The organism is Kribbella koreensis, from assembly GCF_039525325.1.
Lineage (GTDB): Bacteria > Actinomycetota > Actinomycetes > Propionibacteriales > Kribbellaceae > Kribbella > Kribbella koreensis.
Map to the genome: position 1 here is coordinate 371134 of NZ_BAAAHK010000007.1, position 111571 is coordinate 482704.

General features: G+C 67.9%; 113 protein-coding genes (2 of these 113 running past the window's edge). 55 read left to right on the forward strand and 58 right to left on the reverse strand.

The genetic code is table 11. The features are described from left to right. From ABD116_RS15675 to ABD116_RS15690, 4 genes are all read right to left on the reverse strand, one after another. Nucleotides 1–461: the beginning of an ABC transporter permease subunit gene (locus tag ABD116_RS15675; protein ID WP_343969617.1), read on the reverse strand. It extends 526 nt beyond the left edge of the window; the window shows 461 of its 987 coding nt (coding positions 1–461); the start codon lies at nucleotides 459–461; its stop codon lies beyond the left edge, outside the window. Then, nucleotides 458–1390: an ABC transporter ATP-binding protein gene (locus tag ABD116_RS15680; RefSeq protein WP_343969620.1), complete on the reverse strand. Its 933-nt coding sequence runs from the start codon at nucleotides 1388–1390 to the stop codon at nucleotides 458–460. Before ABD116_RS15680 ends, ABD116_RS15675 begins: the two co-directional genes overlap by 4 nt. Before the next feature lie 94 nt (nucleotides 1391–1484). Further along, complete coding sequence (locus ABD116_RS15685) at nucleotides 1485–2525, reverse strand: CU044_5270 family protein (RefSeq protein WP_343969623.1); 1041 nt, start codon at nucleotides 2523–2525, stop codon at nucleotides 1485–1487. Beyond that, nucleotides 2518–3111 (reverse strand): RNA polymerase sigma factor, encoded by a 594-nt coding sequence (locus tag ABD116_RS15690; RefSeq protein WP_343969626.1) that lies wholly within the window; start codon nucleotides 3109–3111, stop codon nucleotides 2518–2520. The genes ABD116_RS15685 and ABD116_RS15690 overlap by 8 nt, the downstream gene beginning before the upstream one ends. 81 nt (nucleotides 3112–3192) lie before the next feature. Here ABD116_RS15690 and ABD116_RS15695 point away from each other — a divergent pair, with 81 nt between their 5' ends. The 5 genes from ABD116_RS15695 (at nucleotide 3193) to ABD116_RS15715 (ending at nucleotide 7582) form a co-directional block, all read left to right on the forward strand. Further along, entirely contained in the window at nucleotides 3193–3663 is a 471-nt protein-coding gene (locus ABD116_RS15695; protein WP_343969629.1) for a nuclear transport factor 2 family protein, read from the forward strand. Between the two features lie 116 nt (nucleotides 3664–3779). Then, nucleotides 3780–4088: a metal-sensitive transcriptional regulator gene (locus tag ABD116_RS15700; protein WP_396372771.1), complete on the forward strand. Its 309-nt coding sequence runs from the start codon at nucleotides 3780–3782 to the stop codon at nucleotides 4086–4088. Nucleotides 4089–4122: 34 nt separating this feature from the next. Further along, complete coding sequence (locus ABD116_RS15705) at nucleotides 4123–4347, forward strand: heavy-metal-associated domain-containing protein (RefSeq protein ID WP_343969633.1); 225 nt, start codon at nucleotides 4123–4125, stop codon at nucleotides 4345–4347. Then, complete coding sequence (locus ABD116_RS15710; RefSeq protein ID WP_343969636.1) at nucleotides 4344–5333, forward strand: hypothetical protein; 990 nt, start codon at nucleotides 4344–4346, stop codon at nucleotides 5331–5333. Before ABD116_RS15705 ends, ABD116_RS15710 begins: the two co-directional genes overlap by 4 nt. A gap of 14 nt (nucleotides 5334–5347) precedes the next feature. Next, on the forward strand, nucleotides 5348–7582 hold the full coding sequence (locus ABD116_RS15715; protein ID WP_343969639.1) for a heavy metal translocating P-type ATPase: 2235 nt from the start codon (nucleotides 5348–5350) through the stop codon (nucleotides 7580–7582). Between the two features lie 66 nt (nucleotides 7583–7648). On the opposite strand, the gene ABD116_RS15720 is transcribed toward ABD116_RS15715, so the two are convergent. The 5 genes from ABD116_RS15720 to ABD116_RS15740 all read right to left on the reverse strand — a co-directional run bounded on the left by ABD116_RS15720 (nucleotide 7649) and on the right by ABD116_RS15740 (nucleotide 13701). Next, nucleotides 7649–9193, reverse strand: a complete 1545-nt coding sequence (locus ABD116_RS15720) for a glycoside hydrolase family 13 protein (RefSeq protein WP_343969642.1) — start codon at nucleotides 9191–9193, stop codon at nucleotides 7649–7651. 28 nt (nucleotides 9194–9221) lie between these two features. Next, complete coding sequence (locus ABD116_RS15725) at nucleotides 9222–10193, reverse strand: carbohydrate ABC transporter permease (RefSeq protein ID WP_343969645.1); 972 nt, start codon at nucleotides 10191–10193, stop codon at nucleotides 9222–9224. Beyond that, nucleotides 10190–11119: a carbohydrate ABC transporter permease gene (locus tag ABD116_RS15730; RefSeq protein ID WP_343969648.1), complete on the reverse strand. Its 930-nt coding sequence runs from the start codon at nucleotides 11117–11119 to the stop codon at nucleotides 10190–10192. Before ABD116_RS15730 ends, ABD116_RS15725 begins: the two co-directional genes overlap by 4 nt. Further along, the gene (locus tag ABD116_RS15735) at nucleotides 11119–12501 is read right to left on the reverse strand and encodes an ABC transporter substrate-binding protein (protein WP_343969651.1); all 1383 of its coding nucleotides are present in this window, start codon (nucleotides 12499–12501) and stop codon (nucleotides 11119–11121) included. Before ABD116_RS15735 ends, ABD116_RS15730 begins: the two co-directional genes overlap by 1 nt. Nucleotides 12502–12696: 195 nt before the next feature. Further along, complete coding sequence (locus ABD116_RS15740) at nucleotides 12697–13701, reverse strand: LacI family DNA-binding transcriptional regulator (protein WP_343969654.1); 1005 nt, start codon at nucleotides 13699–13701, stop codon at nucleotides 12697–12699. Between the two features lie 87 nt (nucleotides 13702–13788). Here ABD116_RS15740 and ABD116_RS15745 point away from each other — a divergent pair, with 87 nt between their 5' ends. From ABD116_RS15745 to ABD116_RS15755, 3 genes are read left to right on the forward strand one after another with little or no spacing between them, the layout of a single operon-like run. After that, the gene (locus ABD116_RS15745) at nucleotides 13789–15033 is read left to right on the forward strand and encodes a DUF4032 domain-containing protein (RefSeq protein WP_343969657.1); all 1245 of its coding nucleotides are present in this window, start codon (nucleotides 13789–13791) and stop codon (nucleotides 15031–15033) included. Nucleotides 15034–15093: 60 nt separating this feature from the next. Further along, nucleotides 15094–15597 (forward strand): SigE family RNA polymerase sigma factor, encoded by a 504-nt coding sequence (locus tag ABD116_RS15750; RefSeq protein WP_343969660.1) that lies wholly within the window; start codon nucleotides 15094–15096, stop codon nucleotides 15595–15597. Continuing rightward, the gene (locus ABD116_RS15755; protein WP_343969662.1) at nucleotides 15594–16664 is read left to right on the forward strand and encodes a hypothetical protein; all 1071 of its coding nucleotides are present in this window, start codon (nucleotides 15594–15596) and stop codon (nucleotides 16662–16664) included. The genes ABD116_RS15750 and ABD116_RS15755 overlap by 4 nt, the downstream gene beginning before the upstream one ends. Before the next feature lie 116 nt (nucleotides 16665–16780). Here ABD116_RS15755 and ABD116_RS15760 read toward each other — a convergent pair whose 3' ends face one another. After that, nucleotides 16781–17548 carry an SDR family NAD(P)-dependent oxidoreductase gene (locus tag ABD116_RS15760; protein WP_343969665.1) on the reverse strand — a complete coding sequence of 256 codons (768 nt, stop codon included), beginning with the start codon at nucleotides 17546–17548 and terminating at the stop codon, nucleotides 16781–16783. Continuing rightward, nucleotides 17545–18696 carry an acyl-CoA dehydrogenase family protein gene (locus tag ABD116_RS15765; protein WP_343969667.1) on the reverse strand — a complete coding sequence of 384 codons (1152 nt, stop codon included), beginning with the start codon at nucleotides 18694–18696 and terminating at the stop codon, nucleotides 17545–17547. The genes ABD116_RS15760 and ABD116_RS15765 overlap by 4 nt, the downstream gene beginning before the upstream one ends. A gap of 85 nt (nucleotides 18697–18781) precedes the next feature. Here ABD116_RS15765 and ABD116_RS15770 point away from each other — a divergent pair, with 85 nt between their 5' ends. From ABD116_RS15770 to ABD116_RS15790, 5 genes are all read left to right on the forward strand, one after another. Further along, nucleotides 18782–19366: a TetR/AcrR family transcriptional regulator gene (locus tag ABD116_RS15770; RefSeq protein WP_343969670.1), complete on the forward strand. Its 585-nt coding sequence runs from the start codon at nucleotides 18782–18784 to the stop codon at nucleotides 19364–19366. A 58-nt stretch (nucleotides 19367–19424) separates the two neighbouring features. Further along, a complete protein-coding gene (locus tag ABD116_RS15775) occupies nucleotides 19425–20315 on the forward strand; it encodes a S1 family peptidase (RefSeq protein ID WP_343969673.1) in 891 nt (296 codons plus the stop codon). Nucleotides 20316–20342: 27 nt separating this feature from the next. Beyond that, on the forward strand, nucleotides 20343–22016 hold the full coding sequence (locus tag ABD116_RS15780) for a DUF7800 domain-containing protein (RefSeq protein ID WP_343969676.1): 1674 nt from the start codon (nucleotides 20343–20345) through the stop codon (nucleotides 22014–22016). 117 nt (nucleotides 22017–22133) lie between these two features. Continuing rightward, nucleotides 22134–23009, forward strand: a complete 876-nt coding sequence (locus ABD116_RS15785; protein WP_343969678.1) for a S1 family peptidase — start codon at nucleotides 22134–22136, stop codon at nucleotides 23007–23009. 217 nt (nucleotides 23010–23226) lie between these two features. After that, nucleotides 23227–24093, forward strand: coding sequence for a S1 family peptidase (locus tag ABD116_RS15790; protein ID WP_343969681.1), 867 nt, complete (start codon nucleotides 23227–23229; stop codon nucleotides 24091–24093). A 10-nt stretch (nucleotides 24094–24103) separates the two neighbouring features. On the opposite strand, the gene ABD116_RS15795 is transcribed toward ABD116_RS15790, so the two are convergent. Genes ABD116_RS15795 through cysS form a run of 4 tightly spaced genes read right to left on the reverse strand, consistent with a single transcriptional unit; the run spans nucleotide 24104 to nucleotide 27216 of the window. Beyond that, nucleotides 24104–24508 (reverse strand): type II toxin-antitoxin system VapC family toxin, encoded by a 405-nt coding sequence (locus ABD116_RS15795; RefSeq protein ID WP_343969684.1) that lies wholly within the window; start codon nucleotides 24506–24508, stop codon nucleotides 24104–24106. Beyond that, entirely contained in the window at nucleotides 24505–24786 is a 282-nt protein-coding gene (locus ABD116_RS15800) for a type II toxin-antitoxin system Phd/YefM family antitoxin (RefSeq protein WP_343969687.1), read from the reverse strand. Before ABD116_RS15800 ends, ABD116_RS15795 begins: the two co-directional genes overlap by 4 nt. Nucleotides 24787–24824: 38 nt before the next feature. Continuing rightward, the gene (rlmB, locus tag ABD116_RS15805) at nucleotides 24825–25781 is read right to left on the reverse strand and encodes a 23S rRNA (guanosine(2251)-2'-O)-methyltransferase RlmB (protein ID WP_343969690.1); all 957 of its coding nucleotides are present in this window, start codon (nucleotides 25779–25781) and stop codon (nucleotides 24825–24827) included. A gap of 1 nt (nucleotide 25782) precedes the next feature. Beyond that, entirely contained in the window at nucleotides 25783–27216 is a 1434-nt protein-coding gene (gene cysS, locus ABD116_RS15810) for a cysteine--tRNA ligase (protein WP_343969693.1), read from the reverse strand. A gap of 176 nt (nucleotides 27217–27392) precedes the next feature. On the opposite strand from cysS, the gene ABD116_RS15815 reads away from it, so the two are divergent. The 3 genes from ABD116_RS15815 (at nucleotide 27393) to ABD116_RS15825 (ending at nucleotide 30165) form a co-directional block, all read left to right on the forward strand. Then, nucleotides 27393–28202 carry a lysozyme gene (locus ABD116_RS15815; RefSeq protein WP_343969696.1) on the forward strand — a complete coding sequence of 270 codons (810 nt, stop codon included), beginning with the start codon at nucleotides 27393–27395 and terminating at the stop codon, nucleotides 28200–28202. A 32-nt stretch (nucleotides 28203–28234) separates the two neighbouring features. After that, nucleotides 28235–28789, forward strand: a complete 555-nt coding sequence (locus ABD116_RS15820; protein ID WP_343969699.1) for a GNAT family N-acetyltransferase — start codon at nucleotides 28235–28237, stop codon at nucleotides 28787–28789. Nucleotides 28790–28878: 89 nt separating this feature from the next. Beyond that, the gene (locus tag ABD116_RS15825; RefSeq protein ID WP_343969702.1) at nucleotides 28879–30165 is read left to right on the forward strand and encodes a C39 family peptidase; all 1287 of its coding nucleotides are present in this window, start codon (nucleotides 28879–28881) and stop codon (nucleotides 30163–30165) included. Between the two features lie 63 nt (nucleotides 30166–30228). Here the strand turns inward: ABD116_RS15825 and ABD116_RS15830 are convergent, their stop codons facing one another. Then, nucleotides 30229–31902: a DUF2207 domain-containing protein gene (locus ABD116_RS15830; protein WP_343969705.1), complete on the reverse strand. Its 1674-nt coding sequence runs from the start codon at nucleotides 31900–31902 to the stop codon at nucleotides 30229–30231. Nucleotides 31903–32024: 122 nt separating this feature from the next. On the opposite strand from ABD116_RS15830, the gene ABD116_RS15835 reads away from it, so the two are divergent. The 3 genes from ABD116_RS15835 (at nucleotide 32025) to ABD116_RS15845 (ending at nucleotide 35801) form a co-directional block, all read left to right on the forward strand. Beyond that, nucleotides 32025–33185, forward strand: coding sequence for a neutral zinc metallopeptidase (locus ABD116_RS15835; protein WP_343969708.1), 1161 nt, complete (start codon nucleotides 32025–32027; stop codon nucleotides 33183–33185). 336 nt (nucleotides 33186–33521) lie between these two features. After that, complete coding sequence (locus tag ABD116_RS15840) at nucleotides 33522–34394, forward strand: neutral zinc metallopeptidase (RefSeq protein ID WP_343969711.1); 873 nt, start codon at nucleotides 33522–33524, stop codon at nucleotides 34392–34394. A gap of 9 nt (nucleotides 34395–34403) precedes the next feature. Further along, nucleotides 34404–35801, forward strand: a complete 1398-nt coding sequence (locus ABD116_RS15845) for a neutral zinc metallopeptidase (protein WP_343969714.1) — start codon at nucleotides 34404–34406, stop codon at nucleotides 35799–35801. Nucleotides 35802–35822: 21 nt separating this feature from the next. Here the strand turns inward: ABD116_RS15845 and ABD116_RS15850 are convergent, their stop codons facing one another. Beyond that, nucleotides 35823–37508: a DUF2207 domain-containing protein gene (locus ABD116_RS15850; RefSeq protein ID WP_343969716.1), complete on the reverse strand. Its 1686-nt coding sequence runs from the start codon at nucleotides 37506–37508 to the stop codon at nucleotides 35823–35825. 67 nt (nucleotides 37509–37575) lie between these two features. On the opposite strand from ABD116_RS15850, the gene ABD116_RS15855 reads away from it, so the two are divergent. The 3 genes from ABD116_RS15855 to ABD116_RS15865 all read left to right on the forward strand — a co-directional run bounded on the left by ABD116_RS15855 (nucleotide 37576) and on the right by ABD116_RS15865 (nucleotide 44044). Next, nucleotides 37576–38652, forward strand: a complete 1077-nt coding sequence (locus ABD116_RS15855; protein ID WP_343969718.1) for a neutral zinc metallopeptidase — start codon at nucleotides 37576–37578, stop codon at nucleotides 38650–38652. Nucleotides 38653–38759: 107 nt separating this feature from the next. After that, complete coding sequence (locus ABD116_RS15860; RefSeq protein ID WP_343969721.1) at nucleotides 38760–42698, forward strand: Pls/PosA family non-ribosomal peptide synthetase; 3939 nt, start codon at nucleotides 38760–38762, stop codon at nucleotides 42696–42698. Beyond that, nucleotides 42698–44044: a M1 family metallopeptidase gene (locus tag ABD116_RS15865; RefSeq protein WP_343969724.1), complete on the forward strand. Its 1347-nt coding sequence runs from the start codon at nucleotides 42698–42700 to the stop codon at nucleotides 44042–44044. The genes ABD116_RS15860 and ABD116_RS15865 overlap by 1 nt, the downstream gene beginning before the upstream one ends. On the opposite strand, the gene ABD116_RS15870 is transcribed toward ABD116_RS15865, so the two are convergent. Next, the gene (locus ABD116_RS15870) at nucleotides 44007–45080 is read right to left on the reverse strand and encodes a sensor histidine kinase (protein WP_425552093.1); all 1074 of its coding nucleotides are present in this window, start codon (nucleotides 45078–45080) and stop codon (nucleotides 44007–44009) included. The genes ABD116_RS15865 and ABD116_RS15870 overlap by 38 nt on opposite strands. 166 nt (nucleotides 45081–45246) lie before the next feature. Then, complete coding sequence (locus tag ABD116_RS15875; RefSeq protein ID WP_343969730.1) at nucleotides 45247–45909, reverse strand: response regulator transcription factor; 663 nt, start codon at nucleotides 45907–45909, stop codon at nucleotides 45247–45249. A 118-nt stretch (nucleotides 45910–46027) separates the two neighbouring features. On the opposite strand from ABD116_RS15875, the gene ABD116_RS15880 reads away from it, so the two are divergent. After that, nucleotides 46028–46405 (forward strand): hypothetical protein, encoded by a 378-nt coding sequence (locus tag ABD116_RS15880; protein WP_343969733.1) that lies wholly within the window; start codon nucleotides 46028–46030, stop codon nucleotides 46403–46405. A gap of 1 nt (nucleotide 46406) precedes the next feature. Here ABD116_RS15880 and ABD116_RS15885 read toward each other — a convergent pair whose 3' ends face one another. Next, entirely contained in the window at nucleotides 46407–47276 is an 870-nt protein-coding gene (locus tag ABD116_RS15885) for a LysR family transcriptional regulator (protein WP_343969736.1), read from the reverse strand. 70 nt (nucleotides 47277–47346) lie between these two features. Between ABD116_RS15885 and ABD116_RS15890 the strand changes: the two genes are divergently transcribed. After that, nucleotides 47347–48312, forward strand: a complete 966-nt coding sequence (locus tag ABD116_RS15890) for a nitrilase family protein (protein WP_343969739.1) — start codon at nucleotides 47347–47349, stop codon at nucleotides 48310–48312. Here the strand turns inward: ABD116_RS15890 and ispF are convergent. From ispF to ABD116_RS15905, 3 genes are read right to left on the reverse strand one after another with little or no spacing between them, the layout of a single operon-like run. Then, nucleotides 48306–48776, reverse strand: coding sequence for a 2-C-methyl-D-erythritol 2,4-cyclodiphosphate synthase (gene ispF, locus ABD116_RS15895; protein ID WP_343969742.1), 471 nt, complete (start codon nucleotides 48774–48776; stop codon nucleotides 48306–48308). The genes ABD116_RS15890 and ispF overlap by 7 nt on opposite strands. After that, complete coding sequence (ispD, locus tag ABD116_RS15900; RefSeq protein WP_343969746.1) at nucleotides 48773–49468, reverse strand: 2-C-methyl-D-erythritol 4-phosphate cytidylyltransferase; 696 nt, start codon at nucleotides 49466–49468, stop codon at nucleotides 48773–48775. The genes ispF and ispD overlap by 4 nt, the downstream gene beginning before the upstream one ends. A gap of 60 nt (nucleotides 49469–49528) precedes the next feature. Further along, nucleotides 49529–50014 carry a CarD family transcriptional regulator gene (locus ABD116_RS15905; protein ID WP_012918679.1) on the reverse strand — a complete coding sequence of 162 codons (486 nt, stop codon included), beginning with the start codon at nucleotides 50012–50014 and terminating at the stop codon, nucleotides 49529–49531. A gap of 255 nt (nucleotides 50015–50269) precedes the next feature. Between ABD116_RS15905 and ABD116_RS15910 the strand changes: the two genes are divergently transcribed. Beyond that, nucleotides 50270–50809, forward strand: a complete 540-nt coding sequence (locus ABD116_RS15910; RefSeq protein WP_343969749.1) for a copper chaperone PCu(A)C domain-containing protein — start codon at nucleotides 50270–50272, stop codon at nucleotides 50807–50809. Nucleotides 50810–50817: 8 nt separating this feature from the next. Here ABD116_RS15910 and ABD116_RS15915 read toward each other — a convergent pair whose 3' ends face one another. The 3 genes from ABD116_RS15915 to ABD116_RS15925 form a co-directional block, all read right to left on the reverse strand. Next, complete coding sequence (locus tag ABD116_RS15915; RefSeq protein WP_343969752.1) at nucleotides 50818–51825, reverse strand: iron-siderophore ABC transporter substrate-binding protein; 1008 nt, start codon at nucleotides 51823–51825, stop codon at nucleotides 50818–50820. 559 nt (nucleotides 51826–52384) lie between these two features. Beyond that, the gene (locus ABD116_RS15920; RefSeq protein WP_343969754.1) at nucleotides 52385–53062 is read right to left on the reverse strand and encodes a winged helix-turn-helix domain-containing protein; all 678 of its coding nucleotides are present in this window, start codon (nucleotides 53060–53062) and stop codon (nucleotides 52385–52387) included. After that, nucleotides 53059–54276, reverse strand: a complete 1218-nt coding sequence (locus ABD116_RS15925) for a sensor histidine kinase (RefSeq protein WP_343969757.1) — start codon at nucleotides 54274–54276, stop codon at nucleotides 53059–53061. Before ABD116_RS15925 ends, ABD116_RS15920 begins: the two co-directional genes overlap by 4 nt. Nucleotides 54277–54483: 207 nt before the next feature. Here ABD116_RS15925 and phoU point away from each other — a divergent pair, with 207 nt between their 5' ends. After that, the gene (phoU, locus tag ABD116_RS15930) at nucleotides 54484–55191 is read left to right on the forward strand and encodes a phosphate signaling complex protein PhoU (protein ID WP_343969760.1); all 708 of its coding nucleotides are present in this window, start codon (nucleotides 54484–54486) and stop codon (nucleotides 55189–55191) included. Nucleotides 55192–55349: 158 nt separating this feature from the next. On the opposite strand, the gene ABD116_RS15935 is transcribed toward phoU, so the two are convergent. The 5 genes from ABD116_RS15935 to ABD116_RS15955 are packed head-to-tail and all read right to left on the reverse strand — an operon-like array spanning nucleotide 55350 to nucleotide 61179. Then, nucleotides 55350–57728, reverse strand: a complete 2379-nt coding sequence (locus ABD116_RS15935; protein ID WP_343969762.1) for a tetratricopeptide repeat protein — start codon at nucleotides 57726–57728, stop codon at nucleotides 55350–55352. 19 nt (nucleotides 57729–57747) lie between these two features. Continuing rightward, a complete protein-coding gene (locus tag ABD116_RS15940; protein ID WP_343969764.1) occupies nucleotides 57748–58494 on the reverse strand; it encodes a phosphoglyceromutase in 747 nt (248 codons plus the stop codon). Between the two features lie 9 nt (nucleotides 58495–58503). Continuing rightward, entirely contained in the window at nucleotides 58504–58992 is a 489-nt protein-coding gene (locus tag ABD116_RS15945; protein ID WP_343969766.1) for a type III secretion system chaperone family protein, read from the reverse strand. Next, the gene (mshA, locus tag ABD116_RS15950) at nucleotides 58989–60281 is read right to left on the reverse strand and encodes a D-inositol-3-phosphate glycosyltransferase (protein WP_343969769.1); all 1293 of its coding nucleotides are present in this window, start codon (nucleotides 60279–60281) and stop codon (nucleotides 58989–58991) included. Before mshA ends, ABD116_RS15945 begins: the two co-directional genes overlap by 4 nt. Nucleotides 60282–60285: 4 nt before the next feature. After that, nucleotides 60286–61179 carry a helix-turn-helix transcriptional regulator gene (locus ABD116_RS15955; RefSeq protein ID WP_343969773.1) on the reverse strand — a complete coding sequence of 298 codons (894 nt, stop codon included), beginning with the start codon at nucleotides 61177–61179 and terminating at the stop codon, nucleotides 60286–60288. Between the two features lie 147 nt (nucleotides 61180–61326). Here ABD116_RS15955 and ABD116_RS15960 point away from each other — a divergent pair, with 147 nt between their 5' ends. Next, on the forward strand, nucleotides 61327–62112 hold the full coding sequence (locus ABD116_RS15960) for an SDR family oxidoreductase (RefSeq protein ID WP_343969776.1): 786 nt from the start codon (nucleotides 61327–61329) through the stop codon (nucleotides 62110–62112). Nucleotides 62113–62156: 44 nt separating this feature from the next. Continuing rightward, complete coding sequence (locus ABD116_RS15965) at nucleotides 62157–62903, forward strand: SDR family NAD(P)-dependent oxidoreductase (RefSeq protein ID WP_343969779.1); 747 nt, start codon at nucleotides 62157–62159, stop codon at nucleotides 62901–62903. Nucleotides 62904–63240: 337 nt separating this feature from the next. Here the strand turns inward: ABD116_RS15965 and ABD116_RS15970 are convergent, their stop codons facing one another. Continuing rightward, nucleotides 63241–63876: a TetR/AcrR family transcriptional regulator gene (locus ABD116_RS15970; protein ID WP_343969782.1), complete on the reverse strand. Its 636-nt coding sequence runs from the start codon at nucleotides 63874–63876 to the stop codon at nucleotides 63241–63243. A gap of 272 nt (nucleotides 63877–64148) precedes the next feature. Here ABD116_RS15970 and typA point away from each other — a divergent pair, with 272 nt between their 5' ends. Next, nucleotides 64149–66011 carry a translational GTPase TypA gene (gene typA / locus ABD116_RS15975; protein ID WP_343969785.1) on the forward strand — a complete coding sequence of 621 codons (1863 nt, stop codon included), beginning with the start codon at nucleotides 64149–64151 and terminating at the stop codon, nucleotides 66009–66011. A 144-nt stretch (nucleotides 66012–66155) separates the two neighbouring features. Further along, nucleotides 66156–66710 carry a L,D-transpeptidase gene (locus ABD116_RS15980; RefSeq protein ID WP_343969788.1) on the forward strand — a complete coding sequence of 185 codons (555 nt, stop codon included), beginning with the start codon at nucleotides 66156–66158 and terminating at the stop codon, nucleotides 66708–66710. A 54-nt stretch (nucleotides 66711–66764) separates the two neighbouring features. On the opposite strand, the gene ABD116_RS15985 is transcribed toward ABD116_RS15980, so the two are convergent. Further along, on the reverse strand, nucleotides 66765–67259 hold the full coding sequence (locus tag ABD116_RS15985; RefSeq protein WP_343969791.1) for an O-acetyl-ADP-ribose deacetylase: 495 nt from the start codon (nucleotides 67257–67259) through the stop codon (nucleotides 66765–66767). A gap of 84 nt (nucleotides 67260–67343) precedes the next feature. Between ABD116_RS15985 and ABD116_RS15990 the strand changes: the two genes are divergently transcribed. Then, entirely contained in the window at nucleotides 67344–68153 is an 810-nt protein-coding gene (locus ABD116_RS15990; protein WP_343969794.1) for a L,D-transpeptidase family protein, read from the forward strand. Between the two features lie 3 nt (nucleotides 68154–68156). Here ABD116_RS15990 and ABD116_RS15995 read toward each other — a convergent pair whose 3' ends face one another. The 5 genes from ABD116_RS15995 to ygfZ form a co-directional block, all read right to left on the reverse strand. Continuing rightward, complete coding sequence (locus ABD116_RS15995; protein ID WP_343969797.1) at nucleotides 68157–68510, reverse strand: DUF2516 family protein; 354 nt, start codon at nucleotides 68508–68510, stop codon at nucleotides 68157–68159. A 90-nt stretch (nucleotides 68511–68600) separates the two neighbouring features. After that, nucleotides 68601–69134 carry a hypothetical protein gene (locus tag ABD116_RS16000; protein ID WP_343969800.1) on the reverse strand — a complete coding sequence of 178 codons (534 nt, stop codon included), beginning with the start codon at nucleotides 69132–69134 and terminating at the stop codon, nucleotides 68601–68603. 20 nt (nucleotides 69135–69154) lie between these two features. Further along, a complete protein-coding gene (locus ABD116_RS16005; protein ID WP_343969803.1) occupies nucleotides 69155–69640 on the reverse strand; it encodes a helix-turn-helix domain-containing protein in 486 nt (161 codons plus the stop codon). A gap of 80 nt (nucleotides 69641–69720) precedes the next feature. After that, nucleotides 69721–70716, reverse strand: coding sequence for an asparaginase (locus tag ABD116_RS16010; RefSeq protein ID WP_343969806.1), 996 nt, complete (start codon nucleotides 70714–70716; stop codon nucleotides 69721–69723). A 68-nt stretch (nucleotides 70717–70784) separates the two neighbouring features. Further along, a complete protein-coding gene (gene ygfZ, locus ABD116_RS16015; protein WP_343969809.1) occupies nucleotides 70785–71780 on the reverse strand; it encodes a CAF17-like 4Fe-4S cluster assembly/insertion protein YgfZ in 996 nt (331 codons plus the stop codon). 108 nt (nucleotides 71781–71888) lie between these two features. On the opposite strand from ygfZ, the gene ABD116_RS16020 reads away from it, so the two are divergent. After that, on the forward strand, nucleotides 71889–72713 hold the full coding sequence (locus ABD116_RS16020) for an LLM class flavin-dependent oxidoreductase (protein ID WP_343969812.1): 825 nt from the start codon (nucleotides 71889–71891) through the stop codon (nucleotides 72711–72713). Nucleotides 72714–72836: 123 nt separating this feature from the next. On the opposite strand, the gene ABD116_RS16025 is transcribed toward ABD116_RS16020, so the two are convergent. Next, nucleotides 72837–74207 carry a cation:dicarboxylate symporter family transporter gene (locus tag ABD116_RS16025; protein ID WP_343969815.1) on the reverse strand — a complete coding sequence of 457 codons (1371 nt, stop codon included), beginning with the start codon at nucleotides 74205–74207 and terminating at the stop codon, nucleotides 72837–72839. Nucleotides 74208–74360: 153 nt separating this feature from the next. On the opposite strand from ABD116_RS16025, the gene ABD116_RS16030 reads away from it, so the two are divergent. Together ABD116_RS16030 and ABD116_RS16035 are read left to right on the forward strand one after the other, a co-directional pair. After that, nucleotides 74361–75617 (forward strand): sensor histidine kinase, encoded by a 1257-nt coding sequence (locus ABD116_RS16030; protein WP_343969818.1) that lies wholly within the window; start codon nucleotides 74361–74363, stop codon nucleotides 75615–75617. After that, nucleotides 75610–76287: a response regulator gene (locus tag ABD116_RS16035; RefSeq protein ID WP_343969821.1), complete on the forward strand. Its 678-nt coding sequence runs from the start codon at nucleotides 75610–75612 to the stop codon at nucleotides 76285–76287. Before ABD116_RS16030 ends, ABD116_RS16035 begins: the two co-directional genes overlap by 8 nt. Here ABD116_RS16035 and ABD116_RS16040 read toward each other — a convergent pair. Beyond that, entirely contained in the window at nucleotides 76284–76778 is a 495-nt protein-coding gene (locus tag ABD116_RS16040; protein WP_343969824.1) for a heme-binding beta-barrel domain-containing protein, read from the reverse strand. The genes ABD116_RS16035 and ABD116_RS16040 overlap by 4 nt on opposite strands. A gap of 165 nt (nucleotides 76779–76943) precedes the next feature. Here ABD116_RS16040 and ABD116_RS16045 point away from each other — a divergent pair, with 165 nt between their 5' ends. Further along, nucleotides 76944–77306, forward strand: a complete 363-nt coding sequence (locus ABD116_RS16045) for a DsrE family protein (protein WP_343969827.1) — start codon at nucleotides 76944–76946, stop codon at nucleotides 77304–77306. Between the two features lie 129 nt (nucleotides 77307–77435). On the opposite strand, the gene ABD116_RS16050 is transcribed toward ABD116_RS16045, so the two are convergent. Next, nucleotides 77436–78962 (reverse strand): hypothetical protein, encoded by a 1527-nt coding sequence (locus tag ABD116_RS16050; protein ID WP_343969830.1) that lies wholly within the window; start codon nucleotides 78960–78962, stop codon nucleotides 77436–77438. After that, nucleotides 78962–79525, reverse strand: coding sequence for a hypothetical protein (locus ABD116_RS16055; protein WP_343969833.1), 564 nt, complete (start codon nucleotides 79523–79525; stop codon nucleotides 78962–78964). Before ABD116_RS16055 ends, ABD116_RS16050 begins: the two co-directional genes overlap by 1 nt. A gap of 347 nt (nucleotides 79526–79872) precedes the next feature. On the opposite strand from ABD116_RS16055, the gene ABD116_RS16060 reads away from it, so the two are divergent. Then, a complete protein-coding gene (locus ABD116_RS16060) occupies nucleotides 79873–81075 on the forward strand; it encodes a molybdopterin-dependent oxidoreductase (protein WP_343969836.1) in 1203 nt (400 codons plus the stop codon). Beyond that, nucleotides 81072–81746, forward strand: a complete 675-nt coding sequence (locus tag ABD116_RS16065; protein WP_343969839.1) for a hypothetical protein — start codon at nucleotides 81072–81074, stop codon at nucleotides 81744–81746. Before ABD116_RS16060 ends, ABD116_RS16065 begins: the two co-directional genes overlap by 4 nt. Here the strand turns inward: ABD116_RS16065 and ABD116_RS16070 are convergent. Next, a complete protein-coding gene (locus ABD116_RS16070; protein WP_343969842.1) occupies nucleotides 81683–82513 on the reverse strand; it encodes a beta-keto acid cleavage family enzyme in 831 nt (276 codons plus the stop codon). The genes ABD116_RS16065 and ABD116_RS16070 overlap by 64 nt on opposite strands. An 81-nt stretch (nucleotides 82514–82594) precedes the next feature. Next, complete coding sequence (locus tag ABD116_RS16075) at nucleotides 82595–83404, reverse strand: hypothetical protein (protein ID WP_343969845.1); 810 nt, start codon at nucleotides 83402–83404, stop codon at nucleotides 82595–82597. A gap of 28 nt (nucleotides 83405–83432) precedes the next feature. Here ABD116_RS16075 and dtd point away from each other — a divergent pair, with 28 nt between their 5' ends. Continuing rightward, nucleotides 83433–83858, forward strand: a complete 426-nt coding sequence (gene dtd, locus ABD116_RS16080; RefSeq protein ID WP_343969847.1) for a D-aminoacyl-tRNA deacylase — start codon at nucleotides 83433–83435, stop codon at nucleotides 83856–83858. A gap of 120 nt (nucleotides 83859–83978) precedes the next feature. On the opposite strand, the gene ABD116_RS16085 is transcribed toward dtd, so the two are convergent. Next, nucleotides 83979–85205, reverse strand: coding sequence for a choice-of-anchor P family protein (locus tag ABD116_RS16085; RefSeq protein WP_343969850.1), 1227 nt, complete (start codon nucleotides 85203–85205; stop codon nucleotides 83979–83981). A gap of 282 nt (nucleotides 85206–85487) precedes the next feature. Between ABD116_RS16085 and ABD116_RS16090 the strand changes: the two genes are divergently transcribed. Continuing rightward, nucleotides 85488–86255 (forward strand): LamG-like jellyroll fold domain-containing protein, encoded by a 768-nt coding sequence (locus tag ABD116_RS16090; protein ID WP_343969853.1) that lies wholly within the window; start codon nucleotides 85488–85490, stop codon nucleotides 86253–86255. Between the two features lie 62 nt (nucleotides 86256–86317). On the opposite strand, the gene ABD116_RS16095 is transcribed toward ABD116_RS16090, so the two are convergent. From ABD116_RS16095 to ABD116_RS16120, 6 genes are all read right to left on the reverse strand, one after another. Next, a complete protein-coding gene (locus ABD116_RS16095; protein ID WP_343969856.1) occupies nucleotides 86318–86614 on the reverse strand; it encodes a DUF1416 domain-containing protein in 297 nt (98 codons plus the stop codon). A 1-nt stretch (nucleotide 86615) separates the two neighbouring features. Then, complete coding sequence (locus ABD116_RS16100; RefSeq protein ID WP_343969859.1) at nucleotides 86616–87464, reverse strand: sulfurtransferase; 849 nt, start codon at nucleotides 87462–87464, stop codon at nucleotides 86616–86618. Nucleotides 87465–87476: 12 nt separating this feature from the next. Continuing rightward, nucleotides 87477–87932 carry a DUF4395 domain-containing protein gene (locus ABD116_RS16105; RefSeq protein ID WP_343969862.1) on the reverse strand — a complete coding sequence of 152 codons (456 nt, stop codon included), beginning with the start codon at nucleotides 87930–87932 and terminating at the stop codon, nucleotides 87477–87479. A gap of 276 nt (nucleotides 87933–88208) precedes the next feature. Then, the gene (locus tag ABD116_RS16110; RefSeq protein WP_343969865.1) at nucleotides 88209–88985 is read right to left on the reverse strand and encodes an RDD family protein; all 777 of its coding nucleotides are present in this window, start codon (nucleotides 88983–88985) and stop codon (nucleotides 88209–88211) included. Between the two features lie 43 nt (nucleotides 88986–89028). Beyond that, nucleotides 89029–89511, reverse strand: coding sequence for a TlpA family protein disulfide reductase (locus tag ABD116_RS16115; protein WP_343969868.1), 483 nt, complete (start codon nucleotides 89509–89511; stop codon nucleotides 89029–89031). 135 nt (nucleotides 89512–89646) lie between these two features. Further along, complete coding sequence (locus ABD116_RS16120; RefSeq protein ID WP_343969870.1) at nucleotides 89647–90642, reverse strand: OmpA family protein; 996 nt, start codon at nucleotides 90640–90642, stop codon at nucleotides 89647–89649. A gap of 519 nt (nucleotides 90643–91161) precedes the next feature. Between ABD116_RS16120 and ABD116_RS16125 the strand changes: the two genes are divergently transcribed. From ABD116_RS16125 to ABD116_RS16140, 4 genes are all read left to right on the forward strand, one after another. After that, the gene (locus tag ABD116_RS16125; RefSeq protein ID WP_343969873.1) at nucleotides 91162–92493 is read left to right on the forward strand and encodes a glycosyltransferase; all 1332 of its coding nucleotides are present in this window, start codon (nucleotides 91162–91164) and stop codon (nucleotides 92491–92493) included. After that, nucleotides 92490–94532: a right-handed parallel beta-helix repeat-containing protein gene (locus ABD116_RS16130; protein ID WP_343969876.1), complete on the forward strand. Its 2043-nt coding sequence runs from the start codon at nucleotides 92490–92492 to the stop codon at nucleotides 94530–94532. Before ABD116_RS16125 ends, ABD116_RS16130 begins: the two co-directional genes overlap by 4 nt. Then, complete coding sequence (locus tag ABD116_RS16135; RefSeq protein ID WP_343969879.1) at nucleotides 94529–95791, forward strand: hypothetical protein; 1263 nt, start codon at nucleotides 94529–94531, stop codon at nucleotides 95789–95791. Before ABD116_RS16130 ends, ABD116_RS16135 begins: the two co-directional genes overlap by 4 nt. A gap of 79 nt (nucleotides 95792–95870) precedes the next feature. Beyond that, nucleotides 95871–97211 (forward strand): UDP-glucose dehydrogenase family protein, encoded by a 1341-nt coding sequence (locus tag ABD116_RS16140; RefSeq protein ID WP_343969882.1) that lies wholly within the window; start codon nucleotides 95871–95873, stop codon nucleotides 97209–97211. Nucleotides 97212–97275: 64 nt separating this feature from the next. Here the strand turns inward: ABD116_RS16140 and ABD116_RS16145 are convergent, their stop codons facing one another. Further along, nucleotides 97276–97758: a cupin domain-containing protein gene (locus tag ABD116_RS16145; RefSeq protein WP_343969885.1), complete on the reverse strand. Its 483-nt coding sequence runs from the start codon at nucleotides 97756–97758 to the stop codon at nucleotides 97276–97278. A gap of 68 nt (nucleotides 97759–97826) precedes the next feature. On the opposite strand from ABD116_RS16145, the gene ABD116_RS16150 reads away from it, so the two are divergent. From ABD116_RS16150 to ABD116_RS16170, 5 genes are read left to right on the forward strand one after another with little or no spacing between them, the layout of a single operon-like run. Next, nucleotides 97827–98447, forward strand: coding sequence for a TetR/AcrR family transcriptional regulator (locus ABD116_RS16150; protein WP_343970965.1), 621 nt, complete (start codon nucleotides 97827–97829; stop codon nucleotides 98445–98447). A 4-nt stretch (nucleotides 98448–98451) separates the two neighbouring features. Beyond that, on the forward strand, nucleotides 98452–98877 hold the full coding sequence (arfB, locus tag ABD116_RS16155; protein ID WP_343969889.1) for an alternative ribosome rescue aminoacyl-tRNA hydrolase ArfB: 426 nt from the start codon (nucleotides 98452–98454) through the stop codon (nucleotides 98875–98877). A gap of 60 nt (nucleotides 98878–98937) precedes the next feature. Next, nucleotides 98938–99564, forward strand: a complete 627-nt coding sequence (locus ABD116_RS16160) for a hypothetical protein (protein WP_343969892.1) — start codon at nucleotides 98938–98940, stop codon at nucleotides 99562–99564. Then, on the forward strand, nucleotides 99561–100178 hold the full coding sequence (locus ABD116_RS16165; RefSeq protein ID WP_343969895.1) for a hypothetical protein: 618 nt from the start codon (nucleotides 99561–99563) through the stop codon (nucleotides 100176–100178). Before ABD116_RS16160 ends, ABD116_RS16165 begins: the two co-directional genes overlap by 4 nt. Continuing rightward, nucleotides 100175–100786: a hypothetical protein gene (locus tag ABD116_RS16170; protein WP_343969898.1), complete on the forward strand. Its 612-nt coding sequence runs from the start codon at nucleotides 100175–100177 to the stop codon at nucleotides 100784–100786. Before ABD116_RS16165 ends, ABD116_RS16170 begins: the two co-directional genes overlap by 4 nt. Here the strand turns inward: ABD116_RS16170 and ABD116_RS16175 are convergent. Both ABD116_RS16175 and ABD116_RS16180 read right to left on the reverse strand, forming a co-directional pair. Continuing rightward, nucleotides 100749–102125: a hypothetical protein gene (locus ABD116_RS16175; protein WP_343970968.1), complete on the reverse strand. Its 1377-nt coding sequence runs from the start codon at nucleotides 102123–102125 to the stop codon at nucleotides 100749–100751. The genes ABD116_RS16170 and ABD116_RS16175 overlap by 38 nt on opposite strands. Before the next feature lie 37 nt (nucleotides 102126–102162). Further along, nucleotides 102163–102402 carry a MoaD/ThiS family protein gene (locus ABD116_RS16180; RefSeq protein WP_343969901.1) on the reverse strand — a complete coding sequence of 80 codons (240 nt, stop codon included), beginning with the start codon at nucleotides 102400–102402 and terminating at the stop codon, nucleotides 102163–102165. 162 nt (nucleotides 102403–102564) lie between these two features. On the opposite strand from ABD116_RS16180, the gene ABD116_RS16185 reads away from it, so the two are divergent. Both ABD116_RS16185 and ABD116_RS16190 read left to right on the forward strand, forming a co-directional pair. Continuing rightward, nucleotides 102565–103275: a winged helix-turn-helix transcriptional regulator gene (locus tag ABD116_RS16185; protein ID WP_343969904.1), complete on the forward strand. Its 711-nt coding sequence runs from the start codon at nucleotides 102565–102567 to the stop codon at nucleotides 103273–103275. A 102-nt stretch (nucleotides 103276–103377) separates the two neighbouring features. After that, nucleotides 103378–103680 (forward strand): hypothetical protein, encoded by a 303-nt coding sequence (locus tag ABD116_RS16190; protein ID WP_343969907.1) that lies wholly within the window; start codon nucleotides 103378–103380, stop codon nucleotides 103678–103680. A 3-nt stretch (nucleotides 103681–103683) separates the two neighbouring features. On the opposite strand, the gene ABD116_RS16195 is transcribed toward ABD116_RS16190, so the two are convergent. Both ABD116_RS16195 and ABD116_RS16200 read right to left on the reverse strand, forming a co-directional pair. Then, nucleotides 103684–104442 carry an SDR family NAD(P)-dependent oxidoreductase gene (locus ABD116_RS16195; RefSeq protein WP_343969910.1) on the reverse strand — a complete coding sequence of 253 codons (759 nt, stop codon included), beginning with the start codon at nucleotides 104440–104442 and terminating at the stop codon, nucleotides 103684–103686. A 27-nt stretch (nucleotides 104443–104469) separates the two neighbouring features. Then, a complete protein-coding gene (locus ABD116_RS16200; RefSeq protein ID WP_343969913.1) occupies nucleotides 104470–105360 on the reverse strand; it encodes a TIGR03620 family F420-dependent LLM class oxidoreductase in 891 nt (296 codons plus the stop codon). Nucleotides 105361–105487: 127 nt separating this feature from the next. Here ABD116_RS16200 and ABD116_RS16205 point away from each other — a divergent pair, with 127 nt between their 5' ends. After that, a complete protein-coding gene (locus tag ABD116_RS16205) occupies nucleotides 105488–106087 on the forward strand; it encodes a TetR/AcrR family transcriptional regulator (RefSeq protein WP_343969916.1) in 600 nt (199 codons plus the stop codon). Between the two features lie 52 nt (nucleotides 106088–106139). Here ABD116_RS16205 and ABD116_RS16210 read toward each other — a convergent pair whose 3' ends face one another. After that, entirely contained in the window at nucleotides 106140–106373 is a 234-nt protein-coding gene (locus ABD116_RS16210; protein ID WP_343969919.1) for a hypothetical protein, read from the reverse strand. Between ABD116_RS16210 and ABD116_RS16215 the strand changes: the two genes are divergently transcribed. After that, nucleotides 106372–107034, forward strand: a complete 663-nt coding sequence (locus ABD116_RS16215; protein WP_343969922.1) for a hypothetical protein — start codon at nucleotides 106372–106374, stop codon at nucleotides 107032–107034. The genes ABD116_RS16210 and ABD116_RS16215 overlap by 2 nt on opposite strands. A gap of 76 nt (nucleotides 107035–107110) precedes the next feature. Here ABD116_RS16215 and ABD116_RS16220 read toward each other — a convergent pair whose 3' ends face one another. Further along, nucleotides 107111–108781, reverse strand: a complete 1671-nt coding sequence (locus ABD116_RS16220; RefSeq protein ID WP_343969925.1) for a bifunctional metallophosphatase/5'-nucleotidase — start codon at nucleotides 108779–108781, stop codon at nucleotides 107111–107113. Nucleotides 108782–108957: 176 nt separating this feature from the next. On the opposite strand from ABD116_RS16220, the gene mshD reads away from it, so the two are divergent. The 3 genes from mshD to ABD116_RS16235 form a co-directional block, all read left to right on the forward strand. Continuing rightward, nucleotides 108958–109944, forward strand: a complete 987-nt coding sequence (gene mshD, locus ABD116_RS16225) for a mycothiol synthase (RefSeq protein WP_343969928.1) — start codon at nucleotides 108958–108960, stop codon at nucleotides 109942–109944. 167 nt (nucleotides 109945–110111) lie between these two features. Beyond that, nucleotides 110112–110735 carry a DUF6318 family protein gene (locus ABD116_RS16230; RefSeq protein ID WP_343969931.1) on the forward strand — a complete coding sequence of 208 codons (624 nt, stop codon included), beginning with the start codon at nucleotides 110112–110114 and terminating at the stop codon, nucleotides 110733–110735. 455 nt (nucleotides 110736–111190) lie between these two features. Further along, nucleotides 111191–111571, forward strand: partial view of a PKD domain-containing protein gene (locus ABD116_RS16235; protein ID WP_343969934.1) — the 5' portion only. Its footprint extends 87 nt past the window's final position; only the first 381 of its 468 coding nucleotides appear in the window; its start codon is at nucleotides 111191–111193; its stop codon lies off the right edge, out of view.

Here is a 111571-nt window from a genome sequence, read left to right on the forward strand (position 1 = left end):
ATCCGGCGCGGCTCGAACGTGAGCCAGTTGCCGATCGCCCCACTGCTGAACTCGGCCCCGACGAAACTGGCCCCGATCAGGAACGCCATCGCCACCAGCAGGTAGGACAACCCCTGCAACATGGTCGGCATCAGCTCGGAGAACACGTTCTTCGGCTTGCCGTACTGCTCGATCGTCGGCGGGCCCGGGCAGAAGTCCTTCAACGCGGGCTTCGGGTCGGGCGCCGAGGCGTACGAGGCCTCGCAGTCCTTCTGGTACTGCTCGCCGTGCAGCTCCCAGTCCTTCTGCGCCTGCTCGAAGTAGACCTGGTTCTGCTGCTGCTCCGCCGCCGACAACGGCCGGGAATCGCGCCAGGTGGCGAACAGCAGGAAGGCGGTGATGATCAGGACGGCGGCGACGCCGATGATCGCGAGCCGGCGCGAGGCCAGCCGGCGGAGCTCGACTCCGGTGAGGCGGATCACTGGTCGCCTCCCAGTCCCTCGTCGGCGGTCAGTTCGAGGAAGACGGACTCCAGGTCGGCGCGGACCGGGACCAGCTCGGACACGTACAACTCCTGTTGGGCCAGCCTTCTGGTCACTTCGGCCGAGTGCTCAGCGCCGTCGACGAAGAGGTAGTTGCCTTCGGCCCGTACTGTCAGGCCTGACGCGGTCAGGATCGACGCGGCCTTGTCCAGTTGGTCCACGCCGATCTTCACGGTGGACTTGCCGCTGCCGCCGATCACCTCGGCGACGGTGCCGGAGGCGAGCAACCGGCCGTGCCCGATGATCGAGACGGTGTCCGCGACCTGCTCGACCTCGGCCAGGATGTGACTGCTGACCAGGACCGTGCGGCCCTGCTCCCCCAGCCCGCGCATCGTCTCGCGGATCTCCCGGATGCCGGCCGGATCGAGGCCGTTGGTCGGCTCGTCGAAGATCAGCAGGTCGGGCTGCTTGAGCAGCGTGGCCGCGATCGCCAGCCGCTGCTTCATGCCGAGCGAGTAGGTCTTGAACCGGTCCTTGCCGCGCTCGTTCAGCGAGGTCTCCTCGAGCACCTCGCCGACCCGCTTGCGCGGCGCGCCGATCGCGTCGGCGAGCAGCTCGAGGTTCTTCCGGCCGCTGAACGACGGGAAGAACTTCGGCGACTCGACGATCGCGCCGACCCGGCCGACCACGTCGGGCAGCCGGTCCGGTACCACCTGGCCGAACACGGTCATCGTGCCGGCGTCGGCCCGGACCAGCCCGAGCAGCATCCGGATCGAGGTCGTTTTGCCGGAGCCGTTCGGCCCGAGGAACCCGTGCACCCCGCCGATCGGAACCTCCAGATCGAGCCCCTGCACCGCGACCACCCGCTTGCCCCGCCTGGTCCGGTACGTCTTCCGCAGCGCCTGCGTGCGAATAGCCAGCTCAGGCATGCCGCCCCTCTCCCTCAGAACCCCCTCGGCGAGGGGGACGCTCATCCTTGCAGAGGATGACGTCCACCCCGCCGGGTTTGTTGCTCCGTTGCAGCTACCGGCGCTCACCGATCCGATCGACGATGCTGCTGGTGACCGAGCTGAAGCCGATCACCTGGCCGCGCTTGTCGCCGCTGGTGACGACCTGGCGTTCACCGATGTAGTCGCCGGTGCGTGGGTCGATGATGATCTCCTGGCGTTCCTTGCCGTCGTCACTGCCGTAGGCGATGCCGACCTTGCCGTCCAGGTTGACCGCACGGTCCGAGACCTCGAGGTGGTTGAGGTTGCCCAGGGCCCGGTACAGCGTCGACCGCACGTTGGCCGGTACCTGGCCGGTCCGGAGCGCGTCGGCTGCGTAGACGAGCAGCTCGGTCTCGCCTCGGCTGTTGCGGGGCGCATCCTTCTTCAGCCGCTTGTAGAGCGCCTTCGGGTCGCTCGGCAGGCCGGCAGCCCACTCCGGCGTCGGGTCCTGCCAGCCACCGGCCCTCGTGCAGGGCTGCTGCCCCTTGTCGAGATAGAAGTCGCCACACCTGGCCCGCAGTACTACGGGAGGCGCGTTGTCGTCCATCAGCTTGGTGACCATATCGAGCTGCTGCTGCGTGCCCTGGAGCAGCTTCCGGTGGCCGGTGTTGCTGCTGCGCTGCATCCACTCCTGGGTGCGGTCGGCCGGGATCCAGGTCTCGGTCAGTTGCTCTTCGAGATAGGTGACGCCCTCGTTCGGGCCCGTCTCGGTGAAGCCCCAGACCCAGCCGTGGCTGACCCGGTAGCGGTACTTGCCGGGTGGGATGACCGGGTCCTTGGCGACCACATGGTCGGCGGCCGAGTTGAGCTCGGCCTTGGCCTCGGCGGTCCCACCGGGCGAGTTGGTGGTGACCAGGAAGCCTCCGACTACGAGGGTGGTGACGGCGGCGGCCGCCACCAGGGCGTAGGTCCAGCTTCGGCGCTTGCGGCGTACGGGACGATCGATGGCCGCCAGAAACGTGGCGCGGGACGCCTCGAGCCGGGTCGGGTCTGTCGGTACGTCGTCGTGCAGGGCGCCGAGGGCCCGGTCCAGCTCGTCCTCGGACCACAGGTCGATCAGCTTGTCTTCAGTCATGGTGGATCGCCTCCGGAGTGGCAGTCAGGTGAGCGGTGGCGGCGTGCGTGCGCAGCAGCCGTCGGATGCGATGCAGGCGGGACCGGACGGTGCCGACCGGGATGTCCAGTGCTTCGGCGACCTCCACGGTGGTCAGCTCGGACCAGGACGTCAGCAGGAGGACGTCGCGGTCGCCGTCGGACAGCTCTGCGATCGCTGGAGCGATCTGGCGAGCCATCGCCTGGGCGTCGACGCGGTCCGCGACTTGGCCGTCGTGGGAGGGCTGGTACGCCGTGTTGTCGGCGCGGGCTGTCGCTTTGAGGCCCCGGACCTCCTGGCGGACGTGGCGGCGGGCCAGGTTGGTCGCGATGCCGTAGAGCCAGCTGCGGACGGCCGCGGTCTCGGGGTTGTAGGTCTCGCGTTGCTTGAAGGCGGCGAGGAAGGTCTCGCTGACCAGGTCGTGGGCATGGTCGGGGCCGACCCGGCGGGCCAGGTACCGGTGCAGCGGCGCGGCATAGGCATCGAACAGTTCGCCGAACTCCAGCTCGGATCCTCCCCCGTGTGTACCGATGTCAGCCTCCGGGCTGTCGTAACGGATCGCTTTCATGATTCTGGTTGCCCGGAGGGTCCTGCGGCGTTCACGCTGGTACAAGCTTCAATGGATACAGTCGACCAACGAGGAGTGCTTGTGAACGCTCGACCCCCGCTGCCCCCGTTCACCGAGGAGACGGCGATCCAGAAGGTCCGGGCCGCGGAGAACGCCTGGAACAAGCAGGATCCGGCCGCCGTCTCGCTGGCGTACACGCCGGACACCTATTGGCGGAACCGGGACACCTTCGTGAACGGCCGGGACGAGGTGGTCGAGTTCCTGACCCAGAAGTGGGCGCGCGAACTGGACTACCGGCTGATCAAGGAGCTGTGGGCCTTCACCGGCGACCGGATCGCGGTCCGGTTCGTCTACGAGAGCCACGACGCGGCCGGCCAGTGGTACCGGTCGCACGGTAACGAGAACTGGGAGTTCGACGAGAACGGGCTGATGCGGGTCCGCCGGGCGAGCATCAACGACCAGGCGATCGACGAGAGCGACCGGCTGTTCCACTGGGACGCCCCCGGAGTGCGGCCGGACGACCACCCTGGCTTGACCGAGCTGGGGCTGTAATTCTTCATTACCCCCTATGGGTATCCGCCGTGGACTTGCATCGGATACCCATAGGGGGTACTTTTTTGCCTGTCGACATACCCCGCAGGGGTAGCAGTTGGGAGAAGAGGACCGCCATGACCACCGAAGAGAACGCCGAGCACGTGCACGGATACACCTCGGAGAAGTCCAGCCACCTGAAGCGGCTGCGCCGGATCGAGGGCCAGGTGCGTGGCCTGCAGCGGATGGTCGAGGAGGACAAGTACTGCATCGACATCCTCACCCAGGTGTCGGCTGCCACCAAGGCGCTGCAGTCCTTCTCCCTCGAGCTGCTCGACGAGCACCTGTCGCACTGCGTGGTCGAGGCCGCGCAGCGGGGCGGGGTCGAGGCGGAGGAGAAGGTCCGCGAGGCCTCCGACGCGATCGCCCGGCTCGTCCGCAGCTGAACCTCAGAAGAACTTTCAAGCTAGGAGCACCGCTATGACCACCACCACGTACTCCGTCAACGGGATGACCTGCGGCCACTGCAGCGCCGCCGTCACCGAGGAGCTCGGCAAACTGCCGGGCGTCCAGGAGGTCAAGATCGACCTCAACGCGGGCGGTACCTCCGCCGTCCACGTGACCAGTGAGGCTGCCCTGGACGACGCTGCCGTCCGCGAAGCCGTCGACGAGGCCGGCTACGAGCTGGCCGGCTCAGGCGCATGACCAGGGCTGTCGCGGTCCGGCTCGGCGCGTTCGCCGGCGCACTGGCGCTGGCGTTCGCCGCCGCCTTCGCGCTCGGCTCGGCGGTCGATCCGGTCGCGGCAGCCGACCCGGCGCCGGCCGCCGACTCGCATGGCGGCGGTGGCGACGGGATGAGCGGGATGCCGTCGGGCGAAGCACACGATGCAGGCCACAGCGATGCCAGCGCGCAGCCGCCTGGGCTCGCGGTGTCCCAGTCGGGCTACACGTTGGTACCTCAGAAGACTTTCTTCCAGCCGGGTAAGGCGCAGACGCTGGCCTTCACCATCGAGGGGCCGGACGGTAAGCCGGTGACGCAGTACACGAAGACGCATGAGAAGGATCTGCATCTGATCGTCGTACGGCGGGATCTGTCCGGGTTCCATCATGTGCATCCGACGCGTTCTGCCGATGGGGTCTGGAGCATTCCGTTCACGTTCACCGCTGGTGGGCAGTGGCGGATCTTCACCGACTTCCAGCCCTCCGCGCTGGGCAAGACTCTGACGCTGGGTGCCGACGTCAACGTTTCCGGGCTGTACATCCCGGTGCCGCTGAACGAGCCGGCCAGTGTCTACTCGGTCGACGGCTACGACATCACACTGGCCGGGAAGCCTGTTGCCGGCAAGGAGTCCTCGCTGACCTTCAGCATCACCAAGGGCGGCAAGCCGATCACCGATCTCCAGCCGTACCTCGGGGCCTTCGGACATCTCGTGTCGTTGCGCGGCGGCGATCTCGCCTACCTGCACACGCATCCGTCGATGGAGGCCAAGGCCGGGATGAAGGGCGGCCCGGAGATCGAGTTCGGGACCACCTTCCCGACGGCTGGGACGTACAGCCTGTTCCTCGACTTCCAGCACGCGGGCAAGGTGCGGACCGCCGAGTTCACCGTCGACGTGACCAGTGACGGTACTGCGATCGTGCCGCCCAGCGAACTGCCCGGCGCGGGCGAAGAATCTCCGCACGGCCACTGAAAGGAGGCCCAGCAATGACCACACCGGACCACTCCGTCGAGCTCCTCATCGGTGGCATGACGTGCGCCTCCTGCGCCAACCGGGTCGAGAAGAAACTCAACCGGATGGAAGGCGTCACGGCGACCGTCAACTACGCCACCGAGAAGGCGAAGGTGACGTTCGCCGAAGGCATCAGTACCGACGATCTCGTCGCGACGGTCGAGGCGACCGGCTACACCGCTTCGCTGCCCACTCCCCCTGCCGCCGACGCCCCTGAGCCGGTCGACGAGTTGCGGCCGTTGCGGGAGCGGCTGATCGCGAGCATCGCGCTCGCCGTACCGGTGATTGCCTTGGGCATGATTCCGGCACTGCAGTTCGACTCCTGGCAGTGGGCTTCGCTGACGCTGGCCGCGCCGGTCGTGACGTGGGCGGCGTGGCCGTTCCACAAGGCTGCTTGGACGAACCTGCGGCACGGCGCCGCGACGATGGACACGTTGATCTCGGTCGGGGTGCTGAGTTCTTTCATCTGGTCGCTGTATGCGTTGTTCCTCGGTGAGGCGGGGGCGCCGGGGATGAAGATGCCGTTCACGCTGATCCCGTCGCGGGGTAGCGGGGCGGAGGAGATCTATCTCGAGGTCGCGGCCGGGGTGACGACGTTCATCCTGGCGGGGCGGTACTTCGAGGCTCGCGCCAAGCGGTCTTCTGGTGCTGCGCTGAAAGCGCTGCTGGAGTTGGGCGCCAAGGACGTCGCGGTACTTCGGGGTGGGGTCGAAATACGGATCCCGGCCGATCAACTTGCGGTGGGCAACGAGTTCGTGGTGCGGCCGGGCGAGAAGATCGCGACCGATGGCGTGATCGTCACGGGGTCGAGCGCGGTGGACGCGTCGATGCTGACCGGCGAGTCGGTGCCGGTGGAGGTCGGTGAGGGCGATGCCGTTGTCGGGGCGACCGTCAACGCCGGTGGGCGGCTCGTAGTACGGGCTACTCGGGTCGGGGCTGATACGCAGCTGGCGCAGATGGCGCGGTTGGTGGAGGACGCCCAGAACGGGAAGGCCGCTGTTCAGCGGTTGGCCGACCGGATCTCCGGGGTGTTCGTGCCGATCGTGATCGGGCTTTCGCTGGCCACGTTGGGGTTCTGGCTGGGGAACGGGTCGCCGACCGAGGTGGCGTTCACGGCGGCTGTCGCGGTGCTGATCATTGCTTGCCCTTGTGCGCTGGGGCTGGCGACGCCGACGGCGTTGATGGTCGGGACGGGGCGTGGGGCTCAGCTGGGGATCCTGATCAAGGGTCCCGAGGTGCTGGAGTCGACGCATCGGGTCGACACCGTCGTACTGGACAAGACGGGGACCGTGACGACCGGGCGGATGGCGCTGGTCGATGTGCTGCTCGCGGATGGCGAGGAGCGGGCGGAGGTACTGCGGTTGGCGGGGGCGCTCGAGCATTCGAGTGAGCATCCGATTGCGCAGGCGATCGCTCGCGGGGCTGCCGATGAGGTGGGGAAGCTCGCTGCTGTCGAGGATTTCGGGAATGTGGAGGGGCTCGGCGTACAGGGGATCGTCGACGGTCACGCGGTGCTGGTCGGGCGGACCCGGCTACTGGAGGAGTGGAGTCAGCACCTGCCGGCGTCGCTCGCCCACGCCAAGGAGCACGCTGAGGCCGAGGGCAGTACTGCGGTGGCTGTTGGGTGGGATGGGAAAGCACGGGCGGTGTTGGTTGTCGCCGATACCGTGAAGCCCAGCTCGGCCGAAGCGATCCGCCAACTGAAGGCACTCGGTTTGCGCCCGGTCTTGCTGACCGGCGACAACGAGGCAGTAGCCCAGAAGGTGGCCGCCGAGGTAGGCATCGACGAGGTCATCGCCGAGGTCCTCCCCGCCGGCAAGGTCGACGCCGTCAAGCACCTTCAGTCCGAAGGCCGCGTCGTCGCAATGGTCGGAGACGGAGTGAACGACGCCGCCGCCCTGGCCCAAGCCGATCTCGGGTTGAGCATGGGCACCGGCACCGACGTAGCCATCGAAGCCAGCGACCTGACCCTGGTCCGAGGCGACCTCCGCTCAGCCGCCGACGCCATCCGGTTGTCCCGCACCACCCTCAGAACCATCAAGGGCAACCTCTTCTGGGCCTTCGCCTACAACGTAGCCGGCCTCCCCCTGGCAGCAGCCGGCCTCCTCAACCCAATGCTCGCAGGCGCCGCCATGGCCTTCAGCTCAGTCTTCGTAGTAACCAACAGCCTCCGCCTACGACGCTTCCAGCCGCTGACTCCCGCCAGTTGAAGGAACCCCGGCGGCCATCTGGTCTGTGGCCCAGATGGCTGCCGGGGCGGGAGGGGCACGCTGAGGTCAGCGGAGCCAGGCTGTTGTGTCTGAAGGGAGTTTGCCTTCTTCCAGTGGGTTGCTGGTGAGGAGTAGTTCGGTGTGGGCGGGCAGCTCGATGGCGTCTGCGGTGAGGTTGACGACGCAGGTCAGGGACTCGCGGGTGAAGGCTAGGACGCCTGGGGCTGAGTCGAGCCAGGTCAGGGTGCCGTCGCCGAGCGACGCGCGGCGGATTTTCAAGCCGTTGCGGTAGAGGGCGAGCATGGAGTTCTGGTCGGCTTGCTGGGATTCGACGGTGAGGTTTTTCCAGTCGGCTGGTTGAGGGAGCCAGGGGGTACCGGCGCCGAAGCCGAAGGGGGGTTCTTTGCCGGACCACGGGATGGGGACTCGGCAACCGTCTCGGCCGCGGTCGGTGCCGTTCGAGCGCTCCCAGAGGGGGTCTTGGAGGAGGTGGTCGGGGAGGTCCTCGACCTCGGGGAGGCCTAGTTCCTCGCCTTGGTAGACGTAGAGGCTGCCAGGGAGGGCCATCGCCAGGAGCGCGGCGGCTCGGGCTCGGCGTTCGCCCAGGACCGGGTCGGTTTCCATGCCGTGCTTGCGGTCCTGGTGGGAGAAGGACGTGTCGGGGCGACCGTACTTCGTGACCGGGCGGGTGACGTCGTGGTTGGAGAGGACCCAGGTGGGCGGGGCTCCGATCGGGACGTGAGTCGTGAGAGTCAGGTCGATCGAGGCGCGCAGCTCGGCTGCATCCCAGGGGCGGGAGAGGAAGTCGAAGTTGAAGGCGGTCTGCATCTCGTCGGGGCGCAGGTACAGGGCGAAGCGTTCCTGGTCCGGCATCCACATCTCGCCGACCAGGAAGCGGCCCTCGTACTCGTCGGTGATCTGCCGCCAGCCGCGGTACACGTCGTGCACCTCGTCGTGATCGGTGTACGACTCCTCGACGCTGTCCAGGTCCTTGAAGAGCACCGCCGCGCTGTCGATCCGGATCCCGTCCACCCCGCGGTCCAGCCAGAACCGCAGGATCGCGTGGAACTCCTCCACCACCTCGCGATTGCGCCAGTTGAAGTCCGGCTGCTCGGGTGCGAACAGATGCAGGTACCACTGCCCGTCCGCGACCTGGGTCCACGCAGGCCCGTTGAAGATCGACTGCCAGTCGTTCGGTGGCAGCCCACCGGCCCGCCCGTCGCGAAACAGGAACCGCTCCCGCTCCACCGAGCCGGGCCCGGCCGCCAGCGCCTGGACGAACCAGTCCTGCTGGTCCGAGCCGTGATTCGGCACGATGTCGATGATGGTCCGGATCCCCAGCGCGTGCGCCTCGTCGATGTACGCCTCGGCCTCGGCCAGGGTGCCGAAGCTCGGGTCGATCGCGCGGTAGTCGGCGACGTCGTAGCCACCGTCGGCCATCGGCGACGGGTACCACGGGTTCAGCCAGATCGCGTCGACACCGAGCTCCGCCAGGTACGGCAGCTTGGCCCGCAGCCCCGCGAGATCGCCGATCCCGTCACCGTTGCCGTCGGCAAAGCTGCGCAGATAGACCTGGTAGATCGCAGCTCCGCGCCACCATGTGTCCGACATTGCTTCTCCTTAGGGGGTTGGGAGGGGATCAGCCTTTGAGGCTTCCGGCGGTGAGACCCGCCATGATGCTGCGCTGGAACACGAAGAAGACTCCGATCGTCGGCAGTGACGCGATCACCAGGGACGCGATCAGCACGTTCTGCGGCATCTGCGCCGACAGCGACGCGATCCCGACGCTGATCGACATCTTGTCGGTCTCCGGCAGGACCAGCAGCGGCCAGACGAAGTCCTTCCAGACCGTCACCACCGACAGGATCGAGACCACGCCGAGGATCGGCCGCGACACCGGCAGCACGATCGACCACAGGATCCGCATCGGCGAGGCGCCGTCGATCTCGGCCGCCTCCAGCAGCTCGCGCGGGATCGAGTCGAAGAACCGCTTGAGCAGGAAGATGAAGAAGCCGTTCGCCGCCGCCGGCAACCAGATCGCCCACGGCGTGTTGAGCAGGCTGACGTGGAACAGCGGAACGTCCTTGGCGACCAGGTACGTCGGCAGCAGCAGCACCATCGGCGGGATCATCAAGGTGGCCAGCATCAGCGCCAGGATCAGCTTGCCGAAGAACGGCCGCAGCTTCGACAACGCGTACGCCGCGGTCACATCGACCGCCAAGGTGAACAGCCACGCGCCACCGGCGTACAGGGCGGTGTTCTTCAGGAAGACGCCGAGCTGGAGCTGGTTCCAGGCGTCGGCGTAGACGCCGAAGTCGAAGTGCTTCGGGAAGAAGCTCGGCGGGATCTGGGCGATCTCCTCCGGTGACTTCAGTGCGCCGGTCACCATCCAGTAGAGCGGGAAGACGAAGGCCAGGGTGAAGCCGATCACCACGACCACCAGCACGGTCCAGTACGTCGCCTTGCCGCGCACGGATCGCAGCGCCAGCGGCGACACCAGGCTCCTGGTCTCATACCCGCGACCCTTGTCCTTCTTCTTCCGGGTACGCCGGGGAGCCGGCGCCGGTGTCGTTGCCTCCAGCACCTGTCGGGGTTGCAGCGTCGTCGTCATCGGGCACCCTCGTTGTCGCGCGAGACGCGCAGGTAGATCGTCGAGAAGACCATCAGGACCACCATCAGCATCAAGCCGAGCGCGCCACCGCCACCGAAGTCGCCGAAGTTGAAGGCGTACTGGTACATCAGGTAGGCCACTGTCACGGTCGCGTTCTCGGGACCGCCGCCGGTCAGCAGGTAGGGCTCGATGAAGACCTGCATGGTCGCCACCACCTGGAGCAGCAGCATCACCAGCAGGATGAGTTTGGTCTGCGGGATCGTCACGTGCCAGACCCGCTTGAACAGCCCGGCGCCGTCGAGCTCCGCGGATTCGTACAGCTCACCGGGGATGCTCTGCAGCGCGGCCAGGTAGATCAGCGTGCCGGTCCCGAGGTTCATCCAGGTCGAGACCAGGACGAGCGAGATCAGCGCGGTGCTGGACGAGTCGAGCCAGCTCAGCGGCGGGATGCCGAAGACGTCGAGGATCTGGTTGAACAGACCCGCGCCCGGGTCGTAGAACCACTTGAACAGCAGCACGCCGACGGCCGGCGGCAGCATCACCGGCAGGTAGACGACGAACCGCAGGTACGCCCTGGCGTGCTTCAGTTCGTTCAGCACCACCGCAAGCACGAATGGGATCGCGTAGCCGACGATCAGCGCGAGACCGCTGAAGGCGGCCGTGTTCAGCCACGCGGACCGGAAGGCCGGGTCCTCGATCACGGTCCGGAAGTTGTCGAAGCCGACCCATTTGGCGGGATCGACGAAGTTGTTCTCCTGGAAGCTCAGGATGACCTCGCGGATCATCGGGTACCAGGAGAAGAAGGCGAAACAGATCAGTGCCCCGCAGAGGAACCCGTACGCCGTGAGGTTCCTGCCCACCGCGCGGCGCGCCGCTCCCTGGGGAAGGGAACGGCGCACCGGCGGCTTCGCGGTCAGAACTGCCATCAGGTGTTCTTGGCGAGAATCTTGTTGGCCTTGCCCTCGGCGTCCGAGAGCAGCTTGCTGATGTCGGCGTCCTTACGCGTCAGCACCGCGGACATCGCGACATCGAGTACGGCGTACAGCTCCTGCGCCTTCGGCGGCTCGAGCTTGTTGGTGATGTTGGCCTGCGCGTCGACGTACGGGGTGAAGTGGTCGACCGGCACGGTGGCGAACTGCTTGCGAAGGGCAACGATTTCCTTGCCCGGCGCGGTGTTGCCGTACAGGTCCGGGATCGGCAGGCCGACCGGGCGGCCCTGCGCCTTGGCCCGCTCGTAGTTGAACTGACCCTGGCCCGGCGTCAGCTCGTGGAACTGCAGCCACAGCAGGCCGGCCTTGATCTTGTCCGGCGAGGCCTTCGGGTTGAACATGTACCCGTCGCCACCGCTCAGCGACGAGTGACCGTCGGACTCCGGTACCGCCGTCACGCCGTAGTCGTCGAACTTGCCCTGGAAGTCGTTGTTGACCGACTGGACCACGTCCGGCGCGCCGATCATCATGCCGAGCTTGCCCGAGCCCATCATCCGCATCAGGTCTTCCCACTGCAGGAGCTGCTTGGTGCCCATGCTGTTGTCGTCCCAGCGCATCTTCTTCAGGTTCTCCAGCACGGCCTTGCCCTCGTCGCTGTTGAACGCGGCGGTCTTGCCGTCGTCGCTCACCATCGAGCCGCCACGGGCGTACAGCGAGGCGGCGAAGTGCCAACCGCCGGTGTTGCCCGCGCTGTACTCACCAAAGCCCGTGTAGCCCGCGCCGAGGCCGGCGATCTTCTTGGCCGCCTCCTGCACCTCGGCCCAGGTCTTCGGCGGCGAGTCCGGGTTGAGCCCGGCCTGGGTGAAGAGCTTGCGGTTGTAGACCAGGCCCATGTTGTAGTTGTTACGCGGCAGGCCGTAGGTCTTGTCGCCGTCCTTGAAGACGCTCTGGACGTCGGGGCGGATGTCCTTGAGTTCCTTCACGTCACCGACGTACTGGCTGATGTCGGCGGCCTGCTTGGCCTTGATGATCTTCTGGACGTCGGTGTAGTAGACGTAGAACACGTCCTCCTGGGTGCCGCCGGCCAGCTTCGCCTGGAAGGTGTCCGGGTTGATGCAGGGGAACGCGTCCTTGCTCTGGATGGTGATGTTCGGGTGCAGCTTCTGGAAGGCCGCGACGTCCTCGTCCCACCCGGCGCGTTCCTTCGGATTGCTCTTCGGCGGCTGGCAGCCCACGGTGATGGTCACGGGGGCGTTGGCGTCGCCCGACCCCTGGGCCGCCGGCTTGTTGTCGTCCCCGGATCCACAGGACGCGGCGGCTAGGCCGAGCCCTGCCACGAGCAACAGGCTGAGCGCCTTGCGGTGGCTCGTTGTCCTCATCGATGTGCCCTTCTACTGGCGAGGGCGCTTTCCGTCCCGCCCCTCGGATGTGGTCCGTACCGTAGGCAACGCGACTAGATGTGCGCAATAGTTCGATCGCAAGTTGCAAAAACGTGACTCCTGACCGGAACAACGCAAAACGGGGGCCTCGAGCAGGAATTCTGCTCAAGACCCCCGTTGGGGTGTCTGTCGTTGTCAGACCTTGGCGGTCGTCCTCAGCCGGGCGGTCGACGCGCGGACCACCAGCTCGGGCTCGAACAGCAGCTCGTCGGCCGGTACGGCGGCCCGCTCGATCAGCGCCACCAGCATGTCGACCGCGGCCCGGCCCATCGCGTCGATCGGCTGCCGGACCGTCGTCAGTGGCGGGTCGGTGCAGTTCATCATCGCGGAGTCGTCGTACCCGATCACCGAGACGTCGTCAGGTACGGACAAACCGGCCCGGCGGACGGCCCGGATCGCGCCGAGCGCCAGGATGTCGCTCGCGCAGACGATCCCGGTGACGCCCTGCTTCACCAGCCGGGTCGCGGCCGCGTGACCGCCCTCGAGCGAGAACATCGTGTGCTCGACCAGCTCCGGGTCGGCCTCCGGAGACTTCAGGAAAGCGTCCAGCTTGCGCCGCGACGGGATGTGGTCGCGCGGGCCGAGCACCATCCCGATCTTCTGGTGGCCGAGCGCGCGCAGGTGCCCGATCGCCATCTCCGCGGCCACCACGTCATCCGATGACACCTGCGGGAAGCCGAGGTGGTCGACGGCCGCGTTGACCAGCACGGTCGGCAGCCGGCGCTCCTGGATCAGCTCGTAGTGCGCGTGCGGCGCGTCGGCCTGGGCGTAGAAACCACCGGCGAAGACGACGCCCGAGACCTGCTGCTGCAGGAGCAGGTCGACATAGTCGGCCTCGGAGACACCGCCGACTGTCCTTGTGCACAGCAACGACGTGAACCCCTGCTGCGCCAGCGCCCCGCCGACCACCTCGGCGAAGGCCGGGAAGATCGGGTTCTGCAACTCCGGCAGCACCAGGCCGACCAGGCGGGCGCGGTCCCCCCGGAGCTGGGTCGGCCGCTCGTAGCCCAGCACGTCCAGCGCGGTCAGCACCGCCTCGCGGGTCGCCTCGGACACCCCGGGTTTGCCGTTCAGCACCCGGCTCACCGTGGCCTCGCTGACCCCGACCTTCTTCGCCACCTCAGCAAGTCGTCGCGTCATAGCGCAAACACTACGCCACATTCCGCAAATTCTTGCGGCCACTTGCGTTCGTTACCCGATCCGTCAGGAACTGCCACACTGGTCTGCGTGCCTCGCTTCGTAGCCACTCGCCCGGACACCGGCCTGCTCTCGCTCCCCTGGGACATCCCGCTGGAGGACTGGCCGGAGGACCAGCTGGTCGCGCTCCCCCGCGGTATCTCGCGCCACGTCGTCCGGTTCGTCCGGGTCAGCGGCACGGTCTACGCGATCAAAGAGGTGATGGAACACCTCGCGATGCACGAGTACCGGCTGCTGCGCGACCTCGAGCGGCTGGACTCGCCCTCGGTCGAGCCCGTCGGCGTGATCACCGACCGGCTGGACAAGAACGGCGAGCCGCTCGACTCGATCCTGGTCACCAAGCATCTGCAGTTCTCACTGCCGTACCGGGCGCTGTTCTCCAGCACGCTGCGGCCGGACACGGTCAACCGGCTGATCGACGCGCTGGTCGCGCTGATCGTCCGGCTGCATCTGCTGGGCTTCTTCTGGGGCGACTGTTCGCTGTCGAACACCCTGTTCCGGCGTGATGCCGGTGCCTTCGCGGCCTACCTGGTGGACGCGGAGACCGGGGAGCTGCACCAGGAGATCTCCGACGGGCAGCGCGCGCACGACCTCTACACGGCCGAGATCAACCTGTTCGGCGAGCTGTCCGACCTGGAGGAGGGTGGGCTGCTCGACGAGTCCATCGACCCGCTGGAGACGATCCACTCGATCACCGCCCGGTACGAGGCGCTCTGGAAGGAGCTGACCGCGCCGGAGGAGTTCCGCACCGACGAGATGCACCGGCTCGACTCGCGGATCCGGCGGCTGAACGAGCTCGGTTTCGACGTCGCCGAGATCGACATCATCACCGACTGGGACGGCAGCCAGGTCCGGATCCAGCCGAAGGTCGTGGACGCCGGCCACCACTCGCGCCGGCTGCTGCGGCTCACCGGGCTGGACGTCGAGGAGAACCAGGCGCGCCGGCTGCTGAACGACCTCGACTCGTACTCGGCCGCGACCGACCAGCAGGGTGAGGACGAGGAGATCGTCGCGCACGAGTGGCTGACCGAGGTGTTCGAGCCGGTCGTACGGTCGGTACCGCGGAACCTGAAGCGCAAGCTGGAGCCGGCCGAGGTGTTCCACGAAGTGCTGGAGCACCGCTGGTTCCTGTCCGAGCAGGCCGGCCACGAGGTGGACACGATGGAGGCGGCCCGCTCGTACGTCGACGACGTCCTGGCCGCCAAGCCCGACGAGAAGCTGACCTTGCCTCCGGCGCCGCTGCCTGGCGCGACGCTGGATCCCGATCTGGACTGACCTCCGCCGCCGTGCAACGTCTGAGCTGTCGCCGGCGTGGTACGGGGTAGGAGGTGGGAGATGGCCGACGGGGGATCGCCGGATTTCGACGAGTGGGTCCAGTTGCGCGGGGCCGCGTTGCTGCGGTTCGGGTACCTGATGACGCGCGATCATTCGCGCGCTGAGGAGGCGGTCCAGGACGCCCTGGTCGCGGCCTACCCGCGCTGGGCGAAGATCGGCAGGCTCGGTGATCCGGAGGCCTATCTTCGCCGGGCGGTCATCAACGCCGACATCTCACGCTGGCGCAAGTTCTTCCGCCGCGAGACGCCGGTCGCCGAGCCACTCGACACGACCACTCAGGACCATGCGGTCCCGCATGCCGAGCAGGACGCGGTCTGGACACTGTGCGCTTCCCTGCCGACCAAGCAGCGCGCCGCCGTCGTCCTCCGGTACTACGAAGGCCTGCCGGACAGCGAGATCGCCAAGATCCTCGACTGCACTCCGGCCACGGTCCGCTCCCAGATCCACCGCGCCCTGGCGTCGCTCCGAACGACCCTGGGCACGACCGAGGAGGTCACCCAGTGACGACCGAAGACCCCACCGAGACGCTGCTGGCCGAATCCCTCGACCGTCACGCCGCCGAGGCGCCGGACGACCACAACCTGCTGACGACCGTCCACACCCGCCTACGCCGCCGCCGCACCGGCCGCACCATCGGCGCCGCCGTACTGGCCGCCGCCGTCGTCGCCACCACCATCACCGCAACCCAGTCCCTGAACCACGACGCCGGCCCCGCCGGAAACACCGACGGAGGCTCGGCGGCGAAGGGCTTCCGCTGGGAGTCGTACAAGACGGTCCAGGTCCAGGTGCCCGCGAGCTGGACGCATTACGCGTCGAGCCCGGCCCCCTGCGGATCCGCGACGGCGCCGACGATCGGCCGACTTGCACCTTGGGTCACCCCCAAGTGGTCCGGTTGCGCAGTAGCGGTCATGCCACTGAAGGAACGGCACGAGTACGTATGGTTCGACGACGTCCAGAAGCCGGGCATCAAGAAGTACGACGCCGGCTGGACCGAGGAGACCCGTGAGGTCGGCGGCGTCCGCGTCAGCGTGCTCACCCAGAACGATGCGCTCCGGCAGCGCATCCTCGACTCCGCCGCCCCACTCATCAACGCACCGGACGCCTATGGCTGCGAGCAGAACGGCTATCTCCCCCAAGAAGACGATTCAACCGAGTCGTTGGTCCTGGGCAAGATCACCTCGGTCGACATCTGCGACTACTGGGGCATCTACCGCGGCAAGCAGTCATCCCTGATCGCAGGCTCGAGCCTCGAGGGCAAGCAGGCCACCAGCCTGGCCCAGCAGATCACCAGAGAACTCCAGACCGCGCCCAAGATCCGCGTTCCCAGCACGCTGCTCTGCCTACCACAAGGCTTGAAAACGATGCGCTTGACCCTGCACGGCCCCGACGGCAACTGGTCGATGCTCTTCCAGGAACAGAACTGCACCAACCAGTACTACACGAGGGTCGGCTCCGACTCCCGCGTGTTCTCCATCGCCTTCACCGACCTGCTCTTCACCGGCGTCCACAACCCAGAACAGCCCACAAACGTCATCCAGATCCCGGCCGGCTCCACCCCACCGGCCCGCTAGCGCGGCGCGGCGACCGGTAGGCCCAGGTCTTCGGCGGCGGCGAGCAGACGGCGGTCGTAGTTGACGAAGGCTGTCAGGTCGTCGGCCAGAACTGTCAGCGGCTGTCCACAGGGCAGTTAGCGCGGGGGCATCCGGAGGGCGCCATCCAGGCGGATGACCTCGCCGTTGAGGAGTTGGTTGCTGACGATGTGGTCGACGAGGGCGGCGTATTCCGACGGGCGGCCGAGGCGGGCTGGGTGCGGGACCTGCTGTTCGAGGACCTTGCGGGCGTCTTCGGGGAGGCCGGCGAGCATGGGGGTCTCCATGGTGCCGGGGGCGATGGTGACGACGCGGATGCCCTTGTCTGCCAGGTCGCGGGCGGCGGTGAGGGTGAGGGAGACGATCGCGCCTTTGCTGGAGGCGTAGGCGGCTTGGCCGATTTGGCCGTCGTAGGCGGCGATGGAGGCAGTCATGACCACTATGCCGCGGTCGCCGTCCTCGTCGGGTTCGAGGGCCATGATGCGCTCGGCGGCCAGGCGGAGGACATTGAAGGTGCCGATGACATTGACCTCGATCACCTGCTTGAAGGTTGCCAACGGCAACGGTCCCTTGCGGCCGACGACCCGGCCGGGGGTGGCGATGCCGGCGCAGGTGACGACGAGGCGCAGGGGGCCGAGCGCGGCGGCCGCGTCGAGGGCGGCGGTGACGGCGGCCTCGTCGGTGACGTCGGTGGGGACGAAGACGACGCGGTCGCCCAATTCGTCGGCGATCGCCTTGCCCGCCGAGGACGGCAGGTCGCAGATCACCACGCCGGACCCGGTCGCGGCGTACCGGCGTACGGTCGCCTCTCCGAGCCCGGAGCCACCGCCGGTGACGAGAACAACATCGGACGCGGCAAGCTTCATCGAACACTCCTGAGGAGATCGCGGCTGATTACGAGGCGCTGAATCTGGTTGGTGCCTTCGAAGATCTGAGTGACCTTGGCCTCGCGCATGTAGCGCTCGGCCGGGAACTCGCGGGTGTAACCGTAGCCACCGAGCACCTGGACCGCATCGGTGGTCACCTTCATTGCGGCGTCGGTGCAGACCAGCTTGGCGATCGCAGCCTGCTGGGTGAACGGCCGGCCGAGGTCGCGCCGGCGAGCGGCTTGCAGGTACGTCGAACGCGCCGACTCGGTCGCCGCGGCCATGTCGGCCAGCAGGAACTGCATGCCCTGGAAGTCAGAGATCGGACGACCGAACTGCTCGCGGCCCAGCGCGTACGACGCGGCGAGGTCGAGCGCAGCCTGCGCCAGGCCGACCGCGCAGGCGGCGATGCCGAGCCGGCCGGAGTCGAGGGCCGAGAGCGCGATCCGCATCCCGTCGCCCTCGTTGCCGATCAGGTTGGCGACCGGCACCCGGACGCCGTCGTAGTTGACCAGCGTGGTGGTGGATCCGGTCAGGCCCATCTTGCGCTCCGGGGCGCCGAAGCTGAGCCCGTCGGCCGACGCGGGCACGTGGAAGGCGGAGATCCCGTGCTTCGGGTCCGCCGACGTCCGCGCGAAGGTGGTGTAGAAGTCGGCGTGCGAGCCGTGCGTGATCCACGACTTGGTGCCGCTCAGCACGTAGTGGTCGCCGTCGCGGATTGCCTTCGTTGTCATCCCGCTGATGTCGGACCCGGCCTGCGGCTCGGAGAGCGCGTAGGCGCCGAGCAGCTCGCCACCGACCATGTCGGGCAGGAGTAGCTCGCGCTGGTCCGCAGTACCGAAGGTGGCGATCGCATAGCTGGTCATCGTGTGCACAGACAGGCCGACACCGACCGACATCCAGGCCGCGGCGATCTCCTCGAGCATCTGGAGGTAGACCTCGTACGGCTGCTCGGCGCCCCCGTACTGCTCCGGATAGGGCAGCCCCAGTAGCCCGGCCTTGCCAAGCGTGTGGAACGCCTCCCGCGGGAAGGTCTCGGTCTCCTCGGCCTTCGCGGCGTACGGCGCGAGCTCGTGCTCACACAGGTCCCGCACCAGCCCCAGCAGCTCACCGGCCTCCTCGGTCGGGAGCAAGCGATCGACAGCCATCACGCACCCCTCTCAGTGGCTACCGAAATGATACTCCTATCGATACTGAAGACCAAAGTTCCGTATCGTTCTATGCTGTCTCGATATGACAACAGTCGTCCCCGGGCGTCGTACCCGCAGGCAGTCCGAACTGCTCGACCGGCTCCTGTCCCTGTTCCTCACCCAGGGCTTCAGCCGGTTCACCCTGGACGACCTGGCCGCCGAGCTGCGGTGCAGCAAGACGACCCTGTACGCGCTGGCGCCGAGCAAGGAGCAGCTCGCCGTCGAGGTGGTCAAGCACTACTTCAAGAATGCCACCGCCGAGGTCGAGTCCGCGGTGGCCAAGCAGACCCGGCCGGACCGCCGGATCGCGGCGTACCTGAACGCCGTCGCCGACGCGCTGCGACCGGCCAGCCGGACCTTCCTGGACGACGTCGCGACGTTCGCGCCGGCCCGGTCGGTCTACGAGCGCAACACCCGGATCGCGGCCGACCGGGTCCGGACGCTGATCGAGGAAGGGATCGAGAGCCGGGCCTTCCGGCAGGTCGACATCGGCTTCGCGGCCGAGATGGTCGCGCACACGATGCAGGCGATCCAGCGCGGCGACATCGCCCGGCGTACCGGGCTGAGCGACGCCGAGGCGTACCGCGAACTCTCCTCGTTCGTCCTGCACTCGTTGCGTCACGACTGAACGACAGCTTGCTGCCAACTCCCCCGGCTGAACCGGTCGCGGTGGAAAGGTGTCTCCCATGACATCGCTTTCCCTCCGCCGCGCGGTGGCGACGCTGGCCACTGGTGCGCTCGCCCTGACCGCCATCCCAGCCGCCAACGCTGCCTCTGCCGCCCCACAGCAGACGCCGCCCGGACCGCGTACCGCCGCCGCCATCTCTGCCGCCCTGACCAAGGATGCCGCCGTCCCTGGCACTGCCTGGATGACCAGGCCGGACGGCAAGGTCGTCGTCTCCTACGACTCGACCGTGATCGGCACCAAGTACAACTCGCTGACCAAGGTCACCAAGCAGTTCGGCGACCAGGTCGTGATGGAGAAGCTCCCCGGCAAGCTGACCAAGTACGTCAACGGCGGCGGTGGGATCTACAGCGGCGACTGGACCTGCTCGGCCGGCTTCAACGTCCAGCGCGGTGGCAAGTACTTCCTGCTCACCGCCGGCCACTGCGGCAAGGACGCCGCGACCTGGTACAGCGACGAGGCCCACCGCAACCTGGTCGGTTCGGTCTACCGGCCCAGCTTTCCGGGTAACGACTACGCCGTGATCGCCTACCGGGCCGGCCTCAAGCCCGGTGGCAGCGTGAGCCTCTACAACGGCCGCTCCCAGGACATCGTCCGGGCTGCCAACCCTGGCCTCGGCCAGACGGTCTACCGCTCGGGCATCACCAGCGGCCTGCACGGCGGCAAGGTCACCGGCCTGAACGCCACGGTGATCTACGACGAGGGCGCGGTGGGCAACCTGATCCGCACCAACGTCTGCGCTGAGCCCGGCGACTCCGGCGGCCCGCTGTTCTACCGCACGTACGCCTATGGGCTCACCTCGGGTGGTACCGGTGACTGCAGCTCCGGCGGCGTCACGTACTTCCAGCCGGTCATCGAGGCGATGAACGCGTACGGCGTGACCATCTACTAGCTTGGCAAGCGCGGTAGCGTCGTTTGAATGCAACTGAAGCTGGGTCCGCTGCTCCGGTACGTCGACGAGACACGCGCAACCGTCTGGGTGGAGACCACCGCGGCGGGCGAGGTCGAGGTACTGGGGCACCGGGCCCAGACCTGGTCCGTGCACGGTCATCACTACGCACTGGTGCTGATCGAAGGGCTGCGGCCGGCCAGCGCTACGCCATACGAGGTGCATCTGGACGGCGTGAAGGCGTGGCCGCTGGAGGAGAGTCCGTACGGGCCGAGCGTGATCCGCACACCGCGGGCCGACGGGACGTTCCGGCTGACCTTCGGGTCGTGCCGACGGTCGGCGCCGTTCGACGAGCAGGGGTTCAAGGATTTCGGGCCGGACGCGCTGGTGGCGCTGGCCGGACGGATGGCGTCCGAGGACGTCGACTGGCCCGACGCGGTGCTGCTGCTGGGCGATCAGGTCTATGCGGACGACCCGTCGGACGCAGTACTGGAGAAGCTGCGGGCCGCGCACGGGGGCCGGCAGGACACCGAGGTGGCCGACGAGATCGGCAACTTCGAGGAGTACACCTGGCTGTACGACGACGCCTGGCTGAACCCGGCGGTCCGGTGGCTGTTCTCGACAGTGCCGTTGTGCATGCTGCTCGACGACCACGATCTGCGCGACGACTGGAACACCTCGCTGACCTGGCGGCGCTGGGTCACCAAGCAGCCTTGGTGGCACGATCGCGTGGTCGGCGCGTACGCGTCGTACTGGGTCTACCAGCATCTCGGCAACCTGTCGCCGGAGCAGCTGGACAAGGACCCGACGTACGCCGCGATGCGCGGGCTGGACGACGAGGACGAGCGCAGCTCCTACCTGGACGCCTTCGCCTGGGAGGCGGACGAGGACCCGGCGTCGACCCGCTGGAGTTTCTACCGCGACTTCGGCGCGCGCTCTCGCGGGGTCCGGCTGCTGGCCGTCGATTCTCGTTGCTCACGGCAACTACAGCCGGGCGGGCGGGCGATGGTCGACGCGCACGAGTGGGAATGGGTGCGGCGGCACACGATCGGCGCGACGCAGCCGATCAACCATCTGCTGCTCGCCTCGACGCTGCCGTTCTTGCTGGCGCCCGGGCTGCATCATCTGGAGGGCTGGGACGAGGCGATCTCGTCGGGGGCCTGGGGTCGGCTCGGTTCGCGGCTCGGCGAGAAGATCCGGCAGGGCATGGATCTGGAGCACTGGGCGTCGTTCCGCAACTCGTTCGACGATCTGACCGATCTGCTCGGTGAGCTGGTCCAGTCGGAGAACCCGCCCAGCTCGATCCTGATGCTGTCCGGTGACGTGCACTGCAGCTACCTGGCCGAGGCGTCGCTGACGGACGTCGAACACCCCGGTACGGCGATCCGCCAGCTCACCATGTCGCCGTTCCGCAACCCCGTCGGTTGGCATATCAGGCTGGCCAACAAGCTGCTGGACAGCCGCGGGATGACCCGCATCCTGCACAGGCTGTCGCGATCGGCCGGGGTGCGCGACGTCGCGGCGAGCTGGCGTACGGCGTACGGGCCGTGGTTCGAAAACGGCGTGATGACGGTGACCGTGGACGGCGACGACGCTGCTGTCGACGTGGATCACGCGCGGCTGGTGGACGGCCGGCAGTCACTGACGAGCACACTGCGTTACCACGCGGCCCCTGAGGGTATGCAAGGGGCGCGGCGGAGGTAAACCCTTACGCTCCGGGTTGGGCCGGGTACTTTGTGACAGTTTCGGGTAGAACAGATCACGGTTGGATCAAGGACGCTCCCGCCCCGAGCGCGTCCTCACCCCACGAGGAGGCTGACCGTGAAGTTCGCCCGTATCACCGCAGTACTCGGTTCCGTAGGTCTGGCAGCAGCAGGACTGCTCGCCACCCAGGCTTCGGCCGCACCCGCCCCCGTCTCGACGTTGTCGGCAAGCGCCATCACCGCGACCTTGAGCAAGGACGCATCCATCCCGGGCACCGCCTGGAGCACCCAGCCGGACGGCCGGATCATCGTCTCGTACGACCCCACCGTCACCGGCTCGAAGTTCGCGGCACTGACCGGTGTCACCAAGCAGTTCGGTAGCCGGATCACCCTGGAGAAGCTGCCAGGCAAGCTGACCAAGTACATCAGTGGCGGTGACGCCATCTACGGCGGCCAATACCGCTGCTCCCTGGGCTTCAACGTCCGTAGCGGCAGCACGTACTACTTCCTGACCGCCGGCCACTGCGGCAACATCGCGTCCTCCTGGTACGCGAACTCCGCCAAGACGACGCTGCTGGGCACGACCTACGGGTCGAGCTTCCCGGGCAACGACTACGCGATCGTCAAGTACTCCACCTCGTACACCAACCACCCTGGCAACGTCGACCTCTACAACGGGACGACCCAGGACATCACCTCCGCCGGGAACGCGACGGTCGGCCAGGCCGTCAAGCGCAGCGGTAGCACCACCGGCGTACACAGTGGTTCGGTCACCGCCGTCAACGCCACGGTGAACTACGCCGAGGGCACCGTCACCGGCCTGATCCGCACCACCGTCTGCGCCGAGGGTGGCGACTCCGGCGGCGCACTGTTCGCCGGCACCGTCGCACTGGGCCTGACCTCCGGCGGCAGCGGTAACTGCTCCTCCGGTGGCACCACGTACTTCCAGCCCGTCACCGAGGCCCTCAGCCGTTATGGCGTGAGCGTCTACTGATCGTCGGTTCCAAGCGCCCCCTCCCGCGTGCGGCAGGGGGCGCTTGCCATAACTCCCGCGTTAGGCACGTACATAACATCGGCTCGGCCAGATGAGGGATGTCCCTCACCTTCTGGAGTTATCCGGGTACGGACAGATATGCGGTGGTAAGTCTTGCAGCGGTTAGGTCTAGGACGCGTCCGCCCCCGAATGCGTCCTCATCGTGAGGAGACTGACTATGCGCATATCCCGTACTGCGGCAGTGCTGGCAACCGCCGGCCTCGTCGCCACCACCTCTCTGCTGGCCACCTCGGCCACCGCCGCGCCACCCGGTCCGGCGGCGATCAGCGCGACTCTGACGCGTGACGCGTCGATCCCGGGTACCGCCTGGGTGACCGACGCCAAGACGGGCGTCGTCACCGTCTCGTACGACGACACCGTCACCGGATCGAAGCTGGCGGCGCTGACCGGCGTCACCAAGCAGTTCGGCGGCAAGGTCAAGGTCGAGAAGCTGCCCGGCAAGCTCAGCAAGTTCCTCAGCGGCGGCGACGCCATCTACGGCGGCCAGTACCGCTGCTCGCTCGGCTTCAACGTCACCGACGGCAGCTCGTACTACTTCCTGACCGCCGGCCACTGCGGCAACATCGCGGCCACCTGGTACGCCGACGGCGCCCACGCCCAGACGGTCGGCGACACCCAGGGCTCAAGCTTCCCCGGCAACGACTACGCCCTGGTGAAGTACCCGGCCGGTACGCCGGAACCGCCCGGCAACGTCGACCTCTATAACGGCTCCTTCCAGGAGATCACCTCAGCCGGCGACGCCACGGTCGGCCAGTCGGTCACCCGCAGCGGCAGCACCACCCAGGTCCACACCGGCACCGTCACCGGCGTCAACGCCACCGTCAACTACGCCGAAGGCACCGTCACCGGCCTGATCCAAACCAACGTCTGCGCCGAAGGCGGCGACTCCGGCGGCGCCCTCTTCTCCGGCACCACCGCCCTAGGCCTGACCTCCGGCGGCTCCGGCAACTGCACCTCCGGCGGCACCACCTACTTCCAACCAGTCCCCGAAGCCCTCTCCACCTACAACGTCAACGTCTACTGACGAACAGGTCTCAGGCCGGTGCGGCAACCGCGAAGCCAAGCTCCGCCGCCGCACCGGCCAACTCCTGGTCATAGGTGACGAACTCGACCAGGTCCGCACGAAACGGTTCGGCACTGGCAAGGTGGATGGCGTCCAGCGAACCCAGTCGCGTGGTCCGGTAAGCCATCGCGCGGGACAGGACCGTCGTGCTGAGGTCGACCAGATAGATCCCTCGAACGGCCTGGCCGACGAAGTACGGCACCTGCTCGTGATCCACTCCCGCACGGATCAGAGTGCGGCTGATCTCCAGCCGGGCGAGCTGACTCGTTATCAGCTCCGAATCCGCGGAAAGAGACTCTCGCCACTTTCGCAGCGCCACGGACTCAGCCTCGGCCTTGATGAACTTCAGCAGGGCGCAAGCGTCCAGGTAGATCACCGGCGCCGCTCCTTGTCGCGATCGGCCACCAGGAGATCCGACAGGCTCTCCACATCCGGTGCCAGTTCGAGCGCCAGATCCGGCATCCCGAGCTCGACCGGCAACGTGACCTCCCCGGCGTCGATCAGGCGCCGCAATGTGTCCGGTCTCTCGATCTCGGGGACCAGTCGAAGGACCGGACGGCCGCGGTCGGTGACCACGATCGTCTCACCCGCCCGCACCCGCGCCACGGCCTTGGACGGGTTCTGGTTGAGTTCGCGCAAACCGATGGTCTCCATGAAGCCAATGTACCTACATGAAGTAGGTACATCAAGAGTCAGCCGCGGCGGCGGGAGATTTCGTAGAGGGCTACGCCGGTGGCTATGCCGGCGTTGAGGGATTCGGTGGCGGACGTCATCGGGATGGAGACGATGAGGTCGCAGTTTTCGCGGACCAGGCGGGCCAGGCCTTTGCCTTCGGAGCCGACTACCAGGACGATCGGCTCGGTGGCGGCTACCAGGTCGGGGAGTTCTACCTCGCCGCCCATGTCCAGGCCGATGATCAACAGGCCTGCGTCCTTGTAGGACTTCAGGGCTCGGTTGAGGTTGGTGGCCCGGGCAACCGGGATGCGGGCTGCGGCGCCGGCGGAGGTTTTCCAGGCGGAGGCGGTCATCGAGGCTGTGCGACGCTCGGGGACCAGTACGCCGTGCGCGCCGAAAGCTGCCGCGGAACGGGTGATGGCGCCCAGGTTGCGGGGGTCCGTCACGCCGTCGAGGGCGACGATCAGCGGGACCTGGCCGGCGTCGTACGCCCGGGACAGCAGGTCGTCCGGGTGGGCGTACTCGTACGGCGGGATCTGGACCGCGAGGCCCTGGTGGGCGCCGTGGCTGGTCAGCCGGTCCATCTCGATCCGCGGTACTTCGAGCAGCGAGATGCCGTGCTCGGTCGCGATCAGCAAAGCCTCCCGCAGCCTGGCGTCACGTTCGGTGCCCTCGGCAACGTACAACGCGTTGATCGGGACGCCCGCGCGGAGCGCCTCGACCACCGGGTTGCGGCCGTAGACCCACTCGACGGTCGCCTCGGTGTCCTTGCGGTCGGTACGCCGGCCGCTGGTGCGCTTCTCGGCGCGCTCCTTCGCCTTCGCCCGCTTGTGCGCTGGGTGCTTGGTGCGGTCGACCGCCTTCGGCGTCGGGCCTCTGCCTTCGAGACCCTGCCGGACCCGGCCGCCCGATCCGGCGGTCGGGTTGCCGCGCTTCTTGCGGATCGCACCCTTGCGTTGACTACTGCCTGGCACTTCAGTTTCCTTCGGTTGATTCGGGCTGCGCGATCGTCCAGCGGGCACCCTGTGGGGTGTCCTCGACGATGACGCCCAGCGCCTTGAGCCCGTCGCGGATGTCGTCCGACGCGGCATAGTCCTTACGTTCGCGGGCGGCCTGCCGCTGCTCCAGCAGCGCCTTCACCAAGCCGTCCACCACCTCGGTGAGCTCCTCGCCCCCGGCGGCCCGCGAGGCCCACGGCTCGGCCAGCGGGTCCAGGCCCAGCACGCCGAGCATGGCTCGCACCGAGGCCAGATTCTCTTGCAGGGCAGGAGAATCGCCGTCGGCGACCAGCTTGTTGCCGTCCCGCACCGTGTTGTGCAGCACCGCAACGGCGGCCGGTGTCCCGAGGTCGTCGTCCATCGCGTCGGCGAACGCCTGCGGCACCTCGGCGGCCGGTGAGACCCCACCGGTCACTTCGGTCGCGCGATCGATGTACCCCTCGATCCGCTGGAAGCTCGTCGCGGACTCCTCGAGCGCGGCCATCGAGAACTCGACCACCGAGCGGTAGTGCGAGCTGACCAGGTAGTAGCGCAGCTCGATCGGCCGTACCTGCTCGACCACGTTGCGCACGATCGCGCCGTTGCCGAGCGACTTGGACATCTTCTCGCCGGCCGCGGTGACGAGCGCGCTGTGCATCCAGAAGCGGGCGAACTTCTGCCCGACCGCCTTGGACTGGGCCAGCTCGTTCTCGTGGTGCGGGAAGCGCAGGTCGAGGCCGCCGCCGTGGATGTCGAACTCGGTGCCGAGGTACTTGCCGGCCATCGCCGAGCATTCCAGGTGCCAGCCCGGCCGGCCGTCGCCCCACGGGGTCGGCCACGAGGCGGTGCGCGGGGTGCCCTCGGTGTAGCCCTTCCAGAGCGCGAAGTCGCGGACGTCGCGCTTGCCGCGCGGGTCGGCGTCCTCGGCCGGGTCCATGTCGTCGATCCGCTGGTGCGACAGCTCGCCGTACGACGGCCAGGACTTCACGTCGAAGTACACGTCACCGGAGCCGTCGGTCGCGGCGTACGCGTGCCCGCGTGCGATCAGCTCCTCGATCATCACGACCATCTCCGGGATGTGCCCGGTGGCCCGCGGCTCGTAGGTCGGCGGACGGCAGCCCAGTACGTCGTACGCCCAGTGCAGTTCGCGCTCGAACTCGTAGGCGTGCGCCCACCAGGGCACGTTCCGCTCGGCCGACTTGGCCAGGATCTTGTCGTCGATGTCGGTGACGTTCGCGATCACGGTGACGTCGTAGCCGGAGCGCTCCAGCCAGCGCCGGAGCACGTCGAACACGATCTCCTTGTAGATGTGCCCGACGTGCGGGGCACCCTGCACCGTCAGCCCACAGTGGTAGATCCCGACCTTGCCCGGCTGGACCGGCTCGAAATCCCTCACTGCTGCTGTCGCGGTGTCATACAAGCGAAGTGTCACCGATCAAGGGTAACGGTGATCAGGGAGTGCTCTTGACAATTCTCCACAGGCTGTCCCTTCGATCGTCGTCAAATAGCCACAACTGATTCTCCGAACTAGTTACTTTCCGCCGAGCAGCGGCGTAGCGTCGCTCAGTGAGCGCTCTCCGCCCTCATCGCTCTCCGTGGAGGTTCCTCGTGAAATCCGTCCTCACGGGTGCCGCCGCCACCCTCGGCCTGCTCTTGGCCCCGCTTGGCGCCGCCGCCCAACCCGCTGCTCACCAGCCGACACCCACTGCCCGCCAGCACGGCATCACCAAAGCCGGTGACGCCTACATGGGCTGGCTCGCACCCACTACAGCCAGCCGATCCACCCAGGCCGCGCCCGCGGCAGTAGTGGAAGGCATCGACGTCTCCAGCCACCAGGGCAACGTCGACTGGGCCAGCTGGTGGAACCAGGGCAAGAGGTTCGCCTACAGCAAGGCCACCGAAGGCAACTACTACTCCAACCCGTACTTCGCCCAGCAGTACAACGGGTCCTACAACGTAGGGATGATCCGCGGCGCCTACCACTTCGCCACCCCGAACGACTCCAGCGGAGCCAACCAGGCCAACTACTTCGTCGACCGTGGCGGCGCCTGGTCGCGCGACGGCCGGACCCTGCCGGGTGCGCTCGACATCGAGTACAACCCGTACGGCGCCACTTGCTACGGACTGAGCCAGGCCTCGATGGTCAATTGGATCCGCGACTTCCTCAACACCTACAAGTCCCGTACCGGTCGCGACGCGGTCATCTACACCAACCTGGACTGGTGGACCCAGTGCACGGGCAACAGCACCGCCTTCAGCTCCACCAACCCGCTCTGGGTAGCCCGGTACAACAGCTCCCCCGGCACCCTGCCGGGCGGCTGGCCGTACTACACGTTCTGGCAGTGGACCTCGTCCCCGCTCGACCAGGACCACTTCAACGGCGACCAGTCACGGCTGGTGGCGCTCGCCAACGGCTAAATCGAGTTGCAGCGGTTTCATAGTCTCGACCGGTGACCTATGAACTGCCGATCGAGACCGACCGCCTGACGCTTCGCCGCTACCTCGAGACCGACTACGACGACCTGCTGAAGCTGCAGTCCAGCCCGGATGTCACCAGGTTCCTGCTGTACGACCCGAAGACGCCCGAGCAGGTCCGGCAATCCCTCGCCGGCCGGCTGGCCGACGTACCGATGGACACCGACGGACAAGCGCTCACCGTCGCGGTGATCCTGCGGGAGACCGGCCAGCACGTCGGCGAGGTGACGCTGTTCGTCCACCAGGCCGAGCAGCGGACCGGTGAGCTCGGCTTCGTCTTCCACCCCGGCTTCCACGGCCAGGGGTATGCCCGCGAGGCGTCGGTCGAGTTGCTCCGGCTCGGCTTCGAGGAGCTCGGCTGGCACCGGATCATCGGCCGCCTCGACCACCGCAACACCGGCTCGGCCAAGCTGCTCGAGCGGCTCGGGATGCGGCTGGAGGCGCATTTCGTGCGCAACGAGTTCCTCAAGGGCGAGTGGACCGACGAGCTGGTCTACGCGCTGCTCGCGGACGAGTGGCAGGCCCGCTGAGCGGGCAGGTAATAAAATAACCGAATAGCGACACATCGCGGCACGCGTTCACCGCGACAGCGGGCGTGCGCGGGTCTACCGTCGGAAACATGACCGCCGCCCGCCCCCTTGCCGCGCTGATCACCGGCGTGGTCACGCTCAGTCTGACCGCTGGACCGAGCCTGGCCGCACCGCCCCAGCAGCGTGAGATCACCTACCGCACGTGGACGTCGTCCGCCGACTTCCTCCAAGGCACCCGCGCTGGGACCACCGTCGTCAACGGCTCCCTGCGCTTCGCCTCCGCCACCGGCACCACGTCGTACGTCGATCCGTTCGGCGACGGCACCGCCAAGGCCTACGAGCAGGCCACCTGGGTCTCCCCCGAAGTGCGGACCGACTACGGCCTGACCGAGCTGGTCGCCTCCTGGAACGCGACCACCCCAGCCGGGACCTGGCTCGAGGTGGCCATGTCGGGCCGCTCCGACGAGGGCACCACCACCAAGTGGTACGTGCTCGGCCGCTGGAACCGCGGCGACGACACTGCCGCCGGGGACATCCACCGCACCTCGGTGAGCGGCCAGAAGGACACCACCGGCACAGTCTCGGTCGACACCTTCGTAGCCGGCGCAGGCCGCTCCCTGGACCGCTGGCGCCTCAAGGTCACCCTCTACCGCCTAGCCGGTACTACGAAAGTCCCCGTACTCCAGTCGGTAGGCGCCATGGCCTCCCGCCTGCCCGCCGACGAGACAGTCCCCGTCAGCCGGGGTGGTGGCGCCTGGGGTCGCGTGCTCGACGTACCGACGTACTCGCAAGAGACACATATCGGCCACTACCCGCAGTGGGACAACGGTGGCGAGGCCTGGTGCTCTGCGACGTCCACTGCGATGGTGCTCGACTACTACCGGCGTGGACCGACCAAGGCCGAGACAGCCTGGGTGGACCCGACCGATCCCGATCCACAGGTCGATCACTCGGCCAGGTCGGTCTTCGACTACAAGTACGACGGTGCCGGCAACTGGCCCTTCAACACGGCGTACGCCGGGACGCGCGGGCTCGACGCCTTCGTCACCCGGCTGCGCTCGCTGACCGAGGCCGAGCAGTTCATCAAGGCCGGCATCCCACTGGTCGCGTCGCTCTCCTTCGAGAAGGACGAACTGCCCGGCGCCGGCTACGGCACCAACGGCCACCTGATGGTCATCGTCGGCTTCGCGAAGAACGGCGACGTGGTGGTCAACGACCCGGCGTCGCACCTGATCAAGAGCAACGACGAGGTCCGGACTGTTTACAACCGGGCAGCCTTCGAGAACGCTTGGATCCCGCACTCGGGCGGGATCGTCTACGTGATCCACCCGGCGGCCAAGCGACTGCCACCGAAGACCCACCAGGCCAACTGGTAACACCCCACAGACAGGAACCGCCCGTATGCCGGGGGCGGCGTACGGGCGGTTCCGTTGTATTGCTCAGCGGGTGAAGAGCGCCCCGGTGAGGTTCGTGGTGAGGTTGCGGAGCGAGTCGGGCAGGTACTGCAGGTGCCAGCCCCGCGGCCCGCGGTACCAGTGGAAGCCCTCGTCTTCGTCCTCGTCCGAGTCCGTCGCGACCAGGGCGTCGATCCAGCGCTCCGAGCCGCCCAGGACGACGGCGTACGGGAGGGCGCGGGAGCAGAGCTCGGCGTGCTGGTCGGTCGGCAGCTCGCTGACGTCCATCTCCAGCAGCTCGCCGCGGATGGCGGCGACCTGGCCGAGGACGCGGCCGGCGGCGGGTGCCTTCGCCGGCATGTGACGGCCGATCACGAGCAGGCCGATACCGACCGCGGTGATGGCGATGCCCACCAGGCCCCAGGTCGAGGTGAGGGCGAGTACGACGGTCAGCACGACGCCGATCGCGGTCGTGACGATGCCGATGGTGGCCCACAGCGAGCGGGTCCGGTCCGGGCGCTCGGTGAACCAGCCGCGCTTCACGACCCCGTCGTACAGGGCGTCCTGGACCTGGCCGAGGTTCGCGCGGACCTGGCGGCCGAGCTCGGAGACGAGCACCGAGTCGTTGTCGCCGAAGATCGCGCGGACCAGGACGTTCTCGTAGCGCTGCAGTTCCTCGGCCGGCGCGTTCTTGACCCGGCGCAGTTCCCAGTCCGGCCGGGAGAACTCGCTCTCGTGCTCCAGCTCGGTGATCGTGAGGTGGCCGCGGACGGCCAGATCGATGATGGTCGCGGTGACGTCGACCGGGTCGATCCGCTCGTCGATCAGGGTGCCGACCTCGCCGGGCCGCAGATCGGCCGGCGGGGTGAAGTCGATCCGGGTGTCCTGGCCGAGGCTGAACAACGACGCCGGTACGACGCGGCGCGGGTCCACCTGGTCGCGGCCGCGCAACCGGTAGAGCAGCAGCAACGCGAGCGCGCCGAGCAGCAGGACCGCGAGCGCGGTGATCAGCTGGGCCGTGTCGGTCGAGAACGCCCGCTTGAACGTCTTGCGGTACTCCACGATCGAGTTGGCCGCGATCTGGCCCTTGGGGAAGCCGACCGTCATCCGGATCGTGTTGCCCGGCGGCAGCCCGGTCTGCTTGAAGGTCGGGCCGGACGTCTCGCCGATCTGCGCCAGCGTGCACGGGAAGTTGCTGTCGATCGCGCCGGCGAAGCAGGAGACGTGGCTGACCTCGGGGGTGCTGTAGACGATGTTCGCGTCCTGCACGGTCATCGCCAGCCCGGTCAGCGGCGAGAACTGCACCTCGGTGCCGTTCAGCGTCTCCGCGACCGCGCCCTTGACGGTGTAGTCGAACTCGAGCTCGGTGTCGCCGCCGGACAGGTCGGCGACCGCGATCGAGCTGATGTCGCCGGTGGTGGTGAGTTCCTTGTTCTTCTCCGCGCCACCGGACTTGACCTGCAGGTCCTCGATCTTCTGCACGTGGTCGACATCGTCGGCGAGGTGCTCACGAGTGACCACGAACCGGGTGAAGGTCCCGGTCACGTTGCTCAGCTTCCAGACCTCGACGACCTTCAGCGTGCCGTCGCGCTCGACCCTGATGGTGCTGTTGAAACTGGTGACGACCGGGTCGGCGGTAGTCGTCGCGCCGGCTGGTACGCCGGTCAGAGCCAGGAAACCGAGGGCACACAGAGGTACCCCGAGCAGACGTCTACGCATCGCCCAATCACACCGTATCGAGAGGGTCAGAGCCTTGCGGCCGGACGGCCGGGGCGGAACTTCACTGGTTGCAGACCGCACCATACCGGGTCTGAGCCAGGGCTCCGATAGCGTCAGCCTTCGTGTCCTACCAGCCGCCCTCTGGGCAGTACCCACCGCAGCCGCCGTACCCTCAGCAGCCGCCGCCCCCGCCGGCGTACGGGCAGTGGCCGCCGCAGCAGCAGTACGGGTGGGGACCGCAGACCAGCTTGCCGCCCAAGAAGAAGGGCGGGGCGGGCAAGGCGCTGCTGATCATCCTGGGCATCGCAGTACTCGGCACTGCTGGGATCGCTGCCCTGTCTGGCGCTCTGAAGCACCACGATCCTTCCTATACCGGTATTCCGTACCCGACGACGACCTACAGCCCGACGGCCGAGCCGACCGAGGCACCGTCGGCGCAGCCGCCCAGCGTGAAGCCGACGCGGCCTGTTGTGACTGCCAAGCCACCGGTGGTCAAGCCGCCGGTGAAGCCGCCGGCGCCGCGGCCGACTGCGCCCCGGGTGAAGCCCAAGCCGGAGCCGAGCGACCTGGACATCGTTGCCCGCAACAAGCTCTACAAGGCCGGCACGATGGGCTCGGTCAACTGCAAGGAGTCCAAGGCCCGCCCGTCGACCGTTGCCGGCGCCCGGGCCAACTACGCGAACCTGGCCAGATGCCTCAACCGCGCCTGGCCCGCCCTGGTCGTGAAGGCCGGGGCCAAGTTCCGGCCGCCGACGGTCCTGTCGTTCTCCGGCACGGTCGAGTCGCCCTGCGGCAGCATGTCCGACACCGGGCCGCCGTTCTATTGCCCGACCAACCAGACCATCTACATGAACCTGTCCGAGGACATCGGCGACTACAACCAGGACCCATCGGTCTATAACCGGGTCTGGGCCCGGATGTGGATGCTGCACCAGTTCGCGCACGAGTACGGCCACCACGTGCAGACCCTGACCGGCATCTTCCAGGCCAGCTGGAACCTGCGCTACGAAGCGCCGAACCAGGCCGCTGAGCTGCAGGGCAGCCGCCGGCTCGAGCTGCAGGCGTCCTGCTTCAGCGACATCTTCATCTCGGCCAACAAGCGCAGCTACCCCCTCACTGGTGAGTCGATGCGGCAGTGGAAGTGGCTGATCGGGGACACCATCGACCGGCGGCACGACCATGGCAGCACGGCCAACCACAAGTACTGGGCACTGAAGGGCTACAACAGCCGCAGCCCGGCCGCCTGCAACACGTTCACGGCCTCCGGCGCGAAGGTGTCATAACTGAGAGTCATAGGAGAACTCCGCTGTACCGATATGGAGACGGATAGCGGTCTTGATGGTTAGCCTGGTCCCCCGGATCACGCCCTGTGTGTCCCGGGGGGATGAGGAACGAGCGTGTCTGACCAGGAATGGAGCGAGCCACCAGGGCCGCACGCGCCGCCGGCTGCCCTGCCTGACGGCTCGATACCGCTTTACCGCAGTGCAGCAGTCGGCGAACCGCAGCCGCCGGTCGGATGGGGACCCGACATCGGCGGCGACCAGCATTTCCGGCATGGGGGGCCACAGCCGCGAAGACGTCCGACGGGGCTGCTCCTCAGCATGCTCATGCTCGGTGGAGTGGCGGTACTCGTGGTGACGGTCGCTCTCGCACTCCGCGAGAGCGACTCGTCTGCTGCGGCCCCGGAGCCTGGTGCCGGCCGCGCGGCGCCGCTCGGTACGCCGGACGACAGCACCGCCGGTACTCCGCAGTCACAGGCTGCAACCAGAACCGTGACCGCCGATGCGCTCTACGCGACCGGGCCGCAGAAGACGGTCGGCTGCCAGGAGTCGCCGGTCCCGTTGAGCAAGCAGGCCAACGTCAAGCTGTACTACTCGAACGTCGTCGCCTGCCTGAGCAAGGCGTGGGCGCCGAAGGTCCAGGCCGCCAAGGACGCGTTCGCGGCGCCGCGGCTGGTCTTCTGGACCGGTGTGACCCAGACGCCGTGCGCGGCCGGGTCGACGGTGTCGTTCTACTGCGGGACGAGTGAGACGCTCTACCTGAAGTACACCGACGACATCAAGCTCTGGAGCCGCTCGCCGGACGCCGCCAACCGGGCGTTCACGCGGATGTGGGCGACCTACACGGCCGGGCACGAGTACGCGCACCACGTGCAGCAGCTCACCGGCATCCTGACGGCCGCCCGGCAGCTCCAGTACGACGCTCCGGACCAGGACGCGCGGCTGGAACTGAGCCGGCGACTCGAACTCCAGGCATCCTGTCTGAGTGCGGTCTTCGCCGGAGCGAACCAGAGCAGTTACGGGATCACCGGTCTGGACCTGACGATCTACCAGAAGTACGTCCAAGGGCAGACCGGGGACGAGAACTTCCGCGGCGGGCCGCGGGACCACGGCGCGCGGGCCAGTCACCAGTACTGGACCGGGCGCGGCTTCACCACGCTGGACAGCGTCAGCTGCAACACGTTCACGGCTACGGCCGGCAAGGTTTCGTGAGGAGTATCGATGTCGGACAACTGGACTCCACCCCCTGGGCGGAACCCGAACGAGCCGGATCCGGAGGGCGAACAGCCCACCGAACCGGCCAAGGGGCCTGCCCGCAGGGATGGCCAGTCGCCCCTGTGGTGGACCGAGTCCACCGAGAAGCAGAAGGAGTACCTCCAGCCCGCCCCACCCGGCGAGCCGACCCCATTGGTGGGCCCACCCGGCTCACGCCAGAACAACCTCACCTGGAACCTCCCGCCCTACTCCCAACCAGGCGCCACCCCACCCCGCCGCCCCACGGGCCCCAGCCAGCCCACCCCCGGCCAAGGGCAGCAGCCTCGTGCGCGGCACGCTGGACCGCCGCCGGGCGGTGTGCCGCCTGAGGGGTTGCAGGGGTTTGGGCAGCCGGTGCAGCAGCCGCAGACTTGGCAGTACCCGCCGATTCCGATCCCGCAACCGCCGGGCCCGGGCCGCCGGCGGAAGCCTCGCCGTGCCTCCAAAGGGTTGCTGATCGGTCTTGTCGTGCTCGCCGTGCTCATCGTCGGCTCAGGCGTCACGCTCGCGCTCCGGAACACCGGCGACGACAACACACCCGCCGCGGTGGACACCCCGACGGCGGCGCCTTCGGAGACGCCCTCGGCGACCCCGTCCGCCACGCCGAGCACCAGCGCCTCGGCCACCCCGGGCGGACCGCCCACGGTCGACGAGATCGTCACCACCAGCCGGCTGTACAGCAAGGTCGGCGCGCTTACTCCCACGCAGTGCCTCGAGCCGAAGGTGCTCCCGAACACGTTCGCCGGCGCCAAGGCGTACTACAACCTGATCGTTCCGTGCATGAACCGCACCTGGTGGCTGGCGATGAAGAAGGCGAGCCTGCCGTACCGCGCGCCCAAGCTGGTCGTCTTCGTCGGCCCGATGAAGACCGTCTGCGGCGCGGAGAAGGGCACCCGCGCCTTCTACTGCGGCACCAACGAGACCATCTACATGCCGTACGCCGTTGGGCTGAACTACTACAAGCGCAACCCGATCTCCGGTCGCGTGTGGATGATGACCACGATCGCCCACGAGTACGGCCACCACGTGCAGAAGCTGGCCGGCATCTACGCGGCCTCGCTCTCCCGCCAGGTCAACGCGCCCAGCCCGGCCGCACAGCTCGCCGAGAGCCGCCGCCGCGAGTTGCAGGCCTCCTGCTTCGGCTCGGCGTACCTGGGTGCGGCAGGCGCCTACATCCCGCTCCGCGGTCCGTTGCTCAACACCTGGAAGGTACTGGTCGCCAACACCGGCGACGAGTTCTCCCGGCCGCGCATCCGCGACCACGGCGCCAAGCTGAACAACAACTACTGGTCGCTCCTTGGCTTCAACACCAAGGGACCGTCCAGGTGCAACACCTTCACAGCGAAGACAGCACTCACCAACTGATCACCGCGGCGGTGCGCCGGCTCAGAAGAGCCGGCGTGCCGTCGACAGGTGGCCGCCGAACGCGGTGACGAAGTTCGACAGCGACTCACCGATGTCGGACAAGTGCCAGTTCTCCGGACCGGAGTACCACCCGATGCCGGCGTCCGGGTCGTCGTCATCGTCGGTCGCTGCGATCTCCAGCGCCCACTTCTCGGTCAGGCCGAGCACAGCGGCGTACGGCAGGCAGCGCGAGGCGAACTCCAGCCGGTGGCTCTGCGGCAGGTCCGCGGACGTCTCATTGGTCAGGTACTGCTGCAGCCCGGCAACGCGGCCCAGTACTGCGGCACCCCGAGCGGTGCGGGCCGGAGCGACCTGGCCGACCAGTGTCAGCGCCAGCCCGGCCAGCATCACCGCAAAACCGACCAGCCCGTACTTCGTGGCGATGGCGAGCACGATGGTCAGCACCACCCCGGCACCCAACAGGACTAGTCCAGCTGTGGTCCACCGGTTGCGCACGGCGTCCGGCCGGCTCGCGAACCAGCCCTGCGTGACGACATCGGCGTACAGCTGCTCGCGGACCAGGTTGAGCCGCGACCGCAGTCCGTGTCCGAGCGCGGACACCTGGACGGTCTCCCCTTCGGCGAACACCGCGTCCAGCAAGGCCTTCTCGTACGGCAGCAGCTCCGGGCCGCCCGCATTGAGCCGGCGCAGCTCCCAGTCCAGCTTGCCGAAGTGCGTCTCGCGTGGCAGCTCCACGATCGTCAAGTAGTTGCGCACGGCAAGGTCCAGCAGCGTCGCGGTGATGTCGACGACGTCGGCCGTCTCGTCCACCACAGTGCCGACCTGGCCCGGCCGGATCCCGTCCGGCGCCGCGAACTGCGGTCCGTCTACCCCGTCGAGCACCGGCCGCTCTGGCGCACCAGGGCCGACCTTGCTCGCGTCACGACCGCGCAGGAACCACAGTGCCGCCGCACCCAGTACGCCGAGGCCGAGGAGCAGCACGCTCAGGCCGATCGTCGACTTGTCGAGCGTGAACGCGTTGCCCAGAGTCCACCGGGTCTTGAACTCCGCGTTGGGCTTCACCGTCGCCTGGTCGCTCAGGCCGGTGAGGAAGGTCAGGTGGCCACCCGCCGGTACGCCGTTCTGCTCGATCTCCAGTGCGGCCGACTCGGCCAGCTGGGAGGAAGTACAGGGCATGCTCGAGCCGACCCGGCCGGCGATGCAGGTCACCCAGCTCGCGAACGGGACGCTGACCGAGATGGTGGCCTTCGGGATGCTGGTGCCGAAGCCCTGGACGATCGGCCAGCTCACCTCGCGGCCCTCGATCGAGTCGGCGACCACGTTGCCGACCTCGTAGCTGTAGACGACTTCGGCCTGACCGGACACCTTGACGCTGATCCGGCGGCCGTCGTCGACGCTCTTGTCCTCGAAGCCCTGCGCGGGCTGGCCGTTCACGGTGGCCGAGACGTTGCGCAGCTCGTAGGTGCGGTCCTCGGTCGCGTTGGCACGGACCCGGGTGGTCAGGGTGCGGGCGAAGGTGTCGCCGCCTGCGGTCAGATCGACCGTCTCCTTGACCTTGAGGACGCCGTCGCCGGTCAGTGACGCCTCCGCGGCGTACCCGGTGATCTGGTCGTCCGCGGCGTGCGCGGGCAACGTGCCGAGAGCAACCATGGGCACTGTCAGAGACACGAGCAGGGCGGCCGGCAAGAGGCGGCTCTTCAGTGACATGGGTCGAGAGTAGTCTCGTGCCGGTTCGACCAGCGAACTCCCACATCGAGCTGAAGGGGAACGACACGTGAGCACCCCGTACGGGTACGGCGGCCGCCCCCAGGACCGGGTGGGACCGCCTCCGGGCGTACTGCCGCCGCCGGTTGCGCAGTACCCGCAGCAGTATGGGCAGCCTCCGTACGGGCAGCCGTACTACGGGCCTGGGCCTGGGCAGTTCAACGGGTTCCAGCCGCCGCGGCGGCGGGGTAGCGCTATCCGGCTGGTGCTGATCGGGTTCTTCAGTGTCGCGTTCCTGGGGATCGCGCTGAGCGTGGTCGGCGTACTGCTCACCGGCGGCAACAGCTCGGCTGCCGGCGGTGGTGGTCCGCAGATCAGCAGTGGGCCTTCGGTGGTACCGACTGCCAAGAGCAACGCGCCCAAGGGGTCTGCTGAGGAGTACCTGCTGAACGCGCCCATCTACAAGGTCGGTGGGCTCGGCGAGCTGGACTGCAAGGCCGAGGACCTCGGCGACGGCAGCCTGGCCGCGCAGAAGGTCTACTACGAGAAGCTCTTCAAGTGCCTGAACGACGCCTGGCGTCCCGCCTTCGCCAAGATGGGCAAGCACGAGCCCGACCCCGGCCTGGTCGTCTTCGACCAGCCCGTCGACAGCCCCTGCGGCCACTTCGCGCCGCTGTCCGGGCGGGTGCTGGCGTTCTACTGCTTCGGCAACCACGTGATGTACACCGACGTACAGCAGATGAACAAGGCGTTCGGCCCGAAAGAGGACCTCGCCTACCTGATGACGATCGCCCACGAGTACGGCCACCACGTCCAGAGCGTCTCCGACCTCTTCTACGCCCGCCAGGCCTACCTCGCCGACCACCCCGACGAGAAACTCGAAAGCTCCCGCCGCAACGAACTCCAGGCCTCCTGCTTCGCCGGCGTCTTCAGCCGCGCGATCGAGAAGTCGTACCCGTTCACCGCGCGCCTCAAGGAGTTCGAGTTCCAGGCCAGCAACAGCTTCGGCGAAACCCCCAAGACCCCAGAAAACGAACGAACCCACGGCCTGGCCACCAGCCAGGGCTACTGGATCGTCAACGGCCTCAACGTAGGCGAAACCAAAGCCTGCAACACCTACGCCGCCAGCCAATCCCAAATCAGGTAGACCAACTCACCCCGCCGGCCGAGCAACACGTGCGGGAGCGCTGTATTGCGTTCATATGTTGGTGTTGCGTTGGTGGGGTGGACAACTGGGCGGCGTATTCTTCGGCCGTGACTTTGCGACGGGGGGACAGCGCTCCGCCCGAGCGGACTCTGGTTGATGTGCTGCAGGCCAGTGCTGTGGGTTTTCCGGATGAGCCGGCGCTGGATGACGGCAGTGTGAGTTTGAGTTATCGCGAGCTGCTCGGGCAGGTGACCAAGTTCGCTCGGCGGTTGACGGATCTCGGGATCGGGCCGGGTGACCGGGTCGGCGTGCGGATCTCGTCGGGGCACAACGATCTGTATGTCGCGATTCTCGGGAGTCTGCAGGCCGGCGCGGCGTACGTGCCGGTCGACGCGGATGACCCGGAGGAGCGCGCCGAGCTGGTGTTCGGAGAGGCGCAGGTCGCCGCGATCGTCACCGACGACCTCGAGATCACCTCGACCAGGCCCGCACCGGCGCCAACCACAGACCCCGCGGAAGCAGCGGACGGCGGCTACGACTTCCCGTACTCCGCCCGGATGGATTCCGACGGTACTGCGCCCGCGGGACCAACCTCCCGCGGTGACGGCCCCTCACCGGACGATGACGCCTGGATCATCTTCACGTCGGGCTCGACCGGCGTACCCAAGGGTGTAGCCGTCACCCACCGATCAGCAGCCGCCTTCGTCGACGCCGAGGCGCGGATGTTCCTGCAGAAGGAACCGATCGGCCCCGAGGACCGCGTGCTGGCCGGTCTGTCCGTCGCATTCGACGCCTCCTGCGAGGAGATGTGGCTCGCCTGGCGGTACGGCGCATGCCTCGTCCCCGCACCCCGTTCGCTGGTGCGCAGCGGTATGGACCTCGGCCCCTGGCTAGTCGCGCAAGGCATCACCATCGTGTCGACCGTCCCGACGCTCGCCGCCCTCTGGCCGTCGGATGCACTCGACAACGTGCGCCTACTGATCTTCGGCGGCGAGGCCTGCCCACCCGAACTGGCCGAGCGCCTCGCCACCCCGGACCGCGAGGTCTGGAACACCTACGGCCCCACCGAAGCGACCGTCGTCGCGTGTGGAGCCCAACTGACCGGCGAAGGCCCGGTACGCATCGGCCTCCCCCTGGACGGCTGGGATCTCGCAGTAGTCGACAGTGAAGGCAACGAGGTAGCAGAGGGCGGTACTGGCGAGCTGATCATCGGCGGGGTCGGGCTGGCCCGCTACCTCGACCCGGCGAAGGACGCGGAGAAGTTCGCCCCGATGCCGTCGCTCGGCTGGGATCGCGCGTACCGCAGTGGCGACCTGGTCCGCAACGAGTCCGAGGGCCTGGTGTTCATGGGCCGGGCCGACGAGCAGATCAAGCTCGGTGGCCGCCGGATCGAGCTGGGCGAGGTCGACGCGGCCCTGCAGGCACTCCCCGGAGTCAGCGGCGCAGCAGCCGCAGTACGGGCCAGCGCAGCCGGAAACCAGCTACTCGTCGGATATGTCGTACCGGACGACCCCGAGACCTTTGACCAGAAAGCTGCCACCGAGCGACTAAGGGAGGCCCTCCCAGCCGCCCTGGTCCCGCTACTGGCCATCACGGACAATCTGCCGACCAGGACCTCCGGCAAGGTCGACCGCAACGCACTGCCCTGGCCACTGCCCGGCATGGACACCGACGGCCCACCCGCTGAGCTCGACGGGACAGCAGGCTGGCTAGCGGAGCGCTGGACGCAGGTACTGGGAGCAACGGTCACCGGTGCCGACAACGACTTCTTCCTGCACGGCGGTGGCAGCCTTGCCGCGGCACAGCTGGTCTCGAAGCTCAGGGAGAAGTACGCCGAGGTCACTGTCGGCGACATCTACGAGTACCCCCGACTAGGCGCACTCGCCGACCGCCTCGACGACTTCAAGGCATCCACCGTTCCCGTGGAGATCCGCGAGGTCCGGCTGACCCCACCAGGCACCCAGCTCCTCCAGACCGCGCTGACGCTGATCCTGCAGACAGTGGTCGGCGTCCGCTGGCTGGTCTGGCTCTTCACCCTTAACAACCTGCTGGCACTGACCGACGGCCCGCACCCGTGGATGCGCACTGTCTCGTGGTGGTGGATCCTGGTGGGCTGGCTGATCCTGATCACGCCTGCCGGCCGCATGGGCATCGCTGTCGTCGGCGCTCGCATCCTGCTCAGAGGACTGAAGCCCGGCATCTACCCGCGCGGCGGGAACGTACACGTCCGCCTGTGGGCAGCAGAGAACCTGGCAGACGCAGCAGGCGCCGCCAACCTGGCCGGCGCGCCCTGGATCGCCTATTACGCAAGGGCTCTGGGCGCGAAGATCGGCAAGGGCGTGGACCTCCACACCCTCCCACCCGTCACCGGCATGTTCACGATGGGCCGTGGCGCGTCGATCGAACCAGAGGTCGACCTGTCCGGCTACTGGATCGACGGAGACCGGCTGCACGTCGGTACGGTCACCGTCGGCGCCGAGGCGGTCGTCGGCTCCCGCAGTACTCTCCTGCCGGGCGCAGAGATCGGCCGCAACGCGGAGATCGCCGCAGGCTCGGCAGTCTCGGGCAGGGTCCCGGCAGCCGAGCGCTGGTCTGGCTCCCCCGCGAGCAGGGTCGGCAAGGCCAGGCACCCCTGGCCGGAGGAGCGCCCGGCCCGCGCACCGCTATGGGTGCTCGCGTACGGCGCCGCATCCGCCTTCATGTCGCTACTGCCCCTCGGCGCGGCGGTCGTGGCGATTCTCGTACTCCGCAACGCCGTCACCGGCACCACGTCCCTCGGAGACGCCGCACTGCACGCGCTGTATGCGATCCCCTTGATGACCCTCCTCGGCTTCATCACTCTCGCTCTGCTGACCGTGGTCATCGTCAGACTGCTCGGCATCGGCATCAAGCCCGGCCACTACCCGGTCCGCAGCCGCATCGGCTGGCAGGTGTGGGCGACCGAGCGACTGCTCGATTCGGCCCGCACCCTCCTCTTCCCCCTGTATGCGAGCCTGCTGACCCCTTGGTGGCTCCGCGCGCTCGGCGCCAAGATCGGCCGCGACGTCGAGGCCTCGACGGTCTTGCTGCTCCCCAAGATGACCACCGTCGGTGAGGGCGCGTTCCTGGCCGACGACACCATGATCGCGTCGTACGAGCTGGGCGGCGGCTGGCTGCACGTGGCCGGCGCCAAGGTCGGCAAGCGGGCCTTTCTCGGCAACTCGGGGATGACCGCACCCGGCCGCTCCGTCCCGAAGAACGGCCTGGTCGCTGTGCTCTCGGCGGCTCCGAAGAAGTCCAAGGCCGGTACGTCGTGGCTCGGCAGCCCGCCGGTGAAGCTGCGCCGGCAGGCCGTCGACGGCGATCAGAGCCGCACGTTCAACCCGCCACTGCGCCTCAAGTTCGCCCGCGCCGCCGTCGAGCTGTGCCGGTTCGTCCCGATGATGTGCACGGTACTGATCGCACTCGGCGTGCTGTTCGCCCTGCAGGGCCTGGACCTGTGGCTCGGACCGGTGCCGACGATCCTGCTGTCCGGCGCCGTGATGCTCGTCGCGGGAGCCGTGGCCGGCGCGATGGCGACCGTCTCGAAATGGGTCATCGTCGGCCGGACGCGGGCGGTCGAGTACCCGCTGTGGAGCAGTTTTGTTTGGCGCAACGAGGTGGTGGACACCTTCGTGGAGATGGTCGCCGCTCCGTGGTTCGCGAACGCCGCCGCCGGTACGCCGGTCCTGGCGCTCTGGCTGCGTACCCTCGGCGCCAAGATCGGCAAGGGCGTCTGGTGCGAGACGTACTGGTTGCCCGAGGCCGACTTGATCACACTCGGCGACGGCGTCACGGTCAACCGCGGCTGTGTACTCCAGACGCATCTGTTTCACGATCGCGTGATGTCCATGAGCACCGTAACCTTCGGGGATGGGTCAACCCTTGGGCCGCACGGCATCATCCTCCCCGCTGCATCGATCGGCGAAGGCGCTACGATCGGTCCGGTGTCTCTGGTGATGCGCGGAGAGAGCGTTCCGGCCGGGTCCCGCTGGGCCGGCAATCCGATCGCGCCCTGGCAGGGTTGATGGTTGCCCGTGACAAGGGCCAACCGGGTGAGGACAGCGCCGGTGACCCCTATGTACCGACCCACGGCAACGGTGGCTACAAGGTCGAGTCGTACGAGCTGGACCTCGACTACCGGCTCAACAGCAACCGCCTGAGCGGCAAAGCCACCATCACGGCCGTGGCGACCCAGGCGCTGTCCCGGGTGAGCTTCGACCTCACCGGGCTCCGGGTGGCGAAGGTGCTCGTCAACGGCCGCCGTGCCGGCCGGTACGCGCACCGCAACGGCAAGCTGCACATCTGGCCGTCCCCTGCGCTCTCCGAGGGCTCCGAGTTCGTCGTAGACGTCCAGTACTCCGGCAACCCGGCCCCAGTCGACAGCCCCTGGGGTGAGCTCGGCTGGGAGGAGTTGACCGAGGGCGTGATCGTCGCGAGCCAGCCGAGCGGCGCGGCAACCTGGTTCCCCTGCAACGACCACCCCAGCGACAAGGCGCACTACCGGATCACGATCACCACCGATTCGCCGTACCACGTGGTGGCGAACGGGCGGCTCGTCTCGCGCCGTACCAAGGCCAGCCGGACCAGCTGGGTGTTCGACCAGGCTGCCCCGATGGCGACGTACCTGGCGACCGTACAGATCGGCCGGTACGACGTACTGGAGCTGGCCACGTCTCCGGTGACCATGCGTGGCGTACTGCCCTCGTCGCAGATGCGTGACTTCCGCTCGGACTTCGGACGGCAGCAGGACATGATGCGGCTGTTCATCAAGCTGTTCGGCCCGTACCCGTTCGGCAGCTACACGGTAGTGGTGACGGATGACCCGCTGGAGATCCCGCTGGAGGCGCAGGGCATCTCCGTGTTCGGCAGCAACCACGTGGACGGCCGCCGCGGCGCTGAGCGGCTGGTGGCACATGAGCTAGCCCACCAGTGGTTCGGCAACAGCCTGACGCCGTCCAGGTGGCAGGACATCTGGCTGAACGAGGGGTTCGCCTGCTACGCCGAGTGGCTGTGGTCGGAGGAGTCCGGCGGGCTGACGGCGTCCCAGCAGGTCTCCAAGGCCTATAGCCGGTTGCGCGGGCTGGACGAGGACCTGCTGCTCTCCGACCCGGGACCGGACCTCATGTTCGACGACCGGCTCTACAAGCGCGGTGCGATCACCCTGCACGTACTGCGCCTGCAGCTGGGCGACGAGGCGTTCTTCGAGCTACTACGCACGTGGACGCGGACCCACCGGCACGGCTCGGTCACCACGGAGGACTTCATCGCCCTCGCCTGCACCTTCACCGAAGACCAGAACGACGTACTAGCCCTCTTCGCCGTCTGGCTCGACGCTACAGAGCTCCCCGCCCTCCCACGCCGCCGCCGCTGACTCTGGCGGGCAGTGTCAGGCGGAAGAGCGCTCCGCCGGTGGGGTTGTCGTGGACTGTGAGCGTGCCGCGGTGATGGCGAGCGATCTCGCGGGCGATGGCGAGGCCGAGACCCGCGCCGCCTTCGTCGCGGCTGCGGGCGTCGTCGAGCCGGACGAAGCGCTCGAAGATCCGCTCCCGCTCGTACGCCGGTACGCCCGGCCCATCGTCAATCACCTCCACCAAAGCCGACGCCCCCTCCCGCCGGACCACAACCCACACCTCGCCGGCCGCATGACGCCGGGCGTTCGCCACCAGGTTCTCGACCGCCCGCCCCAACTGCTTCCCCGATCCACCGACCATCAGCTCTGGCGGCGTCTCGACCTCAACGCCAGGACCGGCCACCTCCACGCCAGCCCCCGCCGCCTCGCGGACCAGCGCGACGAGGTCGACCGGCGTGTCGGCCGGGGTCTCCGGCTCCGCGTCGAGTCTTGCGAGCAGGAGTAGGTCTGCCGCGAGGGACTGCAAGCGGACAGTGTCGTCGACCATGCCTTCGAGGTCCAGCAACTGTGGGTGCTCGACGGCGATCTCGAGTTGGGTGCGGAGCGAGGCGATCGGGTTGCGCAGCTCATGCGAGGCGTCGGCGACGAATCTGCGCTGCCGCTCGACCGCCTCGGCGACCGGGCGCAGCGAGCGATGCGCGACCAGCCAGGTAAGGAAACCCACCAGAACAAGGAGAATCGGCAACCCGCCGATCATCCCGAGCCGAACCGTCCGGACCGCACTCCGCTCGGTCTCCAACGAAGCCGCGACGTAGACCGTGACGGGCTTGCCAGCCACCACACTGGGCGCCTTCGCTGCCCATCTGTACTGCTTCGCGGGGACGGGAGCCGGCTTGGTGACCTCAGCGGTCTTGGGTTCGGCGACCGGCTGGACTCCGACCGATGTCACCGGGATCAACTCCGAACCCTTGCTAGCAGCAACGACTTTGCCTTGACCATCCTGGACCTGCACCGGGGCCGCGGCGTGGGTGACCTCTTCCAGTCCTACCCCAGCCATCAAGGCCTGCGCAGTACGGTCCGCCTCGGCGGCGGCTTGCGCATCGGCCTTGTCCGCAAGGTCGTTCTCGAGCAGATGGAGGAGGGCGAAGCCGGTCGCGACCAGCGCGACCGCGACCACCAGGGTCGCGCCGAGAGCCGCCCGGATCGGTACGCCGGTGAAGAATCTACGCACGGTCCACCAGCCGGTAGCCGGCTCCGCGCACGGTTTCGATCATGGGTGCTCCCAGCTTGCGGCGCAGTGTGCTGATGTAGACCTCGACGATGTTCGGATCGCCTTCGTAGGCCAGATCCCAGACGTGTTCGAGGATCTCGGACTTGGAGACGACGTCGCCGGGGCGGACGACGAGTTGCTCGAGCACCGAGAACTCCTTGGTGGTCAGGACGATCTCGTCGCCTGACCTGGTGACGCGGCGGGCACCACGGTCCATGGAGAGGTCGCCGACTCGTAGTACCGGCGAGGCGCCGCGGCCTTGGCGGCGGAGGAGGGCGCGGATGCGGGCTCGGAGTACGAGGTAGGAGAAAGGTTTGGTCAGGTAGTCGTCGGCGCCGGCGTCGAGGCCCTCGGCTTCGTCGTACTCGCCGTCCTTGGCCGTGAGCATCAGGATCGGGACGTCGTTACCGGCTTCGCGGAGGGCCGCGACGAGCTTGTAGCCGTTGACGCCGGGCAGGTTGACGTCCAGCAGGAGCAGGTCGTACGGCGTGATGGTTGCCCTGTGCAACCCCTCGGCGCCGTCGTAGCAGACGTCGACGGCGAGCCCCTCGGCCGTCAGCCCGCGGGCCAGTGCGTCGGCCAGTCGTCTCTCGTCCTCCACGATCAGCAGCCGCATACAGCGAGTATTGCCGACCGGTCCTGAAGAGGCCTTCAGGCTTCAGCTTGGCTTCAGGAACGATCGGCGACTGTTGCCCACGTCAATCAACTTCCCGATGACGAGGAGAACGACACAGATGAAGCGCAAGATCCTGATCGGCGGCATCGCGGCCGTCACGTTGATGACCGCGACCACCGCCTCCGCCTTCGCCGCCAAGTCGCCCGTCCCTACCCCCGCACCGGCCCAGGTCACCAAGGCCAGCCCCGGCAAGCTGGTACCTGTGACAGGCGCGGCAGTTACGTCTGCTCCGAAGCCCGGCAAGGCGGTCGCGGTGGCCGGACAACTGCAGGCGGTCCCGACGAAGGGCGGTAGGACCGAGGCCGCTCCGGCAGAGCTCAAGGCTGTCCCGGTCAAGGGCGGCGTAGTCAAGGGCGGGGCCGTGACGCTCCTTCCGCGGGAGGGGGTCAAGGTCACCAAGGCCGTCCCCGCCGTCAAGGCGGTACCGGCCAAGTAGGTCAGCTGTCGGCGACCTGGCTGGCCGCGGTGAGGAAGTGGGAGACAAGTGGCGAGGGGAACGCCGGATTCCACGCAGCACCCGTCCACCAGGTCGCCGCTTCACCCGGGAACGGGATGAGGCGCACACTGTCCGGAGCGATCGAGGTACTGCTGGCCGGTACTACGGCCGGCCCCACCCCTGCTGCGACCAGGGCGAGCACCGTCTGCAGGTCGGCGGCTTCTTGGAGTACTAGCGGCCGGCAGCCGAGTACGGCGTACAGGGCCGTGATCTGGGCGGTCAGGCCGGGGCCGCGCTCAGGTGTGAGGCGTACCAGCGGCCGCCCGTCGAGCCAGGTCCCCAGGCCGGCCGGTACTGGTTCAGCGACCGGTACGGCGACCGCCAGCCGGTCCTTGCGCAATCGGAGGTGCTTGAGGCCGGTCGGCACCGGCAGCCGGACCAGACCGACCTGGAGGCTGCCGGCCAGCAAGCGCTCGTACTGCACGGCCGACGACATGTCATCCAGAGTCACCTCCACCCGCGGATAGCGGCTCCGGAACAGCGCCACCGCCCGGGGCGCCAGCTCGATGCCGGACATCCCGAAGCCGACCGTCAGCGCTCCCTCGACTCCGAGCGCTACCTGCGCGGCCCGTCGCTCGAACGCCTCAACCCGGCCGAGCACCTCCAGCGCATCCGGAAGCAGCAACTCCCCAGCAGCCGTCAGCCGCGCCCCATGCCGCCCACGGTCGAACAGCGTCGACGCCAGCCGTCGCTCAAGCTGCTGGATCTGCTTCGTCAACGCCGGCTGACTCGTCGCCAACTCACCCGCCGCAGCACCGAAGTTCCCACACCGCGCCACCGTCACGAACGCCCGCAGCAGCTTGAGATCCATAACTTCATGGTATGGAATATGCCTCAGAGTTCATTGGACGGCATGGAATATTCACGCTTTCCTGGGGTCTGTGACCACCTTCCGCAGCGCTGTCGTCCAGTTCGAGGCCGTCCCTGACCGCCCGGACCGCAACCTCGAAACCATCGCCCGCCTCGCCCGCCAAGCCGTCTCCGAGGGCGCCCGCCTGGTCGTCTTCCCAGAGATGTGCCTGCTCGGCTACTGGCACCTCCGACGGCACACAGCCGACCGCCTGCACGAACTTGCTGAGCCGGTCTCCGGACCTTCGGTCAGCCGGATCCAGGAGCTCGCCGTTGCGCTGGGCGCCGGTCTCGGCGTCGGCTGGCTCGAGGTGGACGAGGGTGAGCTATTCAATTCGTACGCCGTCTGCCTGCCGGACGGAACCATCCACGTGCACCGGAAGCTGCACGCGTTCGAGCACGAGGCGATCTCCAGCGGGTCGCGGTTCACCGTCTTCGACACGCCCTGGCAGATCCGGATGGGCGTACTGATCTGCTGGGACAACAACCTGGTCGAGAACGTCCGCGCCACCGCGTTGCTCGGCGCAACCGTCCTGCTGGCGCCGCACCAGACCGGTGGCACGAACTCGGTCAGCCCGCACGGGATGAAGCCGATCCCGCTACAGGTCTGGGAGAACCGGCTGGTCGATCCTGCGGCAGTCGAGAAGGCGTTCAACGGGCCGGACGGGCGGGGCTGGCTGCTGCGGTGGTTGCCGGCGCGGGCCCATGACAACGGGCTGTTCGTGCTGTTCAGCAACGGGGTCGGACGCGACGACGACGAACTCCGCACGGGCAACGCGATGGTGATCGACCCGTACGGCCGGATCATCGCCGAAACGCCGGCGCCGGCCGAGGCCGTAGTACTGGCCGATCTGGACCTCGAACTGGTGCCGCTGTCCACGGGTCGTCGCTGGATCCGGGGCAGGCGTCCTGAGCTCTACGACATCCTCACCCCGCCACAAGGCAACGAACTGGATGCCCGGGCGGCTCGATTCTCCGAGGTGCCGGTGGATCAGTAGACGAGGGCCGTGGCGATGGCGGCGATGCCTTCCCCGCGGCCGGTCAGCCCCAGACCGTCAGTGGTCTTGGCCGCTACCGAGACCTCGGCTCCACAGATGTCGCTGAGCACCTTCTCGGCCTCCAGGCGGCGGGCGGCGAAGCGCGGCCGGTTGCAGATCACCTGCACGGAGACGTTGCCGATCTCGAACCCCGCCTCGCGAACGCGGCGCGCGGTTTCACCCAGCAACGCGGCACCGGATGCACCTGCCCACTCCGGTTCGGCCGTACCGAAGTTGGAGCCGAGGTCGCCGAGCCGGGCGGCCGCGAGGAGTGCGTCGCACACCGCGTGTGCGGCAACATCGCCGTCCGAGTGGCCTGACGGACCGGCGGGCTCATCGGGCCAGTGCAGGCCGGCCAGCCACATCGGGCGGCCTGGCTCGATCGGGTGGACGTCGACGCCGGTGCCGACGCGCGGCAACTTCACGGGGTACGCCTTTCAGCCAGGATGGATTCGGCCAGGATCAGATCGCGCGGCCGGGTCACCTTGAACGCGTCCTGGGAGCCCTCGACCGTCTGCACCGCTACGCCGAGACGCTCGCACAGCATGGCGTCGTCGGTCGCGCCGGCGGTGTCGCCGTTATGGGCCCGACGCAACAATGTGGGCTCGAAGCCCTGCGGAGTCTGTACTGCGACCAGTGTCGACCGGTCGGGCGTGTCGACCACCAGACCAGCAGCGTCGACGCGTTTGATCGTGTCGGTGACCGGTACGACCGGGATCACCGCGGGGGCGCCCGCGCGGACGGCGGCAACGACCCGCTCGATCACCTCGGCCGGTACGAACGGCCGGGCGGCATCGTGGACGAGCACGCAGTCGATGCCGTGCTCAGGTACGAGCTCCAGGGCCAGCCGGACCGAATCGGTCCGTTCGGCGCCACCGGCAACGATCAGCAGCGCCACCGGGCCGGCGTACGGGTCGAGCAGTTTGCGGACGTCGTCCTCCGTACCGGGAGGAACGGCGACCACAAAGCAGGCGAGGTCGGCGGCGGTCGCTGCCCGCAGTCCACGAATGGCGTGGACCAGCAGCGATTCGCCACCGACCTCTCGCAATGCCTTTGGTGCCTCACCACCGAGCCGGAGCCCGAGACCGGCCGCCGGAATGATCGCCGCAGTACTCACGACCACATCATGCCGGACGGATCAGTCACGTGATCCCGACTCCACTGCTGACCGGTTCGGTCAGGAGGCGAGGACCTCGTCGAGGATGGCTTCCGCCTTGTCCTCGTTGGTGTGTTCGGCCAGGGCCAGCTCGGAGACCAGAATCTGGCGAGCCTTCGCCAGCATCCGCTTCTCACCGGCGGAGAGACCGCGGTCACGCTCACGGCGCCACAGGTCGCGGACGACCTCTGCCACCTTCATCACGTCACCGGAGTGCAGCTTCTCCAGGTTCGCCTTGTAACGTCGCGACCAGTTGGTCGGCTCCTCCGTGTGCGGCGCCCGCAGCACGTCGAAGACGCGCTCCAAGCCGGCCTGATCCACGACGTCACGCACGCCGACTAGATCGAGGTTGCACGCGGGGACCCGGACGACCAGGTCGTTCTGAGCGACGATCCTCAAGACCAGATAGGTCTTGTCCTCACCTTTGATCTGACGGGTCTCGATGTCCTCGATGACGGCCGCACCATGGTTGGGGTAAACAACCGTCTCGCCGACTGTGAAAGTCATATGTCACGTGCCCCTTTCCGAGTCCTATCCTACCACGCGGTCGCTGGTCCGGTTCGGGCGTTTGCGCTGGTCAGAGGCCATTTCCCGCCTTGACAAACGCTGTCCGGCGTGCCTACCACGCGCGCGATTGGTTGCCCGGGACATCACCGAAAGGGGTGGTCGCCGTCGGGTTCACCCACTCCGCTCGCTACGCTGTGCTCCGCCGGAGGCTTTTGCTTCGAGGCATTCACCCGGGTTGTAGGAGAGGGAACACCAGTGCCCATCACGTTGTCCTCGCAGGCCGTTCGGCGTACCGCGCTGGCCGGAGCCACCGTCGCTCTGAGCGTCACGGTCGCGGCATGTGGCGCCAGCTTCGACGCCCAGACCTCCAAGCCGTACCAGGCCGCCGAGGGCACCAACGCGCAGTCCGGCGCGATCGCCGTCCGTAACCTGCTGATCCTCGCCTCCGAGGACGGCAAGGGCGAACTGCACGGCGCCTTCGTGAACACCGGCCAGTCCGACGACAAGCTGGTCAGCATCGCCTCGGCCCCCGCCGACGCCCAGAACACCAGCACCGAGCAGCCCGGGTCCGTGACGTTCACCGGCCTCAAGGCGACGGACCTGAAGGCCGGCCAGTCGTACACGATCCCGCCGGCCGGCGGGACGCCCGTCACCGTCACCGGCGGCAAGCCGGGCCAGATGCTGAAGGTGACGATCACCTTCGCCGAGGCCGGCTCGCTCACCGCGTCGATCCCGGTGCTGACGACGGACCACTACTCCCCGTCGCCGCGACCGGACGCCGAATCACACGGCTGAATCAGCCTCTAGGAGCTGGCCTGGGCTGCCTTGGCGAGACCCGGAAGGATCTTGTCGAGCACCCAGGGCACGCTCAGCACGCTGACCGCGCTCATGCCGGAGATGACCTGCTGATCGGTCATCAGGTACGTACCGCCCTTCTTGTACGCCGGCAGTGACGCGTAGACCTTGTCGGCCGCGAACTTCTCCGGCGTCAGCCCGTCGATGTAGCCGACGACGACATCCGCGTCGAGGTCGTTGAGCTTCTCCTTGCTGACGGTGAGCGCGAACTCCTTCTTGCTGTTCGCCTGCTCCAGTTTCTCGATCCCAGGTGCGTTGACGAAGCCCAGCTCGTTCATGATCTGCACTCGCGGATCACCCGGCATGTAGGCATAGTTCTCCGCGCCGTACGACAGGATCGAGATCGTCTTGCCCTTGAACTCGGGGTGCTCCGCGGCCGCCTTCTTGGTCAGCTCCGAGATCCCGGCGACCAGCTTGTCCGCCTCGGCCGACTTACCGAGCGCCTTGCCGATGATGGTCGTCTGGTCCTGCCAGGTGGTCTGCCACGGCGCCCCCGGGTACGCGACGGTCGGCGCGATCTCCGACAGCTTCGTGTACGTCGCCTTGTCGAAGCCCTCGTACGGCGCCAAGATCACGTCCGGCCGCAGCGCCGCCAACTTCTCGAACGGGATGCTGTCAGTGGTGTCGAGCAGCGTCGTCTTCGCCGGATCGAACCTGTCCGCATCCCAGGCCGTCGTCCCCGCCGGCGTCGGCCCGTAGGTGACCTTGGGCATCCCGACCGGCGTCTCACCGAGCGCGTACACGACATCCTGCGCATTCCACCCGAGCGTGACGATCCGCTCCGGCTTCTTCGCGATCGTCGTCTCCCCGAACGTGTTCTTCAAAGTCACCGGAAACCCAGCCGAAGCCTCCGCGGCAGGCGCCTGCCCTTTGTCGTCATTACTCCCACACGCCACCAACGCGGTAGAGGCAACAAGCGCAGCAACCACCAACGCACCGGAACGGGACCAAAACATGAGCACTTCTCCTTAAGGCCGGAAACTTAGGACAGCCTAAGCTAAATAATCCCAGCACTACGCCATGCCCCTGGCATATCCCACGCGCAAACAGCCGGCAGCCGCTGGGCTCGGCCAGTCAGCTGCAGCTACATCGCCCGGGCTGCAATGTCGTATCCATCAGGGCCAGGAGGCCAGTTCGCCGGCGTGGGCCATCGGATGGTCGACAGGTTCCGGGGCAGCCATGCCGTCGATGGTTCCGGTGAAGACCGGTCGCCATGGACCGGCCCGGTTCTCATCCTGGATCACGGTGACGCGGGTCCCCCCGGCAGCGCACGTGGCGGCCATTTCTGGGCCAGGGGACGGCCGATGATGCGCTCGATGGCCTTGCGATCCCCGAGATGCGCTGTGCCGAGCGCGCAGACACCTCCACCACCGACTTTGTGCTTCGTCTGAGCGGATCCCCCCAGGCTGATTTGCTCAGGTGGAGCACAAAGTCGACCCCAGCCAGGTCGGCAGGCGAGCTCGCGACGCAAGCGCCGAACCACGGGCGGGTGCGTGGGGGGCTCCTACGTCGTGATCACGCTTCGAACTTGTAGCCCAGGCCTCGTACTGTCACCAGGTGTGAGGGGTTGGAGGGGTCCTTCTCCAGCTTGGAGCGGAGGCGCTTGACGTGGACGTCCAGGGTTTTGGTGTCGCCTACGTAGTCGGCGCCCCAGATGCGGTCGATCAGCTGGCCGCGGGTGAGGACGCGGCCGGTGTTGCGCAGGAGCATCTCGAGGAGTTCGAACTCCTTGAGGGGAAGGCGGATCTCGGTGCCGGCGACCGTCACCACGTGGCGTTCGACGTCCATCCGGACCGGGCCTGCCTCCAGGGTGTCCGGGAGGAGTTCGACGTCCTGGCCGCGCCGCAGGACGGCGCGGATGCGGGCCAGCAGTTCGCGGGGGCTGTAGGGCTTGGTGACGTAGTCGTCGGCGCCCAGTTCGAGGCCGACGACCTTGTCGACCTCGGTGTCCTTGGCGGACACGATGATCACCGGGACGTTGCCGCGGCTGCGGAGCGCGCGGCAGACCTCGGTGCCGGACAGGCCGGGCAGCATCAGGTCCAGCAGGACGATGTCGGCGCCGGCCCGGTCGTACTCGTCCAGCGCGTCCGGTCCGGTCTCGGCCACGGCGACCTCGAACCCTTCCTTGCGCAGAACGTACGACAACGCGTCGCTGTAGCTCTCTTCGTCTTCGACGACCAGCACTCGGGTCACGAAGCTGCCTCCTTGGTTTTCTCCGACGGGGTCGGCGTCGGGGGTAGCTCGAACTCCTCCTGGATGGAGGGGTCCGTCGGTTGCCCGGTAGCGGGATCGAGCCGCAGCGGGAGTCGGACGGTGAAGGTGGAGCCCTGGCCCTCGACGCTCCAGACTCGCACGTCGCCGCCGTGGATCGAGGCGATGTGCTTGACGATGGACAGGCCGAGTCCGGTACCACCGGTCTCGCGGCTGCGGGCCCGGTCGACCCGGTAGAACCGCTCGAAGATGCGTTCCAGGTCACTGCTCGGGATACCGACACCCTGGTCGCTGACGGTGATCTCCACCAGATCCCCGATCGGGTGGGCGGCGACCGCCACCCGGGTCCCGTCGGGGCTGTAGTTGACGGCGTTCTCGACCAGGTTGCCGATCGCGATCGCCAGCTGGTCCTCGCTGCCCATCACCTCGAGGGCGGGGTCGGTCTTCACCACCAGGTTGATGTCGCGGTCCTCGGCGTCGACCCGGCAGCGGTCGACCGCGGCTTCGATCACGGCGTTGATGTCGACCGGCGTGGGGTGTTCCAGCGGGTCGTCGCCCTGCAGCCGGGACAGCTCGATGATCTCCTTGACCAGCCGGCTCAGCCGGGCGGCCTCGATCCGCATCCGGCCGGAGAACCGCTGGACGGCCTCGGGATCGTCGGAGGCCTCGGCGACCGCGTCGGCGAGCAGGATGATCGCCCCGATCGGGGTCTTCAGCTCGTGGCTGACGTTGACGGTGAAGTCGCGCCGGATCGCGTCCAGGCGGCGTTCCCGGGTCCGGTCCTCGACCAGTACCAGCACCAGTTGACTGCCCAGCGGGGCCACCCGGGCGCTCACGTACTGCGTGGCGCCGAGCCGGCCGCGGACGATCTCCAGGTCCTGCTGGCGGATCTCGCCGTCGCGGCGGACCGCCCGGACCATGTGCAGCAGGTCGTCCACGACGAGCCGCTCGCCTCGTACGATGCCGAGTACGTGGGCCGGGGCGCTCGCCTGGAGCACCTGGTCCTCGGGGCCCATCACGACCGCGGAGGAGCGGAGGACGGACAAGACGGTGGCGACGCCGTTGGGCACGATCGGGTCCGGGGAGACCGGAACCTTGGTCTGCGATCGCTCGCTCAGCACCATCGCACCGAGCGAAAGCAGAGCCAGGGCCGCGCCGATGACGCCGCCCAGCACCGCAGCCAGCGTGGGGTCCACGGAACCGATGCTACGCGGGCAACGAGGAGGGAAAGACCGAATGAGCACCCGATGACCGGAACGCGTCTCAACTGTTCATCGGGCGTTCACCACTCGTCGCCGACCGGCAACCTGGCTGGCATACCTTCCACGGTGGGCGGGTACTGAGCCGTGCCCGCGGGATCCCGCCCACCGCAGTACCGGACACCACAGATCGGATCAGACACGATGCGCGACACCTATCACGAGCAGCTCGACGACATCCTCGCCGAGCTCGAACGGATGACCCGGACGGTGTCGACCGCCGTACGCCGCTCCACCACCGCGCTGCTCACCGCCGACATCCGGCAGGCCGAGGAAGTGATTGCCGCCGACATCCAGCTGGACGCGGCCGGCGAAGGCGTGGAGGAGAAGGTCTTCGAGCTGATGGCCCGGCAGGCCCCGGTCGCCAACGAGCTGCGGATGCTGGTCGCCGCACTGCGGATGGTCGCCGACCTGGAGCGGATGGGTGACCTGGCCGCGCACGTCTCCAAGATCGCCCGGTTGCGCTACCCGGCGCCGGCCATCCCGGACGAGCTGAAGTCGGTGATCGAGGAGATGGGCAGCGTGGCCGGCCGGATGGTCGACGGCGCCGGTGACGTGATCAAGACCCGCGACGTCGAGGCGGCGACCAAGCTCGAGACGGTCGACGACGAGATGGACAAGCTGCGGACCAACCAGTTCCGGCTGATGATGGACGACTCCTGGCCGCACGGCGTCGAGGTGGCCGTCGACATCGCCCTGCTCGGCCGGTACTACGAGCGCATCGCCGACCACGCGGTCTCGATGGCCCGCCGGGTCGTCTACCTGGTGACCGGCGAACTCCCCGTCGCGATCGGCGGCACGGCCGCCGGCTCCGGCGCCGGCGCCTCCACCCCGAGCCCGAACGGCAACTGACCCGAAAGGTAGCCCTTGGCAACCACTTGGTTGCCAAGGGCTACTGCTTTGCCAGGGTGGCCAACCAGGCCCGGATCGCGGCCTGGGTGAGCTTGGCGTCGCGACGATGCCGACGGAGCAGGTCACCGAACTCGTTGGAGTTCACATCGGGCATGCGCTCAGACTAGCGAGGCGAGCCGGGACCGGACGTCGACAGCTTCCGGCATCCCGAGATCCTCGAAGAGGGAGGCGGCGGCCCCCAGGTACTCGCGAGCGGCGTCCGGATGGTCGAGTACCAGCTGCAGTTCTCCCAACTGGGTAAGGATCTTGGCCTCCTCGGTCCGATCCGACCCTTCCTTGGCCAGTTCGAGCGCGATGTCGAGGGTCTCGGCTGCCTCCTCCTTGTTCCCGGTGGCCAGCAAGCTGGTGCCCATCCGCCGATGCACGAACACGACCCCATTGGGATCGGGCGCACTCCGATGCAGTTCGAGAGAAGACCTGAAATGCGAGATCGCCCGGTGATGGTTGCCCGCCGACGCGTAAGCCTCTCCGGCGATTCCTTCCCGGCGGGCGGCCGAGCGGGTGTCCCCGGCCTCCACGGCAAGCTCGATCGCGGATCCGAAGAAGGACTCTGCTTCCGCCTCACGGCCGACTCGCAGCAAAAGCGCCCCCAGCGCCAGCAGACCGATCCCCTCGCCGTACCTGTATCCAGCCGCGCGGCCGGTCGCCAGCGCGCGCTCCGCGAACGGGATCGCATCGTCGAACCGCTCGAGCCGCTCCAGTGTGCGGGCAACGGCGAACGCGGTTCTCGCCACACCCCGGTGGGCGCCGAGCCGCTCGAAAAGAGTCATCGCCGAGGCGAAGTGGTCCAAGGCCGCCTCGAAATGGCCTTGCTCCCAGTCCGGGATGCCGAGTTGGTACTCGAGCCAAGCCTGGTCCTCGGCAGAGACAGCGAGCGAGCGGCAGCTGACCGTCAGCTCGCGCAGCTCCGGCCAGCGAGCCCGGATCTCGAGATAGCCGAAGAACGCAAACCCCAGCTGCAGAAGGGGTTCCCGGAACTCGTCACCGGCCAACTGCTCGACCAGGGCAAGGATCGTGCTGCACTCGGAGTCGAACCAGGCCAGTCGCGCGATCAGCGTCGCCGGATCGACGGGCCCGACGGGAGTCCTGGCACGCCACAGGCGGTCGGATTCGCGATGGGTCAGCGACAGGCATTCCCAGGCCTGGGTGACGTACAGATCCAGCACTCGCCGGATGGCCAGGCGCCGATCCTCCGGGGCAAGATTGCGGCCGGCCCGCTCGCCCGCGACCGTACGGAGGAGATCGTGCAGTCGATAGGTCCCCGGCCGTGGCGATCCCACCAGATGCAGGTCCACCAGATGAGCCATCACATCTTCCGTCGCCTGGGCCGGCAGGTCGAGCAAGGCCCCGACAGCCTCCTCGGAGAGTTCAGCCGCGTCGATCAGCCCGAGAAGGTCGAAGGCCAGAGCCGCTTGTCTTTCCGTACCGCCCGGAAAGCTCAGTAGTTGCTCCAGGGAGCTGGCGACGGTCGAGTGGACTGCCGCGGTCACCCCGAGATGGTCGATCTGGCGGCCGGTACTCCGCAGCTGCTGCGCGACTTGCGCCAACTCCCAGTCCTGGCGGCGGTCCAACCGGGCACCCACCAGCCGGACGATCAACGGCAGGCCATGCGAAGTACTGACGATCGTGCGGGCCGCATCGGCTTCGGCCCCGACCCGCTCGGCTCCGATGATGCGGCTCAGCATCGTCAGGCTGTCGGCGTCATCGAGGGGCGCCAGCTCGATGTTCGTGCACCCCGACGGCAGATTCATCGCCCGGCGCCCAGTCACCAGCACCGCGCAGTGGGCGTCTCCCGGCAACAGGTGAGTCAGTACGTCCACATCGGACCCGTTGTCGAGTACCACCAGCGTCCTGGTCCCCGCCAGCAGCGAACGGTAGAGCGCGGTCGCTGCCTCGACGTCGCCAGGAACCGCCAGCTCCCGAACGCCAAGGCTGTAGAGGAGGACGCGCAGGGCGCTCGATGCGGTCAGTGGTGCACCTGGGCCGTAGGCCTGGAGGTCGATGTAGAGCTGGCCGCCGGGGAAGTCGTCCGCAGCGAGGTGTGCCGCGTGGACCGCGAGGGTGGTCTTCCCGACGCCCGCCAGACCATGCAGTGCGACCACTGTCGTACCGGCCTGGTGTGCAGAGGCGCCCAGGGCATTGGTGAGGAGGCTGAGTTCCTCGGAGCGCCCCACGAAGTCGCCGACGTCGGGCGGAAGCTGCCGCGGCACCCGCTCCGGCGCAACCCGCGCCGGAGCCTCGCCGGCCTCCTGCCCGCCGGCGGCGGACAGGAGGTTCGCGGTCGCCCGGGCATCGAGCCCCATAGCGCCGGTCAGCGCCAGCACAGTTCCGCGATGGGGCCGCCGCCGTATACCTCGCTCGAGCAGCCCAATCGCCTGCTCACTGAGCCCGGCAGCCTCGGCCAACGCCGCCTGCGTCAGGTTCGCAGCGCGCCGATATCGACGCAACAGCCCGCCGAACTCCGCGCGGTCGTTCACATCGGGTACACCGTTTCTGCTAGCGACCCTGGTTCTTGACTGCTTCGATCGCGGCCGCGGCGGCCTCGGGGTCGAGGTACTCGCCGCCGGGCTTGAGCGGGTTGAAGTCGTCGTCGAGCTCGTAGTACAGCGGGACGCCGGTCGGGATGTTCAGGCCGACGATCGTCTGCTCGTCCAGGTTGTCGAGGTGCTTGACCAGGGCGCGCAGCGAGTTGCCGTGGGCGGTGACCAGGACGGTCTTGCCGGCCCGCAGGTCCGGCACGACCGCGTCGTACCAGTACGGCAGCATCCGCTCGACGACGTCCTTCAGGCACTCCGTTGCCGGCAGCAACTCGGACGGCAGGCCGGCGTACCGTGGGTCGCCGGCCTGGTCGAACTCCGAACCGCGCTCGATCGCCGGCGGCGGGGTGTCGTAGGAGCGGCGGAACAGCATGAACTGCTCCTCGCCGAGCTCCTCCAGGGTCTGCTTCTTGTCCTTGCCCTGCAGGCCGCCGTAGTGGCGCTCGTTCAGCCGCCAGGAGCGGCGGACGTCGATCCACTGCCGGCCGGCCTCCTCCAGCGCGATGTTCGCCGTCCGGATGGCGCGACGCAGGACCGAGGTGTGCAGGACGTCGGGCAGCAGGCCGCGCTCCAGCAGCAGCTGGCCGCCACGGTGCGCCTCCTTCACGCCCTGGTCGTTCAGGTCGACGTCGACCCAGCCGGTGAACAGGTTCTTGGCGTTCCAGTCGCTGTGGCCGTGGCGCAGCAGGATCAGGCGGTAAGTCATACGGACAGACTAGCGAGGCTCCAGCCAGCCCATGAACGCGTCCAGATTCCGGGTCGATTCGCCACGCTTGACCCGCCATTCGTATTCCTTGCGAATGGACGAGCCGAAGCCCAGCTCGAGGATGGTGTTGAAGGACGAGTCGGCGTACTCCAGTACCGCTCCCAGCAACCGGTCCACCTCGACCGGGGTGATCGCGTGCAGCGGCACCCGGCCGTCGAGGTGGATGTCGCCGAGATGGTCGACCGCGAAGGCGACGCCGTACATCTTGAGGTTGCGCTCCAGCATCCACCGGTAGACGGCCTCGTGGTTCTCGTCCGGGCGCCGCGCGACGAATGCGTGCACCTGGACCGCCTGGCTGCCGACCGTCAGCTGCACCGTCGTCTTCAGCTTGCGCTCGCCGGGCAGGTCCGCGGCGAACACCCCTGGCTCGGCCTCGGTGTAGTCGAGCTCGTTCTCGTCCAGCACCTGACGGATCACATCCGCCGCGGACACCCTCATCGATCGACCTCCTGGGCCAGCTCGGCCGCCATCGTCTGCTGCGCCGTCCGGTACGCCGCGAGCGTCTTCTCGGCGGTCAGTTCCCAGCCGAAGCCACTCGCATGCCTGACCGCCGCGCGGCTCATCGTCTCGCGCAGCCCCGGATTCGTCGCGATCCGGTGCAGCGCGTCGGCGAAGTCACCGATGTCGTGCCCGGGCACGAGCAGCCCGGTCACCCCGTTCGCGACGGCAGTGGTCAGGCCACCGACGGCCGCGGCGACCACCGGCGTACCGCAGGCCTGGGCCTCCAGGGCGACCAGGCCGAAGGATTCCGAGTACGACGGTACGCAGACCACCGACGCCGCCCGGTACCAGTCGGCAAGCGCCGCCCGGGCCATCGGCTTGACGAACCAGGTCACGTCGTAGACGCCCAGCTCACGGGCGAGCTGGGCGTGCGATTCGGGGTGCTCCATCCCGTTGCCGGACGGGCCGCCGATGATCGCGACCACCAGCCGGTCCCGCAGCGCCGGGTCTTTCTCGAGCATCCTGGCCGCGGCCCGGATCAGGATGTCCGGCGCCTTCAACGGCTGGATCCGGCCGACGAAGGCGAGCACGATCGCGTCCGGCCGCAGCCCGAGTGCCTTCCGCGCCACCAACTGGTCGCCCGGGCTGAACACATCCAGGTCGACACCGGGGTTGACCACCCCGACCTTCGCCGGCTGAGCGCCGTACAGGCTGATCAGTTCCTGGGCCTCGTCGCCGGTGTTGGCCAGCAGGCGGTCCGCCGCCTCGACGACCTGCTCCTCGCCCAGGAGGCGGGCGGGCGGCTCCGGTACGTCGTCCTCGGCCAGGCTGGCGTTCTTGACCTTGGCCATCGTGTGCATGGTGTGGACGAGCGGCACGGCCCAGCGGTCGCGGGCGAGCAGGCCGGCCTGGCCGGAGAGCCAGTAGTGCGAGTGGATGACGTCGTAGTACCCGGGTTCGCGGATCGCCTCGGCCCGCAGTACGGCGCGGGCGAACGTGCACAGCTGCGCGGGCAGCTCGTTCTTCGACAGGCCCTCGTAGGGGCCCGCGGCCACGTTCCGCACGGTCACGCCGGGCATCAGCTCGACCTTCGCGGGCAGCGCCGACGAGGTCGCGCGGGTGAAGACGTCGACCTCGATCCCGAGCGTGGCCAGCCGCTTGGACAGCTCGACGACGTAGACGTTCATCCCGCCGGCATCCCCGATCCCGGGCTGATCCAGCGGTGAGGTGTGCAGGCTGATCATCGCGACCCGCCGGAGAGGACGGTCTGCCGAAGGTTGGGTCACCTCGTCAGGGTAACTCCGGGGCCTTCGAAGGAAATCGGGACTTCTCCCTATCGGGCAGCTCCGGCGCCGGCGTGGTCCAGCTGGCCAGCAGCCGCAATGCCTGGTCGGAATCGGACCCAGCGACGGCGGAGTACGTCACCAGCATCTGGTCGGGGTCATCAGGCAGGGTGAAGGTCTCGTACTGCAGGGTCAGCTCACCCACCAGCTGGTGGTGCATCACCTTGACCCCGAAACACTTGTCCTTGACCCCGTACCGGGCCCAGAGCTCCCGGAACTCAGCACTGTGGATCGACAGCTCGCCGACCAGCTCCGCCAGCTCCGGGTCATCGGGATAGCGGCCTGCGTACAGCCGCAGGTACTCCACGCTCTCCGCCGCGACCGCGTCCCACTGCGGGTAGAACTCCCGGGACGACTCGTCCAGGAAGACCCTGCGCGGCATGTTCCGGTCCTTGGCGGGCAGCTCAGCGAAGTCGCCGACCAGGGCCGCGGCCAGCTGGTTCCAGGCGAGCACGTCCATCCGGTGACCGAGCACGAACGCCGGTACGCCGTCCATCGCGTTCAACAGCTGCTGCAGGGCCGGCCGGATCCGCTGAACGGCCCGCCGCTGGCGTTTGCGGCGTACCGGTTTCGCCAACCGGGCAAGGTGATCCCGCTCGGCATCGTCCAGCCCGAGCACCTCGGAGACAGCGTCGAGGATCTCCTGCGAGACGTTGTCGGCGCGCCCCTGCTCCAGCCGGACGTAGTAGTCGGCGCTCACCCCGGACGCCTGGGCCAGCTCCTCACGCCGGAGGCCGGGCACACGCCGCCGGCCGTTGAAGACCTTCAGGCCGAGGTCCTCGGGACGCACCCGGGCCCTTCTCGACTTCAGGAATTCGGTCAGCTCCTCGCGGCGGTCCATGCTCCCCAGTATCCGCGTCGCGGGTCCGCCGAGCCTGGTCCTGGCAGAACCAGGTTCGGCAGGACCCAGGCTCGACAGACGTCTGGGTAAGGGCCGGCGGGATCGCGAGGCTGAGGTCATCAACCTTCTTCCCTAGGAGCTTCAGCAATGACCAGCACTGTTCTTCAGCAGTCCACCAGCACCCTTCCGCTGGCCGGCCGGAGCGCCGTCGTGACCGGCGCGGCCAGTGGCATCGGGGCCGCGATCGCCGAGCGGCTCGCGGCCGACGGGGCTTCGGTGGCGTTGGTGGCCCGGCGTACCGATCGGCTGGACGAACTGGCCGGACGCATCACGGCCGGTGGCGGCTCGGCGTTCGGTGTCGGGATGGACGTCACGCAGCAGGACTCGGTCGACCGGGGCGTCGAGGTGATCGGCGAGCGGCTCGGCCGGGTCGACCTCGTCGTCAACTCGGCCGGCGTGATGCTGTCCGCGCCCATCGAGCAGGCCCGCTCGGATGACTGGGCCCGGATGATCGACACCAACCTGACCGGCACTCTGCGATTGATCGGCGCCTTCACCCCCGGCCTGATCGAGGCGGCGGGCGAGGGCGGTACCGCCGACCTGGTCAACATCTCGTCGATCGGCTCGCACCTCGTCTTCCCCGGCTACGGCGTCTACGGCGCGACGAAGGCGGCTGTGACCCAACTCTCGAACGCGATCAGGGCCGACCTCTCGCCGTACGACGTACGCGTGACGAACGTCGAGCCCGGACTGACCGAGTCGGAGCTGGGTACTCACCTGTCCGAGGAGGCCCAGGCGGGGCTGGCCGGAATGTTTGACGCGATCGGCCCGATCGCCTCGGCCGACGTCGCCGACCTGGTCGCGTACGTCGTGTCCCGCCGCCGCGAGGTCAACCTGAGCCACCTCGTCGTCCTGCCCACCCGCCAGGCGTGAGACGCCGCTCCGGCCCCGATCCGCGCTGGTGGAAGACTGGGGACATGACTTCCAGCCGTCCTGTCGCCGTCGTCACCGGAGCCAGCAGTGGGATCGGGGCCGCCTCGGCCCGGTATCTCGCCCGGGAGGGGTTCGAGGTGGTCTGCGCCGCCCGCCGGCTGGACCGGATCGAGGCGCTGGCCAAGGAGATCGACGGCCGCGCGGTGCAGTGTGACGTCACCAAGGCCGAGGACGTCGCCGCGCTGGCCGCGGCGGTCGGCGACCGGGTGGACCTGCTGCTGAACAACGCGGGCGGCGCCTTCGGCTTCGAGCCGGTCGCCGAGGCCGACCTCGAAGCCTGGCGGCAGATGTTCGAGGTGAACGTGATCGGCGTCGCCGCCGTCACCAAGTCGTTGCTCCCGGCCCTGATCGCCGCCGAGGGCCAGATCATCGTGATGGGCTCCACGGCCGGCCAGGTCGCCTACGAAGGCGGCGGCGGGTACGTCGCGGCCAAGCACGCGGCGAAGGCAGTCGTCGACACCCTCCGCCTGGAACTGTGGGACCAGCCGGTCCGCGTCTGCGAGATCGCCCCGGGCATGGTCAAGAGCGAAGGCTTCGCCCTGACCCGCTTCGAGGGCGACCAGGCCAAGGCCGACGCCGTCTACGCCGGCGTAGCCGAACCGCTGGTCGCCGACGACATCGCCGACATCGTCGCCTACATCGCCACCCGCCCCAAACACGTCAACATCGACCGCCTCACAGTCCGCCCCCGAGCCCAAGCAGCCCAACACAAGGTCCACCGGGTGCAGTGACCGCTCGGGTCGGCCACTGGCAGGTTCCCGGGCGGCTGGCGTGAAGCTTGACACCAGCGGTACGAAATGCCGCCAGCCGCCCCGTGGCCGAGCCCAATCCGGCCCGTTTCCCCATCCCAGCCACCCGTCCGGCCGACAGCACCCCGCGAACCGGCCGACCTTGCGATCGTCACCCCGAAGCAGGACCCACCTTGCCAAGGTGCCCCATCGACTCCCACCTCCGCGGGATCCGCGCAGCTGCGAACCACAGACGTCCTTGTTGCGCCAACCCCGCAACCACGCCGCCGCACCCAGCACCAGCACCAGCACCAGCACCAGCACCAGCACCAGCCTTGCGCTACTTGGCTCGTAGCCGGTCGACCGGCGGCGAGCCGATCGGCAGTGGCGCCGCCGGCGCCGGCAGGGCGTACGACTCGTACAAGCGGCGCCGGACGGCTTCCACCGGGAAGGTCTGCGGGTAGATCGCCAGTTTCACCGTCACCCCCTCCAATGTTGCCCTGAGCAACATCTCCTCGACGGCGGGATCCTCGGCACCGCGGTCGGCGAAGATCGACCGGATCGCGTCCTCGATCTCCACCACCCGGTCCGCCTTGGCCGCCTCCACCTCGGCGAAGACCTCGTGCGTGGACGGCTGCATCATCAGCGTGATCGCCAGCCGCTGGATCTCCAGCGTCGTCGCGGCCGCCATCAACGTCCCGTCGATGATGCCGGCCAGCTTCTCGTCCGCGGTGCCCTGCAAGGTGAGGATCGCGCCGATGCCGTCCAGCCAGCGGTCGAGCAACTCGGCAGCGAGTTCCTGCTTGGTCGCGAAGTAGTAGGTGACCAGACCCCGTGACACCTCGGCACGCTGCGTGACGTCGGAGATCGACGCCGCTTCGTAGCCCTTCTCGGCGAACACCTCGAGGGCAGCGCTCAGGATGCGCTCGCGCGACTTCTCGCGCAGCTCACGGTTCGTGCTGGCCGATCGCGGCACGTCACTTCTTTCCTGGCCGAAGCCCTCGGGAGCCGAGTCCACCCCCCACGGTCACTCGGCCCCCGGTGACTCGGCCCCCGAGTTGGACCCCTCCCCAGGCGCCCACACATAGACTGTACGTACAGCGAACGAATGTCAAAGGCTCAACCGGATTCGGCACTACCCCCGGTGACGGGTAGGATGAGATGGCTGCGCACTGCGTCTCCAGTGGCACGTAGGACTTGCCGTAGCCACCGCCTGACCTCAATCCGACTTGCTTGGAGCGCTTCCGCATGCCCCTCCGTAATGATCTGCGCAACGTGGCCATCGTGGCCCACGTCGACCACGGGAAGACCACCCTGGTCGACGCGATGCTGTGGCAGTCCGGTGCCTTCGGAGCCCACCAGCACGTCGACGAGCGAGCGATGGACTCCGGTGACCTGGAGCGTGAGAAGGGCATCACGATCCTCGCCAAGAACACCGCCGTCCGGCACAAGATGGCCAACGGCGAACAGATGACGCTGAACATCATCGACACCCCCGGCCACGCCGACTTCGGTGGTGAGGTCGAGCGCGGCCTGTCGATGGTCGACGCGATCGTCCTCCTGGTGGACGCTTCCGAGGGTCCGCTGCCGCAGACCCGGTTCGTGCTGCGCAAGGCGCTGGCCCGCAACATGCCGGTGATCCTCGTGGTCAACAAGGTGGACCGGCCGGACGCCCGGATCTCCGAGGTCGTCGACGAGACCTACGAGCTGTTCCTCGATCTGCTGGACCACGACGCCGACCAGTCGGCGCTGGACTTCCCGGTCGTCTACGCCTCGGCCCGCGCCGGTCGCGCCTCGCTGACCCAGCCGGAAGACGGCGGGATGCCGGACTCCGAAGACCTCGAGCCGCTGTTCGAGACCATCCTGGCGAACGTACCGGCCCCGGAGTACACCGAGGGCGCGCCGCTGCAGGCCCACGTCACCAACCTCGACGCCTCGCCGTTCCTCGGCCGGCTCGCCCTGGTCCGGGTGCACGAAGGCACCCTGAAGAAGGGCTCGCAGGTCGCTTGGTGCAAGCACGACGGCACCATCCAGAAGGTCAAGATCACCGAGCTGCTGATCACCGAGGCGCTCGAGCGCGTTCCCGGCGACTCGGCCGGCCCGGGTGACATCGTCGCGATCGCCGGTATCCCGGAGATCATGATCGGCGACACCCTGGCCGACCCGGAGAACCCGAAGCCGCTGCCGTTCATCACGGTGGACGAGCCGGCCATCTCGATGACGATCGGTACCAACAGCTCGCCGCTGGCCGGCCGGGTCAAGGGCACCAAGGTCACCGCGCGACTGGTCAAGGACCGGCTCGACCGCGAACTGATCGGCAACGTGTCGATCAAGGTGCTGCCGACCGAGCGTCCCGACACCTGGGAGGTGCAGGGCCGTGGTGAGCTGGCGCTGGCCATCCTGGTCGAGCAGATGCGCCGCGAGGGCTACGAGCTGACCGTCGGCAAGCCGCAGGTGGTCACCAAGGAGATCGACGGCAAGCGGCACGAGCCGGTCGAGCGGCTGACCATCGACTGCCCCGAGGAGTACCTCGGCACCGTCACCCAGCTGCTCGCGGTCCGCAAGGGCCGGATGGAGCAGATGACCAACCACGGCACCGGCTGGGTCCGGATGGAGTTCCTGGTCCCGGCGCGTGGCCTGATCGGCTTCCGGACCGAGTTCCTCACCGACACCCGCGGTACCGGTATCGCGCACCACGTGTTCGAGGGTTACGAGCTGTGGTTCGGCGAGCTGCGCACCCGCCCGTCGGGCTCGCTGGTCTCGGACCGGACCGGCGTCACCACGTCGTACGCGATGGTCAACCTGCAGGAGCGCGGCACGATGTTCTGCGAGCCCGGTACCGATGTGTACGAGGGCATGGTGGTCGGCGAGAACTCGCGCGCCGACGACATGGACGTGAACATCACCCGTGAGAAGAAGATGACCAACGTCCGGTCGAACGCGGACGAGTTCGAGAAGCTGGTCCCGGCGCGCAAGCTGTCGCTGGAGCAGTCGCTGGAATTCTGCCGCGAGGACGAGTGTGTCGAAGTCACCCCGGACGCCATCCGGATCCGTAAACTCGCGCTGACTCAGATCGAGCGCGCGAAGCTCGGCCGCAAGAACAAGGCCTGAGAGCACCCGCTAGCTAGCTCTAGTAGCCCGTTCACCTGGTTCCGCGATCCGTCGGGGGAAATTTCCGGATCGTTATGAACCAGGTGGCGGGCTGCGGCGTCTGACATATCGGAAGCAAAACAAGTTGGGGGAAGGAAAAGGACCATGGGCATTCTGCGTAAGCTCGGCGCCACCACCACGGCGGTCGCGATGCTGGGAGTAGGCGTTCTCACCGCCGCGACGACGGCCGAGGCTGCTCCTGCCGCCAAGACCGTGGTGGCCACCAAGGCCGCCGTCGCGACGAAGGCCGCGGCGAAGAAGACGGTGCTGGTACCGGGCAGACGGCACATTGCCAAGGTGTGTATGACCGGGCGTTACCTGTGCATCAACAAGAAGACCCGCAAGGTGATGTTCATCGTCAACGGCAAGCTGATCGCCGAGGGCGACGCGCGCTTCGGCGCGGCCAAGACCCCGACGCGCAACGGATCCTTCAAGGTCTACCGCAAGTCGAAGAACCACGTCTCCTCGATCTACCACTCGCCGATGCCCGACGCGATGTTCTTCAGCGGCGGCCAGGCAGTGCACTACTCGTCGGACTTCAAGGCCCGCGGCTACAACGGCGCCTCGCACGGCTGCGTCAACATGCGCGACCGCAAGAAGATCGACTTCATCTTCAGCAAGGTCAAGATCGGCGACAAGGTCTTCGTCTACAACGCCTGATCCACCTGGTACTTCAGCGGCCGGCTCCCCTCGCGGGGGCCGGCCGCTTGCCTTTTACCCCAGCGCCTTCGAGAACGCCTTGTACAACCGGGGTTCCACCAGACAGAAGGTCACCCGCCGGACAGCCGTCCGGGTCTCTCGCAGAGTCCGTACGGCGATCTCCGCCGCCGACTCCTTGGGCCAGCCGTAGATGCCCGCCGACACCGCAGGAGCCGTCAACTCGTCGACTCCCAGCTCGTCCGCCAGCCGCAACGCGTTGCGGTAGCAGGATTCGAGCAACGCCGGATCCCGTTGCCCAGCGGTGTAATTCGGGCCGACCACGTGGATCACGTACCGCGCGGGAAGGTTCCCCGCCGTCGTCCACCCCGCTTCACCGGTCGGTACGCCGTGTGGGTACCGCGCGATGCAATCGGCCAGGATCGACGGGCCGCCGGCGCGGTGGATGGCGCCGTCGACGCCTCCGCCGCCGCGCAGTGCGTGGTGGGCGGCGTTCACGATCGCGCCGGTCGGGACGGTGGTGATGTCGGCCGTCGAGAGGTCGATTTCCATGGAATACCTTAGGCTGGGGTGCCAACCATGTGGGGTGTGTGGGCGTCTCAGGAGTGTTGGGACAGATCTACTCGAGGGGTTCCGATGCGCTGGACTCGTGGTGCGCTGGTTGTTCGTAACGTGGTGGCGGCTGTGGTCGTCGTCGCGATCGGTGGGACGGCCATCAGTGCGTCGGCGGCGCCGGGGCAGCAGAGCCGGACGGCTGATGTGAAGACGGTGCCGTTCGAGGTCAGTGGGGAACTGCCGATCTATCCGAAGGCCTTGTGGAGCAACGGGTCCAGCGGGGCCTCGGTGCGGAAGGTCGAGGCGCGGCTGGTGCAGCTCAAGTTGCTCGACCAGCAGTGGATGGACGACGACTTCGGCACGATGACCCGGTCCGCGGTGAAGAAGTTCCAGAAATCAAAGGGCATTCCACCGCTCGGGTACATCGACCAGTTCACCTGGACCCAGCTGACCGCGGCCACTCACGAGCCGACCCAGGCCGAGCTCTTCCCGCCGGCCCCGGTCGTGGACGGCAAGAAGCTCGACCAGCGGTGCGCGACCGGTGTCGCTCTCTGCATCGACAAGACCACCCGCAAACTCCGGTACGTGGTGAACGGCGTCGTGAAGATGCAGCTGGACGTCCGGTTCGGAGCGCAGAAGACGGCCACCCGTGAGGGCGGCTTCACGGTCGGCTGGAAGAGCCGCAACCACGTCTCGAAGCTGTACGACTCGAAGATGCCGTTCGCGATGTTCTTCAGCGGCGGCCAGGCCGTGCACTACTCGTCGGACTTCGCCGCCCGCGGGTACAACGGCGCTTCACACGGCTGCGTCAACGTCCGCGACCTCGCGAAGATCAAGATCCTCTTCGACCAGGTGCACGTCGGCGACAAGGTGATCGTCTACCGCTCGTAGTACCTAGAGCGGGCGCGGGCCCCGGCGGCGGCGGATTCCCCAGCCGCCGCGGCCCCGGCCGGAGGCTGCCCGCAGTGCGGGACGAGCGTCCACCAGGTAGACACCGGCGGCCACGATCCCGATCAGCCCGAAGAAGCTCAGCCAGCCACCCTGGAAGATCTGCGACAGCGTGAAGGCCGACAGGATCAGCACCCAGCCGGGCTTGGTCAGCTTGTCGGCGGCGACGAACACCGCCCTCGGCCGGAACGCTGCGTCGAGCAGGGCCACCAGCTTCAGACCGAGCACGACCCACCAGATCACGCTGATGGGATCAGCGAACCCTGGGAACAGGTTCTGGAACGTGGCGAGTGCGAGCATGCAACGAGCCTAACGTAGGCACGGGTGGCCCCACGATCCGTCGAACCCGGATCAGGACCACCCGTACTACGCAGAGCCGCGGAACTACTCTCAGTCGCCGACCTTCTCGGCGGCCGCCTCGGCAGCCTTGGTGGCCTTCGCAGCGGTCTTGCGGGCGCTGGTCGCGGTCGCCTTGACGTTGCGGGTGGCGGTGTCGGCGGTCTTCTTCACGGTCGTCCGGGTGGCCTTGGCCTTGCTCACCGTGGTCTTGGCCTGGGCGGCCAGGTCCTCGGTGGCCTTCTGGCTGCGGATCCGGGTGACCAGGTCCTTGCCGCGACCGGCGAGGTCCTCGTAGGTCTCCTCGGCCTGGCCGAGCACGGTGGTCAGCCCGGCCTGGGCGACCGACGGCAGCTCACGCAGCTTGGCCGGAACGGTCTTGGCCTCGGCGGCGAGCACCTCGAGGCGCTTGCTCAGCTCGGCCTGACGCTTGGTCAGCTCGGTCTGCAGGGACGACTGCAGGGTCTTCTGGTCCAGCTTCGCGAACCGGGTGGTGACGTCCTCGCTGACCGCGCGGAACTTCTCCACGGCCAGGTCGCCGGCGCCGGCGATCGCGTACAGGGGCGTGACGGGGGTACGGGTTGCCATCTGGCATCTCCTCGTGAGGTCTACTTCAGCGGGGTCTTGGTGGTGGTGCGTTGTGTTGCAGGGGTCTTTTTGGCAGCGGCCGGCTTCTTCGCCGGCGCGGTTGCCGTCGTGGGCTCGTCGTCGGAGCCGTCGGTCGTGTTCTCACGGACGAACGAGGCGTACACGTCGAGCAGCACGCGCTTCTGCCGCTCGTTCAGCGCCGGGTCGAGCAGGACCGCGTCGACCACTCCCGGCGTACGCCGGCCGCCCTCGCTCTCGTCCGGATCGAGGATGCCGGCCCGTACGTACAGGGTCTCGGCCGAGATCCGCAGGGCTTTCGCCAACTGCTGCAGGACATCCGCGGACGGCTTGCGCAGCCCACGCTCGATCTGACTCAGGTACGGGTTGGACACCCCGGCCAGGTCGGACAGCTGCCGCAACGACAACTGCGCGTGCCGGCGCTGCTCGGCGAGGTACTCCCCCACCGAACCGACAGCACCCGCTGCACGATCACTCAACCTGGCCATACGTCCATAGTGCTAGCAGGGTGCTTGCAATTGCAAGCAGACTCGACGTGAGGCCGCTCACTACGCCGGGTAACGGACGGTCAGGCGAACGCCTTCGGGTGCGGCTGCACGGCGCCGACCTCGATTCCGCCGCCGTAGAGCGGGGAGCGGGTCTGCTTGGTGATCTCCTCGTGGTCGACGCCGAGCTTCTGCAGCGTCGCGGCCATCACGACGGCGCGGGCGCGCGGAGTACCGTCGTCGATCTTCACAGCCAGGCCGCGGCCGTCGGCGAGGCCTACTGCGTAGACGGACTCGGCGCCGGCCTTGCAGAACAGGCCGGGGATGGCGTGCATGAGGGCGGACTCGTCGCGCCTACTCCCGCTGGCGTACTCCGGGTGGCTGCGGAACGCGTTGGCTACCCGGCCCTCGAGGGTGTCGGCGGGGGCTGCGGCGAAGAGGCCGAAGGAGCGGGCCAGGCCGGAGAGGGTGATGGCGAGGATCGGGGCGCCGCAGCCGTCGACGGCTACGTAGGAGACCTTCTCGCCGGCGGAGTCCTCTACGGCGGTACGGATCGCCTGCTGGAGGGGGTGGTTCGGGGAGCGGTAGTCGTTCGGACCCCAGACCGCGCCGTCAGCATTGGCGTCGTCGTGGAACGGCCAGTCGTTGGCTACGCAGGTGGCGAGCATGGCGGCGTGCTTGCCGGAGCAGTTCATGGTGATGCGGTCGAGGCCGTGCCCGGCGCGGACCCATTCGTCGCGGGCCTGGTCGTCGATCGGGTACGCCGGGGGCGTGCGCAGGGCCGACTCGTCGAGGCCTGCGCCGGCGAGGATCCGGCGTACGCCGTCCAGGTGGAAGGACTCGCCCGAGTGGGAAGCGCCGGCCAGCGCGAGTAGTTCGCCGTCGAGCTCCAGGCCGTTGCGGAGCATGCCGAGCGCCTGCATCGGCTTGTTGGACGAGCGCGGGAACATCGGCTCGTCGATCACGCCGGCCGACCACTCGACGGAGCCGTCGGGCGCGGTCACCACGACGGAGCCGCGGTGATGGCCCTCGACGAAACCGCTGCGGACGACGTCGGCCAGGATCACAGGTTCGGTCACGGCTGAAACTGTACGGCGCGCAGGTCAGGGGCAAACAGCTGGATAGGAGATGATCCGGCTCACAAATTTCACAGCCGGGCGCGGACGTGCAGGCCGACCTCGGGGTCGACGAGCAACTCCTGCGTGGCGGTGACCGTCGGCTGATCCTCGGCGACGACCTCGAGCACGGCTTCCGGGTCCACGTTGCGCTTGATCAGCGCGAGCGCGATCGGCCCGTACTCGTGGTGCCGCGCCGCGGATCCGATGAACCCAACCTGCTTGTCCCCGACCCGCACTGCGTACCCGTGCGCCGGCAGGTGATCCACCGACCCATCCAGATGCAACCGCACAAGCCGCCGCGGCGGCCGCCCGAGGTTGTGCACCCGAGCCACCGTCTCCTGCCCGCGGTAGCAGCCCTTGTCGAGGTGCACGCCGACACCAAGCCAGCCGAGCTCGTTCGGAATAGCCCGCTCATCCATATCCAGCCCAAGGCGAGGCGCACCAGCCTCAATCCGCAGAGCTTCGTAGGCCCAGACGCCAGCCGGAGGTCCTTCAACAGAACTGAGTTCTTGTCTGGGGAGGAAGACTTCGTGTCCGCCCAGAGAGTCCGCTCCACTGCGAGTCAGCGGACCATCCGCAGGCGCCGGACCTGGACGCCACACGATGGCGTAGTCGGCCTTCACGTCCTTGATCTCCACTCGGGACATGAAGACCATCTTCTGGAGCCACTCGACGAGCGGGGCTGCGGCGCCGGGCTCGGTGTGGAGCCAGAAGGTTTCGCCGTCGTCTACGCCGTACATGGCGTGCTCTACGTGCCCCGTGGGCGACAGCAGGAGGGCTGTGGTCGACGTGCCGGGGCGTAGGCCCTCGAAGTACTGGCTGGTGATCGCGTGGAGCCAGGTGAGGCGGTCAGGGCCGGTGATGGTGACCACGTCGCGGTGGGAGAGGTCTACGAAGCCCTTGCCCGCGACCAGGGCCCGCTGCTCGCGCAGGTCGGACCCGTAGTGCGCGGCGACCCCGGCGTCCAGCCCGTCGGCCTCGACAGCGCCAGGGAGGTCCAGCAGAGGGCTACGCGTCAGTGACATGTCACCAGAGTACGTCCACCGGCGTACGCCGACTGCCTCCCGCTGTGGGATGTGGACAACACCACGTGCCGCAAGGCTGGTAGTACCAAATTCGAGAGGAGCAGGACGATGACGAACAGGGCATTCCGGTTCGGTGTGGTGGGCAGCGCGGACCGCGGCGCCGAGGAGTGGAAGCGGACGGTACGCCGGGCCGCCGGCCTCGGGTACTCGACAGTGCTGATGCCGGACGGCCTGCAGTTGCTGTCACCGTTCCCCACGCTCGCAGTGGCCGCCATGGCCGCCGACATCCGGGTGGGCACCTTCGTAGCCGCCGCACCCCTGCGCCCGCCGCGCTCAGCCGCCTGGGACGCCCACACGCTGTCGGTACTGACCGACGGCCGCTTCGACTTCGGTATCGGCACCGGGCGCCCCCAGGCCGAGCAGCAGGTCAACGAGGTCGGCCTGCCGTGGGGATCGGCCAAGGAGCGCCGGGACCAGGTCCGCGAGACGCTGGACCAGCTGGCGAAGCTCGACGGCGACCAGCACACGCCGATCATGCTCGCGTCGGGTGGACCGCGCTCGCTCGCCCTGGCCGCAGCCCGAGCGGACATCGTCTCCCTGGCCAAGCCCGCGACGGCACCGCGCGAGGAGATGCTGCAGCTCACCCAGGAGCTCCGCGAGCTGGCCGGCGAGCGCGCGGACCAGATCGAGCTGGCCATGAACCTCTTCGCCGCCGGTACGACGGAACTGCCCGCCTGGAGCAAGAAGGCGACCGGCCTCGACCCCGCCGACCTCGAGAAGAGCGACTCGCTCATGCTCCTGCGCGGCACCCCGCAGGAGATGGCCGACGAACTCCAGCGCCGGCGGGACGAGTTCGGCGCGTCGTACATCACCATCAACACCGACTACCTCGACGAGCTGGCCCCGGTCGTCGAGATGCTCAACGGCAAGTAGAAAGCACGCTGCCCGCCGACTCCCAGACGGTTGGGAGTCGACGGGCAGCGTTGAGGGGTGGGACAGATGGTCTTGGAGGCCGGACCGCCGGCCGGTCGCAGGGAGGCCGGCGGTCCGGGGTACTTAGTGGGCTGTGGTTGGTGCGGGCTCTACCGCGGCCGGTACGTCGCCGGCGTGGGTGTCGCCGGCGGCGAAGGCGACCTCGTCGAACGGGTCCTCGCCGGCGAAGACCTGGCGAGCTTGTTCCTTGTCGAAGCCGCCGGTCCAGTGACCGACCAGGACGGTGGCGACCGCGTTGCCGGCGAAGTTCGTCAGGGCCCGGGCCTCGGACATGAACCGGTCGATACCGACGATCAGGCCGACGCCGTCGACCAGCTCCGGCCGGTGCGACTGCAGACCACCGGCCAGCGTCGCGAGCCCTGCTCCGGTGACACCGGCGGCACCCTTGGAGGCCAGGATCATGAACGCCAGCAGGGAGATCTGCTGACCGATCGAGAACGGCTGGTCCATCGCCTCGGCGATGAACAGCGACGCCATCGTCAGGTAGATCGCGGTGCCGTCCAGGTTGAACGAGTACCCGGTCGGGACGGTGATACCGACGACCGACTTGTCGACGCCGAGATGTTCCATCTTGCCGATCAGCCGCGGCAGCGCGGTCTCCGACGACGAGGTCGAGACGATCAGCAGGAACTCACGGCCCAGGTACTTGAGCAGCTGGAAGATCGACAGCCCGGTGACGACCCGCAGAATCGTGCCGAGGATGACGACCACGAACAGCAGACAGGTGATGTAGAAGGCCAGCATGATCTTCAGCAGGCTGACCAGCGCGGTGCTGCCGGCCGCGCCGACGACCGCCGCGATCGCGCCGAAGGCACCGACCGGCGCCGCCCACATGATCATCGACAGCACCTTGAAGACCAGCCGCTGGATGTGGCCGATGCCGTCCAGGATCGGCTGGCCCTTCGAGCCCATCGCCTGCAGCGCGAAGCCGATCAGCAGCGCGACCAGCACGGTCTGCAGGACCTGGCCCTCGGTCAGCGACGAGACGATCGTCTTCGGGATGATGCCGAGCAGGAAGTCGGTGGTGCCTTCGTGCGCGCCGGCGGCCTGCTTCTGGCCCGCGTCGCGCAGCTTGTCGGTCAGGTTCAGGCCGGAACCGGGCTGGACCAGGTTGCCGACGACCAGCCCGATGGCCAGCGCGACCGTCGACATCACCAGGAAGTAGCCGAGCGCGAGACCTCCGACCTTGCCGACGCTGGCGGCCTGGCGGACCGACCCGATGCCGAGCACCAGGGTGCAGAAGATGATCGGGCTGATCATCATCTTGATCAGGTTCACGAACCCGGTGCCGAGCGGTTTCAGCTCGATCGCGAAGTCCGGGAAGATGAAACCGACGCCGATGCCGAGCAGTACGGCGACGATGACGGCGATGTAGAGGAAGTGGGTCCGGTCGTTGCGAACCGGAGTCGGTCGGGGTGCGGTGGGGCTCGCCATGGGGGACTCCTGATTTGCCGGGCGGGCGGGTTCTGAGTAACTGTGACGTGACGCACAAGCCAACTGCGCATTTCGTTCATATCGTTCGCGACCGAATCACCTCGCCAGGCGCGCGGCATGCCAGTTGGGGCAGTGGTGTGGAGAATGGCGGCTATGAGAGACCGCCCGTGGGAGCTGCGCCGCCAGGTGTTCTGGCTGCAGACGGCCACGGTCTCGGTGATGATCGTGCTGGTCTGGATCGTGCTGCTCGCGCACTCCCGGACCCAGGCGGACCGGGACGCCGCCGCGGCCGGGATCGCGCCGACCGGCTGGGGTGACCTGATCCAGCTGGAGCTGCGCTCGATGCTCGGCGTCGCCAGCCTGCTGCTCGGCGTCGCGGTGGCCGGCAACGCGCTGGTCAGCTGGCGGGTCCGGCACACCACCCGCGGGATGGGCACGCAGGCGCTGGCCTGGATGCTCGACTTCTACGAGGGCGTGCTCCGGGCAGCGCGCGAAGGCCTGATCCTGGTTGACTCGCACGGCCACGTCCAGCTGATCAACGACGAGGCCCGGCGGCTGCTCGCCCTGCGCAACGTCCCACCCGGTACGACGGTTGACGACCTTCACCTTCCGGCGACGCTCTCGGGTCTCTTGCGCGCCGGCAGGACGGCGTACGACGAACTGCACCTCGGCGCGCTCGGCGTCGTCGTGGTCAACCAGCAACCCGCCCGCTCCGGCCGGATCGTCACGCTGCGGGATCACACCCAACTGCAAGCTCTGCTTGGCGAACTGGACGCTGTCCGCAGCCTGGCCGAGTCGCTGCAGGCGCAGAACCATGAGGCCTCCAACCGCTTGCACACCGTCGTCAGCCTGATCGAGATCGGCCGGCCGGAGCGCGCACGGGAGTTCGCCGTCTCCGAGCTGCAGCTCGCCCAGGCGATGACCGATCGCGTCGTCGGCACGGTCGGCGACCCGGTGCTCGCGTCGCTGCTGCTCGCCAAACTCGCCCAGGCGCAGGAGCGCGGTGTGCTGCTCACGCTCGAGCTCGGCTCGGAGGCACTGCACACGAAGCTCCCCGCCCAGGACATCGTCACCGTCGTCGGCAACCTGCTCGACAACGCGGTCGAGGCAGCGCGCGGCGGTACTGCGCCGCGACGGGTCGAGCTGAAAGCATCGACGAGCGCCGAGTACATCGACCTCGCGGTGACGAACACCGGCGCCGAGTTGGGGGCGGCCGAGTTGGCGCGGATGTTCGACCGGGGCTGGACGACGAAGGCCGAGCCGGGGCACGGGTTGGGGCTGGTGCTGGTTCGCAGTACCGTCGAGCGCTGGCAGGGGACGTTGATGGTGGATCCGGATTCCGAGCTGGACGACGTACCGGCGTTGACCGTCAGGGTGCGGTTGCCTCGGTTACGGGGCACTGATGCCTGACCTGCGCGTGTTGGTGGTCGAGGACGATCCGGTGGCTGCCGAGGCGCATCGGGTGTATGTGGATCGGCTGCCGGGGTTCGTCTGCGTCGGTCTCGCCGGTACTGCGGCGCGCGCCCTGCATGTGCTGAGCCACGAGCAGGTCGATCTCGTGCTGCTCGACATGAACCTGCCGGATGGGCACGGGCTGGACGTAGTACGGCGAATGCGTGCTGCTGGCAACCAAACCGATGTGGTTGCCGTGACGGCTGCTCGCGAAGTGGCCGCGGTACAGGCTGCTGCTCGGATCGGGGTCGTGCAGTATGTGTTGAAGCCGTTTGCCTTTGAAACGTTGAGGGATCGGCTCAGTGCTTATGCGCGGCAACGGCGTGCTGCGGAGTCGGGACAGGTTGTCGCCGATCAGGACGAGGTCGACCGGTTGTTGCATCCGGCAACCAGCTCGTCGGTACCCAAGGGCTTGGCGGGGTCTGTACTTGACCGCGTGGTGACGCTGCTCGGCGACCGCGAAGGCTGGACCGCCGAGGAGGTCGCGGCCTCGATCGGTACGTCCCGGATCACCGCCCGACGCTATCTGGAGCACCTGGCCGACCAGGGCCAGGCGTTGCGAACCCAACGCTATGACGGCCGGAGCGGACGGCCGAAGGTTGAGTACTCCTGGGTGTCCGAAAGCTAGACGCGGACGAGCGTTGCCCAGAGGTGGGGCTGCAGCGGGAGGCCTTCGGCGGCCATGTCGTACGCCCAGAGGAGCTCGCCCTTGACCAGGCCGTAGAGGCGGTGGCCGGCGTTGACCTCTTTGGCCGTGACGGTGCGAGCGATCACGTCGGTGCGCATCTCGATCTTGGCGCCGTCGATCTCGCCGTACCAAACCTCGGCGAAGCCGGTCGGGTGGGCCATCACGACCTCGAGCTTGCCGTCCGGCTTCGGCCGCCAGAACCCGGTCTCCATCGCCAGCGGACGCTCGCGCTTGCCGTCCTCGCCGACCACGAAGGTCTGGCTGACGTAGTGCAGGAACGGCTTGCCGTTGTGGCTGAAGTCGATCTGCTGGCCGAACTCGAACTTCTCGATCGTCGGGTAGTCACCGTGACCGCGGCCCTCCCACCGGCCGAGCAGCCAGGCGAGCGGCATCAGGTCGGGGTGCAGGTCCTGCGGGATCTCGAACGCCATCTCGCGCCTCAGTTCGCCGCGCGGCCGCGGTACAGCCGGTAGACGACGAACGCCGAGAACCAGCCCATGAACACGGTGACGAGCACCAGCAGGGTCGTGAAGATGACGTGTAGCACGATTGTCAGTCTAGGGGATGGCGGCAGCGGTCTGAGCTACGGTGGCGTGATGTCCCGCACGCTGGTGATCAAGCTGACCGCAGGCGCCGAAGAACCCGAGCGCGCCAACCAGGCCCTGACCGTCGCAGCCACGGCCGTCGCCTCAGGCGCCCAAGTCTCTCTCTGGCTCACCGGAGAGGCCGTCTGGTTCGCCGTCCCCGGCCGAGCCGAGGCCTTCGACCTCCCGCACGCCGCCCCCGCCGCCGACCTACTGGCCGCCGTCCTCTCCGGCGGTCAGCTCACGGTCTGCACCCAATGCGCCAAACGCCGAGACCTCACCGAGGCCGACCTACTCCCCAACACCCGCATAGCCGGCGCCCCCGCCTTCACCGAAGAAATCCTCACCGACAACACCCAAGCAATCGTCTACTAGCCCCCGTACGCCGGTAAGCGCCGACACCGCTGCCCAGCCAGCACGCAAGGGCGGCCGGTCCCAAGGCGCGGGGACAGCTCGCGTGGCCGGTAGGCCGGGGGCGGCTCGCCCGCCGGCCGCTCTGGCTGACTACTCGCCTACGCCTGGGCCGTCGCGGCGGCTGCCCTTGTCGGCGCGGAGTTCGGCTGCGCGAGCACCCGGGTTCTTGCCGCCTGCACCAACCTCTACGGGCTCTCCGGTGCGGGGGCGGGTCGCCTCGGCGGCGTCGGCTTGCCCACCTTGGAGTCCTCGCAGCTTGTCCATCTCTTCCTGCGACATCCCCGGCCGACCGTTCTGCTCGCCCTGGCCACCCTGCCCGTTCTGCTCCGAGCGCGCCTGCTCCAGCGTGGTCTCGACGTAATCCGGCCCGCGCTGCTCGTTCTGCGCCTCCTGATCTGCCGCCGCAGCCTGATCTCCGCCGGTCTTCAGCCCCGGCTGAGGCCCAGCCTCCCCCTGCTGAACCTGCTCCTCCCGCCGCTCCCGCTCAGTCCCGTCCTGCTCAACCCCAGGCTGCTGAGCGTCCTTCCCGATCACCGCAGGCGCCGCGCCATCCTCATCCGGGATCCGCTCGTCCTGCTCCTCCCGGACCTGCTGCGCGTCCTCCCCGATCACCGCCGGAGCAGCACCGTCCTCGTCGAGGACCCGATCGTCCTGCTCCTGCTGCTCGAGCCCAGCCTGCTGCGCATCCTCACCAATCACCGCAGGCGCCGCACCGTCCTCATCGAGGATCCGCTCGTCCCGCTCCTGCTCCTGCTCCTGGACCTGCTCCTGCTGGACCTGCTGGGCATCCTCGCCGATGACTGCGGGCGCCGCACCGTCCTCATCGAGCAGACGGTCATCCTGAGCGACCTCCGGCTCAGCCTGCCGGGCCTCGCGCTCAGCCTCGGTCTCACCGATCACCTCAGGCGCCGTACCGTCGTCATTCAGCGCCTCGGCTTCCTGCTGGTCTTCGAGCTCCTGCTCGCGACGCTCTTCCTGCAGCTCCTCAGCGACCTCCTCGGCAACGACCGCAGTGGCTCCAGCCGCAGCGGCCGCCGGCACGACATCGCCGCCGCGTGCCTCTTCCGTCTCGCGCTGTTCCGCGTTCCGCTCCTGCTCACGCTCTCGCGCCTGCTCGGCGTCGCGCTCAGCCCGCTGCTCCTCACGCTGCTCGACCGCGTCGACCTCCCCGTTCTGGTCGCGATCGACGACGTTCCGGTCGAAGTCCTCCGCCTCCCGCTCGCGATCCTCCCGATCGTCGAGCCCGTTCCCGTCGACGTCGCGCCCCTCCTCCACCTCACGCTGGATGTCCTCCGGCGTCAGGTTCGGGTCGCGGTCCATCCGGTCCCGCTGCGCCTGCTGCCAGCGCGCCTGCTCCTCGACCATCTGCGTCCGCTGGTCGTCCGGCAACCGATCCAGCTCGTTCGCGAACTCAGGATTGTTCCGCCGCTCGTTCTGCAGGTCCTCGATCAGCGAACGCAGCTCCTGCTCGCGCATCGCCGCGAGCGCCCGCTCCTGCGCCCGCGCCTGCTGCAGCCGCTGCGACAGACTCGGACTGCGCTTGCGCAGATGCTTGGCAGCGATCTTCCGGAACACCTGGTAGACATCCCGGAGCATCTCTTCTTCGATCGACGCCATCAGGCCACCTCGCTCGCATAGACGGAGTACCCGAAGCCGGCGCTGGTCCCCGCCGGGTCGGCCTGGGGCTGGGTCGCGTACAGGTGCATCTCGGCGCCAGGCCGCAGCCAGACTGCCAGATGGCGGCGCCGGTCACGCCATTCCAGCGGAATCCGCGGATCGGTCCCCGGTCCGACGAAGACCGGCTGCCCCCAGTGCCGCCGGGCCAGTTCGAGCTGGTCGGGCCACCGGTCGTCGAGGCCGTCCTCAGCCGCGCGGACCTCATCAGCACCGATCTCGTACGCCGACCAGCCACCGCGCGGGCTGTCCGGCAGTACCGCATCGGGCAGCACCAGCATCACGGTCCGGCGCGGAGTCACCAGACCCCAGGTATAGCGGTTCGGGTCGATGTTGCCCGGAGCCCAAGGGCGCCATCCGGTAGCGGCGGTGACGCGCGACACCAGCGTGCGGATCGCGTCCAGCCCGGTCTCGGGTGGTCCCCAGACGCGCTTCCAGTCGGACACCTCCGCAAGATCGGCCAGAGCGCGCTCGTCATCGTCCGACGACCGCTGCTGCGTCCTCACCTGTCCCGCTCCCTTCGCTCGAACCTGCCCAGCCTAAAGCGATGAGGTGCCATCCCGCTCGGACGCAACCCCGAACCTGTGGATACCGGCCCCGCACGAGGTGTTGATCCGCGCACGAGCGGAGCGCCGGGCACGCACATGTCGCGCTCTGAGTGCTCACTCAAGCGGTGCAGCCCCGTCCGACCGCGACTTATGCATGCATGGCGGTCCGGGGCGGAGGCGGCGGGAGGAGCGTGGGGGAATGCGGTCGAGCGTTCGCGAGCCGTAAGCGGCGGTACGGCGTACCGGGCGGGCGTTCGCGAGCAGTAACCGGAGGCGGGCGCCGGGTGGGCGAATTCTGCGCTCTGATGAGAAGCATGAAGTTGCCGCAGCCACCGACCGAGGAATCGTTCCCGTCGCCGTTGCACCATCCGCGCACGGCCACCGTGCTCGGGCGCTGGCTCGGGGTCGCGATCACGATCTGCTTCCTGACCGGTCTGTTCAGCCATTTCCAGCAGGCGACGCCGGGCTGGCTCGTCATCCCCAGCCGGCCGGCTTCGCTGTACCGCGTGACGCAGGGCCTGCATGTGCTCAGCGGAATCGTCTCCGTCCCGCTGCTGCTGGCGAAGCTCTGGACGGTCTACCCGAAGCTGTTCGCCAAGCTCCCCTGGCCGCCGAGCCGCAAAGCACTCGGTACGGTCCTCGAACGCGGCTCGATCCTCGTCCTCGTGTCGGCGCTGGCGCTGGAACTCTTCATCGGCTTCCTCAACACGCTCCAGTGGTACCCGTGGCCGTTCCCCTTCAAGGAAACGCACTACGCCCTGGCATGGATCATCATCGGCGCCCTGCTCGTCCACCTAGCCGTCAAACTCCCCCTCATCCTCGCGAACTGGCGCCGCACCCCAGCCGACCGCACGTCGCTACCCCACGACCCCGCCCGTACGCCGGTACCGCCGGCCGACTCGTTGCCGCCGGCAATCACCGGCCTGACCCGCCGCGGCCTCTTCCGTACCGTCGCCGGCGCCGCCTCCCTCGTCGGCATCGCCTCGATCGGCCAATCGGTCCCCGCTTTCGGCCCGATCGCCGTCCTCTCCCCCCGCAAACCCAACATCGGCCCCCAAGGCCTGCCCGTCAACCGAACCGCCGAAGCCGCCGGCGTACAACCCGTCGACGCCACCTGGCGCTTCACCATCAAAGCCCCAACCCCTCTCTCCTACTCCCTGGCCGAACTCCAAGCCCTCCCCCAATCCCACTCAGCCCTCCCGATCGCCTGCGTAGAAGGCTGGAGCCAAGGCGCCCACTGGGAAGGCATCCGCATCCGAGACCTCCTGTCCCTCTGCGACGCCCCACCCAACGCCCACCTCAGAGTCATCTCCATGGAGAAGGGCGGCTTCTACGCCACCACCGAACTCCCACCCAACTTCGCCCAAGACCCCCTGACCCTCCTGGCCCTACGCCTGAACGGCGCCCCCTTGGCCCTGGACCACGGCTACCCCGCCCGAATCATCGCCCCCAACCGCCCCGGCGTCCTCCAAACCAAATGGGTCCACCGCCTGGAGGTCCTCCAGTGAAAGAAGACAACCAACCAACCACCGATCCGACGGCAGCCCCGCAACACACCTCCACCGAAGCCGGTGCAGCTGCGCCCCCGCTGCCAGTCGAAGGCGAAGCCGCTCCGGGCGACACCCCAGCAGGCACCAGCCCGGACGACGCCCTGGCGACAGGCGGCCCGCATCGCACGCCACCCAGCACCACCGAGGCCGGCGCCGCCTCCTCAGCTGCCGCGCGCGTAGCGCGCGGCTTGCTCGGCGCGGCGGGTGTCGGGTTGGGGCTCTGGGGTTTGCGGCTCTTGCTGCAGGCCGTCAGCACAAGCGCGTTGGTGCGTTTGCCGTTGTGGCTCGGGGGTGCGGTGGTGACCGACGACTTCTTGCTAGTGCCGTCGACGGTGGCCGCCGGGTGGTTGCTGACCCGGTGGTCGATGGGGCCGGGGCGGCATCGGGTTGTTGGGGTTGTGCGGGCGACGTTGCTGTATGTCGCAGTGACGACGATGATCGCGATTCCCTTGTTGATCAGGCAAGGGAAAGGGGTCAATCCGACGGTGTTGCCGCGGGACTATCTCAGGGACTGGCTGTTGCTAGAAGCAACCATTGTCGCCGTGGGCGTGGTGATCGCAGTGATTCAGGGGCGGGGCTTGATGTTCAGGAGGTGGCGGGCCTCGTCGGGCGACATCGGCGGGCGTTGAGCCAGCGCCGCGATGGTGGCGGCGCGCTCGACCAGTTCGGCGTTGTGGGTGACCGGCTGGCCCTTGGCGAGCGTGAGCGTGTCTTCCATGCCGACCCTGAGGTGGCCACCCTTCGACAGCGCGGCCAGCGCGACCGGCAGCGTCGTACGGCCGACGCCGGTGGCCGACCAGGACGTGACGCCCGCCGGGAGACCGTTGACCGCGGCAACCAGTGCGTCCGTGGTACCGGGCATTCCACCCGGGACGCCCATCACCAGGTCACAGTGCACCTTGCCGCCATACGGCAGCCCGTACTTGTCCAGCAGCCGTCCCAGCGCCGCCACCTGTCCGAGGTCGAACAGCTCGAACTCCGGTACCACCTCGCGCTCCTGCGTGAGCTGGTACAGCTCCGTGACGAACGGCCACGGGTTCATGAAGACGTCGTCGCCGAAGTTGACCGTCCCCATCGTCAGCGAACACGAGTCCGGCGCCGCGTCGAGCACCCGCAGCCGGTGGTCGAACGGGTCCGTCACGGCACCACCGGTTGACAACTGAACGATCAGCGCCGTGTTCTCCCGGACCGCGGTCACCGTCTCGGTCAGCCGACCCAGATCCAGCGTCGGCCGGTGCTCGGAGTCGCGGATGTGGATGTGGATCATCGCGGCCCCCGCCGCCTCGCACCGCTTGGCCGTCTCAACCAGCTCATCAAGCGTGGTCGGCAGCGCCGGGCAGTCCGCCTTGGCGGTCTCGGCACCAGTGGGAGCAACGGTGATCAACGTCGACGTCATGAACGAATCGTGCCAGATCCCGGCCCCAGACGGGATATTCCCCCGTGCCGCACCCCGAAAACCGGACATTCTCCCGCCATCTCACCCCCGGCGACGCTGCCTGCCGACCAGCCAGGCACCCCCGCAGAGCACCGCCAACCCACCACAGATCCCACTGACGAGCCGATCCTGTGCGACATCGTCAGCCGCCCGCTTGGCCGCCCCAGCCGGCCGAACCCGATGCGGATCCGCCACCAGATACTCGACCTCCACCTGCTGCCCAGGACGCGGTACGTCGGAATCCAGGTCGAGATCGTCGGCCAGCACCTCCCCGGTGATCAGCTCGTCGCCCACCGGATACCGCGTCACCAGGTGCCGCTTGCCGAACCCGTGCGGCCCATCGTCGTACCGGAGCACCTCCCCGGCGACGACCACCTTCTCCCCGCCGTACTTACGCTCCTGCACCGCCGTCACTGTCGACCCGACCAGCAGAAAGCCGACCATCAGCAAAAAGAACCCGGCCAGGCTCAACGGCACCAACGGATCCTGCCCGCGACGCCGCCAGTGCGTGTCCCCCGCATCGGCAGCATGCCGCGCATGGCTCACACCGTCATCGAGCCCAGCAACCACCATCGGCGACCGGCCGGCGATCCACAGCACCACATACAGCAGCAGGCTGTAGACCAGCCAGCCCAGCAGAACGAGCAGCCCACCAAGGGCCCAGCTGAAGAACCCATCCCCGACCGAGCTGCCTGCGACGGCAGCGACGAGAGCACCGACACCGCCACTCAACGCCGCGAAGGCAGCCATCGCCGCGATCGCCGCAATGGGTACGACGCCGCCACCCGCCTCGCCGAGGACGTACAGGCGACAGGGGCCGACGAGGAACACCCATCGCAGCAGGCGGCGCATGAGTTGAGCGTGACAGAGAATTGGGGGCATGAGAGCAGTAGTGCAGCGAGTCAGCCAGGCATCGGTCAGCATCGAGGGCGAGGTGGTCGGCGCGATCGACCAGCCCGGACTGCTGGTCCTGCTCGGCGTCACCCACGACGACACCCCCGAGAAGGCCGCCGCGCTGGCCGCGAAGATCTGGACCCTGCGGATCCTGCACGACGAGCGCTCCTGCGCCGACGAGCAGGCGCCGATCCTCGCCATCAGCCAGTTCACCCTGTACGCCGATACGCGCAAGGGCCGCCGCCCGTCGTGGAGCGCGGCCGCACCCGGTCCCGTCTCGGAACCCTTGTACGACTCGTTCTGCGCCGCCCTGGAGGCCCTCGGCGCCAAGGTCGAGCGCGGCCGTTTCGGCGCCGACATGCAGGTCTCCCTGGTCAACGACGGCCCGGTCACCCTGATCCTCGACGCCTGACCCCGGGACAAGACAGAACCCCCGGCCGGATCTCGAGGATCCGGACCCGGGGGTCCTGATGGAGCTACCTGGCTGAATCGGTGAGGTTCGGCTCAGCGAGGTGGTGATGTGGTGGCTGGATCAGCCGATCACACCGGCGGCCGAGTGGCCGAGGACAACCTTGGTGTTCAAGCTGTAGACGTCGATCACCAGGGCGTTGACGGACACGTACCGGCTCTGACGCACGACCTGGTTGAAGGTCAGCTTGGCGACACCGGGGATGTCCAGGACTGCGTTCGGGCCGGTCGCGACCTGGTAGGTCTTGTTGCCGACCTGGATCGAGGCGACGCTCGAGGAGGAGTGGATGCCGACCTTGCCGTCCTTGGTCTTCCAGGCGGAAGCCGACGACTCGATCGCACCGACCCGCAGGCTGCCGACGCGGACGCCGGCGATGTGCGAGGTGAAGTTGACGGCCGACTTCTCGGCGCCCATGTAACCGTTCTTCGTGGTGTAGATGGCACCCACGGAGGCGACCTTCGGGATCTCGATCCCGGCGATCGAGTTCTTGATCGTCTTTCCTTCCGTGCCCTGGCAGGTGGCCTGGTAGGAGGTCTTGCCCGACTTGACCAGCTTGTCGACCTGCACGGTCGAGCCGTACGCGTCACCCATCACCATCGCCGTGGCCGGCTTGGTGATCTCGGCGCGGGTCTTCAGGACCGCGACGTCGACACCCTCGGGGATGTACTTGTTCTTCACGTTCGCGTGCAGCACGACGGCCTGCGCGTACGAGTAGATGCCGGCGCTGGTCTTCACGCCGCCCACGCGGTTCAGCACGATGTAGCCCAGGCCCGGGATGGCGACCTTGAAGTTCGGGCTCGGCTTCACCAGCGACGGAACCACGACGCCGGCGATCTTCACCGCGGCGAAGGTGGTGTTGCCCGTGTAGGACAGCTGGCCGTTCTTGTAGACCGACGTGGTGGTGGTCTTGGCGCCGACCAGGTGCAGCAGGTTGCCGACCTTGATGTCGGCGGCGGTCGCGTTGCTGGTCACGCCGTTGCCCTTGGCGTCGTTGAACGCGTGGGTGTCGGTGGTGACGGTCTGCGCGATCGCCTGGTTGTTCACGTTCGCGGTGGCGAGATCGTTGCGGTCTTTCGCGCTCGAGTCCGTGGTGCAGCTGAACTGCGCGACGACGTTCGGGCCGTGCTGGACGATGCCGGCCTCGATGCCGGTACCGAACGAGTAACCGCTGTAGCCAAACACCGGCGCGGCGGACGCCGAACCCGAGGTCAGCGCGATCGTCGAAGCTACGCCGACAACCGCCGCAACTCCGACGGCAGCGAGCTTCTTGTATCCGATGCGGGGTCTCATGACCCCTCCTCCCTGAGTGATGACGTGACCCTAGTGAGCGGGCCAGGACACAGACACAACTCAACCGGTTGCGGTAGGTAACGAAAACTTCGCCGTCGAGATCAAACCGTTACCTGATCACCCACCCCGTGAGAATCGAGATCTTGCGCGTAACCCCACGCCATGAGATCCACACCACCCCAACTCCCTGATATTGCAGCTAGTTGCAGCTCCACACCGCAGCCAGAACCCGTCCCCATTGCTAGCGTCCGGAAGATCCGACAACAGCAACGAGGGGGAACCATGTTGCGAACAAAAGCATTGGTGGGGCTGGCCGCACTCGCGCTGGTGGCAGCGACGGCCGGGCCGGCGATGGCGGCGTCACAACGGCTGCGCTGGCGCTTCGACAGCGCGAGCGCGGTGGTCACGACGGTGGTGGACGACAGCAGTCATGGCCATACCGGCACGGTGGCGACGTCGAACGGCGGTCAGGTCACCGCGGTGACCCCGGGTCGGGATGGTATCGGACAAGCCGTGAAGTTCCCGGCGATGTGCACCACGGCACCGTGCCCGGAGGCAATCATCACCACCCCGGCCGCCGCGGATCTCGATCCGGGGACGGCGGTCTTCAGCTACGGCGTCTGGACCAAGGTCTCACTGCCCGAGCTTTCGGACACCCTCGGCTCGAACCTGCTCCAGAAGGGCCTGTGGAACACGTCCCAGTGGAAGCTGCAGATCGACCCGCCACACACCGGCTTCCCGAAAGGCGCGCCGAGCTGTGTCGTCGTGGAGCCGGGTGGCGTGAACGCGAAGGTTGCCAACTCGACCGTGTCGGTTGCCGATGGCAACTGGCACAAGATCACCTGCCAGCGCACCCCGACCGAGCTCCAGATCTATGTCGACAGCAACAAGACCGGCCATGCCGACCTCGGCACAGCGGCGTACACGATCAGCCCGGCCGGACTCCCGGTGACGCTCGGCGCCAAGAGCGTGGGCAGCAACAACGACCAGTACCACGGCACCCTCGACGACGTGTTCTACAACGACTATCTGGCCTACCCGCAGCCCTGAGGGCGAGCCGAAGGGCCCGTCGCGCAAGCAAACGGGCCCTTCGGGGTCAGCAAAATAGCAGGTCAGACGGCGACGGCGACCTCGGCCACCTCGCCGTACTGGGCAACCACCTGGCGGTCGACCGGGTCGGCCTTGGGGGCCAGCGTCCGGAGGGTCCAGGTGCCGGGGGCCGCGAAGAAGCGGAAGTGCCCGGTAGCTGAGGTCGGGACCTCGGCCGTGAACTCACCAGTTGCGTCCAGCAACCGCACGTAGGCGCCGCCGACCGGCTCCTCGCCGCGCAGTACCTGGCCCTGGATCACGGCTTCCTTGTCCACGTCGACGCCCTTGAGGTCAAGGCCGCCCTTCTTCGCTCCGCACATGTCAGGCCTTCCCTGGCTCGTCGCCGAGCGCGACCGGTACGCCGACCAGCGAACCCCACTCGGTCCACGAACCGTCGTAGTTCTTGACGTTCTCCTGGCCGAGGATCTCGTGCAGCACGAACCAGCTGTGCGCCGAGCGCTCGCCGATCCGGCAGTACGCGATGGTGTCCTTGCCGAAGTCCACGCCGGCGTCGGCGTACAGGGTCTTCAGCTCCTCGTCGACGCGGAAGGTGCCGTCGTCGTTGGCGGTCTTGCTCCACGGGATGCTGACCGCGGTCGGGATGTGGCCCGCACGCTGGGCCTGCTCCTGCGGCAGGTGGGCCGGGGCGAGCAGCCGGCCGGCGTACTCGTCGGGGCTGCGCACGTCGACCAGGTTCTTGACGCCGATGGCGTCCTTGACCTCGTCGCGGAAGGCGCGGATCTCCAGGTTCGGCTCCTTCGCCTGGTACTCCGTGGCCTCGCGCTTGACGACCTCGTCGGTCAGCTCGCGGCTGTCCAGCTCCCAGCGCTTGCGGCCACCGTCGAGCAGCCGGACGTCACCGTGGCCGTAGAGCTTGAAGTACCAGTACGCGTAGGCCGCGAACCAGTTGTTGTTGCCGCCGTAGAGCACGACGGTGTCGTCGTTCTTGACGCCCCGCTCGGACAGCAGCGCGGAGAACTGCTCCTGGTTGACGAAGTCGCGGCGGACCTGGTCCTGGAGGTCGTCCTTCCAGTCCAGCTTGATCGCACCGGCGATGTGGCCGCCGTCGTACGCCGAAACGTCCTCGTCGACCTCGATGAGGACGACGTTCGCGTCACTCTTGTGCTCCTCGACCCAGTCGGCCGAGACGAGAGCGGATTCCCTGCTCATTGAATGCTGCTCCTAAGTGGTAGTAGCGGTGGATGGCGTACGAATGCGGTGGATCAGCAAGTAGGCCTCGCAGCCGAGGCAGAGCCCGACGGCGGCGTTGACGAACGCGGCGACCAGGGCGAACCCGGTGGCGACCACGCCCAGCACCTCGACGCCGGCGAAGTAGCCGATCAGGCCGAGGACGGCGAAGACCAGCCCGACCAGTTGCGCGAACCGCGGCGGCGCCGCGTCCTCCAGTTCCTCGGGCGGACCGATCCTGGGCCGGACGAGCCGCTTGAACAACTGCCCGTACGGCGACGCCTGGACTCCCCAGACGACCGAGATCGCGAACACGACCGCCTGCACCACGAGTGGCCAGGGGTTGTTCAGGATCAGGGTCAGCGCCAGCACGGCCGTGGTCAGCCCGGCGGCGAACCGGAGTCCGCGCGGGTCGACCTGGGGCTGTTGTTGTGCCGCCGGAGTGGACATGACGACTCCCGGAGAAGGAGGTGGTTCGAGCCGGACCCGCCCGGGGCTGCGGGAGGCGACGTACTGGGAACCGTGCTCAGCTACCGGTTCCGGAGCGCTCGGGACGCCGCCTGGTCAGTGGGTACGACACAGGGACGAGCGCATGCGGCAGTTGTCCACTGCCCTGCGCTTGGTCAGCCATGTCGTGTACTCCACGCCTCCGAGAGTACGGAAACGATCCGTGACCGCCAGCAATGGTCCCACCTGGTGAGACAACTGATCACATGCTGATCGGACTCACCGGCGCTGCTGCGGCCCGACCACCACGTTGGTATCCGCGATCTTGTCGTGCAACGCCTGCTTCTTGTCGTCCCAGAGCGGGAAGAGCACGTCCACCAGGCTCAGGCAGCCGCAGATGAAGCCGAACACGCTGGTGCTGGCCCAGCGCTTGAGCACGGTCATCCCGGGCGGCGGACCGGGGACCGCGCGCAGCCGCACGCTGAGCCCCAGCGCCTTCTTGCCAGGTGTGGCGCCGGTGCGGGTCAGGAAGAAATAGGAGTAGGCGAGCTCGACCAGCAGGCCGAGGATCGAGGCCGGGATGACCCACTGATAGATCTCCACCGGCAGTTCGAAGGTCGGCGTCGTCCCCGCGGCCGGCGTCGCGAACAGGTCGCTGTCGTTGATCGCCTGGATGTAGCGGTAGTAGAAGTAGCCGGTGAACGGCAGGCTGATCACGAACACGATGATCGAGTCGATGATCCGCGCGGCCACCCGCTTCCACCAGCCGGCGAGCTCCTGACCGTCCGGCGTCGACGGCACCCGCGGCCCGTAGCCGAACCCCTGCTGGGCATGGCCCTGCGGTCCGTACCCCTGCCGTCCCATCCCCGGCTGCCCGAGCCCAGGCCCGAAGCCCTGCTGGCCGGTCTCTTCTCCCGAAGCGGGCTGGCCGAACTGGCCCTGGTACGGCGGCGGTCCCTCACGGGGCCGGCGGTAGTCCGTCCAGAACCCGCCGTCCCAGTACCGCTGCTGGGTCGGGTCCTGCGGATCGTCGTACCAGCCGGCCGGGAAGCTCATCGCCAAAGCATCACGTACTGCTGGGCCAAGCCGCCAATTGGGGCTAGTGACTCGCGGCGTCCACTGCGGTGCCGAGGGCGGCGATCACGTCCGCCTTGCGGGGCTGGCCGCTGGCGCGGGTGACGATCGCGCCGGTCGCGTCGAGCACCAGCACGGTCGGCGTGCGCATGATGTCGAGCCGGCGGACCAGCTCGAGGTGCGACTCCGCGTCCAGCTCGACGTGCTTCACGCCGGGGACCATCGCCTCGACCTCGACGAGCGTCCGCCGGGTGGCCCGGCACGGCGCGCAGAAGGCCGACGAGAACTGGAGCATGGTGGCCCGGTCGCCGAGCCCGGTCCCGAGGTCCGTGGCCGAGACCCGGTCCGCTGGGTCCGCTGCCGAGGTCGTGTCGTCCACTGCTTCCTTCTCACCTGCCACCCGGACCGCGCGAGTGCCGCGGAACCGGCCGTCGAACCGGGACTTCAGCACGCTCAGTACGACGCCGAGGGCGACGGCGCTGACCAGCACGATGATCCCGGGGCTCATGACAATCCAGACTACGTCGGTCCTGATTACGCTCAACCAGTCGTTCAGCCAGTGGACCGAACCGGACTGAAAAGAACTATTCCAAACTATGTTTCAAACGAGTGTTGCACACCCTAGGTAATTGCCAGGTAAGCCTTACCTGGAGGCCACCGTGATGACCACTCGGCGGTTTTTCTGCCGATTGGCGTCCGAGGTGTTCGGAACCGCCGGAGCGGTCTCCCCGAAACCTTTGGTGGTGATCCGCGCGGCGGCGAAGTGCTCGGTCCTGATCAGGTACTGCGCGACCGCCTGCGCGCGCCGCTCGGACAGTCGCAGCCCGTACGTCGCGTCGCCGCGGTCGTCGGTGTGCCCCTCGACCCGCAGCTTCGCGTCCGGATGTTCTCCCTTGATCTTCACCGCGATCGCATGCAGCGCCTTGGCCGCATCCGGACGGATCGTGGCCTTGTCGGTGTCGAACAGAACGTCACCGGGAGCGACGTAGGAGACCTTGCCCTCGCCGGTGAAGACGTCGACCTTCTCCTGGCCCGGCAGTTTGCGGGATTCGAGCCGGGCCGGATCGACATCCACATCGGGCAGCCTGACCTCGGGCACCTTCACGGTCTGGATCCGCAGGTCGGGGACGGACCCCTCGCCCTTCACGAACCCGCCCGGCCGGGCGGCCCCGTTCCGGGACACCCCACGCCGTACCACGCCCTTGCGGGTCACCGTGGGCAGCACGCCCTTGTTCTCGACCTGGCAGATCTGCGGCGACGTCACGGCCGGTACCGCCTTGCCGGCCACGGTCACCCCGGGGAACTCCTGCTGACTCCCGGCCAGCACGCTGCCTGGAATCGTCACCGGCGGGATCGTCGCGCCGGTGATCTTGACCGCGCCGAGGCAGCCGCCGGGAGCGTCGTACTGGATCACGCAGCCCGCGTCGATGAGCTGCGCCGGGACCGTGAAACCCTCGACCGCGGTCTTCTGGGTGCCGTTGTCGTCGTAGGTCAGCGGGGCGACGACCACCTCGGGCACAGTGACCGCCGGCAACTTCCGGACGGTCCGGCCGGCGCCTGGGGCGCACTCCGGATCAGCGGCGGGCGTCGGTGCCGGACTCGTCGTCGACGGCGTGCCGGGGGTCGGCGGAGCGCTCACCGAGGGCGGTCCGGACGGCGGGACCGAGCCCGCCGAGGACGGCTTTTCGGAGTCACTGCACGCGGCCGCGGAGGTCGCCGTCGCAATCGCGAGTAAACAACAAGTCACCAGCCGTGACGTATTCCGCATTGGCCAAGTCTTGCACGCGGCCGGAACCGGCGGAAATGCCACCGGGACATATGTTACCCAGCGATTAATCTTTCGTGAACGATCCCGAAGTCGGCGGCGCCGGCCGATGCCGGCGACTAGTTTCAAAACTGGCCGCACCGCGTTGACGATCTCGGCGGTGGCGACTACTTTCGACGGAGGCCGCGAACAGGTTGGTTACTGTCCGCAGTCGCCCGCAGGACGGCCGACGTGAGGCTCGGCCGAGGTGTCACCCGACCCTGGGGTGGGGTGCAGGGTGAAATTCGACCGCTTCGCGCGGTGGGGGGATTAAGGATGATTGTGCCGACTACGCCCATGAGCCGAATGAGTCTGGCTGACGTCTGGGACCGCATTACACATTTCTCATTGTCGATGGACGATCTTTCGCAATGGCGGAATCTGGTCCCGTTGGCAGCCGCCGGAATTGTGGTGTGGCTGCTTTGGCTTTACCGCTTCTTTCTGTCCCGGCTGGCCAGACCGATCGAGAACGATTTCACCACCACCACGTCGGTGGTGGTTCCTTCTTTCCATGAGGATCCCGATATCCTGATGCGCTGCCTGGAGACCTGGCGGCACCAGAATCCGGACGAGATCATCATCGTGCTGGACGTCGCGGACACCGAGGCCTACGAGCGGCTGGTAGCGCTCGACGACCCGCGGATCAACCCGATCCTGTTCAAGCACGCCGGCAAGCGGTCCGCGCTGGGCGTCGGGATCCGCGCCGCCAACTACGACGTGCTGCTGCTGGTCGACTCCGACACCAGCTGGGAGCCCGGCCTGCTGAAGGCCGTGCAGCGCCCGTTCATCGACCCCGAGGTCGGCGCGGTCAGCACCCAGCAGAACGTGCACGAGCGCACCACCAGCGTCTGGCGCCGGGTCGCCAACTGGCTGGTCAACCTCCGGTACTACGACTACGTCCCCGCAATGGGCGCGGCCGGCGCGGTCGCCTGCGTCTCGGGTCGCACCGGCGCGTACCGGCGCAGTGTCGTGCTGCCGGTACTGGAGAACCTGGAGAACGAGTTCTTCCTCGGCCGGCGCTGCATCGCCGGCGACGACGGCCGGCTCACCTGGCTGGTCCTCGCGTCGGGCTACAAGACCGTGCACCAGTCGTCGGCCAAGGCCCTGTCGATGTTCCCGGCCACCTTCCGCGCCTTCGCCAAGCAGCGGATCCGCTGGAGCCGCAACTCGTACCGCTGCTACCTGACCGCGGTCTACAAGGGCTGGCTGTGGCGGGTGCCGCTGGTGACCAAGGTGACCGTGCTGCAGATCCTGCTGACCCCGGTCACGATGGGCATCACCATCGGCTACATGGTCTTCAGCCGGCTGGACTGGACCTGGCAGAGCTTCACCCTGGCCGCGGTCTGGATGACGATCGCCCGCGGCATCCGCGGTTTCTCCCACCTACGCAGACATCCGGGCGAGATCGTCCTGCTGCCACTGATCGCCGTCACCGTCATCCTGATCGCGCTGCCGATCAAGCTGTACGCGTTCGTGACGATGAACAAGCAGGGCTGGCTGACCCGGTCCGAGGACACCATCGGCGGCGAGGGCCAGGACGCGGCGTCGCTGATCCGGCAGAACCAGAACACCGCCGGCACGAGCCAGCTGCAGCCGGCCCTCAACAACGAGGCGAACCGGCCCAAGCACGCGTCCGCTGAGCTGAACCACCACAACGGCGAGCTGCAGACGGAGCCGGCCTCATGACCGAGCCGAAGAAGAAGAGCCGCAAGGGCCTGCGGGCCGTTGCCGTGGTCGGGGTGCTCGGCATCGCCGGGTTCGTCCTGCTGCAGACCACCGCGTCCGGCTCTCCCAACGCGTCGCCGACGCCGAAGCCCAGCGCGACCACCCCGAGCACCACCCCGAAGCCGCAGCCGCCGGACGCCACCCAGCCGACGACGCCGGGTGAGTCCAAGGACGAGAAGACGATCGACCGGCTGCCCTACCCGGGTGACCCGGAGGCCGAAGCGGCGTACGTCGCCGACGAGGACCGCCGGCTGGTCGAGGTGCGCACGGTCGACTCGCTGGCCCGGTGGAGCAAGACCTCACTCAATTCGCCGTACCGGATCGCGACCGGATCGGCGTACACGCTGGTCCTGACGCCGCGGCGTGAGGTGTACACGATCAAGGACCTGCTCGGGCTCGCCCCGCAGACCTTCATCCGGCAGCCCGACGGCGGCTACCTGCTGTCCGAGCACGTGGTGATCCAGAACGGCGCGACGCTGAACCTGGCCTCGTCCGGTGGTCTGACGCTGCGACTGGCCAGCGACGACAAGGGGTTCGTCTCGATCGTCAACTACGGCGGCGTGCTGAACGTCCAGGGCGTCAACGGCCGCCCGGTCCGGATCTCCAGCTGGAACCGCGACACCGACGGCCCGGACACCCTCACCAACGACGGCCGCGCCTACATCCGCTCGCTGGGCGGCCAGGTCCGCTTCCGGTACGCCGAACTGTCCGACCTCGGCTTCTGGAGCGGCCGGACCGGCGGCCTGTCGCTGACCGGCACCGACCGGCCGAACAGCGGCTCGCTGGACAAGCTCGGCGAGACGATGCGGGTCGGCAAGCGCGCGGCCAAGGAACGCCAGGCCGAGAAGGACGCCGGCAAGGGCAAGACCACCAGCACCACCGACGGGCTCAACGGCGCGGGTAAGAACAGCCTCAGCCAGGTGCTGCCGGCCGGCAAGCTGCCGCTGCCCGAGGTGGACATCGCGGACCCGGAGTACAGCTACGTGTCCGCGCTGATCCAGAACACCACGATCAAGCGGAACGCGTTCGGCCTGTTCGCGGCCAGCGCCAACGGTCTCGACATCCGCGACAGCCACTTCGACGACAGCCTGGTCGACGGCATCGTGATGCACCGCTACGTCACCAACGCGGTGATCGACTCCAGCACCGCCGACGGCAACGCCGGTGACGGCTTCGTGCTGTCGCGGGCGACGACCGGCATCGTGCTGTCCGAGATCGAGGCCAGCCGCAACCACCGCAACGGCCTGACCATGTCGGGTCTGCCGCTGGCCGACGGCCCGAGCGCGACCGGCTCCAGCCTGGGCAGCTACGGCAACAACACCGTGTCCAACAGCAAGCTGATCGACAACGCCCGGTACGGCGTCGAGGTGATCGGCGGCACCAACATCGGCGTCAATGCCAACGACCTGCAGGGCAACGACATGGGCGTCGTGGTCCGCGGCGGCGCCGAGGACGTCTCGGTGGTCGGCAACCGGGTCACCGAGCCGATCCGCCAGGGCATCGCGATCCGCGACGGCGTCACCAAGTCCGTTGTCACCGGCAACATCATCAGCGGCGGCAACACCAGCGTGTACCTGCGCGACTCGGCCGCCACGGTGCAGCGCAACACGATGTCGGACGCCGACTCGCACGCGATCTCGCTGGTCGGCTCGGTCAGCCAGACCAAGGTCACCGAGAACACCATCAGCGGCCGCGGCCCGAGCGCGATCGACACCAAGCGGGCCGCCGACGTCAACATGCACCGCTGGAAGAACGACGAGGACAACTGGCACGACACCACGCCATTCGTGGTCACCCTGAAGCGGTTCCTGCAGCCGCTGACCGCGATGTGGATCTTCCTCGCCGCGCTGCTGATCTTCACCGCCGCCCGGGGCTCGCGCCGGATCCGGCAGGTCGTCCACCCGTACGCCGACAAGCGCCCGGTGACCGACGGAAGGACCCTGCCGGCCGGCACGGTCCCGGTCGCCGGCGACAACAACAACCACTTGGGAGCCAGATGACCCGGCTGAGCCGGCTGCTCGAACTGACCAGGCTGAACAAGCTGTCCCGGCGTGAGCTGATCATCGCCGGCAGTGCGGCCGGGGCAGTCCTGCTGGTCGGTGGCGGCATCGTGGCCGCCGCCTGGCCGGACGACCACACATCAGCCCCCTTGCCGACCGTCGGGCCGTCGATCCCGGTGGTACCGCCGGAGCCGAGCATCCCGGACATCACCGACGAGCCGAGCGACCCGGCGAGCAGCACGCCCACGACGGAGCCGACCGAGAGCGAATCTCCGGACGAGGGCGACGGCTCCAGCAAGAAGAAGCCAGAGGACGCGCCGGTGATCGCCAACGCGGCGGCCGCAGGCCAAGGACCGCTGCCGAACTCGTCGCCGGTCACCTGCCCCGAGGCCACCGTCACGGTGCAGGACACGAAGAGCCTCGAAGAAGCCCTGTCGAAGGCCGCCCCCGGGACCAGCATCGCTCTCGAGGACGGCACGTACACCGGGAAGTTCGTCGCCCAGGCCTCCGGTACCGCGGCACAGCCGATCTGGCTGTGCGGCGGAGCGGGCGCGGTACTGGACGGCGACGGCATCAAGGGTGGATACGTCTTCCACCTGAACAAGGCCAAGTACTGGCGGCTGGTGGGGTTCACCGTCACGAACGGTCAGAAGGGTGTGATGGCCGACACCACCGTCGGCTCGGTCGTGCAGGGTCTGACCGTGCACGACATCGGTGACGAGGCGATCCACCTGCGCGCCGACAGCACGGACAACGTCGTCCTGAACAACACCATCTCCAAGACGGGTCAGCGCCGGGACAAGTTCGGCGAAGGGGTCTACATCGGCTCCGCGGTCTCCAACTGGTGCACGACGAACAACTGCCGGCCGGACCGCAGTGACCGCAACGTGGTCAAGGGCAACAAGATGTCGCAGACCACCGCGGAGGCGGTCGACATCAAGGAAGGCACCACCGGGGGGCTGGTCGAGGGCAACACCTTCGACGGCTCGGCGCTGACGGGCGGCGACTCCTGGGTGGATGTCAAGGGCAACAATTGGCTGATCAAGGGCAACAGTGGGACGAAGTCGCCGCTGGACGGCTTCCAGACCCACCAGATCCTGAAGGGCTGGGGAGACCACAACCTGTTCACCGGCAACATCGCCACCGTCGACGGACCCGGCCTGGCCTTCGCGCTGCGCCAGCCCGCCGGAAATATCGTTGCCTGCGACAACAAGTTCACCGCGGCCGGCGAGGGCCTCAGCAACATTCCCTGCAAATGACCCGCCGGCACCACCTGATCGTCCGCCCGACCACAAGCCGGACGGACAGCTTCCACCTGCGAACCTTTGGGGGGTTCTGATGGCTGCCAAGCCACGCATCACCGTTCTGGGCACCGGATACCTGGGCGCCACCCACGCGATCTGCATGGCCGTCCTGGGGTACGAGGTCCTCGGCATCGACACCGACGAGGCCAAGATCGCGGCGCTGGCCGACGGCCGGGTCCCGTTCTACGAGCCCGGCCTGCCCGAGATGCTCAGCAAGGCACTGGAGACCGGCCGGCTCCGGTTCGGCACCGACATCGCCGAGGCGGCCGAGTTCGGCGACGTGCACTTCGTCTGCGTCGGTACGCCGCAGATGAAGGACTCGCCGGCCGCCGACATGACGTACGTCGACGCGGTGGTGACCGACCTGGCCAAGCACCTCACCCGGCGTGCGCTGGTGGTCGGCAAGTCGACCGTCCCGGTCGGTACCGCCGCGCGGCTGACCCAGCTGCTCCAGTCGACCGCGCCGGCCGGTGACCAGGTCGAGCTGGCCTGGAATCCCGAGTTCCTGCGCGAGGGCTTCGCCGTCGAGGACACGATGCGTCCGGACCGGCTCGTCTTCGGGGTCGCGTCCGACTGGGCGCTGGAGCAACTGCAGGCGGCTTTCGCGCCGCTGCTGGAGGCCGAAGTACCGGTCGTGGTGACGGATCTGCCGACGGCGGAGCTGGTCAAGGTGTCCGCGAACTCCTTCCTGGCCACGAAGATCTCGTTCATCAACGCGATGGCCGAGGTGTGCGAGACGACCGGGGCCGACGTGCAGCAGCTGGCCGCGGCATTGTCCTTCGACCCGCGGATCGGCGGGCGGTTCCTGCGTCCAGGCCTCGGGTTCGGTGGCGGGTGTCTGCCGAAGGACATCCGCGCCTTCATCCACCGCACCGAGGAGCTCGGTGTCGGCCAGGCCGTCTCGTTCCTGCGCGAGGTCGACGCGATCAACCAGCGGCGGCGGCAGCGCACGGTCGACCTGATCCGTTCGCAGGCAGGCGGATCGCTGGCCGGCGTGACGATCTGCGCGCTGGGCGCGGCGTTCAAGCCGGACTCGGACGACATCCGCGACGCCCCGGCACTGGACGTGGCCCGGCTCTTGCAGGCCGAAGGCGCGATCGTTCGGGTGTACGACCCGCAGGCGATGGAGAACGCGCGTAAGGCGTACCCGGACCTGCACTACGCCACAGGTGTCGCAGAGGCGGCCGAAGGCGCACAGGTCGTGGCGCTGCTGACCGAATGGGACCAGTTCCGCGACATCGATCCCGAGTGGCTCGGCGAGATCGTCGCCGTCCGGGCGATCGTGGACGGCCGGCACGCCCTCGACCCGGTCGCCTGGCGCGCGGCCTCCTGGGACTACCGGGCTCTCGGCCGCGCCGTCGACCCCGCGGCCTGATCGTCCCGCCCTCTCCTGAGCGTTTCCGCCTCGGCGCCGGCCTCCCCAGGCCGGCGCCGAGGCGCTATCCCACCGGCAGGTTCGCGAACGGCGGCGGCCCGAGGATCACGGTGCTGCCGTTGGTCCGGGCCGACTGCTGGATCTTGCCGAAGTCGACCTCGTGCGGGGCGCCCTCGACGTACGGTTCGCTGGCGTCCAGGAAGAACTCCTCGCCGACGCCGGGCGTGATCAGCACGAGCATCCTCGCTGCCTCGGACGTCACCAGGAACGCGTGCGGCGTCCCGCGCGGCACCATCACCAGACCGCCCGGACCGACCCGATGCTCGACACCGTCCAGCTGGATCAGGATCTCCCCCTCCAGCAGGTACATCGACTCGTCCGCGTCGGGGTGCAGGTGCAGCGGCGTGACCTTGCCGCCTTCCATCCGGTCCTCGAACATCAGGTAACTCCCGCCGGTCTGCTCGGCGGTGGCCATCCAGCGATGCACTCCACCGCCGGAGAACCAGCGCAACTCGCCGTCCGTCGCGGCTCTGACGAATCCACTCATCGTGCTCACCCTCCCGTTATGATACTTACGTCTCACCAAGAGACTGGGGTATCATTTGAGTCGTGTCAATGCCCTACGAGTCCGGCGGCCGCAGCCGGCAGAAGCAGCGCACCAGGGACGCCCTGGTCACCGCGGCCCGCGAGCTGGTCGCCGCCGGGGTGACGCCGACCGTCGAGCAGGCGGCCGCGGCGGCGGAGGTGTCCCGCCCAACCGCCTACCGGTACTTCCCGAACCAGCGCGCTCTGCTGTCGGCCGCCCATCCCGAGACCACGACGACGTCGTTGCTGCCCGCGGATCCGCCCGGCGACGTGAGCCAGCGGCTGGCGGCGGTGATCGACACCTTCATCGAGTTGGTCGTCGAGACCGAGGCCCAGCAGCGCACGATGCTCCGGCTCGCCTTGGGGGCCGATCCCGCCGAGCGGGCGGCCCTTCCGCTGCGTCAGGGCCGGGCGATCAGCTGGATCGAAGAGGCGCTGCTGCCGCTGCAGGACTCGTTGCCGGCCGAGACCGTCCATCAGCTCGCGATCGCGATCCGGAGCGTGGCCGGGATCGAGGCCCTCAGCTGGCTGCTGGATGTCGCGAAACTGCCGCGGGACGAGGCGGTCCGGCTGATCAAGTGGTCGGCGCAGTCCCTGCTGACCGCGACCCTGGCTGGATCCCCTCCGCCGGTCGGCCCTTTGATTGAATAGCCCTATGGAGACCGGGTTGATCGTGCGCCACGGCGTTGTCATCCCGGAATCCGAGCTGGCATGGCGGTTCTCCCGGTCGAGCGGGCCGGGTGGGCAGTCGGTGAACACCACCGACAGCCGGGTGGAGCTGAGTTTCGACGTGGCAGCCAGTACGGCGCTCAGCGACGTACTGCGGGAGCGCGCGCTGGAGCGACTCGGGTCGCGGCTGGTGGACGGCGTACTGACCGTGGCGGCGTCCGAGCAGCGGTCGCAGTGGCGCAATCGGGAGGCTGCGCGGACCCGACTGGCGGCGCTGATCCGGGAGGCGATCGCGGCACCGCCCCGCAAGCGGCGGCCGACCCGCCCCAGCAAGAACGCGGTCCGGCGGCGCTTGGACGACAAGAAGCGGCGCGGTGAAACCAAACGTCTACGTGGGCGACCCGCTGATTAATATCTGCCCCGCCCCACCACCCCGGTCTGGCTGACTCTTTCCCTGGTTAGGCTTCCGCACGTGCCAGAAGCAACGGGGAGCGGGGACGGCGAGGAAGAGCTGCCGGAACTGCAGGACATCAAGGTGCGCGGCCGGTCGCTGAAGACCTGGGGAATCAGCGCGGGCGCCGTGCTGCTCGTCGTCTCGGCGGCGTTCGGCGGCCTGGAGAAGGCGGCCGACGAGACCCCGCAGGTGGCGGCCGGGACGGCGATCGACACCGGCCAGATCGAGGTGACGATCCAGCGGGTGGTCACGGTCAAGGACCTCAAGCCGCTGTTCCAGCCGGATGACGGCGGCGCGCTGATCGCGGTGGTGACCAAGCTCAAGGTGACCGACGACACCGGCACCACCCCGCCGAGTGATCTGCTTCGGCTGATCGGCGTACCGGGGATCAAGGACACCGATCCGCCGATGGGCACCACGAACATCAAGGACGAGACCCGCGACCCGGTGCTGACGCCGGAGTTCGGCGAGGACGTCGCCTATGTCTGGAAGCTGCCCAAGCTCAGCGACCTGCCGGCCGAGGTGAAACTCACCGTGCAGCACTACGAGCACACCGACGAGTCGATCCTCGACCACCACGAGAAGTGGATGCCGGACAAGATCGCGGCCGAGAGCAGCGTCAAGGTGAAGGACAACACGAAGTGAGCGCCCCGCCACCCCTGGAAGGGGCCGCTCGCAACAGCCGGCTGCGCAGACTGGCGAACTACGGGCTGGTGCTCGTAGTGCTGGTCGCGATCATCGGGCTGTACCGGCTGACGCCGACGCAGAAGGACATCCAGGATCCGGTCGAGGTGCACGGCGTGGTGGGCAAGGCGGTCAAGACGCCGCGGTTCGAGCTGACCGTCAAGAGCCTCCAGGTCAGCAAGAAGCTGCGGATCCCGCGCTCGGCGCCGGATCGCGACTCGCTGTCCGACTTCGTCGTGGTCGAGGCGGAGGTCAAGGCGCTGCGGGAGCCGATGCACCTGAACAAGGTGTCGATCAAGGCCTCCGACGGCACCACCTATCTCGGCGCCGACCGGTCCGGGCTCGAGACCGTCGATCTGAGCAGCTACGAGTTCGCGCCCGACATCCCGGCCCGCGGGGTGTTCGTGGTGGAGATGCCGGCCGACAAGCTGCCCGGGGCGGTGCTGCAGGTGATGGAGAAGGCGTTCCTCAACGATTTGGAGCCGCAGGCAACGATCCCGCTCGGCGTCACGAAGGATCAGCTGCCCGGTCTGCGCAAGGATGTGGCGATCTTCAACGCCGCGGATGCGTTGTGAGCAGCGCGCGACGGGCCCGGCCGGGGTGGTTCCGGAAGAACACGGCGGCTTTGCTTTCGCTGGTCGTCACGGTGCCGCTGGCCGGGTGGTGGACGACGCGATCGGACTACAAATCCTGGTATGACGCCGAACCTCGGGACGCGGTGACGGTGGCGGCCGGCGGTACGGAGTACCAGGGCGCCACCTGGTACGCGGCCAGTGTCGAGGTCGATCCGCAGCCGGCCCGGAAGAACGCCGTACCGAGCACCTTGCCGGAGGGGACGACGCGGGTGCGGGTCTACCTGCGGATGCAGGTGGCCGACCTGAAGAACATCGAGAAGCTGAGCGGCTGCCAGGTCCACCTCCGGGCGCCGGACGGGCGGATCTGGGACGAGTCGATCCTGGAGGACGACTTCCAGGACCGGCCGACGGGTTGCACCGGCGGGTACGACGACAAGCCTGCGAGCTATCGGGATCCACGGATCGCGCCGTACTTCCTGAAGCCGGTGGCCGGGAAGCCGTTCGAGGCGGTGGCGATCTTCATCGTGCCGGAGTCGGTGGCGTCGTCGGTCGAACCGACGGTCACCTGGGCTACGAAACTTCCTGAGTATCTGGCATTCCCGAGGTAGCGGCGGTCAGGTCGGCGACACCCTTGTCGGCCTGCGGTCCGGGGGCGGCGTGCGCCGCGTGCGTCCTGGTCTTGAGGTAGCCGGCCAGGCCGCCGATCATCCGGTCGTACGCAGCGGCCAGCAGGCTGACCTGGAGCATGATCTTCAGGCCGTCGGTGACCAGGTTCAGCGGCTCGTCGATGACCAGCCAGAACGGCAGCGAGTGCGGGCCGAGCACGTAGAGCTTGAGGAAGATCCAGACCTCGCTGGCCAGGAACGTGACCACCGCCCACGCGAGGAAGTAGCCCAGCATCGGCCGCAACCCGGACCGGACCACCAGCCGGAACGCCTCCGCCACCGGCGTCCACCGGTCCTTCCAGTCCGACACCACCGAGTTGCCGGCCACCCGGACGAGCTTCGGCGTCTGCTGCCAGCGGTGGGTGATCCGGTCGAACCGCCAGCGCCGCTCGGTCGGCTCGGCCTTGTGCACGGCCCGGCCGTAGATCACCGCGGTCATCGTGATCCACATCAGCGGGAAGACCGCGGCATTCCACAGGTCACCGATGCCGGCGGCAATGAATCCGGTGACGGTGTCCCAGATCTCGCGGACCTTCTCGACACCGAGGATGTGGTCGAGCCCCCAGCCGTAGCCGTCGTGCACCCAGGCCCAGACCTGGCGATCCTTCAGCCAGTCCTTCGGCGACGGGATGAACGAGGAGGCCTGGTAGATCACGACGAAGATCCAGAGCGCCTCGAGATAGGTGACGAACAACCGGCGTACCGGGCCGCCGGTGTTCTTGCCCTTGCGCTTGAAGAGGAACCGCAGCAGGTACGCCGTGGCGCCGAGGCCGATGAACAGCCAGGTGGACAGCGACTGCAGCCCGGTCGACTGCTCGGCGACCGTGCCACCGTTGAGGACGGTCGCGAGGGTGTCGTTGGCCTTGTGGACGGCCAGTTGGTACTCGTAGTCGAGCGCCTCGTTCTGGAGGAACTTGTACGCGGCGTAGAACGCCAGGAACGGCAGCAGGGCCGCCGCCATCGCGTCGATCGGCCGGTGCTCCTTGCCGGGCTCCACACCGTCGGGCGCGAGCATCCCCTCGGCGACGGCCCGCTTGTGGAAGGGGAGCTCGCCGCGGAGTACGAGGAACATCGTCACGTACATCGCCAGCGAGACCACGACCAGCGCCGCCAGCACGGCGATACCGGCCGCCTCGGCCTTGGCTCCGGCCTGCACAGCCACCCACTGCAGGCCCCGATGCGCCAGCTGCGCAATCAGGAACACAGCCAGTAGCCGAGGCCAGGCCTTCCCGAACAATGCCCCCGCGCGGCCCACCGTAGTGAGCAACGTCCCCGATTCCATCGCCACAGTCGGGCAATCTACCGCTCCGGGAGGGTCCTCAGCCGCCTGCGAAGGGTGGCAGGGCGTCGACCAGCGCGCCGTCCTCGAGGCCGGCGTCGAGGTCTACCCGCTCACCGTCGAGCAGGAACGTGCAGATGCCGAGCACCCGGGCCAGCTCGGGTCTCCCCGCCGAGACGACGCCGACAAGATCCTTGATGGAACCCGCCTCAGCCGTCGCGGTCGACTCCCCCGCTGCCGCGCGCGCAGCGGCGAAGTACCTGATGGTCACTTCCGGCATTTGAGTTGGGCCTCACTGATCGACTTTGTCATCAGCTATTATGTCAGCTTGCTGTTGCTATCCAGTGTGACTCGGGCCCCCGGCAATGACGCCGCTGGGGCCTGACGTGCATAAGGACCGGGTCGCTCACCAGGGACCCGACGACCAGCACAAGGAGACAGCGTGAGCACGTTGCTTCTGCTGACGAACGCATTGCAGGCCTCCACCGAGGTGCTGCCGTCGCTCGCCCTGCTGCCACACCAGATCCGCATCCTGCCCGCCGAGGTCGCCGCGCTGGTCGACGCGCCCGACGCCGACGCGGTCCTCCTCGACGCCCGCCGCGATCTGGTCACGGTCCGCGGGGTGTCCCGCCTGATCCGCACCACCGGCATCGACGTCCCGCTGATCCTGGTCGTCACCGAAGGCGGCCTGACCGCGGTGAACGCGGACTGGGGCGCGGACGACGTGCTGCTCGACACGGCCGGTCCGGCCGAGATCGAGGCCCGGCTGCGGCTGGTGATCGGCCGTTTGGCCGCTGCCCGCAACGAGGACCCCGACACCACGCTGATCCGCAGCGGCGACGTGGTGATCGACGAGGCCTCGTACACGGCGAAGCTCAACGGGCGGGCGCTCGACCTCACGTACAAGGAGTTCGAGCTGTTCAAGTTCCTGGCGCAGCACCCTGGGCGGGTGTTCACGCGCGAGCAGCTGCTCCAGGAGGTCTGGGGGTACGACTACTTCGGCGGCACGCGGACGGTTGATGTGCATGTCCGGCGGCTGCGGGCGAAGCTCGGGCCGGAGCATGAGGCGCTGATCGGTACCGTGCGCAACGTCGGGTACCGGTTCGTCATCCCGCCGTCGAAGGACCGCGAAACGGCCGACGTCAGCGCCTGATCCTTGGTTCCGGACTGGACCGGGTCGAGGTTTTCCGGGCTTGACCCGGAGTGTATTCGTGCTGCTACGGTGCGTATTCGGTCTTTTCACGGAAGGTGACCGATGGCGCACGCTGCTCCGACTTCGCACCGCCGAGGCGCTCGCGCTTCACATCGTCTTCGCACGGACGGCCCGATCCAGCCCACAACCTGGCTCGGCCTGACCTTCGCGCTGATCTTCGGGCTGGTCCTGACCGGCCGGTCCCATGTCGGCGTCCACGCGGCCGGCATCACCTTGCTCGTCATGCTCGTGCCGCTCACGGTGGCCGTCTTCGCGACCGGCCTGCGGCAGGGCATCGGATCCACCAAGGCGGCGCTCTCGACCGGGATCGCGTTCGCCTTGGTGGTACTCAAGTTCCTGCTCTGAGTCCTAAATCTGGTTGGTGCCGCCGTCGACGAAGATCTCCGCGCCGGTCATGAAGCTGCTGTCGCCGGAGGCGAGGAACAGGACGGCGTTGGCGATCTCCTCGGGCTCACCGAGCCGGCCGAGCGGTACACCGGAAGCGATCGAGTCCAGAAGGGCGGATGCCTGCGTCTCGTCGGGCGCCAGGCCGGCTAGGCCCGGTGTCTTGGTCGGGCCGGGGATCACCGTGTTGACGCGGATCCCGCGCTGCGCCAGTTCGGCGGCCCAGGTGCGGCCGAAGGATCGGATGGCGGCCTTCGTAGCGGCGTACACGCTGAACGCGGGAGTGCCGTCGGTGGCCGAGGTCGAGCCAGTCAGGACGATGGTCGCGTTCTCGTTGAGCAGCGGGAGTGCTTTCTGCACGGTGAAGAGCGTGCCTCGGACGTTGATCCCGAAGGTCTGGTCGAAGTGCTCCGGCGTGATGGTGCCCAACGCGGCGAAGCCTCCGCCGCCCGCATTGGCGTGGACGATGTCCAGGCCGCGGCCGAACTGCCTGATGGCTTCGAAGAGCGCGTCGAGGTCGTCGAGGTTCGCTACGTCGCTCGCGATGCCGGTGACCTGGCCGCCGGCCTGCTTGATGTCGGCTACGGCGGCGTCGAGCTCGGGCTTGCGGCGGCCGGTGATGAAGACGTGTGCGCCCTCGGTGGCCAGGCGGCGGGCGGAGGCGAGGCCGATACCGCTGGTGGCACCCGTGACGAGTGCGACCTTGTTGTCCAGCTGTCCCATGATGAGGTCCTTTTCTGTGGTTTCGTTCTAGATGGAGAGTGCGAGGTCCGCCAGGCGGCGCCAGTCCTTGACCGGAAGGCCATTTCCGGCCGGCGCGGCAGAGAGGACTTGTACGGCGACGTGGTCGGCGCCGGCCTCGAGGTGTTCGCGGAGTCGCCGGCCGATGCTCTCTTCGTCGCCCCAGGCAACGAGTGCGTCGATCAGGCGGTCGCTTCCGCCGGGTACGAGATCGCTGTCGGTGTAGCCGAGCCGCTTCAGGTTGTTGCGATAGGCATCGAATCCGATGAACATGCCGAGCTGCTCGCGCGCGACTGCCCGGGCCCCCTCGGCGTCGGTGGTGAAGACGACTGCCTGGTGTGGCGCGATGAACGCGTCGGGGCCCAGTTGGGCGCGCATCGTCGCGGTGTACTCGGGGCTCACCAGGAAGGGGTGAATGCCGGCGGTACGGTCCGCCGCGAGCTGCGCCATCTTCGGACCGAGAGCGCCTAGCAGTAGGCGCTCTCTTGGGATCGGGTTTCGCTCTTTCGCGATCGTGTCGAGGTACTCACTGATGGCAGCGACCGGGCTCGCGTACGTCCGCCCTACTGCAGCGGCCGCATTGCGGTCGCTCACGCCGAGGCCGACGATCGTCCGCGGGCCATGACGGCCGTCGAGCTCGTGGACCCTTGCCGCGAGCTCCTTGGCTTCCTGGCGCCAGATGCCGAGCACCCCGTGGACGACGTACGTGCTGGGCGAGGCGGTCAGCAACTCGTCGGTGTCTTCGAAGATGTGGCGGCCGTCGAGGCCTGGGATCCAGAGTGCGCTGATCCCCCGCTCGGCCAGGTCGGCCGCGGCCTCGATGCCTGCCTGCCCGGCATTGCGCAGCTCCATGCTCCAGACCCCGACCCGCCTCAGGGCCTGCTCACCACTGCCATCCATGATCTCGCTCCTTGGGTTTCATACCGTTCGGTTAGAAACTCAAGCTAGCAGTGGTTGAAGCTTCAGGCAAATTTTTGAACCGAGCGGTTAAGAACTGTATTGTCGGGGCTGGACCAGGAGGTGGCAGATGCCGGGAGGACGACCCCGCACGTTCGACGAGGACGAGGCGCTGGAGCGCGCCGTCGAGGTGTTCTGGCGGCAGGGGTACGAGGGCACGTCGATCACCGACCTCACCACCGCGATGGGCGTCAACAAGCCCAGCCTGTACGCCGTGTTCGGCGGCAAGGCAGATCTCTTCCGTCGCGTGATCGCTCATTACGCCGAACACGACATGGCCTACGCGCGCGCCGCCATCGCCGAACCGACCGCCTTACAGGTCGCCCAACGGTTCCTCCGCGACAACGTGGTCGCGGTAACCCTCGACGACAAACCCAACGGCTGCCTGTCGATCCAAGGCGGCGTCTCCTGCAGCACGGAGAATCAGGACGTCTCCCAGTTCCTGGCCGCCAGCCGCCTGGCCGGCGAAAAGGCCTTCGCCGACCGCTTCCGCCTCGCCATCACCCGAGGCGACCTCCCCGCCGACACCGACCCGGACGCCCTGGCCCGCTTCCTCATGGTCGTCTCCGAGGGTCACGCCATCCACGCTGCCGCCGGCGTCCCGCGCGAGTCCCTGCAAAAATCCGCGGCCATAGCGGAACAAGCCTTCAAAGCCATGATCACCCGGTAGCCCCGACAGGAACCGGCCACCCGGCCCTCTGCCGCCGCTCGCCGCGCGACCATCACTGGATGGTGCTCGCCAGCCGATGGATTGCCGGTCTCGCAGCCGTCCTCCTGATCTGTACTGCCTGCTCGCCGGACGAGAACGCCCGCTCACTGGCACCACAGCCGGACTCGGCCGGCCCATCTTCCGCCAGCACGGCGGCTCCGAGCGCCACGGCTCCAATTGCCACCACGCCGGGTCCGCTGAGCGTCGCGGAGTACCAACGGGTTCTTGCGCGGATCGAAACGACCATGCGACGCAACCTGACCAGAGCGATGGCGGCGAAGTCCATCGTCTCCGCGAACGCCTATCGAGAACTGCTGACCACCCTGCTCGAGCAGCAGTCCGGCATCCTCCGCGCCGTCGAACCGCCGGCTGGGCTCGAGGCGATCCACGCAGACGCCCTGCAGACCCTCTCCGGCAGCCTGATCGGCGACCACCTCAACGACCCCGTCGACGGCTGCACAGTGGCCGAACCCGTGGCCACCTTCCTCTACTACTCGAACCTCGACATCTACGACGTGATCACCCAGGGCATGAACCCGACTGGCCACCGGACGATCCTCGGCCGCAAACTCCTGCCGGCACCCCCACGGAAACCAGCGCCCCGGCGAGGAACGAACGGACACGTCGTACAGCGGATCGGCAAGCGCGGCTCCGCCCAGATCCGCGTCACCAACAAGCGCTCAACCGACGCGCTGATCGTGGTATCGACGTCGGGCAGAACACAAGCGTCGATCTACATCCGCGCCAAGAGCACGGCAACGCTGACCGGCCTCCGCGGCTCACTGGGAATCACGATCCGAACCGGCTCGGACTGGGACCCCACCGGCCGAGGCTTCACCCGAGCCTGCGAAGAGGAAACCTTCAACGAACCCCTGGACCGCGGCTACAACTGGCAATTCACCATCTGACCCAGGCCACGGCGGTTCAGGCGACGCCCGGGCGGTCAGTGGAGAACCGCCCGGGTGTCGCGGCTGCGGTGGTACGTCAGGAACCGATGGAGATTCGGTCCGTCGGGCCCGGGGTGTACGGGTCGTGCGCTGCCAGGTAGTTGGCGAAGGCGTCGATGTCCAGACCGCCGAAGAACTTGTTCGTCGCGGTGGTGAAGGCCGGGAAGCCGTCACCGCCGTCTGAGAGGAAGTTGTTCGTCGAGATCCGGTACGTCGTACCGTCGACCAGCGGCTGGCCGGCGATCTTGATCGAGCCCGCCACCACCTTGGCGCCCGGCGCGGCCGCCGGGTTGTAGGTGTAGGTGATGCCCGCGACCTGGAGCACCTTGTTCGACGCTTGGTTGAGGCCGGAGAACTGCTGCTCCAGCAGCGCCTTGATCTGCGTCCCGGTCATGTCCATCGAGACCAGGTAGTTGTTGAACGGCTGAACCGTGAACGCCTGGCCGAACGTCACCGCACCCGCGTTGGAGGCGAGGTCGGCCCGGATACCGCCCGGGTTCATGAACGCGGCCACCGGTGTCTTGCCGTTGGTGACGGTCGAGGGGTCGGCGAGCTGGGCGTCAGCGATCAGGTTGCCCAGCGGGGACTCCTGCGAGTCGTCCACCGTCTTCACGATGGACGGGGTGGTGATGTGACCGATCACCTTGGACTCGATCGGCGCGACGTAGCCCTGGTACTTGGTGATCAGGTCGGTCAGGTGCCGGTCCTTCGGCACGTCCCGGGTGACGATGTGGTTGTTCGCCAGCGTGTTCAGCCGGTCCACGTCGTTGGTCGCCAGGTCGATGCTCAGCCGGACCTCGGTGACGACCTTGCCGAACGACGACGCGCTGGTGACGAGTCGCGGCTTGCCGGCCGGGTCGTTGATCGAGCAGTTGTAGGACTGGTGGGTGTGACCGGAGATGACCACGTCGATCTCCGGGTCGAGGTTCTTGGCGATGTCGGTGATCGGGCCGGAGATCCCCGGGCAGCTGTTGAACGCCTTCGGGTCCGACGGCAGGCCACCCTCGTGGACCAGTACCACGATGGTCTCGATGCCCTGCTGCTTCAGCTTCGGCACCAGCGCGTTGGCGGTCTCGACCTCGTCCTTGAAGGCCAGGCCCTGGACACCGGACTTGGTGACGATGTTCGGGGTGTCCTCCAGCGTCATACCGATGAAGGCGATCTTCTGCCCACCGTGGAACTTCTTGATCGTGTACGGCGCGAACAGGGTCTTGTCGGTGTTCTCGTAGAACACGTTGGCCGACAGGTAGTCGAAGTCGGCGCCCTTGAACTTGGCCTTCGGGTCCGGGCACGAGTTCTGGTTGTTCTGGCCGTCGCCGTCGTCGAGGCAACCGCCCTTCTGCATCCGCAGCAGTTCCTTGTAGCCCTCGTCGAACTCGTGGTTGCCGACCGAGGTGGCGTCCAGCCCCATCTCGTTCATCGCCTCGATGGTGGGCTCGTCGTGGAACGCCGCGGACAGCAGCGGCGAGGCGCCGATCAGGTCACCGGCCGCCACGGTCGCGGTGTCCTGCCCCTGCGCGTCGGCCGAGTCGCGGAGCAACTCGAGCTGGGTCGCCAGGTACTCCGCGCCGCCGGCCGGCGTGCCGTTCACGTTGCCGCTGGAGCTGGTCGCCGGGTTGGGCGCCAGGTTTCCGTGGAAGTCGTTGATCGCGAGCAGCTGGATCTGGGTGTGCGTCGGCTTGGGTTTCGCCGGCGCAGCCTGGGTCACGGTTCCCCCCGTGGCCAAGCCGAGTACCACAGCGGCTCCGGCGGCCACCAGGGCAACGGCCCGGGGTCCCCTCAGCCACGTCTTGTCTCGTCCTGTGAAGGCCATGTTCTTCGTCTTCTCTGTCGTCGATTCGATCACCGCTGGTGCGCGGTTCCCGAAAATTACCTTGCTGCGGCGTGGCTGACCAAGGTCTCGACGATGAACTCACCAGGACCTTTTACGGTATCGGGGTGACCCTCGAAGCCGTTCCCTCACCGTTGCCCCCGGCCACCGCCTCGGCCATCACCGAGCTCGCTCGCTCCGCTGCTCAGAGCGACGGCGTCAACCCCCTCTCCGAGCACACGCTGCTGCACCTGGAAGGAGAGCACCCGGGCGACGCGCACTTCCTCGCGTACGCCGGTGAACCGGGCTCGGCCGAGCTTGCCGGGTACGGCGCCCTGGGGCCGGACGGGTCGGCGGAGCTGGTGGTCGGCCCGGAGTACAGGCGCCAGGGATTCGGTACCGCGCTACTGCGAATGCTGCTCGACCACGGCGGCTCCGACCTGCGCGTGTGGGCCCATGGACGACTCGCCGGCTCAGACGAACTGGCTGCACGCCTGGGCCTCGAAGTCACCCGGGAGCTGTACTTCCTGCGTCGGCCGGCCGCGCCGGTACCCGCAGCCGTCTGGCCGGACGGAGTGACCCTGCGAACATTCGTCCCCGGCCAAGACGACACCGCCTGGCTGGCCGTAAACGCCGCCGCCTTCGCCCACCACCCCGAGCAAGGCAACTGGACCCAAGCAGACCTGGCCGACCGCTTCGAGCAGCCATGGTTCGACCCAGCCGGCTTCTTCCTGGCAGTAACCGCCGACGACACCGTCGCCGGCTTCCACTGGACCAAGGTCCACGAGGACGAGGGCCCAGAACCCTTCGGCGAGGTCTACGTAGTAGGCGTCTCCCCCGCCCACCAGGGAACAGGCCTAGGCAAAGCCCTGACCCTGGAAGGCATCCGCCACCTCCAGGAAGACCGAGGCCTCTCCTCAGTAGTCCTCTATGTAGACGGCACCAACACCCCCGCCCACACCCTCTACACAGCCCTCGGCTTCACCACCGCCTCCCTGGACGTCCAATTCGCCCCTGTAACCGGTGTCACACCGAATTCATCCAGTAACTCCGCGTCATAATCCCTTCCCCCGCCCGTCCCACCCATAACCAGGAGCCGTCCGAGCCTCTTACCCCCCAGCCGGGCGGCTCCTGGCCCCCACCACTTATCCACAGCCGCACCTTCCAACATCTCCCCCCGCTCCCCCCTCCGGCTACGATCAAATTCGACTACGGAGAGGTGACAAGCGTGACAACCCGCAACAGGCAAGCCACAGCCCTAACCCTGGCCTGCCTCTGCGCCGCAGCCCTACTACCCGCCTGCACCAACCAAAGCCCCAAAGCCGGCCAACCCAACACCGCACCACCAGACTCTGGCCCAACCTCGTCGGCAACATCGACTCCGACCGCGGGCAATTCGACCCCGGTCACCGGTACGCCGAGCACTGCACCCGAGCGCCCGAAGGCTGCCGAGGGGCTCACACTGCCTGCAGCCGAGGCCTTCGTCCGCCACTACGTCGAACTGATGAACTATGCGTCGGCGACCGGTGACATTCCGCCGCTGCTGTCGGCCAGCGACAGCGGCTGCCGTCAGTGCCGGGTCTACGCCGACTACGTCAAGAAGGTCAATGCGTCCAACGGCGGCCTGTCCGGGGATTTCAGTGAGCGTGTCGATGACATACCTGATCTGTTTCGCGGCGAGAACGGTCGACTGGGCGGCTACGCAAAGGTGACCATCGGCGCGTACACCTCCAAGGATTCGCCGACCGCCAAGCCAGTGACCAGCACCGTCAGAAAGTACAAGCGGGAGTTCACCCTCGCGCCACAACAGGGCGCGTGGGTGATGTACGAAATGGATCTCGTTCCCCAATGACTCGATTACTGGGGCGAGTTGCGGCGACCGGCGTAGTGGTCGTCGCTCTCATTGCATGCCATCACCTCGGATCGGCATCGACCGCAGTGGCGGCTGCGCAGGGGAAGCCGAACCCCACCCCCAAACGCGGCAAGAAGCCGCCTCCTGTGATCGTCACACCGACGAGGGAGGGGACTCGAGCGCGTGCCGATGAGCGGATGATCCATCGATCACCGAAGCCCGCGGGCAAGCCGGGGAAAACGCGGAAGCCAGCTAAGAACGGCCAAGCCAGCAGCGGAGGGAAGCCGTCGTCGCAGCGCCGCGACAGTCCACCGACGTCCCTTGAGGATCAACTACGGCTAGACCTCGGGCTTTGCGGCCGGATGGACCCAACGGGAACCATCCCTGGCCCGGTCAGATGTCGCCCGCCACTGACGGGGAAGCCGGTACCACGGACTCCACCTGGTGGAGTGGTCGTGACTCCACTGCCCGATCCCCGAGATGTCACCTGGGAGATGGTGCTGAGCGAGTCCAGGGATACGCAATTCCCAAAGCTCAAAGTCAACGTACAGCCCGCCGGGCGAACTCTGGTCAACCTGGAAACAATCGTCTACACGGATCCGAAGACGACAACAGTCTTCCCCATCCAACTGCTCGGCTTTCCCGTCATCGTCCAAGCAACACCAATGAGCTACAAGTGGAGTTTTGGCGACGGGACCACAGTGACAACCAGAACACCCGGCAGTCCTTATCCAGCCAAAGAGATCACACACAAATACATGAAGCGAGGCCGTGTCTCGTTGGCAGTCACCGTGAACTACGAAGCTCAGTTCAATGTCGCCGGGACCGGCTGGCAG

What these genes read in the sequence shown, in the direction of transcription:
- ABD116_RS15680 (WP_343969620.1), bottom strand. Translation starts at nt 1,390, where the DNA reads ATGCCTGAGCTGGCTATTCGCACGCAGGCGCTGCGGAAGACGTACCGG.
- ABD116_RS15685 (WP_343969623.1), bottom strand. Translation starts at nt 2,525, where the DNA reads ATGACTGAAGACAAGCTGATCGACCTGTGGTCCGAGGACGAGCTGGAC.
- ABD116_RS15690 (WP_343969626.1), bottom strand. Translation starts at nt 3,111, where the DNA reads ATGAAAGCGATCCGTTACGACAGCCCGGAGGCTGACATCGGTACACAC.
- ABD116_RS15700 (WP_396372771.1), top strand. Translation starts at nt 3,780, where the DNA reads ATGACCACCGAAGAGAACGCCGAGCACGTGCACGGATACACCTCGGAG.
- ABD116_RS15705 (WP_343969633.1), top strand. Translation starts at nt 4,123, where the DNA reads ATGACCACCACCACGTACTCCGTCAACGGGATGACCTGCGGCCACTGC.
- ABD116_RS15710 (WP_343969636.1), top strand. Translation starts at nt 4,344, where the DNA reads ATGACCAGGGCTGTCGCGGTCCGGCTCGGCGCGTTCGCCGGCGCACTG.
- ABD116_RS15715 (WP_343969639.1), top strand. Translation starts at nt 5,348, where the DNA reads ATGACCACACCGGACCACTCCGTCGAGCTCCTCATCGGTGGCATGACG.
- ABD116_RS15720 (WP_343969642.1), bottom strand. Translation starts at nt 9,193, where the DNA reads ATGTCGGACACATGGTGGCGCGGAGCTGCGATCTACCAGGTCTATCTG.
- ABD116_RS15725 (WP_343969645.1), bottom strand. Translation starts at nt 10,193, where the DNA reads ATGACGACGACGCTGCAACCCCGACAGGTGCTGGAGGCAACGACACCG.
- ABD116_RS15730 (WP_343969648.1), bottom strand. Translation starts at nt 11,119, where the DNA reads ATGGCAGTTCTGACCGCGAAGCCGCCGGTGCGCCGTTCCCTTCCCCAG.
- ABD116_RS15735 (WP_343969651.1), bottom strand. Translation starts at nt 12,501, where the DNA reads ATGAGGACAACGAGCCACCGCAAGGCGCTCAGCCTGTTGCTCGTGGCA.
- ABD116_RS15740 (WP_343969654.1), bottom strand. Translation starts at nt 13,701, where the DNA reads ATGACGCGACGACTTGCTGAGGTGGCGAAGAAGGTCGGGGTCAGCGAG.
- ABD116_RS15750 (WP_343969660.1), top strand. Translation starts at nt 15,094, where the DNA reads ATGGCCGACGGGGGATCGCCGGATTTCGACGAGTGGGTCCAGTTGCGC.
- ABD116_RS15760 (WP_343969665.1), bottom strand. Translation starts at nt 17,548, where the DNA reads ATGAAGCTTGCCGCGTCCGATGTTGTTCTCGTCACCGGCGGTGGCTCC.
- ABD116_RS15765 (WP_343969667.1), bottom strand. Translation starts at nt 18,696, where the DNA reads ATGGCTGTCGATCGCTTGCTCCCGACCGAGGAGGCCGGTGAGCTGCTG.
- ABD116_RS15770 (WP_343969670.1), top strand. Translation starts at nt 18,782, where the DNA reads ATGACAACAGTCGTCCCCGGGCGTCGTACCCGCAGGCAGTCCGAACTG.
- ABD116_RS15775 (WP_343969673.1), top strand. Translation starts at nt 19,425, where the DNA reads ATGACATCGCTTTCCCTCCGCCGCGCGGTGGCGACGCTGGCCACTGGT.
- ABD116_RS15780 (WP_343969676.1), top strand. Translation starts at nt 20,343, where the DNA reads ATGCAACTGAAGCTGGGTCCGCTGCTCCGGTACGTCGACGAGACACGC.
- ABD116_RS15790 (WP_343969681.1), top strand. Translation starts at nt 23,227, where the DNA reads ATGCGCATATCCCGTACTGCGGCAGTGCTGGCAACCGCCGGCCTCGTC.
- ABD116_RS15800 (WP_343969687.1), bottom strand. Translation starts at nt 24,786, where the DNA reads ATGGAGACCATCGGTTTGCGCGAACTCAACCAGAACCCGTCCAAGGCC.
- ABD116_RS15825 (WP_343969702.1), top strand. Translation starts at nt 28,879, where the DNA reads ATGACCGCCGCCCGCCCCCTTGCCGCGCTGATCACCGGCGTGGTCACG.
- ABD116_RS15830 (WP_343969705.1), bottom strand. Translation starts at nt 31,902, where the DNA reads ATGCGTAGACGTCTGCTCGGGGTACCTCTGTGTGCCCTCGGTTTCCTG.
- ABD116_RS15845 (WP_343969714.1), top strand. Translation starts at nt 34,404, where the DNA reads ATGTCGGACAACTGGACTCCACCCCCTGGGCGGAACCCGAACGAGCCG.
- ABD116_RS15850 (WP_343969716.1), bottom strand. Translation starts at nt 37,508, where the DNA reads ATGTCACTGAAGAGCCGCCTCTTGCCGGCCGCCCTGCTCGTGTCTCTG.
- ABD116_RS15865 (WP_343969724.1), top strand. Translation starts at nt 42,698, where the DNA reads ATGGTTGCCCGTGACAAGGGCCAACCGGGTGAGGACAGCGCCGGTGAC.
- ABD116_RS15870 (WP_425552093.1), bottom strand. Translation starts at nt 45,080, where the DNA reads ATGGCTGGGGTAGGACTGGAAGAGGTCACCCACGCCGCGGCCCCGGTG.
- ABD116_RS15875 (WP_343969730.1), bottom strand. Translation starts at nt 45,909, where the DNA reads ATGCGGCTGCTGATCGTGGAGGACGAGAGACGACTGGCCGACGCACTG.
- ABD116_RS15880 (WP_343969733.1), top strand. Translation starts at nt 46,028, where the DNA reads ATGAAGCGCAAGATCCTGATCGGCGGCATCGCGGCCGTCACGTTGATG.
- ABD116_RS15885 (WP_343969736.1), bottom strand. Translation starts at nt 47,276, where the DNA reads ATGGATCTCAAGCTGCTGCGGGCGTTCGTGACGGTGGCGCGGTGTGGG.
- ABD116_RS15905 (WP_012918679.1), bottom strand. Translation starts at nt 50,014, where the DNA reads ATGACTTTCACAGTCGGCGAGACGGTTGTTTACCCCAACCATGGTGCG.
- ABD116_RS15915 (WP_343969752.1), bottom strand. Translation starts at nt 51,825, where the DNA reads ATGTTTTGGTCCCGTTCCGGTGCGTTGGTGGTTGCTGCGCTTGTTGCC.
- phoU (WP_343969760.1), top strand. Translation starts at nt 54,484, where the DNA reads ATGCGCGACACCTATCACGAGCAGCTCGACGACATCCTCGCCGAGCTC.
- ABD116_RS15940 (WP_343969764.1), bottom strand. Translation starts at nt 58,494, where the DNA reads ATGACTTACCGCCTGATCCTGCTGCGCCACGGCCACAGCGACTGGAAC.
- ABD116_RS15945 (WP_343969766.1), bottom strand. Translation starts at nt 58,992, where the DNA reads ATGAGGGTGTCCGCGGCGGATGTGATCCGTCAGGTGCTGGACGAGAAC.
- ABD116_RS15955 (WP_343969773.1), bottom strand. Translation starts at nt 61,179, where the DNA reads ATGGACCGCCGCGAGGAGCTGACCGAATTCCTGAAGTCGAGAAGGGCC.
- ABD116_RS15960 (WP_343969776.1), top strand. Translation starts at nt 61,327, where the DNA reads ATGACCAGCACTGTTCTTCAGCAGTCCACCAGCACCCTTCCGCTGGCC.
- ABD116_RS15965 (WP_343969779.1), top strand. Translation starts at nt 62,157, where the DNA reads ATGACTTCCAGCCGTCCTGTCGCCGTCGTCACCGGAGCCAGCAGTGGG.
- typA (WP_343969785.1), top strand. Translation starts at nt 64,149, where the DNA reads ATGCCCCTCCGTAATGATCTGCGCAACGTGGCCATCGTGGCCCACGTC.
- ABD116_RS15980 (WP_343969788.1), top strand. Translation starts at nt 66,156, where the DNA reads ATGGGCATTCTGCGTAAGCTCGGCGCCACCACCACGGCGGTCGCGATG.
- ABD116_RS15985 (WP_343969791.1), bottom strand. Translation starts at nt 67,259, where the DNA reads ATGGAAATCGACCTCTCGACGGCCGACATCACCACCGTCCCGACCGGC.
- ABD116_RS15990 (WP_343969794.1), top strand. Translation starts at nt 67,344, where the DNA reads ATGCGCTGGACTCGTGGTGCGCTGGTTGTTCGTAACGTGGTGGCGGCT.
- ABD116_RS15995 (WP_343969797.1), bottom strand. Translation starts at nt 68,510, where the DNA reads ATGCTCGCACTCGCCACGTTCCAGAACCTGTTCCCAGGGTTCGCTGAT.
- ABD116_RS16000 (WP_343969800.1), bottom strand. Translation starts at nt 69,134, where the DNA reads ATGGCAACCCGTACCCCCGTCACGCCCCTGTACGCGATCGCCGGCGCC.
- ABD116_RS16005 (WP_343969803.1), bottom strand. Translation starts at nt 69,640, where the DNA reads ATGGCCAGGTTGAGTGATCGTGCAGCGGGTGCTGTCGGTTCGGTGGGG.
- ygfZ (WP_343969809.1), bottom strand. Translation starts at nt 71,780, where the DNA reads ATGTCACTGACGCGTAGCCCTCTGCTGGACCTCCCTGGCGCTGTCGAG.
- ABD116_RS16020 (WP_343969812.1), top strand. Translation starts at nt 71,889, where the DNA reads ATGACGAACAGGGCATTCCGGTTCGGTGTGGTGGGCAGCGCGGACCGC.
- ABD116_RS16025 (WP_343969815.1), bottom strand. Translation starts at nt 74,207, where the DNA reads ATGGCGAGCCCCACCGCACCCCGACCGACTCCGGTTCGCAACGACCGG.
- ABD116_RS16030 (WP_343969818.1), top strand. Translation starts at nt 74,361, where the DNA reads ATGAGAGACCGCCCGTGGGAGCTGCGCCGCCAGGTGTTCTGGCTGCAG.
- ABD116_RS16035 (WP_343969821.1), top strand. Translation starts at nt 75,610, where the DNA reads ATGCCTGACCTGCGCGTGTTGGTGGTCGAGGACGATCCGGTGGCTGCC.
- ABD116_RS16040 (WP_343969824.1), bottom strand. Translation starts at nt 76,778, where the DNA reads ATGGCGTTCGAGATCCCGCAGGACCTGCACCCCGACCTGATGCCGCTC.
- ABD116_RS16045 (WP_343969827.1), top strand. Translation starts at nt 76,944, where the DNA reads ATGTCCCGCACGCTGGTGATCAAGCTGACCGCAGGCGCCGAAGAACCC.
- ABD116_RS16050 (WP_343969830.1), bottom strand. Translation starts at nt 78,962, where the DNA reads ATGGCGTCGATCGAAGAAGAGATGCTCCGGGATGTCTACCAGGTGTTC.
- ABD116_RS16060 (WP_343969836.1), top strand. Translation starts at nt 79,873, where the DNA reads ATGAGAAGCATGAAGTTGCCGCAGCCACCGACCGAGGAATCGTTCCCG.
- ABD116_RS16070 (WP_343969842.1), bottom strand. Translation starts at nt 82,513, where the DNA reads ATGACGTCGACGTTGATCACCGTTGCTCCCACTGGTGCCGAGACCGCC.
- ABD116_RS16075 (WP_343969845.1), bottom strand. Translation starts at nt 83,404, where the DNA reads ATGCGCCGCCTGCTGCGATGGGTGTTCCTCGTCGGCCCCTGTCGCCTG.
- dtd (WP_343969847.1), top strand. Translation starts at nt 83,433, where the DNA reads ATGAGAGCAGTAGTGCAGCGAGTCAGCCAGGCATCGGTCAGCATCGAG.
- ABD116_RS16085 (WP_343969850.1), bottom strand. Translation starts at nt 85,205, where the DNA reads ATGAGACCCCGCATCGGATACAAGAAGCTCGCTGCCGTCGGAGTTGCG.
- ABD116_RS16090 (WP_343969853.1), top strand. Translation starts at nt 85,488, where the DNA reads ATGTTGCGAACAAAAGCATTGGTGGGGCTGGCCGCACTCGCGCTGGTG.
- ABD116_RS16095 (WP_343969856.1), bottom strand. Translation starts at nt 86,614, where the DNA reads ATGTGCGGAGCGAAGAAGGGCGGCCTTGACCTCAAGGGCGTCGACGTG.
- ABD116_RS16100 (WP_343969859.1), bottom strand. Translation starts at nt 87,464, where the DNA reads ATGAGCAGGGAATCCGCTCTCGTCTCGGCCGACTGGGTCGAGGAGCAC.
- ABD116_RS16105 (WP_343969862.1), bottom strand. Translation starts at nt 87,932, where the DNA reads ATGTCCACTCCGGCGGCACAACAACAGCCCCAGGTCGACCCGCGCGGA.
- ABD116_RS16110 (WP_343969865.1), bottom strand. Translation starts at nt 88,985, where the DNA reads ATGAGCTTCCCGGCCGGCTGGTACGACGATCCGCAGGACCCGACCCAG.
- ABD116_RS16115 (WP_343969868.1), bottom strand. Translation starts at nt 89,511, where the DNA reads ATGAGCCCCGGGATCATCGTGCTGGTCAGCGCCGTCGCCCTCGGCGTC.
- ABD116_RS16125 (WP_343969873.1), top strand. Translation starts at nt 91,162, where the DNA reads ATGGACGATCTTTCGCAATGGCGGAATCTGGTCCCGTTGGCAGCCGCC.
- ABD116_RS16130 (WP_343969876.1), top strand. Translation starts at nt 92,490, where the DNA reads ATGACCGAGCCGAAGAAGAAGAGCCGCAAGGGCCTGCGGGCCGTTGCC.
- ABD116_RS16135 (WP_343969879.1), top strand. Translation starts at nt 94,529, where the DNA reads ATGACCCGGCTGAGCCGGCTGCTCGAACTGACCAGGCTGAACAAGCTG.
- ABD116_RS16140 (WP_343969882.1), top strand. Translation starts at nt 95,871, where the DNA reads ATGGCTGCCAAGCCACGCATCACCGTTCTGGGCACCGGATACCTGGGC.
- ABD116_RS16145 (WP_343969885.1), bottom strand. Translation starts at nt 97,758, where the DNA reads ATGAGTGGATTCGTCAGAGCCGCGACGGACGGCGAGTTGCGCTGGTTC.
- ABD116_RS16150 (WP_343970965.1), top strand. Translation starts at nt 97,827, where the DNA reads ATGCCCTACGAGTCCGGCGGCCGCAGCCGGCAGAAGCAGCGCACCAGG.
- arfB (WP_343969889.1), top strand. Translation starts at nt 98,452, where the DNA reads ATGGAGACCGGGTTGATCGTGCGCCACGGCGTTGTCATCCCGGAATCC.
- ABD116_RS16175 (WP_343970968.1), bottom strand. Translation starts at nt 102,125, where the DNA reads ATGGAATCGGGGACGTTGCTCACTACGGTGGGCCGCGCGGGGGCATTG.
- ABD116_RS16180 (WP_343969901.1), bottom strand. Translation starts at nt 102,402, where the DNA reads ATGCCGGAAGTGACCATCAGGTACTTCGCCGCTGCGCGCGCGGCAGCG.
- ABD116_RS16190 (WP_343969907.1), top strand. Translation starts at nt 103,378, where the DNA reads ATGGCGCACGCTGCTCCGACTTCGCACCGCCGAGGCGCTCGCGCTTCA.
- ABD116_RS16195 (WP_343969910.1), bottom strand. Translation starts at nt 104,442, where the DNA reads ATGGGACAGCTGGACAACAAGGTCGCACTCGTCACGGGTGCCACCAGC.
- ABD116_RS16200 (WP_343969913.1), bottom strand. Translation starts at nt 105,360, where the DNA reads ATGGATGGCAGTGGTGAGCAGGCCCTGAGGCGGGTCGGGGTCTGGAGC.
- ABD116_RS16205 (WP_343969916.1), top strand. Translation starts at nt 105,488, where the DNA reads ATGCCGGGAGGACGACCCCGCACGTTCGACGAGGACGAGGCGCTGGAG.
- ABD116_RS16215 (WP_343969922.1), top strand. Translation starts at nt 106,372, where the DNA reads ATGCGACGCAACCTGACCAGAGCGATGGCGGCGAAGTCCATCGTCTCC.
- ABD116_RS16210 (WP_343969919.1), bottom strand. Translation starts at nt 106,373, where the DNA reads ATGGTCGTTTCGATCCGCGCAAGAACCCGTTGGTACTCCGCGACGCTC.